Here is a 115343-nt window from a genome sequence, read left to right on the forward strand (position 1 = left end):
TACTTAGCGGCAACGTATGAAGGTGGTACAGTTTCTCGTAATTCTAACGATGAATCAGATTTCAACGCTGCAGATGCTTATGCTGGCTACACCTTCGGTGATAACAACGTAAATATGACGTATAACTACTTCAATGCGGATGAGAATTCATTCAACAACTTGAACGTTAATATGCTTGCAGTTGAATACTCTCGTTACTTTGGTAATGCCACTGTTTATGCCGCTTATAGCTTTAATTTACTTTCCGATAGTGATGCTACAACCGTCTCTAACGGTTCAGCGAACACTGAAGATGAGCTAATGGTTGGCCTAAAATACGCATTCTAATCTAACTCCTCTATACAGAGGTTAATGATAAATGACTCTTAATACCCGCTAATTTCAGTGGGTATTTTTTTACCTATTACTTCTATATTTGTCACTTTCAATTACTTCTCGAACAATAAACGTTATGATAAAAACAATTAACAATATCAGCCTGAAATGGATATTCATGAATCATAAATTAAGTTCTTCATACCTGCTGCTTGGTTTTATCTCAACACTCCCTTTACCAACATTAGCGGCTGATATTTATAAAACGGATATGGCAAGCTTATCGCTTACCGGACGCGTCGAAGCCCGAGCACAAATTATCGATGGTAAAGCCGATGATCAAACACGAGCCCGTATCAATTTCTTGGGTAAAACCATGATAAATAATACCATGTATGCCGTCGGTGATTGGGAAGGTGAATTTCAAACCAATCAAAAGGGTGATACTGACCTCACCAACGGGGAAGGTGGCGGCTCACTCAATACTCGCTACGCGTATGCAGGCTTAGGTGGTAATTTTGGTGAGGTAACTTATGGTGAAAATGATGGCGCTCTAGGCATTCTGACCGATTTTACCGATATCATGGCCTATCACGGAAATAACGCAGCTTATAAAATCTCAGTAGCGGATCGAACCGATAACATGCTGACTTACAAAGGCCAGTACGATCATTATATTTTAAAAGCCTCTTACCGCTTTGCCGATAGTAAGGTACCAGAAAATAAGCTCAACCCTGAAGATAATAAGATGATCGACAATAACCAAGATGGTTATTCGGTATCGGTCACCTATTCTCTTTTTGATACCGGAATCCAATTTGGTGGCGGTTATGCAGAGCAAGCTGACGAAAATGAAGCTATGTTCGCCGCGTCCTATTCTTTAGGTGATTGGTACATTGCGACTAACGTGGTCAAAGGTGAAAAATATTTATCTACTCTTTTAATATCACCAGCCTCGCCCGAAGTTTACGACAGCTTAGGCTATGAATTTGCTACTTCATACACGATAGGGAAAACCGTATTCACCGCCACCTACAATAATTTAGATATGGATACGACCAATACCAGCCACGGTTCTCATGCTGGCGATGTGAATGACCTCGCCTTTGATGTAAGTTATTATTTTGTATCAAACTTTCGAGCTTATGTTTCCTACAATTTCAACTTGTTAAACACGGGACATGGTGTGAGCTATGTCGAAGCTGAAGATGATATCGCCCTTGGCATGCGCTACGATTTTTAAAACTAATCCCAGTTAAAAATCACCATAACATGTCACACGCCAGCTTATTTAAGATGGCGTTTTTGTTTATACTGAATCCACTTAATTATAGGGATATCATCTTATGTTTCTCGCAACACTGACCTTAACTATCTCATTTTTTTCACTCTCAAGCGTGGCTCAAACACTTCCTGAACACTCAGTTCTGCCCGATCAAAACATGCTACCCAATGCAACACAAGTTGGCATCATTGTCGAAACAAGCAATGTCAAAACCAGTACTAAAAGCGATCAATTATTTCCACCCGCCAGTACCTTAAAACTATTCACCGCATTAGCGGCAAAGTTAGAACTAGGCAACAATTTTACTTATCAAACAACGTTAGAGCGCCATAATGAGGATGTAGTCTTACGTTTTAGCGGCGATCCAAGCTTTACTAGCCAAGATTTAGTGAACCTTTTAAAAGATAGCAAGCTTACCAACATTTCCGGCGATATCATTATTGATCAAAGTGCTTTCACTGGTTACGAGAAAGGTGTGGGCTGGCCTTGGGATATACTTGGGGTTTGCTACAGTGCAGTATCAAGCGCCATCACGCTAAATGGCAACTGTGTTATGGCTTCTATTTATACTAATGCCGATGGTTCCACTCGTGTATTCACGCCTAAACATCAACCTGTATCCGTTACCACCACTGCCAAAGCTGTCACCAAAGAGCAGCAAAAGGAACAATATTGCGATCTTGATTTATCGACAACATTGGATAACCAATATCAACTTTCAGGGTGCTTGGTTAAACAAAATGAACCACTGCCATTGAACTTCGCCGTACAAAATCCATTTAACTACAGCGCTTCAGTGCTGAAACAATTATTGATAGCAAATAACATTACGTTTAAAGGCAAAATTCAACAAGCCATTGAACCTCAGCCCAGTGACGAAATCTTAGCCCAACATCAATCTCAGCCACTTTCTGAATTACTGGAACATATGCTGAAAGACTCTGACAATTTATACGCGAACAACTTGTCTAAAACCATTGGAGGGCAATATTTTAATCAAGCGGGTTCATTTAGAAATGGAACCGAAGCGATTAAGCGGATTTTATTAGAAAAAGCTAATATCGACTTAAAAAGTGCGGTGATCGAAGATGGGTCAGGATTATCTCGAAATAATCGAATTACCCCAAACCAGTTACTTGCCGTATTGGATTATATAAAAACGCATAATGATCAATTAGACATCATGTCATTAATGCCAACATCAGGAATTGATGGCACATTAAAATACCGTTCAAGCATGCGTAAAGATCCGATTAAAGGCAATATCATAGCGAAAAGTGGATCATTATTTGCCACTCATAATATGGCCGGTTTTGTACTCAATAAATCAGGTAAACCAACCACCACCTTCGTACAACTCATTACCGATTATTACCCTGATCCAGAACAAAAAGGCTTACCACCACTAACGATTTTTGAGCACGATTTTTATCAAAATATGATTCAGCAAGCACAAAAGTAATACCAATAAAAAAGCCTATAGAATGTCTCCACTCTATAGGCTTTGGTATTTTAGGTAAAACTACACTAAAGAAACTCTCACTTGCTCATGCAGTTCTTGGATCGATGTTACCGTACTACGATTATCTTCACTGTGCGCCATACAAGTGGCAAATGCCGCATTAAGTGTCGTGGTATAGTTCACTTTTTCTTGTAGTGCACCACGGCGTAATAACTTGGAATCTTCAATTGCTTGACGACCTGCAGCAGTATTCACAATGTAGGTGTATTCATTATTCTTAATACGGTCAAGAATATGAGGACGACCTTCGTGTACTTTATTTACTAAGCGAGGGTTAATGCCCGCTTCGCCTAACACAACTGCTGTACCGTGCGTTGCATCTAACTGGTAACCAAGTTTGATTAACTGCTTGGCAACTTCAACCACACGTTTTTTATCTTCTTCTCGAACCGAGAGAAGCGCGCGCCCACCTTCAGGGTAAACATTACCAATACCAAGTTCTGCTTTAGCAAACGCTTGAGCAAAAGTTTTACCAACCCCCATCACTTCACCTGTAGAGCGCATTTCTGGCCCTAATAACGGATCCACGCCTAGGAATTTATTAAAGGGTAAAACTACCTCTTTGACTGAGTAATACGGTGGAATGATTTCTTTAGTAAAACCTTGTGATTCAAGAGATTGACCCGCCATAACACGCGCTGCAATCTTAGCAATCGGTGCACCCGTTGCTTTCGACACAAATGGAACCGTACGCGCGGCGCGAGGGTTAACCTCAATTAAGTACACTTTGCCATCTTTTACAGCAAACTGTGTATTCATTAGGCCACGCACGCCCAGCTCAAATGCCAATTTCTCAACTTGCTCACGCATCACATCCTGAATTTCTTTGCTTAGCGTATAAGCCGGCAAAGAACAGGCAGAGTCACCAGAGTGAACACCGGCTTGTTCGATATGCTCCATGATGCCTGCAATAACGACTCGCTCGCCATCACAAATTGCATCAACATCCACTTCTACCGCGTCATCAAGGAATAAATCAAGAAGGACAGGAGATTCATTCGATACGCTCACCGCGTCATTGAAATAGCGACGTAAATCTTGCTCATCGTAAACAATTTCCATTGCACGACCACCCAACACATACGATGGGCGAACCACTAATGGATAACCAATTTCACGCGATTTCTCTAGAGCTTGTTCCATTGTCGTCACGGTTGCATTCTTTGGCTGTAATAAACCTAAGCGATCAACGGCAGTTTGGAAACGTTCACGATCTTCTGCGCGGTCAATGGCATCAGGGCTCGTTCCGATAACCGGTACGCCAGCCGCTTCTAATGCACGTGCAAGTTTAAGCGGTGTTTGACCACCGTATTGAACAATTACACCTTTCGGTTTTTCAATACGTACGATTTCAAGTACATCTTCCAAAGTAACAGGTTCGAAATATAAACGGTCTGAAGTATCGTAATCAGTTGATACTGTTTCAGGGTTACAGTTCACCATAATGGTTTCGTAACCATCTTCGCGTAATGCTATAGAAGCATGAACACAGCAATAATCAAACTCAATACCTTGACCGATACGGTTTGGACCACCACCTAGCACCATGATTTTATCGCGGTCAGATGGGTTAGCCTCACACTCTTCATCATAAGTTGAATACATATATGCCGTATCAGACGAAAATTCTGCTGCGCAAGTATCGACACGCTTATAAACAGGGTGGATATTAAATTGCTCACGAGCGCGGCGAATTTCAGTTTCTGCAACACCTAAGATAGTGGCTAAGCGTGCATCACCAAAGCCTTTACGCTTCATCTTACGCAGAACATCTTCATTCAAACCAGCCAATCCACCTGCTCTAACTTCATCTTCAAGTTGAACTAGCTCTTCGATTTGAACCAAGAACCAACGATCGACGTTGGTTAAGTTGAAAACACCATCGACTGACATGCCAGCACGGAATGCATCGGCAATGTACCAAATACGATCACAACCTGCTTCTTTCAATTCTTGACGAATTTTAGTCAATGCATCAGGTGAATCTAAATCGACCATTTCATCAAAACCATCACGGCCAACTTCTAAACCACGCAATGCTTTTTGCAAAGACTCTTGTTGGTTACGACCAATCGCCATCACTTCGCCAACCGACTTCATTTGTGTAGTCAGACGGTCATTCGCACCAGCAAATTTTTCGAAGTTAAAACGAGGAATTTTAGTCACAACGTAATCGATTGTCGGTTCAAACGAGGCTGGTGTTGCACCGCCAGTGATATCATTCATCAATTCATCAAGCGTATAACCAATCGCCAGTTTCGCAGCAATTTTAGCAATCGGGAAACCCGTCGCTTTTGATGCCAATGCAGAAGAGCGAGATACACGAGGGTTCATCTCAATGATAACCATGCGGCCATCTTTTGGATTAATACCAAACTGAACGTTAGAACCGCCTGTTTCTACACCAATCTCACGTAAAACCGCTAAAGAAGCATTACGCATTAATTGGTATTCTTTATCAGTTAAGGTTTGAGCTGGAGCAACCGTGATTGAATCACCAGTATGGATCCCCATAGCGTCGAAATTTTCAATCGTGCATACGATGATACAGTTATCCGCTTTATCACGGACCACTTCCATTTCGTATTCTTTCCAACCAATCAAAGATTCGTCGATGAGCAACTCGTGCGTTGGCGAAAGGTCAAAGCCTCGATGACAAATCTCCTCGAATTCTTCCTTGTTATATGCGATTCCACCACCAGAACCACCCATCGTAAAAGATGGACGGATGATACAAGGGAAACCAACCATCTCTTGAACTTTGTAAGCTTCTTCCATCGTCTTTGCAGTGTCAGCACGTGGACACTCAAGACCAATAGATTTCATTGCTTTATCAAAGCGAGAGCGATCTTCTGCTTTATCAATAGCATCAGCCGTTGCGCCAATCATTTCAACATTAAATTCAGCTAATACACCATGCTTTTCCAGCTCAAGTGCACAGTTCAATGCCGTTTGACCACCCATAGTAGGCAGAACTGCATCCGGACGCTCTTTAGCGATAATGTTACGAACCACTTCCCAATGAATCGGCTCGATATACGTTGCATCAGCCATCTCAGGATCAGTCATAATGGTGGCTGGATTCGAGTTAACGAGAATAACTCGGTACCCTTCTTCGCGCAGTGCTTTACAAGCTTGTGCGCCAGAGTAGTCAAATTCACAGGCTTGGCCGATAACGATCGGGCCAGCACCTAAAATCAGAACACTTTTAATGTCAGTACGTTTTGGCATGCTACTACTCCGAATTAGGCTTGCTTATGTGATTTAATAAGATCGATGAAGTGATTAAACAGTGGCGCAGCATCATGTGGGCCTGGGCTTGCTTCTGGGTGGCCTTGAAAGCTAAACGCTGGTTTATCGGTACGATGAATACCCTGCAAAGAACCATCAAATAATGACTTATGTGTCGCTCGTAGTGTTTCAGGTAATGTCGCTTCATCAGCAGCAAAACCGTGATTTTGAGAAGTGATCATGACAACATCACGATCAAGGTCTTTTACTGGATGATTCGCCCCGTGATGACCAAATTTCATTTTGATGGTTTTGGCACCTGATGCTAAGGCTAGGATTTGGTGTCCTAAACAGATACCAAAGATAGGCAAACCTTTTTCTAAGAAAATCTTAGTCGCCTCAATAGCATATGTACAAGGCTCAGGATCGCCAGGGCCATTTGATAAGAAAATACCATCCGGATTTAAGGCCAGAACCTCTTCTGCGCTGGTTTGTGCAGGAACCACGGTTAAGCGACAGCCACGGTCAACTAACATACGTAAAATATTACGTTTAGCACCAAAGTCATAAGCGACGACATGGAAAGGCAACTCTGAATCGGATTTAGCTTCAGGCAAACCACCCGTTAATGTCCAAGAGCCTTGCTTCCATGAGTACGTTTCTTTGGTCGAAACAACTTTTGCTAAATCCATTCCTTTAAGACCAGGAAACTCTTTCGCTTTTGCTAATGCAAGCGCTTCATCAAGGTTATTACCAGCAACGATGCAACCATTCTGTGTGCCCTTTTCACGCAATAATCGCGTCAATTTACGCGTATCAATATCAGCAATGCCGACAATATTTTGTGATTTTAAGTATTCAGAAAGGGTTTGTTCACTGCGGAAGTTTGAAGCAATAAGAGGAAGGTCACGGATAACTAAGCCTTGCGCATGAATAGCTGAAGATTCTTCATCTTCTGAGTTAGTTCCGGTATTGCCAATATGAGGATAAGTAAGAGTAACAATTTGCTGCGAATAAGAAGGATCGGTAAGAATTTCTTGATACCCCGTCATCGAGGTATTGAAGACAACTTCTCCCACGGCGGAACCAAAAGCTCCAATGGATTGGCCGCGGAACACTGTCCCATCTTCTAGGACTAACAGTGCTGAATTATTCAAGACAACCTCCAGAATAAAAATTCAAAATACATACATAAGCTTGCGCTTTCGTCTTACCAAATCGCCATTTTATGGAATTTAGATAAATTGGCGCTATTCTAGAGATGTGAACTTAAGCTGTCAACATTAAGCAAAAAAGAAAGGCGCTATTTAAGCGGCCTTGTTTGTTTTTTTTTATAAAGTCGATGAAATGACATCTTAAGTAGTCAGTTTAAGTCAGTAAGCTCTGACTTTATGTTTCCATGATCGAATAAATGCTCTTTATATCTAAAAATATAATAACTCGCACTTTAATGGTTAAAACCTTCATTATAACCTTCACTTTTAACCACTTAAGATGAGAAATCCAATTAAGAGCCTAAAAAACCAATACAACATATCAATAAATCTGACTATTAAAATTTAAAAATAAAAAAAGATCTCACTAAGTGAGATCTTTTTTAACTATTCTCTATTTATCAATGCAATAAAAAGTGAATATTTGCTCAAAAGCTAAGTTTTCATGCAATCGTTTACCAAATCGTTTGCGTCATTCATACAATCACAGTTAATTTTCAGTTATGAATCACTTAATCCTAGTACATCCTGCATAGTATAAAAACCACACTGCTTTTCATTCAACCAAACAGCAGCTTTAATCGCGCCATTAGCAAACGTCATACGATCACTGGCTTTATGAGTAATCTCCAGTCTTTCACCAATATCGGCAAACATCGCTGTGTGCTCACCAACAATATCGCCAGCACGAAGAGTAGCAAAACCAATCTCATCTTTTGTGCGCTCACCGGTAATACCTTCACGCGTATAAACTGCAACATCACTAAGATTATTTCCCATTGCGCCTGCAATTGCTTCACCCATACCAATAGCAGTACCTGAAGGTGCATCAACTTTATGTCGGTGGTGAGCTTCTACAATTTCAATATCACAATAATCACCCATCACTTTTGCGGCTTGCTCAAGTAATTTAAACATGACGTTTACACCCACACTGTAGTTTGGTGCCATGACAATCGCGATATCTTTTGCAGCTTCGCTGATAACTTGCTTTTCTTGCTCGGAAAAACCCGTTGTACCAATCACTAACTTCTTGCCATGTTGTTTACATAATTCAATATTAGCTAGAGTGCTGACAGGAGCGGTAAAGTCAACGATGACGTCAAATTGCTCAATCGCATTGGTAAGATCATCAACTAAAGCTATATCAAACTTGCCTTCTCCACACAATTCACCCACATCAACACCAATTAATGAGGACCCAGCTCTTTCCGAACCTGCGCCAACTTGGGCTGTTGGATTTATATAGGTTGCTTTAACTAAGTTTCGACCCATTCGACCAGCGGCACCTGCGATTGCAATCCGAACCATTGCCTCTCTCTCCTTTAATTTAGAGCTTAGAAAAAAGTTTTCTAAAATATGTTGGCAATGTAGCGTGTTTGATAATAGATGAAAAGCAAAAAAAAACGGGCCCCAGATGGGACCCGTTTTATTTATTAGAACGCAAAGCGCGTTACTTTTTAGTCAACTTTTCTTTGATACGAGCTGACTTACCAGAACGCTCACGTAGGTAGTACAACTTGGCACGACGTACTGCACCACGACGTTTAACTTCAATGCTACTAACAATTGGAGAGTGAGTTTGGAAAGCACGTTCAACACCTTCACCGTTCGAGATTTTACGAACTGTAAATGCTGAGTGAAGGCCACGGTTACGCTTAGCGATAACTACGCCTTCAAATGCTTGTAGACGCTCACGGTCGCCTTCTTTAACTTTAACCTGAACTACAACTGTATCACCAGGTGCGAATGCAGGAATGTCTTGTTTTAGTTGCTCTTCTTCAAGAGCCTTAATGATATTGCTCATTTATTTATATCCTAGGTTAAACTGATGCTAAATATAATAGGTTATTGCTTTGCTTCTTATTAATTCATTCGCGCTTTTTAACAAGCAACTGTTCCTTAATAAAATGCCCCAGCAAGTGTTCCTGTTCGTCAGTCAGAGCTAGATTTTCCAGAAGCTCTGGTCTTCTAAGCCAAGTACGGCCCAGCGATTGTTTTAATCGCCAGCGACGAATATCCTCATGGTTTCCAGACTTCAATACTTTTGGTACTTCTTGTCCATCTAACACATCAGGACGAGTATAATGCGGACAATCCAGTAAACCATTCGCAAAAGAATCCTCTTCTGCCGACGCAAAATCCCCAAGTACACCCGGAACAAACCGAGAAACCGAATCAATGAGTGTCATGGCTGGAATTTCCCCACCCGTCATTACAAAATCCCCTATCGACCATTCTTCATCGACATAAGATTGAATAATACGTTCATCTATCCCTTCATAACGACCACAAATAAGAATCAAGTTCTCATTCGTCGCTAATTCTTCAACCCCTTGTTGGTCGAGCTTTCGACCTTGAGGTGAAAGATAGATAACTTTCGCCGTTTTCGGTGAAGCTTGTTTGGCTGCTTCAATGGCATCGCGCAAAGGCTTAACCATCATCAACATTCCAGGGCCGCCACCATAAGGTCTGTCATCCACAGTGTGATGTTTATCATGAGTGAAATCACGAGGATTCCAAGTTTCTAATGATAAAAGACCTTTCTTTACCGCTTGACCAGTAACACCAAAATCAGAAACGGCTCGAAACATATCAGGAAACAGGCTAATTATGCCAATCCACATCGCGTTACTCGCTTATTCTGTTAAGTGTCCATCTTCTTATTAGAAGATTAGAATCCAGGATCCCAGTCAACTTCGATCCGTTGAGCGTTGCGATCAACATGTTTGATCACTTGCTCTTCAAGGTACGGGATTAATCGTTCCTTTTGGCCAAAAGCATCTTTAAGATTTGCTTTCACTACCAAAACATCATTTGAGCCAGTTTCCATTAGGTCGGTGACCTCACCAAGGTGGTAACCTTTAGTGGTAAAAACTTGCATACCAAATAACTCACGCCAGTAGAATTCTTCTTCTGACAATTCAGGTAATGACACAGGGTCAATTAGGATTTCAACGTTGGCATACGGCTGTGCATCTTCACGCACATCAACACCTTCCAGCTTACACACATAACCATTGTTATGACGCTTCCAGCTTTCTACTTTGAACTCAACCAATTTACCCTTTTGGTTAATAAACCAAGGGGCGTAATCAAAAATACTTTCGCCATTGTCGGTATAGGAAAAAACTTTAAGCCAACCACGAATGCCATAAGAAGAACCAAGCTTACCTACAACAATTTTTTCGTTTTTTTGTTCACTCATTGCTTTTACCTTTCACCCAACAACTCAATTTTGTATTCACTAATTCGTATTAAGCCGCTTTTTGAGCGTCTTTAACTAATTTAGCAACACGGTCAGATAGAGATGCGCCTTGACCAACCCAATGGTTAACACGATCTAGGTCTAAACGAAGACCTTCTTCTTGACCTTGAGCAGTAGGGTTAAAGAAACCTACGTTTTCAATGTAACGGCCAGTTGATACAAAACGGCTGTCTGCTACAACAACTTGATAAAATGGACGCTTTTTAGCGCCGTGACGTGCCAAACGAATGGTAACCATATCGTCCTCTTTTTGCTTTCTCAAAAAATAAATTAGCCCCAAACAGTGTTTTTTAATTAACTTTAAGCCATTAGCTTTAGATTAAATTAAAAAATGACTTGGGGCCTCGTGCCAAAATAAAGCCCCCGAATTTTACTCTTATTCAGAGTCAATGCAAGGGCTTTAGATGTTTTTCTAATTTTAACGGTCCAATACAAAAGTGTGAAACATTTCACACTATTCAAGTAGGCAATGAATACTTATCGACCAAACCCACCCATACCACCGCCGCCCATCATGCCTTGCATGTTGCGCATCATTCCTTTCATTCCACCTTTTTGCATTTTTTTCATCATTTTCTGCATCTGGGTGAATTGTTTTAGCATCCGATTTACATCTTGGACTTGTGTCCCTGATCCTGCTGCAATACGTTTTTTACGAGAACCTTTAATTAATTCAGGATGTTCACGCTCTTTCATTGTCATGGAGCTGATCATCGCTTCCATTTGACTGAACATTTTATCATCGACTTGATCTTTAACATTAGCTGGTAAATTACTCATACCAGGCAGTTTATTCATCATACCAGCCATACCGCCCATGTTTTTCATCTGTCCAAGCTGTTCGCGAAAGTCCTCTAAATCAAAGCCTTTTTTCTGCTTGAATTTTTTCGCCATTTTTTCGGCTTTGGCTTTATCTACATTGCGCTCAAGATCTTCAATTAGAGATAAAACATCGCCCATTCCTAAGATGCGCGAAGCGACACGCTCAGGATGGAAGGCTTCTAAAGCATCTGTTTTTTCACCGACACCCAAGAATTTGATTGGCTTACCGGTAACATGACGCACAGATAATGCAGCCCCCCCGCGAGCATCACCATCAACTTTGGTTAAGATAACACCAGTGAGCGGTAAAGTCTCACCAAATGCTTTCGCTGTATTTGCGGCATCTTGACCCGTCATGGCATCAACAACAAACAAAGTTTCAACCGGGTTAATTGCGGAATGAAGAGATTTGATTTCGTCCATCATTTCTTCATCAATCGCTAAACGGCCTGCGGTATCAAGAATCACGACATCGTAGAATTTTTTCTTAGCATGAGAAATTGCAGCATTGGCAATATCAATCGGCTTTTGATCTGCGCTCGATGGGAAAAAGTCAGTTCCAACTTCATTGGCGAGTGTTTCTAATTGTTTAATCGCAGCGGGGCGATAAACATCGACAGAAACCACTAAGACTTTTTTCTTATCGCGCTCTGTCAATAATTTAGCAAGCTTACCAACACTGGTCGTTTTACCTGCACCTTGCAGGCCAGCCATTAAAATCACAGCAGGAGGTTGAGCGGCAAGGTTTAATGCTTCGTTAGATGCCCCCATCATAGATTCAAGTTCTGCTTGAACGATCTTAATGAATTCTTGGCCTGGAGTTAACGATTTAGAAACTTCAATGCCCACTGCACGCTCTTTGACTTGCTTCACAAAGTCTCGCACAACAGGTAATGCTACGTCGGCTTCAAGTAAAGCCATACGAACTTCACGCAGCGTATCTTTAATATTGTCTTCTGTTAATCGACCTTTACCGCTGATATTTTTCAGCGTACTGGATAGTCGTTCCGTTAAATTATCAAACATGTTTTAACCTAAAATGCTTTACCTTAAATCGACAAGGTATTGTTGCCGTGGATGGCTGATATCACTATATTGCCACAGTATAACCAGTGAATGTTTATCTTTCACTGAAATTTCCGATTTGAGTAGCGGATTTATTCCAACTCCTTTCTCATATTCGTGACTAACTCAGTAGAAAATGAAGATATTTCAAATTTTATGCAGGATATCAAACCATTCGTAGCCCTAGTGCTAAGAGCGAGTTATAATCCTTGCCTATTCAATAAAAAAATGAGAACTATGGAACACCTGCTTTCGATCATTGCAGCACTCTTATATTGCTCTGCAATTAGTATGATTGTACCGGGACTGGTACAAAACACGGGTATCAAGCTCAAACTAGTCTTCGTACTAGCGGCTTTAGCGATTGCGAGTCATGGTTGGTTGCTTAGTGATCTCATATTAAATCCTCACGGACAAAACTTTAGCATTCTCAATGTAGCCTCTTTAATCGGGTTTATCATTTGTCTTGTAATGAGCCTAGCAATGCTAAAAACACGACTATGGTTCTTGCTGCCCGTGATCTACAGCTTTGCTGCTATCAATTTATTAGCTGCCACATTTCTGCCCAGTACCTTTTTAACGCACTTTGCAGGTAAAGTAGAATTATTAGTACATATCACTATTGCTTTATTTGCCTACTCGACCTTATCTATCGGTGCCTTATATGCGCTTCAATTAGCTTGGCTCGATCATAAGCTTAAAACCAAAAAATCATTAACGATGAATCCTAACCTCCCACCACTCATGATGGTAGAGAGGCACCTATTTAAAATCGTACTCATTGGTACTGTTTTACTTACTGCAACTTTACTGACAGGCGCTGTCTATATTAAAGAAATGTTCTTACCAGAAAATGCTCACAAAGCCGTGTTATCTTTTATAGCTTGGATCCTGTACTGCATTTTATTATGGGGCCACTACCGACAAGGCTGGCGTGGAAAGAAAGTACTCTGGCTATCGATTAGCGGAACAACGTTATTAACGCTCGCATATTTTGGTAGCCGCTTTGTCCGTGAAATAATTTTAAACTAATTAATTGAACTGAGTTGCTTAACGGCAGTTGACATCAATTTTAGATTTCGTCATAAATACCTATTGTCTATATTTAATCAGTTATTAGCTGATTACTACGTTTAACGACCAAAGGAAAACCTAAGTTTGGGTGATATATCTACAGGGCTGCTATTTGCTCTACTGGCAATACTTATTCTAATTTCAGCTTATTTTTCAAGTTCAGAAACTGGCATGATGTCACTCAACCGCTACCGTTTACGCCACCTTGCTAGTCAAGGACATAAAGGTGCTAAACGTGTCGAAGCATTATTAGAACGCCCGGATCGTTTAATTGGCTTGATTCTAATCGGTAATAATCTCGTTAACATTCTGGCTTCCGCCATTGCAACTATCATTGGTATGCGACTGTATGGTGATTATGGTGTGGCCATTGCAACTGGTGTCTTAACACTCGTCATTCTGGTTTTTGCTGAAATCACTCCAAAAACTCTGGCGGCACTTTTTCCTGAGAAAGTCTCCTACACAAGCAGTATTTTGCTCCGAATTTTAATGAAGCTAATGGCCCCTTTAGTTATTTTCATTAACTTCATTACTAATGGTTTACTTAGATTACTTGGTGTTAAGGCATCCGAATCAAGCAGTGACCCATTAAGCTCTGAAGAGTTACGAACAGTAGTGAATGAGGCAGGCAGTTTAATTCCACGCCGTCACCAGGATATGTTAATTTCAATCTTAGATTTAGAACACGTCACTGTGAACGATATTATGGTGCCGCGTAATGAAATAACAGGAATCGATATTAACGATGATTGGAAATCAATTGTCCGACAATTAACGCACTCAGCCCATGGTCGAGTTGTATTATACCGTGATCAAATTGACGAAGTTGTCGGTATGCTACGCTTACGTCAAGCTTATCGTTTGATGTTAGAAAAAAATGAATTCAATAAAGAAACGTTATTACGTGCAGCAGATGAAGTCTATTTCATACCAGAAGCAACGCCACTAAACGTTCAGTTATTAAAGTTCCAACGTAATAAAGAACGTATTGGTATGATCGTCGACGAGTATGGGGATATCATTGGACTTATTACCCTCGAAGATATTTTAGAAGAGATCGTTGGTGAATTTACGACATCAATGTCACCAAGCTTAGCCGAAGAAATCACACCGCAAAGTGATGGTAGCTATTTGATAGAAGGTAGCGCGAATATTCGAGATATCAATAAAGGCCTTAATTGGAAACTACCAACCGACGCCCGTACCTTGAATGGTTTAATTTTAGAGCATCTACAAGATATTCCAGAAAGCTATCTTAGCCTTGAAATTGCTAACCATAAGATGGAATTAATCGAAATGGCGGAGAATAAAATTAAACTCGTTAAAGTTTACCCATCGAAAAAGAAAGCTAAGAAAAACCGCTAACCATAAGTCGCACTCAATACATATTATTAACAGACAAATAAAAACGAGAAGTAGATTTAGTTCCACTTCTCGTTTCTGTTATTAGGCATATAAGCTTGACGCTACACTCTAATAAATCAGTCTACTTTCAACTCTTTAAGCATTGATTCAGGCAAAGCAAGTTCATCGTTTTTATTCACTTGGATACCCGCTGCAATAATATTTTTCGCAATCTGCTGTGCTTCCGTTAAAGAGTGCATTGCATAAGTACCACATTGATACTCATTAAGTTCAGGGATCTTATTTTGATCTTCAACGTTTAATACATCTTCCATCGCTGCCAACCAAGAGTCGGCTACTTGTTGCTCGGTCGGAGTTCCGATTAAGCTCATATAGAAGCCAGTACGGCAGCCCATTGGTGAAATATCAATAATTTCAACCTCAGAACCATTCAATTGAGATCGCATAAAACCTGCGTAAAGATGCTCTAAAGTATGGATCCCTTTTTCAGATAAAATATCTTGATTTGGGATACAAAAACGTAGATCAAAAACAGTAATGGTGTCGCCTTTTGGTGTCGTCATCGTCTTAGCGACACGCACTGCAGGTGCTTGCATACGAGTATGATCAACGGTAAAGCTATCAAGTAAAGGCATTGGCTGCTCTCTCCTATTTATTAAATACAGTTAATTAAAACCAACTGCGATTATCTTCCAGTTCAGCTCGGCATTTCTTTAATTGCCAGCCATAATTTTTTGATGTTGTTTCAACCTTTCGAGCAATACCCATTAACGTAGGGTTCTTCGCATAAGTCTTACGTTTAAAGCCACCACGGCCATCGTGATAAGCCAAATACTGACTATGAGCATCCCACTTTGAAATACCTAACGACTTATTACTACCATTGATATACCAACCAATAAAATCAATTGAATCGTCAAATTCATCACGGGAAGTCCAAGAGCTCACTTCATCTTGATATTCAGACCAAACGGGATCTTGAGCTTGTGCGTAACCATAAGCGCTACTGACTCTTCCCCAAGGAATAAACCCTAAAAAATAATACCTAGGTGGTTTCGCATCGCCGATATAAGAGCTTTCTTGTTTCATAAACGCCATCGATATCTGAATGGGAACTCCCCATTGATCTTCACTATCTAATGCGTCTTCATACCAATCTGGATATTGACGAAATATTTCACAGATATTATTTTGGTTATTCGGTGGTGGTGTCGCACACCCTGATAACAGCATGGTACTGAGCAGTACAAAACTCAGGATTACTTGCTTAACATTCATGCTTCGTTTAAGAGTAACCCAATTCACTATACTGATCAGCCTATTAATATTAGCAATAGAATTAGCGTAAATACGAAAAATAATCGGACAAGAAATCATCAAAACTCACTGTTTCTGATGCTTCAATCTCAGCTTGCGCTTGCTTAGAACGTTGAACTTCTTGCTCCATAATGCTTTGCTTATAAACTTGGTATGAATGATTAAGTAAATCAATTCGGTACTGCTCACCTAAACGAGCACCCACCTTTCCAATGCCGCCTGCCGCTTTTATTTCTGATAGTAGTTGCCCTGAGATGGTTTTTTCAGGATCATCAATCCATTCACTTAACTCATCACACACATTTTGATATTGAGTATCACCCTGTGCTTTATCCATCTCAATGGCAATCTTTCTTAACTGGCTGAACATGCTATGTCCCCAGTACTGCATCGATTTTTCTTCTTGATCACTGCACAGTTTAAATTCAAGTCCAGGTTTACGGCCTTCTAAAATGATCGTATTCCAGTTCTTTCTCCAGCAGCCAATATCGGCCTTCTTCATTGGCGCTGATTCTTTTAAAGCGCACCATGCGACAAATAAATCTAGGAATAAAACTTGTTGTTTAGATACACCAACTGCCGAATATGGATTGACATCCAGCGAGCGAACTTCGATATATTCGACGCCAGCACGTTTTAATGCTTCTGATGGTTTTTCACCATCTTCCGCTACACGCTTAGGCCGAATTGGAGCATAGAGCTCATTTTCAATCTGCAAAACATTGCTATTTAATTGTAAGTGCTCACCATCGACTTTAACGCCTAACTGAGCAAATTTATCCGAAGGCTTATGCATTGCATCATGTAAACCAAGCAAATATTCTTCTAAACTGTTAAAGGTAATATCCAAATCACTTTGCGCACTATTGGTATAGCCTAAATCACTTAAACGTAAAGCAGTCGCATAGGGAAGGTATAAGGTTTTACCTACTGTTTGGAAATCTAGTCCCGTCTCTCTACCTTTCACAAATGAAGGGCATAATGCAGGAGAGGCTCCAAATAGATAGGGAATGATCCAACCATAGCGATAATAATTGCGGATAAGATGAAAATACCCTTCGGACTTACTCGCTGAACGTTGCTCTTCATCTTGCTTACCGTACAAGCTATCCCAAAAACTTTCAGGAAAAGAAAAGTTAAAATGAACACCTGAAATGATTTGCATTAAACTGCCATAACGACGCTTTAAACCTTTACGATAAAGATTTTTCATCCGCCCGACATTTGAACTACCGTAGTTAGCTAGTGGAATAGAGTCTTCACTACTCACAAAACATGGCATCGACATTGGCCACAATTTCTCATTCCCCATTTTGGTCATAGAGAAATGATGTATATCAGTAAGTTGATTTAATAATGTATCGACGTTATGAGAAACGGGCGTAATAAATTCTAATAAAGACTCCGAAAAATCAGTCGTTATCCATTTATTGGTTAATGCCGAACCTAAACCTGCTGGGTGAGGTGTTAAGGCGAGCTGATCGCTCTCATTATAGCGTAAAGATTCACGCTCAATTCCGCGTCCAAATTGCTTAAAAGTGCTTGGGTTCTTAGCAACTTGATCAAGGCGTGCAGAAAAATCGGTCAAAATAGCGCTCACTTTGTGATTTGAGATCCGAATAGGATAGTCATTCTTAACAAGAATTACCATGGTAAAAAGCCATAGTAAACATAGAAACCATAAATCGAAAAGACATACACTTAAGTAGAGATAAGTGACTCAAATTATTGAGCCCTTATCATTATGGCTGTTACTTATGTGTGGGCGCTAGCGGTTAACTTCAAGTTTTTTAATTGGAATACCCAACTTTTTCAACTGGGGCTCAACTGATTTAGTGTCTCCAACCACAATAATTTGATAATCATTAGGTTTAAACCACTTACTCGCCTGTTGGTTTAAAGTATCTAGCGTCACATTACTCACAAGATCCGCTTGCTTGGCAATAAAGTCAGGTTTAAGTGAATAATCCACCATGGTAGATAATAACCCTGCTTTTTGCCCTGGAGTTTCATAATTAAGAGCATCTTGTTGCCCAACCGCTAAGCGCATAAAATCGAGTTCTTGCTCCGTCATCCCATCTTGACTGTAATGCTTAAGCTCTTTAAGAAACTCGCTGATTGAAGCCCCTGTCGAGTCGGCACGTACTTCCGCACTAAAAATAATCACACCAGTCTCTTTGCCACCATAAACACCACCACTCGCGCCATAAGTAAAACCTTTATCTTCTCTTAGATTTTGGTTAATACGACTATTAAAATTTCCTGCTAAATTATAGTTAGCTAATTGGGTTAGGAACATATTACCCGTCGCATCATAAGTCATACCGGTTCGAATTAGGCGTATCACACTTTGAGGCGCATTAGGCTGATCGACTAAATAAATGCTTTGCTTCGTTGGAGAGGTAAACTTACCAGCATCAGGCTTGATTGGCGCTTTTTCTTGGGCACTGATTAATGTCTGTTTATCACCAGGTAGAGATAAGAAGGCCAAATCTTTTTCAACTTGCTCTTTTTCCATATCACCAACAACGATCACATTGGCATTATTTAAGGAGTAATGCGTTTTATAAAACTGTTTTACTTCTTCAAGCGTTATAGCTTTTATAGAGGCAAGAGAGCCATCGCTATCACGGCTAAACAGTGAACCTTTATACAGAACATCTCTACTCGCTTGAGAGGCTGCCCATGAAGGCTTTTGGTGCGAATAAATTAAACCTTGTAAGGTTTGGTTTCTCACTCGCATAAAATCATTGTCATTGAACGCCGGTTTAAACAACATTTCATTAGCCAATACCAATGTTGCTTTCGCATTCTTTGTTAAAGAGCTAATAATTAAACTTGCGTGTTCAGAACCAGAACTAAAGCTAATACTACTTCCTAATTTATCAAGCTCTTGCTGCAGTGATTCACTGCTGCGTAATGTTGTCCCTTCTCCGAGCATATCAGCCGTTAATCCAGCTAAACCTTCTTTGCCTTTTGCGACGTAGCGGTTACCAGCAGGAAAATCAACTTTTATGACCACGGTCGGTGTTTCGCTTGAAACCGTGCCAACAACAGGAATACCGTTGCTAAGTTTAAATTGATAAAGCGCAGGCATAGTTGCACTTACCGCCGCGGTCGTAGCGGGCATAACTGAGCGATCAACGTTATCATTAGGTTCACGGATGTCTAACTGGTCATCACTAATTTTAGGATAAACAGGCAACTCACGTTTGGCTGGGGTAAAGTTGGCTTTTTCGGCAACAAGGTCAGTCCTATTATGAGGTACGACGCTCAACGTAACTTTCGGTTTCTCGCTAACAAATTGGTTGAATACTGCCATAACTGATTCTGGCGTAACTTGACGTAACTGTTCTAAATCTACCTGTAAACGATCAGGTTGATCGTAATAGGTTTGGTTAGCCGCCAGCTGCGAAACTTTACCACTCACACTTTGCAGCGCATACACAGTACTCGCTTCCGCCTGCCCCATAATGGCATCTAACTGAGCCTGTTTTACCCCATTCGTTTTAAAATCCGATAAGATCTTCATCACATCATCATAAATCGGTTTCAGGTTACCTTTATCGCCAGCATCTCCCATCGCGTAAATGTATAAGGTGCACGAAAGTTCACCACAATCTTGAAATGCACCGGCATCAATTGCCTTTTGTGGCTTCACTAACTTTTGATATAAAACACTATTTTTACCGTCCCCTAAAATAGAGGCTAATGCATCGACGGAAGCTTGTGTTTCATCACCGCGGTATTTGGTTGGGAAAGCCATCATTAACATTGGCTGGCGAATACGATCTTGCAAGGTAATAAAACGATCGTTAGGTAATGTTACCGGCAGCTTAGGTGCATCTTTAACTTCTGGTCCTTTAGGAATAGAGCCAAAATAACGATTAACCCACTGGAGAGTCTGTTCTTTATCAATGTCGCCACCAATAGTTAATACCGCGTTATTTGGGCCATACCAGCGTAAGAAGAATGCTTTTAAATCATTAACATTAACCCGATCTAGATCGCTGACATAACCAATAGTTTGCCATGAATAAGGATGATTCTGTGGGTAAAGCGCCTCACCAATTTTTTCATATACCAATCCATAAGGTCGATTGTCATAATTTTGACCTCGTTCATTTTTTACCGTATCACGTTGGATCTCAAATTTTCTCTGTGATACTGCATTAACGAGATAACCCATGCGGTCAGACTCTAGCCACAACATTTTTTCGAGTTGATTAGAAGGCACGGTTTCAAAGTAATTGGTTCGATCACGATTGGTTGTACCATTGAGCGTTCCGCCCGCCTCTGTCACAATTTTAAAATGCTGTTGGTCACCAACATGCTCAGAACCTTGAAACATCATATGCTCAAAAAAGTGAGCAAAGCCAGAACGGCCAATTTTTTCTCGAGCAGAACCGACATGGTAGGTCACATCCACATGAACTAACGGATCGGAATGATCTGGAGATAAGATAACGGTTAGACCATTACCTAATTTGTATTTAGAGTATGAGATCTCAGCTTTACCCGCTTCTGGCTGCTGAGCTTCAACAAATGAAACACCTTTAGGAAGTGCAACATCCGGTGTAGTAGAAATATTGTTTTTTTGTATTGAGCAAGCAGATAGCAACAATGCACCGATGATAAAGGCGTATTTTTTCATATAAATAAATCCCTAAACACTTAAAGTAACCCTTGAAATATCAAGGCTAACAAAGAATAGCGTAACCCTTTACCGATACCAATAGCCAGTAAGCACAACCATGCATTCATTCTAAGCCAACCAGCTACCACGCAAAGCGGATCGCCAACTATAGGCATCCAACTCATCAATAATGCCCAGTAACCATAATGATTAATCCAGAGAATTACTCGCTTATGCTGAGTTTGTTTGGCCGCTTGATTCGGTAACAATCGGCCTAATGCATAATTACTCAAGCCACCTAAAGTATTTCCTAGCGTGGCAATCAAAACGACGACTATCCAGCTAAAACGTTGTAGCTCTAACGCGGCGTAAACACTTAGTTCAGAGCTACCAGGTAATAATGTGGCACTAAAAAAACCTGAAAAAAACACAAACCATAAAGGTTCGGTAGTAAAGGTAACCTGTAGCCAATAGTAAAAGTCTGCCATGGCTTATCTCAGACCACAGTTAAGATTGCATGTTCAATAAAATCTTACCACGAGCGTGACCTTGCTCTACTTTACGGTGAGCCGCTACAACATCTTGGTATGGGAAGATTTGCTCTATTTTAATCTTTAGCATTCCAGCACTAATTAAATGCAATAACTCCTCAAGTTGAGTGATATTAGGCTCTACTAACATCCCCATCCCAATGAAGCCTAACTCGCTAGCTTTGGCACAGACAATCGACGCTGTGATCGTTGGAACCGTTACGACCCGGCAGCCTGGTCGAAGACAAGACAAGGCATTAAGCGCATGATCTCCGCCGACTAAATCAATTAATACATCGATATCATTAAGATTACCTTGCCAACCTTGCAGGTTATAATCGATAGCAGTCGCCCCTAAGCCACTTACATAATCAATATTATCGCTGCTACATGTCGCATAAACCTCTGTTTTTGCAGCTACAGCTATTTGAGTTGCAATATGCCCAACCCCACCAGCTCCCGCTAAAATAAGTACTTTTTCTTTAGGTTTAATTTTTGCTTTTTCTAAAGCTTGTGCTGCCGTTTGCCCGGCAAGAGGAATAGCAGCAGCACACTCAAGAGAGATGTCTTCTGGCATTAAGGCTAATTCAGTTTCAGGGACACAAATATATTGGCTATATCCACCCGCTCGAAGAGGAAAGCCAATAAAGCCAGATACCGTATCATTCAAATTAAATTTTTGACTGTCTTGACCCTGTTTAATCACTGAGCCCGAAACATCATAACCAGGAGTCCAAGGTAAATTATTTTTATTATGTTGTGCTGCCCAGCCTAATCCAGCTCGAGTTTTAACATCAATAGGATTAACAGCAGCAAAAGCAACTTTTATCAATACTTCTCCTGCCTGAGGCTGTGGAAGTTCTGATTCTTGAAATGCCAATAATTCAGCTGCACCTAATTGATTAATGATGATTTGAGTATTCGACGGCATTGGTTCGTTATCCTTAACTTGAAAAGTAATAATTAAGAAATACCATGATTCTAAAAGAGTTGGTAGATTCAGACTTGCATAAATCAATATTTATTAGCATATAGCATATAGCAAAAAGCCCTACACAAAAGTGCAGGGCTTCAAAATATGGTGCGCGCGGGAGGATTCGAACCTCCGACCGCCTGGTTCGTAGCCAGGTACTCTATCCAGCTGAGCTACGCGCGCACTAATTCTTCTAATTTTTTGCCCGTTATTTTATTGTGACTCTTAGAATCAGTACAATAAATTAACCAACATTCTTAATATGGTGCGCGCGGGAGGATTCGAACCTCCGACCGCCTGGTTCGTAGCCAGGTACTCTATCCAGCTGAGCTACGCGCGCACTGTGTTACTTTTTTTCAAATTTTCAATTTATACTTTTGATAAACAAATGGTGCGCGCGGGAGGATTCGAACCTCCGACCGCCTGGTTCGTAGCCAGGTACTCTATCCAGCTGAGCTACGCGCGCATCGTAATTTGTATAATCTAAATATACTGACTAGACGCTACCTAATCAGGCTTGAAATAATGGTGCGCGCGGGAGGATTCGAACCTCCGACCGCCTGGTTCGTAGCCAGGTACTCTATCCAGCTGAGCTACGCGCGCATCGTTGCTTGAACTACTAATAAAAAAGCAATACAAACTTTATTTCAAATTAAACAAGCCGAAACCAGTTTAATGGTGGTGAGGGAGGGATTCGAACCCTCGATACGGCTACAAACCATATACTCCCTTAGCAGGGGAGCGCCTTCGGCCTCTCGGCCACCTCACCACATATATTTTTGTTCAGAATGGTGCGCGCGGGAGGATTCGAACCTCCGACCGCCTGGTTCGTAGCCAGGTACTCTATCCAGCTGAGCTACGCGCGCATCGTTATCTAAATACTCTATTTCTAGAGACTTCTTAATCAATAGCTTTGGTGCAAATCAAAGCGTTTAAGAAAACAAGAATGGTGGTGAGGGAGGGATTCGAACCCTCGATACGGCTACAAACCATATACTCCCTTAGCAGGGGAGCGCCTTCGGCCTCTCGGCCACCTCACCATCGTCTTGCGGAGGCACATATTACGATTTACCCAAAATATGTCAAACATTTTCTTGGGAAAAACCAATGAAAACCGTCTAACAGACCAGTATTCAACCAACTTAGCTAATTTATGAACTTTATTATTACCATGACAGTAATTTATTCATAACATTTAAAGAATCAAATGACTAAAAATAAAGGCCAGCATACATGCCGACCGATTTTAAAACAGTGCTATTTATCAGGTAACCCGCAATAGCAATTTACGATTGATAATTATCCGATGGTGCAGAACCGCTATCTTTTTCAGCTTGGATACGCATATAAATTTCTTCACGGTGAACAGAGACTTCTTTCGGTGCATTAACACCGATGCGAACTTGGTTCCCTTTTACACCTAAAACGGTCACGGTGACTTCATCACCAATCATCAAAGTTTCACCAACTCGGCGAGTTAAAATTAGCATGTACGCTCCTTGAGTAATCTCTATTTATTATGTTAATAACGCTATTATCTATTAAAGGTTCACTGTGAGTAAATACGCTATAGCAAAAAGGCCAAAACAAAATGTAAGAGAACACTATCTCCTCATTAAATTAACCACTTTAGTTCAACGTTATTTAAAATTTAAAATACCAAAAGGCAGCAATACTCACCTGAGCTATCAATAAATCAAACTTATCAACCTTTATTATTTTTCAACTGCTTAGTATAGGCATAGTTATAGCGGTAAGCTAGGATTTCTAATCCATAAGTATCCATAACTGACGATTACTATGACTAGTTTTCACTATAAAAACTAGTCATTCGAATGTGATTTAAATATTATCTCGAGTAAACGCTTATTTATGTCTACCCGATCACATAAGGCCCATACAAAAAACGGCACTAAATTCAGTGCCGTTTAATTAAAGCTAGACTACCTTACACACTCACTATCTTTATGATAGCTTTTCATTGATCCAAGTTTCAGCTGCCGTTAATGCCTGTGGAAGTGCTTGTGTATCTGTTCCACCTGCTTGCGCCATATCTGGGCGACCACCGCCTTTACCACCGACCTGCTGAGCGACAAAATTCACGAGTTCGCCCGCTTTTACTTTGCCGATAAGATCTTTAGTCACACCGGCGATTAGGCCAACTTTATCATCAGAAATATTACCTAATAAAATAACGCAACTGCCCACTTGATTTTTCAGTTCATCAACCATTCCTCGTAATGCTTTATTATCGGCACCATCGAGTTGACTAATCAGAACGTTAACCCCAGAAATTTCTTTTATTTGGCTAATTAAGCTCGCGCCAGCCTGTGATGCTAGCTTATCTTTTAGTTGTTGAATTTCTTTTTCTAACAGCTTCGCTTTTGCAGCGCCATCAACTAATTTTTGTTCATATTGTGATTGCTGATTATCTATTGCATCAAGCGCCGCTTCACCAGTCACCGCTTCAATACGACGAATACCCGCTGCAATACCATTTTCAGATATCACTTTAAACAAACCGATATCACCGGTATTAGAAGCATGGATTCCACCACATAACTCAGTCGAAAAATCACCCATTGAAAGCACACGAACTTGATCGTCGTACTTTTCACCAAATAATGCCATTGCACCTTTTTGTTTAGCGGAGTCGATATCCATTACATTGGTTTCAACTGAATGATTTCGGCGAACTTGTTGGTTAACTAAACGTTCTACTTCACGTAATTCATCAGGAGTTACCGCTTCTAAATGTGAAAAGTCAAAACGAAGACTTTCAGCACGAACTAAAGACCCCTTCTGCGTCACATGTTCACCAAGCACCTGACGAAGGGCTGCGTGTAATAAATGCGTTGCTGAGTGATTTAATGTGATCGCATTACGGCGAAGTGCGTTAACTTGCGCTTGAACCTCATCACCTTTCGCCATCACACCCTCGGTTAATTTGCCGTAGTGTGCAATCGCATTACCCAGTTTATGAGTATCATTCACTTCAAACACACCTGAACCAGTTGTGATCACGCCAGCATCACCACATTGACCACCTGATTCTGCGTAAAATGGTGTTTGAGCTAAAATAACAATAGCATCAATCCCAGCGCTAATATTCTCAGCTGCTTCACCTTCAACAAAAATCTCGGTGATAACCGACGATCCAGTGACATCGCTATAACCACAAAACTCACTATTCGATTCTGCTTTTATTGCTTTATTATAATCGGTACCAAACTGACCGGCTTCGCGAGCACGTTGACGCTGGGCTTCCATCGCGATTTCAAAACCAGCCTCATCGATAGTCACATTACGTTCACGCGCAACATCATTGGTCAGATCCGCAGGGAAGCCGTAAGTGTCATAGAGTTTAAATACGGTTTCTCCATCAAGCTCTGTCGTTCCATTTAATGCATCAATCGCTTCATTTAAAATCGCCATGCCACGATCCAGTGTTCGGGCAAAGTTTTCTTCTTCAATTCGCAACACTTTTTCAACAACAGGTTGCTGCTTTTTAAGTTCTTCCCCAGCTGTTCCCATCACAGCAGCTAATGCCGTGACTAGTTTATAAAAGAATGCCCCTTGTGCACCCAATTTATTACCATGGCGAACGGCACGACGGATAATACGACGTAAAACATAGCCTCGTCCTTCATTAGATGGCATGACACCATCAACAATAAGAAATGCACATGAACGGATATGGTCTGCCACAACTCGTAGAGATTGATTATCGAGATCATCAGTACCAATGATCTCAGCAGCAGCTTTGATTAAGGTTTGGAATACATCGATTTCATAGTTTGAATGGACGCCTTGCATAATGGCGGCAATACGTTCAATTCCCATCCCAGTATCGACTGATGGTTTAGGTAATGGCTCCATGGTTCCGTCCGCATGACGGTTAAACTGCATGAATACGTTATTCCAAATCTCGATAAAACGATCACCATCTTCTTCAGGTGTTCCCGGACGGCCACCCCAAATATGCTCACCGTGATCATAAAAAATTTCAGAACAAGGGCCACAAGGACCCGTATCGCCCATTTGCCAGAAGTTATCCGACTCATAAGCTTTACCGCCTTTTTTGTCACCAATACGGACGATGCGATCAGCAGGAATACCAATGTCTTTATTCCAGATATCGAATGCTTCATCATCGGTTTCATAAACTGTCACTAATAACTTTTCTTTCGGAAGTTGCAATACTTCAGTCAAGAATTCCCAAGCAAATGCAATTGCATCATTTTTGAAATAATCACCAAAGCTGAAATTACCTAGCATTTCAAAGAACGTATGATGACGAGCAGTAAAACCAACATTTTCTAAATCGTTGTGTTTACCACCAGCGCGGACACAACGTTGAGCGGTCGTTGCTCGGACATAGCTGCGTTTTTCAGCGCCAAGAAAACAATCTTTAAACTGATTCATCCCCGCATTAGTAAATAATAATGTTGGGTCATTAGTAGGAACTAATGATGAACTTTCAACGATTTGGTGTCCTTTCTTTTCAAAGAACGATAGGAACGCGTGGCGAACCTCATCAGTGCTCATTTTCTTATTATTAGGCATGCAATTCTTCCGGAAATATTCGAGATAAAAATTTGTCGATATTGTAAAGGATGGAGGGAGTTTAGTAAAACAAGATGAGTAATATTGAATAGCTGCTATTAGGGGGGAATTGGTAATTTATTTACATTCAGATAATGCGTAGCTAATTTGTTCAAAGGTATAACCACGGTACTGTAAAAACCGTATTTGCTTAGCGTAAGCCTTTTGATCGATCGCTTTTATTCCTTTGAATTTTTTATCCGCCGTTTCTTTAGCCAATTCAAACCAATCTTGAGCTTCATCTTCTAATGCTTGATCAATAATATCGTCTGGCACTTGTTTAAGATTGAGGGCTTGGCGAATTCGCCTTTCCCCATGACCTTTATACACATGTTGGCGCACTTGGCTTTTGGCATAGCGTAAATCATCCATCCAGCCATTTGACTGACAATAAACAATAGCTTCTTCAATATCTTTCGAGTCAAACTCCTTCATTTTGAGTTTTTGCTTCAATTCAAACTCACCATGATCACGGCGGCTTAATAACTGAACGGCAATTTCTTTGGCCGATAATTTCGGCTTAGAGCGAAACATATAAATTTTTCCTATTTATTAGAATCCTTTATACACAAAAGCCCTGAATTAACAGGGCTTAACGCAGTAGTTCTAAATTTTAATTAAGCTTCTTCGTTAGCTTCAATTTTTTCTGCTGGAGCCTCTTCTGCCACAACCGGAGACAATAGCATTTCACGTAATTTAGTATCAATTTCAAGTGCGATTTCCGGATGCTCGCGCAAGTAATTACATGAGTTGGCTTTACCCTGACCAATTTTATCACCTTTGTAGCTGTACCAAGCACCCGCTTTTTCAACAAGCTTATTCTTAACGCCTAGATCGACTAATTCACCCTCACGGTTAAAGCCTTTACCATATAAAATCTGTGTTTCAGCTTGCTTAAATGGCGCTGCGATTTTGTTTTTAACCACTTTAATACGGGTTTCATTACCAACGACTTCATCGCCATCTTTAATCGCACCAGTACGACGAATATCCAAACGGACAGAGGCGTAGAATTTAAGTGCATTACCACCTGTAGTCGTTTCAGGTGAACCAAACATGACACCAATTTTCATACGGATTTGGTTAATGAAGACTGCCATACAGTTAGATTGTTTTAGGTTACCCGTCAGCTTACGCATCGCTTGAGAAAGCATACGCGCTTGCAGACCCATGTGGCTATCGCCCATTTCGCCTTCAATCTCAGCTTTTGGTGTTAATGCTGCAACTGAGTCAATAACTAAAACATCAACTGCGCCAGAACGAGCTAATGCATCACAAATTTCAAGTGCTTGCTCACCCGTATCAGGCTGAGAAACAAGAAGATCATTAATGTTAACACCAAGCTTTTGAGCATAGATTGGATCAAGCGCATGCTCAGCATCGATAAAAGCACACGTTTTACCAACACGTTGAGCGGCAGCAATTAATTCAAGAGTCAGCGTTGTTTTACCTGAACTTTCAGGTCCGTAAACTTCAACAATACGTCCCATTGGTAAACCACCAGCGCCCAGAGCAATATCTAAAGCTAAAGAGCCAGTAGAAATAGTTTCGACATCCATGGTGCGGTTATCACCCAATTTCATAATTGAGCCTTTACCAAATTGTTTTTCTATTTGGCCAAGCGCCGCTGCGAGTGCTTTTTGTTTATTCTCGTCCATTTCTTTCTCCACCGATTAGGGCATTAACATATTTTTTGATGCGCCCATTATACTGTTGATTCATACAGTGTCTATAGCTGTATGGCTTTTTTTTCTTATCCGCTCACGAATCTAAAATATCTTCCAGTTTTTCTAACGCATAAGAGCAAGCTTGGATACGAATCTCCTCTCTATCGCCATTAAAGAGTATCGTTTCAAACTTGATTTCTTTCGATTCATTCGCCCATGCAAAACAAACCGTTCCAACCGGTTTATCGTCCGTCCCACCATTTGGTCCGGCAATACCGCTGACGGCAATTGAAGACGTTCCGTTTGAATGCAGTAAAGCGCCTGTGGCCATTTCTTGCACGGTTTGTTCGCTAACTGCGCCATATTGCTCAAGTGTTTCAAGCTTAACGCCTAGCATATTCATTTTCGCATCATTGCTATACGTGACAAAGCCTCTATCAAACCACTCGGAACTACCTGACACTTCTGTTATAGCATACGATATTCCACCTCCAGTACACGATTCTGCCGTTACCAACACTTGAGACTGCTGTTTTAATTTAATACCTATTCTCTTGCTCAATACATGCAACTCAGCCAATGTCATCTCTTTTTCCTTTTAATTGCCAATCAGCATTTTATCCATATTGATAGATAACCACAAAGTGACCCAACATTGATTTACTCAACATTAGCGACTCTAGATTGATTTTGTGAACCACCTTAGCTTTTATTTTTTATTTTTTATTTTTTATTTTTTATTTTTTATTTAAGGTTAACAATCACAGTACTGAGACATTAACACCCCAATAACAATTCAACTATCTATACTCTTTTCTGTTAAACCTTACTCGTAAATAAAAATAAGGACATGATTGTATGAAACGAATAGCTCAAAAAGTCTTAATCGCTTTATCTCTCGCAGTATCATTACCTGTGCTCGCTGAAAGTTACACTATTGGAACCGGTAGCCAAAGTGGTACTTATTATCCTCTTGGTGGCATTTTAGCTAAAATCTGGAGTGAAAACATTGATGACTTCGATATGCGCGCAGAAGTGACCGCCGCATCCGTCGAAAATACGATTAAGGTAGCAACAGGCAAGCAACTAGTTGGTATTGCGCAAGGCAACGTCGTTCTACAAGCTAATCAGGGAATCAAGCCTTTCCCGAGAAAAATGGATGTGTCAGTTTTATTTGCCCTTTATCCAAATGCGGTTCAATTTATGGTTCCTGCTGATTCTAATGTTCATTCAATTGCAGATTTAAAAGGAAAGCGTATTTCATTAGGCGCGCCGGGTTCTGGTACTCGCGTCAGCGCCGTTAATATTCTCAATACTCTTGGCGTAACGGAAAAAGATATAAAACCTCAATCCTTAAACTACACAGCAACCACCGATGCTCTCGCTAATGGTCAAATTGATGCTGGTGTCATCGTTGGAAGCTTAGGCGTGGGCGCGATCACTGAATTAGCGTTAACTCGCAAGATCCGTATTTTATCATTCAGCGCCGATGAAATGGCAAAAGTAATGAAAGCTAATCCATCTTATCAAGCGCTTGATGCCCCTGCTGAAACCTACAAAAATGTTCCTGCATTTACTACTCCAGCGGTATGGAATGTGTTAGTGGTAAATAAAAATATGAGCGAAGATATGGCTTACCAAATGACGAAAGTAGCCTTTGATAATATTGCTAAAATTCGTCAAGTGGTCGGGGTAACTAAACTCACAACGCTTGAGAATATGAATAAATTATCGGGTATTCCTTTGCATCCTGGTTCGCAAAAATACCTCGATGAGCACATGAAAAAATAGGCTATATCTGCATAACTACACCTATGTTCAACTTAGCGATAGGCTTTTAAACCTCGATAAGTTGAACGTATTCATTATTCCTATTCTGGTTTTTTCATATGGAGTTTGAAATGACAAAACCTCGCTCATTAAGTCAATCGTTGACCGATACTTTAGTGTTCATTGCTACTATTGCTGCCATCGCACTTTCAACCTTTCAAGTATGGCAAGGATTGCAACCTACATTATCAGCACCTGTATTTCGTCCTATCCACCTTGCTTGGATTCTCGCAATAGCCTTCTTGCTCAATCCATTAGTCAAATCAGATAGCCACTCAGCCAGACTGTATGTATTAGCGCGCTTGGTGGATATTTTACTCATAATCATGACTTGCTGGGCAACCTACCAAATCACGATATTTGACTATGATGACATCAGTTTCTTACTTGATGGTTTACAATCCGTTGATCAAATAGCTGGCGTGATTTTGATCTTAGCCTTACTTGAAGCCACCAGACGCACAGTTGGCTTTGTGATGGTATTAATCGCAGGGCTATTTCTACTTTATGCTTTCTTTGGCGATGTTTTACCTTCAGGCGTAGCCAGCAAAGGCTTTTCGCTTGAAGAAGTGATTCGTTTTCATATTTTCTCCACCAATGGTGTTTTTGGCGCACCATTAGCCATTGCGGCTGGCGTTGTTTTCATTTTCGTATTATTTGGTGCTTTTTTACAAGTGACGGGGGCGGGTCAGTTTTTTATTGATGCAGCCTTTGCGGTCGCGGGTAAATACCGTGGTGGTCCAGCCAAAGCGAGTGTATTAGCCTCAGCAGCGTTAGGATCTATTTCAGGTTCCGCCATTGCCAATACAGTAACCACTGGTGCACTCACCATTCCAATGATGAAGAAACTCGGCTATAAACCAGAGCAAGCGGCTGGTATCGAAGCTGCTGCCTCAACGGGTGGACAAATTATGCCTCCGGTCATGGGCGCGGGTGCATTTGTTATGGCCCAATTTACAGGTATTCCATACAGCGATATTTTATTGGTTTCGATTGCGCCTGCTATTTTATATTTTGCCAGCACTTTACTCTATGTTCACTTAATGGCTTGTAAGTTGGGTTTACAAGGCATGACGGTGACAGAAAAGATTGGCATTGTAATGAAACAGGGTTGGCACTTTTTAGTTCCACTTATTTTCATCACCAGTTTATTGCTCATGAGTTATTCACCGGTATTGGTTGGTATCGCGGGTTGTGCCGCAATTTTAGTCGCGGCTATGATGCGTAAACATAGTCGGATTACCTTTCCTATTTTATTGAAAGGTATGAAAGAAGGGGCAATTTCAGCAGTACCTATTTCCATTGCTTGTGCGACGGCGGGTATAGTGGTTGGCGTTGTGGGTCAAACAGGAATTGGGTTACAGTTCACCCAATTTTTAATTGCCTTGTCAGGTGGTTATCTGTGGTCAGCTCTGGGATTGATCGCGATTGCTGCCGTTATTTTAGGGATGGGGCTACCAGTCACCGCTGCCTATATTGTACTTTCAGTCATGGCAGTTCCAGCATTGAATGATTTTGGTATGGGCTTATTAACCGCCCATATGATCGTCTTTTGGCTATCACAAACGTCCAATGTTACCCCACCTATCGCATTAGCCGCCTTTGCGGGTGCCGGTATTGCAGGTGCATCGCCAATGAAATCAGCCGTTCAAGCGTTTAAACTCGCTCAGGGATTTTTCATTATTCCGGCGATGATGGCATTTTCTGGCTTAATTTGGATTGATGGCGATCTGGGGCATTTCTTCATCGGTATTATTGCGACTCTTGGCTTAATATTTGCCTTTGCCGGTGGTATCGAAGGGCGATTGCTGAATCCTCTGGGCTTTATTGAACGTATTTCCTTACTAGTGTTAGCCCTCGGTATTTTATTTACTGATGATATCTATCGTCTAGCCTGTTTATTGGTTGTGGTTATCATCGTGACCCTGAATGCACGTAAATCTGAACCAATAACAAGCTAGCTATTGAGCTTAAAAATAACACTCCACATAAATGACTCAAACCGATTGGCTTGAGTCATTTTTCATACCAGGCACATTTATGCTTCTATCAAATTAATCCCTTTAATCTTGCCTTTCCAATTGCTTTCTAAAGTCATGAAAAATATCATGGCAGAATACTTGATATTTTAATCGAAAGACTGGGTGATAGCGTGGCAAAAACAGAAACTCATACTCCAATGATGCAGCAATATTTACGTTTAAAAGCGGAAAATCCTGATATTTTGCTGTTCTATCGTATGGGTGATTTTTATGAATTATTCTATAGCGATGCCAAACGCGCTTCTCAGTTATTAGACATCTCATTGACCAAACGTGGCGCTTCTGCGGGCGAGCCAATCCCCATGGCTGGCGTACCTTATCATGCGGTTGAAGGCTACTTAGCCAAATTAGTACAGCTAGGTGAATCAGTCGCCATTTGTGAACAGGTTGGCGATCCGGCCACCAGCAAAGGGCCAGTTGATCGAAAAGTAGTCCGTATTGTCACGCCTGGCACCGTCACCGATGAAGCTTTATTGCCTGAACGGATCGATAATTTAGTTGCGGCTATTTATCAACAAAACGATAAATTTGGCTACGCCACTCTAGATATGACATCAGGCCGCTTCCAGTTATGTGAACCGCAAAGCTTTGAAGCCATGCAAGCCGAGTTACAAAGAACCTCACCGAAAGAATTACTCTACCCAGAAGATTTTTCCAGCATCGCATTACTTGAAAAAATCAAAGGACAACGCCGTCGCCCAGTTTGGGAGTTTGAACTCGATACCGCTAAGCAGCAACTCAACTTGCAATTTGGCACGCGTGATTTAGTTGGTTTTGGAGTAGAAAATGCCAAGTTCGGCTTATGTGCCGCGGGCTGTTTGATTCAATATGTCAAAGATACGCAACGCACCGCCTTACCGCACATTCGTTCATTAACGTTAGATCGCCAAGATGATTCCGTGATCTTAGATGCCGCTACACGCCGTAATTTAGAGATCACCCAAAATTTAGCTGGCGGAAGCGATAATACCTTGGCCGAAGTGCTTGATCACACCGCGACGCCAATGGGCAGCCGTATGTTTAAGCGCTGGTTGCATCAACCTGTGCGTAATAGCCAAACACTGAATCAACGTCTTGATGCCATTAACGAATTAAAACAAAACACCTATTTTTCTGATTTGCATCCAGTATTAAAAGGCATTGGTGATATTGAACGAATTCTGGCTCGTCTCGCACTTCGATCCGCCAGACCAAGAGATCTCGCACGTCTACGTAATGCCATGCAACAACTCCCTGAACTCTCAACAATATCTGGCAGCTTTCAACATGAATACCTACAAGAACTAACCACGTTAACTCAGCCTATGGATTCCATTTGTGAATTACTTGAGCGAGCAATGAAAGAAAACCCACCCGTTGTGATCCGTGATGGGGGCGTTTTAGAAGCAGGTTATAGCGCCGAACTTGATGAACTAAGACACCTTGCAGATGGTGCAAAAGATTATTTAGATAAAATGGAAGCGGATGAAAAAGAACGACATGGCATTGAAAGCTTAAAAGTTGGCTACAACAATGTGCACGGATTCTTTATTCAAATTAGCCGAGGCCAAAGTCATTTAGCCCCACCGCACTACGTTCGTCGCCAAACATTAAAAAATGCTGAACGTTACATTATTCCTGAATTAAAAGAGCACGAAGATAAAGTACTTAATTCTAAATCTAAGGCGTTAGCTCTAGAGAAACGATTATGGGAAGAGTTATTTGATTTATTGATGCCCGATCTTGAAGCAATGCAAAATCTAGCGTCGGCGTTATCTCAATTAGATGTATTGCAAAACTTAGCGGAACGGGCCGACACACTCAATTATTGTCGCCCAACCATAACTAAAACAGCAGGCCTAAGCATCACGGCAGGTCGTCACCCAGTCGTTGAACAGGTATTAAGTGAACCTTTTATTGCCAACCCAATTGAGCTAAACCCAATGCGCCAAATGTTGATTATTACCGGGCCAAATATGGGGGGTAAATCCACTTATATGCGCCAAACGGCTTTGATTGCATTGCTCGCTCATATAGGGAGTTATGTTCCAGCAGAATCAGCTACGATAGGATCGATTGATCGAATATTCACGCGCATTGGGGCACAGGATGACCTTGCATCTGGGCGGTCTACCTTTATGGTCGAGATGACAGAAACGGCGAATATTTTACACAATGCGACTAAAAACAGTTTAGTGCTAATGGATGAAATTGGCCGTGGCACTAGTACTTATGATGGCTTGTCATTAGCATGGGCAAGTGCACATTGGTTGGCGACCAAAATCGGCGCTTTAACCTTATTTGCCACGCACTATTTTGAGCTTACCGAACTACCCAACCAAATAGATAACCTTGCCAATGTACATCTTGATGCCATTGAGCATGGCGACACTATCGCTTTCATGCATGCAGTACAAGAAGGCGCCGCGAGTAAATCATATGGTTTAGCGGTAGCCAGTTTAGCGGGTGTCCCAAAGCAGGTGATCACTCAAGCTAAAAATAAACTCAAGCAGCTAGAGTCACTCGGTCAACAAAAAGCCGTTCTACACAGTCATGGAATAAAACCGATGGTAGTGGAACAACAACTCAGTTTGCTCCCTGATCCGAGTGAGTTGGATCAAGCACTAGCCCAACTAAACCCTGATGACATGAGCCCACGTGAAGCCTTAGAAGCATTATATCGACTCAAAGCATTGTCATAACTGTGACTAGAAATAAAAAAGGAAGCCATAATAAGGCTTCCTTTTTTTGTTTCTAATTTTTAATTATTTGGAATTTTCAGCTTAAAATTAATTATTTTCAACGTCGAACAATGACTCCATATTCAAACCTTGTTTGACGAGTATCTCTCTTAAGCGACGTAAGCCTTCAACTTGAATTTGACGCACACGTTCACGAGTTAAGCTAATTTCACGCCCCACTTCCTCTAAAGTGGATGGTTCATAACCTAGGAGCCCAAAACGGCGAGCTAATACTTCTTTTTGTTTTGGATTCAACTCATCTAACCAATTCATAAGTGAATTACGAATATCATCATCTTGAGTCGACACTTCTGGATCAGAGTTATGAATATCAGGAATAATATCTAATAAAGCTTTCTCGCCATCACCACCAATAGGAGTATCAACCGAGCTAATACGCTCATTCAGACGCAGCATTTTACTGACATCTTCCACGGGTTTATCCAGTTTTTTCGCGATTTCCTCAGCCGTTGGTTCATGATCCAATTTTTGTGCTAATTCACGAGCGGTACGTAAATAAATATTTAATTCTTTCACCACATGAATCGGTAATCGAATAGTGCGAGTTTGATTCATTAATGCGCGTTCAATGGTTTGTCTGATCCACCAAGTCGCATAAGTTGAAAAGCGAAAACCTCTTTCTGGATCAAATTTTTCGACAGCACGAATAAGACCAAGGTTGCCTTCTTCAATCAAATCAAGCAATGCTAGCCCTCGACTATTATAACGACGAGAAATCTTAACCACTAATCGCAGGTTACTTTCGATCATACGTTTACGAGCAGCAGCGTCACCTCGAAGCGCTCGGCGTGAATATAACACTTCTTCTTCTGCGGTAAGGAGTGGAGAGAAACCAATTTCACTTAGATAAATCTGAGTAGCATCAAGACTTTTCGTCGAGACTTCATACTCTTCTTTTTTATTATCTTTTCGTGTTTGAGCTTCTACTGCTTCAACATCAAATTCATTGTCATCGATGTCATTCATTTTAGCGACTGCATTGCTGATACTCATAAGCGCCTCCCCTGGCGAATAAAGTTAGCAAGACATAACAACCTAATATGTCATTTATGGTAAGTAGTTATTTGGATTAACTGGCTTACCCTTGTATCTAATTTCAAAATGTAACCGAACACTATTGGTACCCGTACTTCCCATTGAAGCAATTTTCTGGCCAACTTTTACACTTTGACCTTCCGTTATTAGCAAGCGATCATTATGTGCATAGGCACTTAGATATTCTTCATTATGTTTTATAATAATAAGGTTTCCGTAACCTCGAAGAGCATTACCTGCATATACCACCACTCCAGCAGCCGTTGCTGATACATCTTGTCCTCGCTGACCAGCAATATCGAGTCCTTTATTCCCTTGATCGCCTAAAGCAAACTTAGCAATTACTCGTCCTCTGGTTGGCCAAACCCATCTATCTACTTTTTCATTATTCTGTGTTGATGGAGTAACAGATTGATTAACATTTGGTTTACTTGAGCTATCAACATACTCTCCTGATTTTGATTCCACAACAGGCTTGGAGGTATCTTTACGCACGACTTTAGTCGTAGGTGAGGCACTAATTTGACTATCACCAGCACCTGTTCCATCAAATCGGGGGGCAACATAGACAGATCGCCATAGATTGAGTTTTTGTCCTGGCTGGATGGTATAAGGGGGCTTCAAGTGGTTATAACGAATAATGTCATTAACATCTTTATCTGATAAGTAAGAGATAAAATAAACACTGTCACCCTTTTGAACTTCATAGTAGCTACCTTTAAAGCTACCTCGGCTATCTTTATTTCCTGGTAGTGCACAACCTGCTAAAAATGCAAGTAAGACGATAGTCGTGACACTATATTTAACCCAATGCAACACCAAAATCCTATTCAATTTATGCCAATTCCCCAGAGATTAAAGGGACGAATCTAACGGCTTCTACCAAAGTAGAAATACACTCACCTTGCCGTTTTTCTATTTTTATTAAATCTTGATGTTCATCACCTATTGGAATGATTAAACGACCACCGTCTGCGAGTTGGTCTATTAGCGCGGCCGGAAGATGGCTAGCCGCCGCGGTCACGATAATGGCGTCATACGGTCCTTTTGCTGCCCAACCTTGCCAACCATCGGCATGTTTCGTGGATATATTATAGATATCAAGTTGTTTCAGTAACCTCTTGGCATTCCACTGTAAAGACTTGATCCGTTCGACGGAGTAAACATGATCCACCAGCTTGGACAATACCGCCGTCTGATAGCCTGATCCAGTCCCGATTTCAAGTACACGACTATGTGGCTTAAGCTCAAGTAACTGAGTCATTTTAGCAACAATATAAGGCTGAGAGATGGTTTGGCCAGCACCGATAGGAAGTGCATTATTATCATAAGCTTGATGGCGCATCGCCTCGGGTAAGAAATTCTCCCTTGGCACAATACGCATCACTTCTAAAATATTAGGATCAGTAATTCCATTATCAATTAAAAACGTTACTAATTGATTGGCTTTAATATTATTCATTATTGCCTGTATATACTCTCTATTAGGTTATAAAATACTCATTTCAATCAAGCAGGCTACTTCAACCAGTCCTTCATATTATTGATGGCCTTGTGTGCGGTAAGATCGACTCTCAATGGTGTGATAGACACTTCACCTTTCTCTATCGCATAGAAATCGGTTCCTTCTCCGCAATCTGCCTCTTTACCGGGAGGCCCAAGCCAATAGACTTCTTGACCACGGGGATCCAACTGTTTAATCATATCTTCAGCGTGATGGCGAGCACCAAGACGAGTAATTCGAGTACCTGATAGCTCTTCTAATGCAAGATTAGGCACATTAACGTTAATCAACTGCTGATCAGGAATAGGTTGCTGGATATGCTGTAGTACTAAATCTTTAGCTATTTGGGCTGCGGTGTCAAAATGTGTATTGCCCACCAAAGAAATTGCAATGGCTTGCACACCTAGAAAATGCCCTTCCATTGCTGCCGCTACCGTCCCAGAATACAACACATCATCGCCAAGGTTGGCCCCATGATTAATACCCGATACCAATAAGTCTGGCAGATCATCTTTCATTAATTCATTTAAAGCAAAATGCACACAATCCGTTGGCGTTCCTTGCACTGAATATACATTAGGGCGAATTTGATTAACGCGTAATGGGTTTTCTAAGGTTAATGAATTAGAAGCTCCTGAACGATTTCTATCCGGTGCAACAATAATCACCTCACCAATATCAGATAACTGTTTTGCCAGCGCATTGATACCTTGAGCATGAACGCCATCATCGTTACTAAGCAATATTTTCATTTTAAATCCTTTACCTTGTAGCCAATTTAATCGTAAGTTCGCTCAAATGCGATTTCGTTGATAAGCTCGCGTAAGATAGACGTAGCAAAGCAACCAGCGGGCAAACCGAATGACAGCGTGACGGTCTGAGCTTCTGTTGACCAAACTAGGTTTTGTGCATACAAAGCGACGGGACGGCGATCATGACGCATGCGATTGCCACAGATCAATTTCATAAGATCTGGCTCTGCATCTAAAAATGGTTGTTCTAATTGCTGGGCATCATTGCGAGTTGGTAGTGCATTGTCGCCCGCTAATGGTGCGGACAATTGCAGCGTTTCATTTTCAAGCTGCACTTGTAATTCAGCAAGATTAGTTTCATCAACCACGCGATGATCGCCTTGAGAATTGATCACAATATCGCCATTAAGCAATTGTGAGAATAGTTGAGTTTCAATCCGGTGAGAAACCACTTGATTAAAAATCCAAGAGCGTGCTGTTGAAAGATAAAGGCTACGTTTATTTTGATTTCGGGTGCGTACATTCTCACGTCCCCATCGACGTGCTTCATCTAAATTATTCCCGTCTTGACCAAAGCGTTGAGCGCCATAGTAATTAGGCACGCCTGATAATTTTATTTTTTCAAGTCGCTGACAGACATCATCAATATTCGATACCTCAGTTAAGCAGATCACAAATTGATTACCAATCAAATCACCTGGGCGCAATTTTTTATGATGATAAGCCGTCTCTAAAATTTGTATGGTGGGATGTTCCGCTTCAAATTGGGCAATATTAAAATCGTCTTTTTTACCACCTTGTACACTTAACCATTGTTCCGTTATCGCATGGCGATCTTTTAATCCGGCCCAACCAACATGGCTAGACGGAACTCCACAAGCTTTGGCTAACTCATTGGCGACATAACTGGTATTTTCACCTTGCTTGCGAATTTTCACCATTAAGTGTTCGCCGTTGCCAGAAAAATCAAACCCTAAATCTTCCATAACTTGAAAATCACATGCTTGAGCTTTGACTTTAGCATCGGCTATGGGTTTACTTAATTGATAAGCCAATGAGGCTAAAATGTCTGTCATAATATTCTTAGTCGTATTATATGGATGGATGTGTATTACTTAGATTCAGAGCGATGAATCAAAACCACGGCTTCACAAGCAATGCCTTCTTTTCGCCCTGTAAAGCCAAGTTTTTCAGTTGTCGTCGCTTTAACATTAATATTATCGATATTCGTTTCTAAATCCGCCGCAATAGCGGCTCGCATCGATTCAATATAGGGCAACATTTTAGGCGCTTGGGCGATAATCGTGACATCGGCATTGCCAATTACGTAACCTTTTTGCTTCACAAAACAATAAACCTCTCGTAATAAATCTCGGCTATTGGCCCCTTTCCACTTATCATCGGTATCAGGGAAATGCTTACCAATATCACCCGCTGCAATGGCACCTAATAAGGCATCCGTAAGTGCATGCAATGCAACATCACCATCAGAATGTGCAATTAAACCTTGTTCATAAGGCACCGCTACACCACCAATAATCACAGGGCCATCACCGCCAAATTTATGCACATCAAAACCATGTCCAATACGTATCATAAAAAGCCCTTATTATTGCCACTTGGATCTATTGATTTTTCTAAATCCAAATCATTCATTTGCTTATATAAGAAAAATTCAGCTAAAGCCAAATCCTCAGGTTGTGTTACTTTTATGTTATCAGCACGGCCTGTTACTAATAATGGAGATTGACCAATAGCCTCCATTGCGGATGCTTCATCTGTTAGTGTAATACCATTTAGCAAACCGTAAGACAGAGCCTGTTTAAGCTCATGAAGAGGAAACATCTGCGGTGTTAATGCATGCCATAACTGATTTCGGTCTACGGTCGTATTAATACGAACTTCGTGACTAAAGTCATCAATATTAGCTTGTGCTTTCTTCATGGTATCGCGAACAGGCGATGCTAAAATCCCACCGCATACGCTCGAAACTTTCGATAATGCAGGGCAACATGCTGCAACTAATTGACTGATGTCGTGATGAGTAACACAAGGACGAGCTGCGTCATGTACAAGCACCCAAGGGTATTTTGTTGCGTAGTGCAAGCTTAGATACTCCAAGCCAGACAGCACCGAGTCAACTCTCTCTTTACCGCCACTCACTCGTATAACATCTTGTCGACTAGCTAGAGATAAAGCTGGGAAATATTCGTCATCATCACTGATGGCGACAATGACTAAATCAATAAGAGGATGAGATAATAAACGTTCAATCGTATGCTCTAATATTGTTTTTCCGTGCAACATTAAATACTGCTTAGGATGATTAGCTAGCATACGTTTACCCACACCTGCGGCGGGAACAACAGCAGCAAAACAACGATCTTGCATATGATGAGATAATGAAGAGGTCATAAATAAACTCGATTAACCATCATCAGAATTGAAGGTGGAATTATCATCAGTATCATCCCCCATAATTCGATAAAAAGTTTCGCCATTTTTAATCAAACCAAGCTCATGCCTCGCTCTTTCTTCAATTGCATCAAGTCCTTGACGCAAATCATCAATTTCAGCAAACATCAAATCATTACGCTTTTTTAAACTAACGTTAACTTGTTCTTGAACAACAATATCCGAGTGAACAGCGTTATAATCTGCCACCCCATTTTTTCCAAAAAACAGGTCATATTGAAGTAAGCCTAATAAGGCTATTAAAACTAAAGTAAATATTCGCATTACTTACTCACAAAAAATGTCTTCGATCTGAGCGCAATCATACCTTATTCGTCTTATTAAGGCATTAACCACGGTAAGACTAAATGTACCGTCCCCAAAAAAGCAAAAAGCCTTCCCAGTGGAAGGCTTTACATTCTATTTGTTAAACTGAAGTTAACCAGTTAAATCATCAAAGAATTTTTTCACACCATTAAAAAAACCTTCCGATTTTGGCTTATGCTTTTGACCCGCATCGCCACCAAAGGATTCTTCTAAATCACGTAGTAAGTCTTTTTGATGAGAACTTAGTTTTACTGGCGTTTCGACTACAAGCTTACAGATCAAATCACCGACTGCACCACCGCGTACCGACTTAACACCTTTTCCACGCATACGGAACATACGTCCAGTTTGCATTTCAGCAGGTACTTTCAGTTTAAAGCGACCATTTAATGTTGGTACTTCGACTTCACCACCTAACGCTGCAAGTGTAAAACTTACTGGTACTTCGCAATGTAAATTACTGCCATCACGATCAAAAATATGATGCTGACGTAGATGCACTTCAACATATAAATCACCAGCAGGAGCACCACGTTCTCCCGCTTCACCTTCGCCAGTTAAGCGAATGCGGTCACCGGTATCAACACCAGCGGGAATTTTAACATTAAGCGTTTTATTTTTTTGTTTACGGCCTTCACCATGACAAGAACCACAAGGATCTTTAATGATCTTACCTTTACCATGACAAGTAGGACAAGCTTGTTGTACGGCAAAGAAACCTTGGCGCATCTGTACTTGGCCATGACCATGACAAGTTCCACAAGTTTGAGACGTCGAACCGGCCTTTGCTCCACTACCATCGCACACTTCGCATTCTGCTAATGTTGGAATACGTATTTCTTTTTCACAACCACGCACTGCATCTTCTAAAGATAATTCCATATTGTAACGAAGATCAGAGCCGCGTTGCGCACGTTGACCACCGCCACGACGGCCTCCGCCACCGAAAATATCGCCGAAAACATCGCCGAACATATCTTCAAAACCACCGCCGCCGCCGCCACTAAAGCCGCCAGCTCCACCGCCCATGCCACCTTGTTCAAAGGCTGCATGACCATATTGGTCGTAGGCTTGTCTTTTCTGTGCGTCAGTTAAAATTTCATGCGCTTCTTTTACTTCTTTAAATTTTTCAACAGCATCCGCTTCCTGATTTCTATCAGGATGGAACTTCATTGCTAGACGTTTATACGCCTTTTTAATATCACGTTCAGCCGCATCACGACTAACGCCTAGTACTTCATAAAGATCACGTTTTGACATGCTTGATTCACCAATTTTTCTTAAAGCTAATGACACAGGTAAGCATTAGCGATGTATTTATCTGTCTAGATAAAAACCGACTGTAGCTGATCGCTTTTTTTACTCAAAGCATCGAGCTAGGTTTGACTTTTATCAAGAGAGACAAATTAACATTATCCATACTATAAAAAACTCAATATATAGAAGCTCTAAGCTTCCTATTTATTGTTTAGTATTTTATCGAAAAACGCGGGCGAGAGAGAAACCTCTAACGCCCGCAGTTTATTCTGATATCAGTAAGCGATTAATTGCTCACTTTACAGACTCGACTTAATCCTACGGATTATTTTTTGTCTTCGTCTTTTACTTCTTCAAATTCAGCATCCACTACGTCGTCTTCAGGTTTTGAACTACCTTCGCCGCCTTGTGAAGCTTGAGCTTGCTGTTGAGCCATTTCCATTAGTTTTTGCGCAGCAGCCGCTAACGCTTGAACTTTTTCATCGATAGCCGCTTTATCGTCACCAGATTTAACGCGCTCTAGCTCGCCAATCGCTTTTTCGATATTCGCTTTATCTTCATCAGGAAGTGCATCACCCGCTTCTGTCATTTGTTTACGAGTACCATGGATCATTTGATCCGCCTGGTTACGCGTAGTGACTAACTCTTCGAATTTTTTGTCTTCTTCTTTATTAGCTTCAGCTTCTTGAACCATTTTTTCGATTTCTTCGTCACTCAAACCACCATTCGCTTGAATCGTGATTTTTTGCTCTTTACCTGTCGCTTTATCTTTTGCAGATACGTTCAAGATACCATCTGCATCCAAATCGAATGTTACTTCGATTTGAGGCATACCGCGTGGCGCAGCATTAATGCCTTCTAGGTTAAATTGACCTAGAGATTTATTGTAAGAAGCTTGTTTACGCTCACCTTGTAATACGTGAATGGTCACTGCGCTCTGATTGTCTTCTGCTGTTGAGAACACTTGATTTGCCTTAGTAGGAATCGTCGTGTTTTTCTCAATCAGCTTAGTCATTACACCACCCATCGTTTCGATACCGAAAGATAGAGGAGTAACATCAAGTAAAAGCACATCTTTTACATCACCAGAAAGAACACCAGCTTGAACCGCTGCGCCTACCGCGACTGCTTCATCAGGGTTTACATCTTTACGTGGTTCTTTACCAAAGAATTCCGTTACCTTCTTCTGAACTAGTGGCATACGTGTTTGACCACCCACTAGAATAACGTCAGTGATATCACTTACGCTTAAATCAGCATCAGCAAGCGCCACTTTAAGTGGTTCAAGAGAACGTTGTACCAAGTCTTCAACTAAAGATTCTAATTTAGAACGTGTTACTTTAACGTTCATATGCTTAGGACCTGTTGCATCTGCTGTTACATATGGAAGGTTTACGTCGGTTTGTTGAGCTGAAGATAATTCAATCTTCGCTTTTTCTGCCGCTTCTTTCACACGTTGCATTGCTAGAGGATCTTTTTTCAGATCAATGCCTTGCTCGTTTTTGAATTCAGATACTAAGTAGTTGATTAGACGTGTATCAAAATCTTCACCACCTAAGTGTGTATCACCATTGGTAGAAAGAACTTCGAATGTTTTCTCACCTTCAACTTCATCAATTTCGATGATAGAGATATCAAACGTACCACCACCAAGGTCATAAACAGCGATAGTGCGATCGCCACCTTTTTTATCAAGACCGTAAGCAAGTGCAGCAGCAGTTGGTTCGTTGATAATACGCTTAACTTCAAGGCCTGCGATACGACCAGCATCTTTTGTAGCTTGACGTTGCGCATCGTTAAAGTAAGCAGGAACCGTAATAACAGCAGCTGTTACTTCTTCACCAAGAAAATCTTCAGCGGTTTTTTTCATTTTTTTCAAGATTTCAGCTGATACTTGAGGAGCAGCCATTTTTTGGCCTTTCGCTTCAACCCATGCATCGCCATTGTCTGCCTTGATAATTTTATAAGGCATAATTTCGATATCACGCTGAACTTCTTCGTCTTCAAAGCGACGACCGATCAAACGCTTGATAGCAAATAATGTATTTTCAGGGTTAGTGACCGCTTGACGTTTTGCAGGCTGACCTACTAATGTTTCGCCATCTGTATAAGCCACTACCGATGCAGTTGTGCGTTCGCCTTCTGCATTTTCAATTACGCGTGGTTTGTCGCCGTCTAATACTGCAACACATGAGTTAGTTGTACCTAAATCAATACCAATGATTCTACCCATTAGAACATTCTCCAAAAAATTCAGTTAATCAGTTTTGCTGTACCCAGCTTTTTTATATCAAATAAGATGGGGGCTCAGATTTGGATTTCAACCCTATCTGTCAATTTGTTCTAGCGGCTATCTATCGATAAACACGCTTTTATACACCATAAATAAGGGCTACAAATTTCATTTCAAGGGACAAAATGAAATATTATTTTGCAACCATCACCATCGCAGGACGGATCACTCGACCATTCAATTGATAACCTTTTTGCATCACGATCATCACGGTATTCGATTCATGCTCAGCACTTTCTTGCATCCCAATAGCTTGGTGCAATTCAGGATTGAAAGCTTCACCTTCAGGATTGATAACTTCTAGGCCAAATTTAGAGACCGTATCAACGAATGATTTGTGTGTCATTTCGACACCTTCAATAATCGATTTAACCACTTCATCTTCAGAATCAGAAGCTTGAAGTGCACGTTCTAAATTATCGATGACCGGTAGCAGCTCTTCAGCAAATTTATTCAGTGCGTATTTACGAGCTTTATCAATTTCTTGTTCACTACGACGACGCATATTTTCTACTTCAGCTTTTGCTCGTAGAACAGAATCTTGTTGCTCTTTAACTTGAGCTTGGCTCGCAATTAGCGCAGCTTCTAATTCTGCAACCAATGAACCTTCAGTTTCTCCACTTTCATTCCACTCAATATCACCATCATCACCAATCGTTTCGATGGTTTCATTTTCAAGTGCTTCTTCTGCTTGTACTTCTTCCGCTTTTAGCTCTTCTTCATGCGGGTTATTGTGTTTATCTGTCATGATATCTCCAAGAAATTAATCAAGACCATACGCTTGCTCCACTTAAATAGGCACAAAATACTCGCATAGTCGTTACACTTGCCTTTATTATGGGGACGAAGATTTTTGATTCAAGCGTAAAATACGAATCCTTAATGAAAGAGCAGAGATATTATGCAAAAGCCGTTTAACGTAATCGCTATTATTGGTAAACCTCGTAACCATAAAGCTGTGCAAACTCATAAAGAATTATTTTTTTGGTTAATTGACCAAGGTTACCAAGTTCTGGTTGATGATCGTTTGATCGATATATTGGAAGAGCTACCAAAATCTATATTTACAAGCTTATTACAAATTGGTGAGCAGGCAGATCTCGCCATCGTGGTTGGCGGTGATGGTAATATGCTGGGTGCGGCTCGCATACTTTCTCGTTTTGATATCTCAGTCATCGGCGTAAACCGGGGGAATTTAGGTTTTCTAACGGACCTGAATCCTGAAGATTTTCACGATTCGTTATTAAGCGTATTGAAAGGACATTATTTAGGTGAAGATCGTTTCTTATTAGAAGCAGAGGTTCATCGACACGGTCAAATAAAAAGCCACAATTCTGCCTTAAATGAAGTGGTGCTTCATCCGGGTAAAGTGGCTCACATGATTGAGTTTGAGGTGTATATCGATGATCGCTTTGCTTTTTCTCAGCGTTCAGATGGGTTAATTGTTGCAACCCCAACCGGATCAACTGCTTATTCACTTTCCGGTGGAGGCCCTATCTTATCACCAAGTTTAAATGCAATCTCTTTGGTACCGATGTTTCCACATACCCTATCAAGCCGACCTTTGGTGGTTGATGGTAATCGCAAAATAAAATTAGTGGTTTCTCCCGACAATAGAGGAACGCAAGAGGTCAGTTGTGATGGGCAAATATCTTTACCAGTATCGCCTGGTGATGAGATTCATATTTTTCAAAGCCCAAGTATTTTGAATCTGATTCACCCTGAAGACTACAGTTACTACCATGTACTGCGTAAAAAATTAGGCTGGTCGAGTAAACTATTTTAAAGGCAAGAGTCAGAGGTGTAAAAGGCCACCCTTCTTTCTAGAACAGAGAAATTGGGATCTTATATATTTTTAACTAGAAAGAGTTAATACCAAGATCCCAACTTTAATATCTGTATTTTTAATTGTTAGCTACGCTGCGACTAACAGCTCTTTAGCATTAGCTCGAGTTGAATCTGTAATTTGACTACCACCAAGTAAACGGGCCAGTTCATCCACACGCTGGTTATTATCGAGAAGGTTCATTCTAGTTTCCGTTTTACCAGCCTTCGCCTGTTTGGACACAAATAGTTGTTGATGACCACACCCTGCTACTTGCGGTAAATGGGTTACACACAAAACTTGAGTCGATTCCCCTAACTTACGCAGCATTTTGCCAACCACACTCGCGGTTGGGCCACTGATCCCCACATCAACTTCATCAAAAATAAGACTTGGTGTTTGTACTTTTTGCGCCGTGATGACTTGAATTGCCAGTGATATACGAGAAAGCTCGCCACCAGATGCTACTTTTGCCAAAGCTTGTAATGGTTGACCTGGGTTTGCTGAAACTAAGAAGCTGATACTATCAATACCAAGTGGCGTTGCATGTTTGACTTCGCTACTTATATCAATGCAGAACTGTGCTTGCGCCATGCTGAGTTCATGCATACTTTGAGTGATAAGCTTGTTCAATTCCTTAGCATAACGCCGACGGCTCTTGCTGAGTTTTTCTGCTGACTGAATAAATGCTTGATACTTTTCTTCTACATCACGCTCAAGCTGTTCGAATCTCTCATCTGAACAATCTAATGCGTCAATCTGTTCTTTAATTTTTTGATGATGCTGATACAACTCATCTGCCGATACGCTGTGCTTCTTGGCAGTACTCATCACCTTACTAAAACGATCTTCCACTTCAGCAATTCGGGTCGGATCCACATCAATATCATCCGCATAAGAACGCAGCTCTAAATTGATTTCATCTAATTGAATGATAGCTTCTGATAGCATGCTTGGCAGATGCGATAACTTAGGATCTAGATCCACTAATTCGTTCAAAGCATGACTAACAGAATTAAGTAGACCTAACGCATTTGCATCATCACCATCATAAAGATCGTTAATCGCTTGCTGACACGTCAGGGCGATTTGACCACTGCTGGATAACAATTTATGTTCTTGTTCAAGCTCTACAAATTCATCCTCGCCTAAGGCAAGTTCATCCAATTCTTTAACTTGATATTCGAGTAATTGCTTTTGAGCCAAATTATCTTGGCTACTCACCCGTAACGTTTTTAATTGATTTTGTTTCTGCCGCCAATCGGAGTACGTTTTTTTAGTCGCCTCAATTAATCCTTGATGACCAGCATATTGATCGAGCAAAGTCAGCTGGTATTCAGGTTTCATTAACTGATGATGAGCATGTTGACCATGAATATTAACCAACGTTTGCCCTAACGATTTAAGCAATGAAAGAGGGACAGGGTTACCATTGATAAACGCACGTGAGCGCCCCTCTTTAGTGATAATCCGGCGTATAATACACTCACCACTATCAAGTAACTCATTATCTTCTAGCCAACGTGTTGCGCGAACATTATTATCTAGAATAAACGATGCGCTAATATCAGTTTTTTCTTCTCCAGGTCTGACCACATTACTATCAGAACGCCCACCGAGGCACAGCCCTAGTGCATCGATAGCAATAGATTTACCCGCACCCGTTTCACCGGTAATCGTTGTCATTCCTTTGAAAAGCTCTAGCTGCAAAGACTTAACAATCGCAAAATTATTAACACTTAAATGAGAGAGCATAAATCCACCTTTAAAAACCAAATTATTCACTGTATGTAAAAACAGTATATACTGGCTTTTTATACAGTAAAGTTTTTTATTGGTTATTTAATGACTCTGCCTTTTCACATTTACTCAAAGTGTTCACATCAGGCAATAGAAGGCACTATACCTATACTATCTTTTTCTATTTTTATTAATTTTCTGCAACCAAACTCAAAAATTATGGTCTTATTTCCATCTTTCGAACAGAGAGCTTTTACTTCTGGGCTGCGCTTGTTTATCATCAGGGCAGTTTTTATCCCTCAACTCAAAGAAAGCCACTATGCATTTTAAAAAGTGGATAATGATTATCCCTTTATTTCTGACTCTTTTACTGTCTGGTTGCAGCGTTTTAGAACGCTTTGTTTACCGAATAGATATAGCCCAAGGTAACTACGTTGAACAACCCGACGTTGATAAAATTCGTATTGGCATGACCAAAGAACAAGTTCGTTTCGTTTTAGGTTCACCTATGCTGGTTCAAAATGGTTACCCTGATACTTGGTACTACATTTATAACTTTACTCATGGTCATGACGATACAGTACAAAAGAACCTTGAAATAACGTTTGATGAAATGTCACAAAAGCTAACCGAAGCTTCGGGTGACTTTGATCTCAGCCCTGATTTCAATACTCCATTGCAATAATAGATCTCACTATCTATTGATGTAAAAAAGTCCCCATATCAGATATGAACTGATATAGGGACTTTTTCATATTATTCATAAACTTTTCAATTGCTTATCATTTCATTTTTTCTGTTCTGCACGCTTACGTCGAATCTCTTTCGGATCAGCAAGTAATGGTCGATAAATTTCAATCCTATCTTTATCCCGCACATTCGCATCCAATTTAATATTGCGGCTAAATACACCGACTTTATTATTCTTAAGGTCGATCTCAGGATATAACTCTAATACACCAGATTGTTCAATAATCTCCTGTACAGACATATCACTAGATACCGCTAACTCGAAGACTTTTTGCTCATGAGGTAAAGCATATACAACTTCCACACGAATTAATGATTGATTCAAATTTTTCTCAGTCACTGACATCACTCTTTGTTTATTGATTACTCATGAATACTTAAGGGTTAACATAAATTTGTTTTGCCCTTTGAGTGAACGATTTCACCATATTACTTGTTAATTCGTTAAATATTTTACCAAAAGCCATTTCAATTAATTTATTAGAAAACTCAAACTCTAATTGAAACTCAATCTTACAGGCAAAATCATCTAAAGGAATAAAACGCCAACTTCCTGATAAACTTTTAAAAGGACCATCCACTAACTGTAATTTAATTAAGCGGTCAGGGATCATGAGGTTAGAGGTAGTAAACGTCTTTTTGATACCGGCTTTAGAAACATCAACTGATGCCACCATCGCAGTTTGACTTGATTCAATTAATTTAGAACCTGAGCACCCTGGTAAAAACTCTGGATACCTCTCTACATCATTAACCAAAGTAAACATTTGTTCAGCACTAAACGAAACTAAAGCTGAACGATTAATTAAAGGCATAAAACTTCCTAATATGACTCAGCGAACATATTCTTAAAAATAAACATAAATATTAACAAGAAAGCGTAGAAAAGGATTCGCGAAAATTAACGCAATCCGTATAATGACGCCATTATGGCAAAGAAAAAATCAAAATCCAAAGCCGGTAGTAATACTATCGCACTCAACAAGCAAGCTCGGCACGAATATTTCGTTGATGATGAAATTGAAGTTGGCTTAGAGCTGCAAGGTTGGGAAGTTAAATCTTTACGTCAAGGTAAAGCCAATATCGCAGAAAGCTACGTTTTTCTTCGCGATGGCGAGGCATTCCTAAGTGGCGCATCAATCATACCACTGAATCAAGCCTCTACGCATATTGTCGCCAACCCAACTCGGGTTCGTAAGCTTTTACTCAATCGTCGTGAATTAGATAATCTATTTGGACGAGTAAATCGCGAAGGCATGACTCTAATTGCCCTATCGCTTTATTGGTCTCAGTCTTGGGTGAAAATGAAAATTGGCGTTGCGAAGGGTAAGAAATTACACGACAAGCGTGATGATCAAAAAAATCAAGATTGGCAGCGCGATAAAGCTCGCATCATGAAAAGCAGCTTACGATAGATTATCTAACAATAAAGACTAAAAGTGTCTTATTGTTAACCACTTAATCGCTAGTCACTAGACTCTGAAAGGTTTTATGTTACTATGCGCGTTAAGTTGATATATACAGCGTTAATAACGTTGGTTTGATATTTTGATGAGTAGTTCAAAATAATTCAAACAGAAAACTTGGGGCTGATTTAGGATTCGACGGGAATTTTGAAGTCTTAGGTGCATGTCGTGGGGCGGTTTGCCACGTAAAAAGCCGCAAAAAAATAGTCGCAAACGACGAAAACTACGCACTAGCAGCTTAATACCCTGCTGAGAGCCTTTCTGCCCTAGCTTCCGTTTGTAAGACGGGGAACAACAGAGAGTCAAACCCAAACGAACTCGTGTGGCGTCTCCAGCCTGAGAGACAAAGCATTAAAAATAATTCAGGATAGCCATCAGCTAGCGTGTCGGTTCGCAGGTCGGTGGTGAAATTAAAGATCGACTAAACATGTAGTACCAACGGTGAATGATTTTCGGACGCGGGTTCAAATCCCGCCAGCTCCACCAATCTAACAAAAATGCCACTAGCTCAATAAGTTAGTGGCATTTTTGTTTTTACGGGTATATTAACTATCGGTTGATATACATGAATATCTTGCATTCATTATCAACACTACCTTTATCATTTATCACATATAGCTTGAATGCGCTGGCGTCAGCTGAACCCGCGTCCTAGTTAAATTTCCATACCTTTCTAAACTCATTTTTCCCTATAGCTCATTTCAATTACATACTCACTACAGAAAAACACTTCGACTGATACCCTCCATAGATTTAACCTATCAATACAATAAGAACAATCAATTTTATAAAAAACTCCAATCATGTGAATATACTTCCCGTAAGCAAGAAACGAGGCAGAGCTGAGAATATAAAACAGGCTGTGCCAGCAGAATTTAGTAATTAGTTAAAACTTCAATCCAACATAGGAAAGTAAATATTATGATTAACACTCAAATCAAACCATTCAACGCGACAGCATTCAAAAACGGCGAGTTTATTGAGGTTTCAGAAAAAGATGTATTAGGTAAGTGGGCTGTATTTTTCTTCTACCCAGCCGATTTCACATTTGTATGTCCTACAGAGCTTGGTGATATTGCTGACCATTACGAAGAATTACAAAAGCGTGGCGTAGAAGTCTATTCAGTATCAACTGATACTCATTTCACCCACAAAGCTTGGCATGACAGCTCTGAGACTATTGGTAAAATTCAGTACTACATGCTGGGTGACCAAACTGGCAACATCACCAATAACTTCGGTGTTATGCGTGAGGGCCAAGGCCTTGCAGACCGTGCAACTTTCCTTATCGATCCAGAAGGTACTATCCAAGCAATGGAAATTACTGCTGAAGGTATTGGTCGTGATGCAGAAGATTTACTTCGTAAAGTAAAAGCGGCGCAATATGTTGCCACTCACCCAGGTGAAGTTTGTCCTGCAAAATGGAAAGAAGGCGAAGCAACACTAGCTCCATCATTAGATCTTGTTGGTAAGATTTAATCCTTAGCATTCGTTAATAACATACCAACTTAATGGAAAATGCTTATTAACTAAAATTGAGAGCTGGTCAGTTGTATTACCTCTGACGATCTATATGGCGGACTAGCTCTCCCTCTACTTCATATTCTTATTTTAAATTTCATCCAGAGTAACCACTCAAATTCAAAAGACTGAGGTGTCATCCCATGCTTGAACAAGCGATTAAACAACAATTAGAACAATATTTAACGAATGTAAAACATGATATCCAGTTAGTGGTTAGCCTAGATGAAAGTAAAGCTGCTCAGGATATTCTTTCTTTAGCCAATGAAATTGCTGATCTTAGTAAATTCATTACAGTAATTCGCGATGATGCCGCTAGCGACCGCAAACCGGTTATGACGGTAATTAACCCAGAAAAAGAAACTCAACTTCGCTTTGCGGGATTGCCTATGGGGCACGAGTTTACTTCGCTTGTGCTTGCACTGCTGCATTCTGGTGGTCATCCGCTCAAACTGGACGCTGACACTATAGAGCAAATCGCTCAATTGAATAAAAAACTTGATGTTGAAGTCTTCATTTCTCTGTCTTGCCAAAACTGTCCAGACGTTGTGCAAGCCTTTAATATGATGTCAGCTATTAATCCTAATATTCGCACCACCATGATTGATGGGGCTTTATTCCAAGATGAACTAAAACATCGCGATATCATGGCTGTACCGAGTGTTTTTGTAAATGGCGAGCTTTTTGGCCAAGGTCGTATGACGCTTAACGAAATCTTAGCCAAAGTAGATGATGGTGCATCAGAAAAAGCCGCCGCGAGCTTGAATGAAAAGGATCCATACGATGTTTTAGTCGTCGGTGGTGGACCTGGTGGTAGCGCAGCAGCATTATATGCAGCGCGTAAAGGTATTCGTACTGGTATTGTTGCTAAACGTTTCGGCGGGCAAGTGATGGATACGATGGCGATAGAAAACTTTATCTCAGTAAAGCGTACCGAAGGTCCTAAATTAGCAACCGATCTAGCTGAACACCTGAAAGAATACGATGTTGATGTAATAACCGAACAGCAAGCCGATAAGATAATGGGCAAGCCTTACACTGAAGATGGTTACATCCATATTGATCTTGAAAGTGGCGCAAATCTAAAAAGTAAAAGCATTATTTTAAGCCCTGGTGCACGCTGGCGTGAAATGAACGTTCCTGGTGAACAAGAGTATCGTAATAAAGGCGTTGCTTACTGCCCACACTGTGATGGACCATTATTTAAAGGAAAAAGAACTGCCGTTATCGGTGGTGGTAATTCCGGCATTGAAGCTGCTATTGATTTAGCTGGTCTTGTTGAGCATGTTACCGTCCTTGAATTTGCAGAGGTATTACGTGCCGATCAAGTATTGATCAATAAAGCGAACTCTCTGCCAAATATTGACATTATAACCATGGCTCAAACAACAGAAGTGATGGGTGATGGGAAGCGAGTAACCAGCCTAAAATACAAAGATCGTCATACTGATCAGATCAAAGAAATCGAACTAGCTGGTATTTTTGTTCAAATTGGACTTGTACCGAATACTGAATGGCTAAAAGATTCTGAAGTTGAGTTATCGCCTCGTGGTGAAATCATCGTCAATGATCGTGGTGAAACCAGCATGCCGGGTGTATTTGCTGCAGGAGATGCCACTACCGTTCCATACAAGCAGATCATCATTGCAATGGGTGACGGAGCAAAAGCAAGCTTGAGTGCATTTGATTATTTAATTCGACAAGATGGTTGATTTAGTCATGCTACAAGTTGAAATATAATATTTGTGTCTTATACATCAATAAAAACGAGCTCAATTTTGAGCTCGTTTTTTTAGAATACTAAGCCCGCTATTTTGAATTTATCTTGGTGGATCGACTTTATCACCAGCCGAACTATTCACTCGAAACCAACCTGAAATCGAGTATCTATCGCGGGTTGCAGGTAGAACTTCATGTGGAAAATCCTCACTCAAAAAAGCGACAACCGTTCCAAAGTTAGGTACAACTCTAAGAATCTCTACTTGAGTTTGATCTTGATACAAGACTAACTCGCCACCATCAGTATGTTTCCAATCTGGATTTAGATAAACAACAATACTCAAGATACGGTTCGCTTCTCCTTTAAAAGCATCCTTATGAGTTTTATAAAAATCCCCTGTCGAGTAATGAGCAAAATGACTCTCAAAGGAAAACAACCCTAAAAAAAGATTCCGGTTGAGGTAGCGTTGTAAAGACGCTGTCCAATTAAGCCATGCCTTCCCCGCTTCACTTTCGCCATTAATCCAACACACTTGGTCGGTACGGACAGACTCATTTAGTATTAAATTATCTTCTCGACCTATTCCAGCTCGTTTGAACTTATCTGCAGGCATAGTCTGGATATACTCATACAATGAATCTAATAAATTTGGATTTAATCCATTAAGGTGAATGCTATAACCTTGAGAAGCTAAGTTCTTGGCCATCAATTCAAATGATGGCTCAATTTCAGAGCAAGAAAAAACCATTTCTTCAGCTAAAACAACGCTCATTTTTATCCTTTCAAAAAATATACGCGGCCTCTCTACCCCCTATAAAGTAGAGAAAACCAAAGAGGTCAGAACAAGAATCGAAGTGTAAGTCAAAACGGAATATAAGCGAGAGAAATTAATATAAGTTGATACATAAAAAAACACCAAGCTGGGGAGGCTTGGTGTTTTTTATTTTTCCTAGCAAACTTGGAGGTAACACTAGATTTACACAGGAAGAACATCACTATTCCAATTGAGTACAGTCTAAAACTTGAACTCAGCGATGTGGTTTTGTGTTCTGCTGCAAACTTAGGTATCTATCTTAGATAAACCTAAAATCACAAATAAGCATAATTCATTACAGTCTTTTTATTATGCTTACATTCAAAAAAAACAACACCACTATTATTGAAATGTAAAATTACAGTAACGATAACGTTCTTAAAATGTAACGCCTAAGGGTAATAATTCGATTCCCAAAACTGCACTAAATGCCGTAACCACCAGCAATGAAACTTTAAACACTGACTTAGACCATTGAATATAATTGGATTCATCCATGCGTCTAAACGTTACTTTAGACCAGCCATAACAAGAAACCGCCGCTACAGCCAAATATTCATACCCAGTATGGCCAAAAGCATAAAGCCCAAATGCAACTACAGAAAAGGCAACAACATAAGCCATCATATGTTGACGTGCTTTGTGGATACCTTTAACAACTGGTAACACTGGAATTTCAGCTTGTTCATAGTCTTTCATTCTAAACATAGCAATCGCATATGAATGCGGCATTTGCCATAAACAGAACAAGCTAAATAATAATACCGCTTCCAAGCTGATGTAGTTGGTTACCGCTAAGTAACCAACTAAAGGTGGGATCGCCCCTGATACACTGCCGACAAGCGTGCCGTATATCGAGGTGCGTTTGTACCACATAGTATAAAAGAACACGTAAAAGACATAACCAAGCAACACCACTACTGCCGATAATGGATTCGCCATTTTATAGAGTAATCCAGTACCTACAAGTAACATGATAATCGCAAACAAAAAGGCTCGATCAATATTAACTGAGCCTCGTACGATGGCACGATTTTGAGTGCGAGACATTTTAGCATCAATATCTCGATCAAAAATATTGTTCACAACACAACCCGACGCAATCACTAAAGCTACACCCAACAGAGTGTAAGCAAGTAATGACAACGTTACCGACTCTGATTTAGCGGCTAGAAAGTAGCCCGCTAGTACCGAGATCAAATTGCCCATGATAATTCCAGGCTTGGTAAGCGATACGTATTCTTTAAACATATTTATGCCTTACATCATCATATTGTGGTTAAGGTTCCACATGATCCAAATAGACCCTGCGATTACGATAAACACAATGATTGATGTAAACACAAATGACATTATATTAAATTGACCCTTTTCTGAACTATCTAAATGTAAGAAATAGAACAGATGAACCACTAACTGAACCACCGCTGAAATAATTAAAACAGCAATAGTAGCTTCACGTGATAATGCACCAGTGTAAGCAAAGTAAAAAGGAATGATGGTTAAAATCAATGAGGCAATAAAGCCCGTAATATAACCTTTAGCACCTGAATCTTCATGACCATTAGTTGGAGATGTTGATTGATTTGACATTAGATCACTCCCAATAAATAAACGATAGTGAAAACACAAATCCATACGATATCTAAGAAGTGCCAAAATAAGCTAAGGCAATAAAAACGCCCTTTCATCAAATCATTCAGGCCCTTTGAATTTAATTGGATATAACAAACCGTCAACCAAATTAAACCAAACGTTACGTGTAAACCGTGAGTAGCAACTAAAATAAAGAAAGCCGATAAAAACGCACTGCGTTGAGGGCCAAAACCTTCTTCAATTAAATGATGAAACTCATAAACTTCCATCGCAATAAAGCCTAAGCCTAATAATGCGGTAATCAGTAACCAGCGTTTTAGCCCTGCAACATCTTCTCGCTTCATCGCAATAATGCCAAAACCAAATGTGATACTACTTAACAGTAGCAACATGGTTTCGACAAAAACAAACGGTACATCAAAAATGTCTTTCCCTGATGGCCCACCAGCAGTGGCATTCATAAGGACTGCATAAGTGGCAAATAAGGTGCCAAATAAGATGCAGTCGCTCATCAAGTAAACCCAGAAGCCATATTGCTTCATCTCATTAGCATCGTGATGATCGTGGTCATCATGCCCATGCTCAACAGCAGGATTAGCGTGCATAATCAACCTCCACATCGGTATCAAGGTTTGCTTGTTGTTTTGATTTACGCAAATTTTCTTTATGCGCATCTTCTACTGCTTTAATTTCTTCAACCGTAACGTAGTAATCACGATCTTCATTAAAGCTATGAATAATAGCGGTAGCAATAATGCCAACGAAACCAACAGCGGCAAGCCACCAGATGTACCAAATCATAGAGAAACCAAAAATCAAAGCGAATCCTGAGATATATATCCCTGTCGCTGTATTTTTCGGCATATGAATTGGAGCATAGCCTTCATCTGCTGCCAACGTTGCGTCAACACCCGCTTCTCCGCGTTGCTTTTGATACCAAAATGCATCAATTTCATCGCCTTTCGGTGTTTTTGCAAAATTATAAAACGGCGGGGGTGATGATGTTGACCACTCAAGAGTACGTCCATTCCACGGGTCGCCTGTTAAATCCAAGTTTTGTTCGCGGTCACGAATACTCACGATGAACTGAATTGCTTGACATGCCACGCCACAGAAAATGATGAAAGTACCAAATGCTGCAACCGAAAGCAGTGGGAAATATTCAGGATCAATACCTTGGCTTAAACGACGAGTCATCCCCATAAAACCAAGTGCGTATAAAGGAATAAAGGCAAACAAGAAGCCGATAATCCAACACCAGAATGCACGTTTACCCCATGTTTCATTAAGCATAAAACCTGTCGCTTTAGGGAACCAGTAAGTCACACCAGCAAAGCAACCAAATACCACGCCGCCAATAATAACGTTATGGAAGTGGGCAATTAAGAACACACTATTATGCAATACAAAGTCAGCCCCAGGCACAGCCAGAAGCACACCCGTCATACCGCCAACAGTAAAGGTGATTAAAAAACCAATCATCCATAACATTGGTGACGTAAATTCAACACGCCCACGGTACATGGTAAAGAGCCAGTTAAAGATCTTAACCCCGGTAGGTATAGAGATAATCATGGTCGCAATACCAAAGAAGGCATTAACGTTAGCCCCTGATCCCATGGTAAAGAAGTGATGTAGCCATACAACGAACGCAAGAATAGTAATAACAACGGTTGCCCATACTAATGATGTGTAACCAAATAGTTTTTTACGAGAGAAGGTTGCTACCACTTCTGAATAAACACCGAAGACCGGAAGAATCAAGATGTAAACTTCAGGGTGTCCCCATGCCCAAATCAGATTGACGTACATCATCATATTGCCGCCCATATCATTAGTAAAGAAATGGGTGCCGAGGTAACGATCAAGTGTTAATAAAGCAATAGTCACGGTCAGAATAGGGAACGAAATAATGATCAATACGTTTGCGCATAATGAAGCCCAAGTAAAAACAGGCATTTTCATCATCGTCATCGATGGCGTGCGCATACGCATAATAGTAACGAAGAAGTTCACACCAGAAAGCGTGGTTCCGATACCAGAGAGCTGCAGCGCCCAAATCCAATAATCAACCCCCGTTCCTGGGCTAGCCTTAATTCCAGACAATGGAGGGTAAGCAAGCCAACCAGTACGAGCAAATTCGCCCACACCCAAAGAAACATTCGTTAAAATGACCCCAACAACAAACAACCAAAAGCTAAGGTTGTTTAGGTAAGGGAATGCCACATCACGTGCGCCGATTTGCAATGGTACTGCAATATTCATTAAACCAATGATAAGAGGCATTGCGACGAAGAAAATCATGATCACGCCGTGAGCACTAAAAATCTGGTCGTAATGCTCTGGCGGCAAATAACCAGCATCACCAGCCGACGACAGTAGCTGTTGACTACGCATCATGACTGCATCAGAGAAACCACGAACTAACATGATCATTGCAACTGCAATATACATGAAACCAATTTTCTTATGGTCAACCGAAGTGAACCACTCCGACCATAAATATTGCCATTTACCGTAATAGGTAATAGCGGAAACAACAGCAAGCCCAACAATGGCAATAACAGCCATAGTTACCACGAGAATTGGTTCGTGGTACGGGATACTATCGAGTGAAAGTCTTCCAAACATACTCTTTCCTGCCCTTAATCTTTTGCCATATCCGTGTGGTGCATCTCATCCATTCCATTTTCATGGGAATTCAAAGCGCCCTTATATTGTTTCACCACATCGGCAAACAAATGTTCTGGAACCTGTGAATAGTAAGTTACCGGCACATTTTCACTAGGCTTAGCTAATGCTTGGTAATCACTAAAATCATGCATAGTTAGTGCACCATCTTTTGTTTTAACACTTTGAACCCATTGATTAAACGCATCACGAGTCTCGGTAACATGAGCGGTAAACTTCATACCAGAGAAACCACCACCACTATAGTTAGCAGAGATGCCTTTATAATCATTCGCTTCGTTGGCCATCAAATGAACTTGAGTCATCATGCCTGGCATTGCATAAATTTGGCTGCCTAAACGAGGAATAAAAAAGGAGTTCATGATGTTGTCAGAAGTGATTTTAAACTGTACAGGGACATCTTTTGGAAAAGCAACATAGTTGATCGTAGCAATATGCTGTTCTGGGTAGATAAATAACCATTTCCAATCAAGTGATACCACTTCGATTGTCATTGGTTCAACGTCACTAACAAGAGGTTTAGATTGCTCGAGTTCGTGCGTACTACGCCATGTAATCGTGCCCAAAATTACAATGATGATAATAGGAACAGCCCACACCACGATTTCAATTTTGGTAGAATGAGCCCATTCAGGTTCGTACTTTTCCTCTGTATTCGATGTTCTATACTTGTATGAAAAGTATACCGTCATCAATATTACAGGTATAACAACTATCAACATTAAAAGTAATGCTGTAATAATAAGTTCTTTTTCCTGAATGCCTATAATTCCTTTAGGATCAAGCAAAGCAGAACTGCATCCAGACATAAGTAAAATTGCACTGAGCAACCCTCCTCGTGACAGGATACTTTTGTATCTTGAGGCTTCCATTCTAAATCTCGATATTAAAGGCGAATGAGAGAGCAATCATGGTCAATGACCAGTGCGCCCCAAACGCAAAAAAACATGAAATCGATAAAAGCGGTATTTTCACTACAAATAGCAATATTTAAACACCACTCACGACCAAACTAACTCACTAACGAGACGATAAAAGAGCATATAAGCCACTCAAAAATCATCGAAGTTAAGAAGAGAGAACAACAAAACCACGCCTAGAAACGCAGAATATATATTGTTACATTTGAAGCATTATGCTTACAGATAATAACAAACTCACGCAATATAAATGAAAACTAACATTTCGTAAATGATGTTTTATAAAATCCGACGAGTATTTTGTATACAATTAAGAAGTAAAATTGTAGATAAAGGCGGAATATAATAATTAGTTACATCTATAGAATGGCAGAATTAAGTGAAATTAAAACCTTTTCGCGTGACATGTAACTAAAGTAAGCTAATTTAGTGTAATACACGCTGAAATCAAACAATTCATTACAGTTTAAATTTGCATCGTTCAAACATCAAAAAAACACCAAAATTATAAAGATAATATTTTGTAAAATATGTCACAAATAAAACCACTTTGTTACATATCGAACTGAGCATCAAATTACAGACCGCAAAAATCAAGAAAAACAGCGATAGGAGAGAAGAACTATGTCGATATTGAATAAACTGATTAGAGACTGAAAGTTTCATGCCTCATTAGGTAGTCTTTGGCTCCTTTCTAACCAAGAAAATATTTGCGACAAAGCAAAGCATAGAATGAAATAACCTAATGCCACCATGATCCATACCTCAAAGATCATACCACTAGAGTTGGCGATTTCTGTCCCGACAAAGGTCATTTCTTGAATTGAGATCAGCGATACGATTGAGGAGTCTTTTACCAGTGATATTAATTGTCCAGCCAATGGTGGAACTATCGACTTTAAGACTTGTGGGGCAATAATATAGCGATAACGATGCCAAGCAGACAAACCCAATGTTTTTGCCGCTTCATGTTGGCCTTTATCTACATTATCTAGCCCCGATCTTACTACTTCTCCAATATATGCGGCGGATATCATCCCAATACATAGTACCCCAGAGGCAAGGTTCTCCCATAAATTAGCCTCACCAAATAACCAACGCTGTAATAGATTAATGAGTTCAGAATGCTCACGTAATATCTCTCCAAGCCCAAGCAATGGTACTAATTGATTAGCAATAAAAAAATAGAAGATAAAAATGAAAACCAAAGGTGGGATATTGCGAATTAATTGCACATAGCTATTGGCGATGAGTCGAATTACAACATAAGAAGAACGCCGCCCCACGCCAAGTAACACGCCTAAAATGAGTGCTAATAAAGCTCCCCAAAACGTCAAACGCAGTGTCGATAATATCCCTTGGATAAAATACGAGACGCTGCCATCCACTTTAGGGGTAAAAAGTAACGTTAATGCCTTATGCCATTGCCAGTGATACGACAAGGCGCCACTGTCTTTAAGACAGAGCCATGCAATAAAACTTCCCGCTAGTATCAACAACAAGATATCTAATCGGTTTAACTTCCACATTTTACTGAGCACTCACTTGCCTATTACTGATGATTTTTTCAAGCAATCTTTTATTGATTGGTATTGGAAACCTGTTTTTGCCAATCAACACTCTTAAACCAATAATCGTAACGTTGTTGTAACCAGCCATCTTGAGATCGAGCATCTATCCATTTATCGAAAAAGGCCTTCTTATCCTGCTCACCTAAACGCACCGCAAAACCCTCATTGCCTGTATATAGACGTTCTTGCAGTGGAATATACAATTTATTAGGGTATTTTAATGCTTCAAACTCAGGCTTGGGCGTAGAAGCGATTACCGCATCTGCATTGCCGTTTAAGACTTCTTGGAACGCTTGCGCTTCATCATCAAACTGTAGAATTTTTGCTTTTGGGAAGTTTTCTCGCAAAATAGTGATCCCAAGCGCTCCGCGTCGTGCTGCAAACTTTATTTTACGAGAATTAAAGTCTTCTTTGCTAAAGCCTTTGGTCGTATCAAGGTTAGCCGCAATTTGAATACCTGAATGAGAATAAGGAATAGTAAATAACACACTTTTGGCACGCTCATCCGTAATGGTTAAACCGCCAATCACTATATCAAATTTACCCGCCATTAATGACGGTATAATACCCTCCCAAGCTGTTGGAATAAATTCAACTTTCCAACCAGAGTCTTGAGCTAAGCGGGTTGCAACATCAACTTCAAAACCGACTAAATCACCTTGATCATCACGCATCGCCCACGGAACAAATGTGCTTAGTCCCACTTTTAAGGTGCCACGTTGGTTAATTTTATCTAAATTTGGTGTATCACTTGCCCATGCACTTTGCGCTAATCCCAGCCCAAAACCTAATAGCGTTAAACCTGTTATCCATAAACGTTTCATTTTAGCTCCTAATGCCCTTTGCGGCTTTGTTTTTCTAACCATGCTGATAATGCAGACAAACTTAATGTTATCAATAAATAAATAACCGCCACAGTGAACCAAATTTCAAATGGCATGGCGGTATCAGAAACAATATTGCGGCCTTCCGTAGTGAGATCAAAAATAGCCATCACACTCACAATAGAGGTATTTTTAACTAACGAAATAGCCTCGTTCGTTAATGAGGGTAGCGTTTTTTTAATCACTTGCGGCAAAATAATATAGCGGTAACTATTAAAGCGCGATAAGCCCAAGGTTCGGCACGCTTCAAATTGGCCTTTATCGACAGCTAATAAACCAGAGCGGATCACTTCCGCTGTGTATGCGCCTTGAAATAACGCCAGTGCTAATACTGCCGTACTGAATCTCTCGAGCCCTAAATACGGTCCAAATACAAAGTACAGCAGATATATTTGTACTAATAATGGCGTGTTTCGGATCACCTCTATATATATAAAAGCAAACAGTCGCCCGACTTTAGAGTCCGATAAACGCAATAGTGCCGTCCATAAAGCTAAAATAAAGGTTGCGATCCCGCTCATCACCGTAAGTTTTAAAGTCACTAATAAACCATCAATAAGCTCACCGCTATACCAATGTCCATCTTCAAAAAAGAACACATAATCAGGTACTCGCAGCCATTGCCATTGATAATGCATAGCTTGCGCGCCAGACTGTAAAATCCAGATGAGCCCTATCAATAAAGCTGAAATCTGCATCATGGCCGACAACAGCGGTTTGACGATTCTTATCGTAACCGACATTCTAATAGCTCAAAATTTGGTTAAGAAAATTTTGAGTACGTTGATGCTTTGGTTGACCAAAGAACGTCATTGGTGGTGCTATTTCCACAATTTTGCCTTGATCCATAAATACCACACGATCAGCCACTTTTTTAGCAAAGCCCATTTCATGAGTAACACACACCATGGTCATACCATCTTGGGCAAGTTGTGACATTACATCGAGTACTTCGCTAATCATTTCAGGGTCAAGCGCAGAGGTAGGTTCATCAAATAGTAGAATTTCAGGCTGCATACACAGAGAACGAGCAATCGCGACTCTTTGCTGCTGTCCACCAGAAAGTTGCGAAGGGTATTTATTGGCTTGCTCGGCAATATTGACTCGTTCTAAATAATGCATCGCACGCTCTAGAGCATCAGATTTCGACAGTTTTAACGTTTTAATAGGTGATAGAATCAGGTTTTCAGTAATAGTAAGATGGGGAAATAAATGAAAATGCTGAAATACCATGCCTATTTGACCTTGCCACTGTTGCTTTGGTGTCACCTGCTGACCAAATACTCGAAGATCACCCGATTGAATACTCTCTAGATTATTAATACAGCGAATCAACGTTGATTTCCCCGAACCAGAAGGGCCACAAATGACCAACTTTTCACCTTTCGTTACCTGTAAGTTAATATCGGTTAAGGCCTGAAAGTCACCATAGAACTTATTCACTTGGTTAAATTGGATCACCGTTTGTTGTCCTATCACATTTTATCCTTTATCCGACTTCCATTCCTTGATTGCATTTTATAGTAACACTGAATCATTATTTATAAATAATTCGCAAAATAAACTAATAGACAAAAAAAAATGGACTATCCGAATAGATAATCCATTGATGACTCTGTTTTACTACTTTTTCTATGCCATTAAATGTTGTGCATGAAACTTCAAATGCTCATCAATAAAACTCGCGATAAAAAAGTAGCTATGATCGTAACCAGAGTGCACATTGATCTCCAATGGATAATGCACTTGGCTCGCCGAATTTTCTAATAAGTGCGGTTTTAATTGCGCTTCAAGAAAGTTATCCGCCAGACCTTGATCGACTTTAATCGGAGGTAAATTTGACGTATCACCTTTGATTTTTTTCATCAGTTCAACCGCATCGTATTTTACCCATAATGCTTGATCATCGCCTAAATAAGCGGTTAATGCTTTGTGTCCCCACAGGCACTGCAATGGGCTTACTATCGGACTAAAAGCTGAGATCGACTGAAATCTTGGCGCATTACGCAAACCTATCACTAATGCGCCATGTCCTCCCATTGAATGACCAGAGATAGAACGCTTATCCGTCACTGGAAAGTTCGCTTCAATCAAAGCTGGCAATTCATAAGCAACATAATCATACATCTGATAATGCTTATCCCAAGGTGCTTGGGTCGCATTTACATAAAACCCAGCGCCTTGGCCTAAATCATACGCTTCATCATCAGCAATAATGTCACCATTAGTATCAACACCACGCGGGCTGGTATCAGGCATCACAATGGCCATCCCCAACTGCGCCGCCATACGTTGCGCTCCTGCTTTTTGCACAAAGTTTTCATCATTGCACGTTAGGCCAGAAAGCCAATACAAAACTGGAACTTTATTCTCTTGCGTTGCTTGCGGCGGTAAATACACAGAAAAGCGCATCGCACAATGCAGCACCATTGAATCATGTTCAAATTGCTGTTGCTGTCCACCAAAGGATTTATTGGAACTCAATTGCTTCATAAACTCTCCAGCTTTAAAAATGGATCACAGTACGAATACTTTTGCCTTCATACATAAGATCAAACGCAGTATTAATCTCTTCTAAAGACATTGTGTGAGTAATGAAATCATTCAATTTAAACTCGCCTTTCATATAACGTTCTACATAATCAGGCAGCTGAGAACGCCCTTTCACACCACCAAACGCCGATCCTTTCCATACTCTTCCCGTCACTAACTGAAATGGACGAGTGGAGATCTCTTGCCCTGCGCCAGCCACACCGATGATAATCGATTCACCCCAGCCTTTATGGCAACACTCAAGGGCGCTGCGCATCAAATGAACATTGCCAACACATTCGAATGAATATTCCACTCCGCCATCGGTCATTTCAACAATCACTTCTTGGATCGGTTTATCAAAATCATTCGGATTAATGCAATCAGTCGCACCCAATTGTTTGGCTAATTCAAATTTTGATTCATTAATATCAATGGCAATGATGCGCCCTGCTTTTGCCATCGCTGAACCAATAACGGCCGATAAACCAATACCACCTAAACCAAAGATCGCTACGGTATCGCCAGGTTGAACGTTAGCTGTATTAGTCACCGCCCCCATTCCGGTCGTGACACCACAACCTAATAGGCACACCTCTTTCAAATCAGCTTCAGGATTGATTTTAGCCAGCGAGACTTCAGGCAACACGGTATATTCAGAAAATGTTGATGTCCCCATGTAATGGAAGATCGGCTGACCATTAATCGAAAAACGCGTGGTGCCATCAGGCATTAACCCTTTACCTTGCGTTTCACGTACTGAAGAACAAAGATTGGTTTTACCTGAAGTACAGAATTTACAGACTCCACACTCTGCGGTGTAAAGTGGAATAACATGATCGCCAACTTTGACAGAAGTGACGCCCTCTCCAATCGATTCAACAATACCGCCACCTTCATGACCAAGTATGGCTGGAAATACGCCTTCAGGATCATCACCAGATAAGGTGAAAGCATCAGTATGACAAACACCGGTGGCGATGATTTTGACACGAACTTCACCAGCTTGTGGTGGCATTACATCCACAGTTTCCATTTTTAGTGGCTCGCCCGCTTTCCACGCCACAGCGGCGCGTGATTTAATTACTTGTGCTGTCATGAAATATCCTTACAAATTCAAAAGAGTTTTCGATTATTGAGGCTTTTAGTATAGGCGAAATTACATCATTGATAATCCATCTTTTAAGTAAAACACTTTTACACATGAGTAATAATGACTAAAATAAACATTCGATTAATACCAATGAGTGAAGAATATGCAATGGCAAGGTATCAGTGAATTTGTGGCGGTAGCCGAGACTAAAAGCTTTACCTTAGCGGCCAAACAATTGTCTATCTCCACCGCGCAAGTCAGCCGTCAAATAAACCAATTGGAAAGCCGATTATCCGTAAAGTTATTCTATCGAACGACCAGAAAGGTAAGTTTAACGGATATTGGAAAATCATATTATCAACAATGTCGCGCCATACTGGATGCTTTAAATACCGCAGAACAAACCGTCACTAATTTGCATCATACCCCGCAAGGCCAATTGAAACTTTCAGCGCCAATTGCTTATGGTGAAAGCCACTTAGCACCACTAATCAATGATTTCTGTCTGCTCTACCCTGAGTTAACTGTAGAATTATGGCTTACCAACCGAACCGTTGATCTCACTGACGAAAAAGTCGATCTATCCATACGGTTAGGATCGCTCATTGATTCAACCATGATGGCGAAAAAATTACGCGATAGAAACCTGTTCTTATGTGCCTCACCTGATTATTTAGCTAAGTACAGCACACCACAGACATTAGCCGAATTAAAGCGACACAACTGCTTACTGGGATCTCTCGATCATTGGCGCTTCCAGAACCGAAAGTTAACGGTACATGGGAGTTTAAAATGCAATAACGGCTACGCGCTATTAGACGCTGCGTTAAAAGGAATTGGCATTGTTCAGCTGCCTGATTATTACGTGCAGCCATATTTACAATCAGGGGAGCTAATCGCTTTACTGCCCTCTCATCAACCAAAAGATGAAGGTATTTGGGCTATTTACCCGCATAACCGTCATCTTCCATCTAAGGTGAGATTGTTACTTGATTACCTAGATCAGTATTTAATGCAACGCTAATCAGGTTTTTTCTGCATTTCTATTAGTGTTTGTTGTAGTTGATCAAGCTTGATATTCAAAGCCATAACCTCACTAGAAGTTGCAAGCGTATCTGCATCCGGATTTTGCTCCTCACGCAATAATTTATGCTCTTGTGACATCACCTCTAGAATGGTGCCCACCATCATATTTAAGAAGATGAAGGCGGTTAAGAATATGAAGGTTAGGTAGTAAATCCAACTCAGTGAATAAACCTCCATCGTTTCGTACATCACATCAGTCCAGTCTTCAAACGTTGCCACTCGAAATAGCGTTAACATCGAAATCGAAACATCACTCCACAGTGTTGGATTGATACCACCAAATAACATACTGCCGACTGCCGCATAAATATAGAAAATAACAAACATGAGTAAGCCAATATACCCCATCTGTGGAATGGCTTTGAGCAGTGCATTTACCAACACCCGTAACTCAGGCACCATCGACACTAAACGCAACACGCGGAAGATCCGCAATAGACGCGCCACAAACATGGTTGAACCCGCCGCTGGGTATAAGCTCCCGAGCACAATAACCAAATCAAAAATATTCCAACCTTTTTTAAAGAAGGCTCGAATACCATCACTGGCTAAATAACGGATAATCAACTCTATCAAGAAAAATACGGTGATGGCTGAATCCATAATATTTAATGCGTATTCCATCGAGGAATGCAATTCATACGTATGCGCGCCAACCGTTAACGCCGAAATCAGGATCACGGCAATCACAAATATCTGAAAAGTATTACTTTGATCAATACGTTTGAACGCATTTTGTAAGTATCTAAATGTTGTAACCTGATCCAATGATGACATCCTTTAAAGGTAATCTAATTTGATGAAATATTATTCCGTATGATATTCGATTTACTAGAACCACAAAATATTTTGAAGTAACAGAGTATTACATCGCATCTTTTATATAGTTAGACAAAAAAAAGAGCCACTGATCTACATCAGCGGCTCTTTTATCACTATTTTTAAATACTTATGTGAGGGTAAAATAAAAGTAACGTATTACCACTAAAAAATAGTTTACTCCCACTCGAATATCAATGAGAGGAAAATACACGTGCATAACAGCTAGTTAGAAAGATGACTATTAACGATACCATCATCTATACCATTCGCAGATTTTTTTGATTTTTTGCTGCTCGTCGACGTTTTAGTTCGGCTTTGGCCTAAACGAAAGTTTCTTCCATGCTTTGCAATAATTCCATACAACTGACAGGAGTTTCGTCATTGTAGAACCGCACATTCGCTTTCTTTATTCTGATAAGCTATAAATCTGTTCGAACTCGTAATTTTATGAAAAGAGAGGCAAACAACATTATACTAGCACCGGCAATAAAAACCCCTACAATGCCACTCAGTCCAAAAATAAGCCCTCCTACGGCAGCACCCAATGCAATCGATGACTGCACGGCGGCAACCACCATGCCTCCCGCGGTTTCTGCGTGATCAGGAAGCACCTGAGCAACCCAGCTTGACCATGCAACGGGCACACCACCAAATGCCAATCCCCAAAGCGCAACTAACACCATCAATCCAATATTTCCAAGAGGAAACAGGATAATTCCGAATGCCGCTATACCGACCAATGCAGGCTTAATGACTAAAGTAGCACGTAAACTACGCTGCATTAACTCGCCAGCTAACAATGTTCCAAAGAAATTAGCAACACCGAACCCTAGAAGCATCAAAGACAAGCCATCTACACCAATATTAGAAACACTCTCTAAAGCAGGCCGAATGTAGGTAAATAAGGCGTATTGCCCCGTGTGAGCTAATACACACCCCAGCATACCAATCAAAATTCCGGGACGTCGTAACAACCCCAGCACTGATTCACTCTGAACGGCTTTACGCGGCGCCATACTCGGCAATGTGAAAAGCTGAAAGATCAACGTCAAAACGCCCACGGCTGCTGCGGCATAGAAAGCACTGCGCCAACCATAAAGTCCCCCTAGGTAACTACCAAGAGGGATAGAAACCACGGTCCCCACCGCAATACCACTGAAGATGATAGAAAGAGCCCGGGGAACAAGTTTTTTTGGCACTAAACGCATTGCAACCGCCGCCGCCATAGACCAAAATCCTCCAAGCGCAAAGCCTAATAAGATACGCATTACCAGTAGAAACACTAGATTGGTAGACAAGGTGACTAATAAATTAGAAGCAATCATCAATACGGTAAAACTTAACAACACCACTCGTCTATCTAAATTGCGAGTTAGTCGTGGTACTGACAGACCAGCAAACAAAGCAACTACAGCGGTCACTGTCACCGCTTGACCTGCTAACGCTTCAGAAACCCCCAGATCGGAGGCCATTGGCGTAAGTAGACTGGCAGGAAGATACTCAGCGGTTAACAGCCCAAACACTCCCATCGCTAAGGAAAAAACTGCCATCCATGCAGGCGTTGACGGCACTTCGTCAGCCCTGTCAGTTGATACTGGATCCATTACTTCATCATTCATTTCAAAATTCCTAGACATAAAAAACATGTATAAAGTCTAGAGTCTAAGGGTCGGATGATCTATGATTAATACACCCTAACTTTTGACCAAAACCCCTAAATGAAAGAAAGTAAGCAATTTGCTATATCCTCGGAACTCATAAGTGAACTATTAACAGGCATGCGCTTGCGCGGCGTTCAATACCGCCGCATTCAGACTGGACCTACTTTTGGCTTAGCATTTAATTCAAGACCGGGACACGCTTACTTTCATTATGTAGCTGTGGGGACAGCGTTACTCAGAACAAAAGAAGGCACTCACGAATTGTCTGCAGGTAGTGCAGTATTCATACCTCAAGGGCTCGACCATCAACTAATATCAAGCACACAGATCTCAGGTCAAGAAATCAGCGAGTTTACCTCTGATCCACTAGGAGATAGTGTTAGTGGGGTAGATACATGTCCAAGCACTCATTCAATACCAAGCGCTATCATTTTCTACGGTTGTATGGAATTCGATCTCGGTGGCATGTATGAGCTTAGAAAACTCATGCCTGACGTGATGGTGGCAGATACACATGGGCAGAAATATCCGGATTTAGTGGGGATATTAGACGCCATGAAACGAGAAATTTGCTCGGGTCGTATAGGCTTTGCAGGAATACTGGCTAGATTAGCCGAAGTGGGCGCATCAATGATCGTACGCGGATGGGTGGAAAATGGCTGTGAGAATGCTTCGGGCCTTATCTCGGCACTACGCGACCCACGACTCGCCCCGGCAATACTCGCACTACATCGCCAACCAGGTAAACAATGGACGGTTTCATCGTTAGCAGCTGAGTCTCATATTTCACGCTCGATCTTTGCCCAACGATTTCAAGATACCATTGGCATGCCACCATTACGTTACACAACCACACTACGAATGCGCCTTGCTCAACAATGGTTAACTCACGAAAAAGTATCCATCGACGTTGTCGCTCAACGTTTAGGCTACACTTCCCAAGCGGCATTTAGCCGAGCCTTCAAACGCATTACTGGACACCCCCCAGGTGCGAGTCGACATTTATCCATATAATTAAATACTAACTCTCAATATTCCAACTATAACGCAACCACAGATTAAAAATCTTTATTCATGCCGTCTACGAAAAATAAACGTCCTTAGTTATTACCTCAATTAACTTAGTAAGTTTGTGTTAAAGAAGAAGAAACTGACTAGGTCGTTGCCCTCCCAATCATTCACCCTATCCATCATTAATGGCTTGCTTTAGATGTGCTAAAAGCCAACTCAGCGCCGGATCCTGAGTTTGTCTTCTATGCCACAACAAACAAAGTTTAATATCCTCGTAATCAATCGGTACGTCACTTACAGTCAAATTGTAATTCTGTTGCCAAATGCTAGCGAGCCCCTTAGGTACCGTCGCTAAAAATGGTTGCTGATTCAAAAGCAGCGGATAGGAAGAAAAATTAGGTGAAACATAACGAATCCGGCGTGATTTACCCTGTCGTGCCAGATGCCGGTCAAGCTGACTGCTTGATGCATTTCGGTAAGAAACCAAAAGATGTTCTTTGCTTAGAAACTCGTCCAAAGTTATGGGGTTAGAGAGTGATATTTGTGCTTTTGACCAAACGGTTTGATAACCCATATTGGCGACCTGCAGGCTCTCTATTTCCTGTGTCGATATGGTATCCAATGAGATAGCCACATCAACACGCCCGTCTTCTACTGCATCAGGCGCCGTATATGGATCGACATTCACTACCTTGAGGACAATGCCCGGTGCATCTTGATACGTCCGCTTTAAAAACGTAGCCATGATCCACTGCTCAACCCATTCACTCATCCCAATACGAAAGGTTTTTACACTGGTTTTAGGAGAGAAAACTGGCACATCAAACAGATGGCTATGGAGGGATTCCATCAACGGTGTCAGCTCGTGAACCAATGCTTCAGCACGGGGAGTGGCAATCATTCCACTGCCTTGCCTCACAAATAAGGGATCCCCGATGAGCTCTCTAAGTCGCTTGAGTGCGCCGCTCACGGCAGGCTGCCCTAAATACAGGCGTTCCGACGCCTTGGTCACGCTTTGCTCATGATACAAAGCCAATAACACCACCAGCAAATTTAAGTCTACTCGTCTAATATCATCAATAACAATATGGTTCATCACAACAATCAATTTAATTAATAAATAGAGTATGAATATACTCCAGAAACTCAATCGATCAATCTAATCAGAGGACACCATGAAAAAATTTTGGATCATATCATTTATGTTGGTAGCGAGTTTCGCCAATGCATCCACCTATCTCGATGCACAGCAAGCGCCGGGCTACTATCGAATTAAACTCGGTAAACTACTTGTGACGGCAGTTTCAGACGGGACGGTCAATGTACCGTTCGATAAGCTCCTAACTCACATAAGCAACAAATCGATTCATCAGGCTTTGCAATCCGCTTATCTGACATCACCGGTAGAAACATCAATCAATACCTTTGTTATTGATGATGGTAAGCAACAAATTTTAGTTGATGCCGGTGCAGGCGATCTATTTGGCGACTTAGGTGGGCACCTCCTCAATAACCTTGCCACCGCTGGGTATCCTGCTGAGAGCATCGATGCGGTATTACTGACCCACATCCATGCCGATCATTCCGGTGGCGTCAGCAGAAACGGACACTTGGTATTTCCTAATGCCAAAGTGTACGTGGATCAACATGATGCTGATTTTTGGCTCAACAAAAAAAACATCAATAACGTCAAAGAAGACCAGCGCCATACGTTTGCAGATACAGAGAAAACAGTCGGCCCCGTCAAGGACGCAGGCAAATTAACCACGTTCCAGGCTCCGGTAGAATTATTTCCAGGCGTAAAAGCGATTCCGGCACCAGGACATACACCAGGCAGCGTTATTTATAAAGTATCTAGTGAAGGGAAAAATCTGGTGTTGTGGGGAGATATTATCCATATAAAAAACATCCAACTCCCATCTCCTTCGGTCGCAATTCATTTTGATGTGAATCAACAAAAAGCAGTCGAAACACGGAAGAAAGTATTGAAGCAGGTGGTAAAAGAAGGGGATCTCGTTGCGGCTGCACATATATCGTTTCCAGGTTTCGGGCATGTGATTGAAGAGCAAAACGGATATCGCTGGTTACCCGTAGAGTATACCAACGAGCTGAAAAGCGAATAAAGTGCATCTATTCTCCAATACAAAATGATTAACAGACATCTATCGTAATAAGCGAGGAAAAAGCCAGTGAAAGCTCTATTTTGGTGTATCCACAGTTAACCTACACCGACGCGATGCTGACATTGCCTTACGTATGGTAAAAACCGGAACGGGGTAATGTCAGCATCCGCCGACTAGATACACTAGGGTTTGGGCTTTACGCCTCACAAGACTACGTAAACAATAGAAAGAGCTCAGACAACACTAGTCTATCTTGCGAACATGATAATTTCATCGAGTGGTCTGAAATGCCGCAAAATTTGCCAACAGCACAATGACGAACAAAAATGTTAAGAGGAAAGCCTTGCCGCTTGACTACAACCACCCTTTAGGCACAAATGAAAGCTGTAGAAGCAAGGGTTGGTATGGCGCTACTCCCTCATTTTACCTCTAAGAAAAGAGACTTGGTTTGTGTGCAAGGAGATGTGGGTTGTGATCAGCCGATTTGGTTGGCTATTCACTCAGATTTAGCACACTCAGGCAGAGTTAGTGCTGTTGTCGATTTTCTGGATACACAGATTTCTGAAAACCAACAGTCATTATCCCCATAAAAAATGCCAGTCAGAAAACTCACTGGCATTTCATTGATTGGTTTAAAGCGTTATGCACTATTGCTAGCGAGCCTTACTCCCACTCAATCGTCGCGGGTGGTTTACCTGAAATATCATAAACGACACGTGAAATACCATCGACTTCATTAATGATGCGGTTGGATACTTTGCCAAGGAAATCATAAGGTAAATGTGCCCAATGCGCTGTCATAAAATCAATCGTTTCGACCGCTCGTAGCGATACAACCCAATCGTATTTACGACCATCACCCATCACGCCAACAGAACGTACTGGTAGGAATACTGTAAAGGCTTGTGAAACTTTGTTGTATAAATCTGCCGCGTGTAGCTCTTCAATGAAGATAGCATCGGCGCGACGTAACAAGTCACAATATTCTTTCTTCACTTCGCCCAAGACACGAACACCCAAACCTGGCCCAGGGAAAGGGTGACGGTAAAGCATGTTGTATGGCAGGCCAAGTTCTAGACCAATCTTACGTACTTCATCTTTAAAGAGTTCACGTAATGGCTCAACCAAACCCATCGCCATATCATCAGGCAAACCGCCCACGTTATGGTGAGATTTAATCACATGCGCTTTACCCGTTTTCGATGCAGCAGATTCAATCACATCAGGGTAAATAGTGCCTTGTGCTAGCCATTTAGCATTGTTAAGCTTCTTCGATTCTTCATCAAAGATCTCAACAAAAACGCGACCAATAATTTTACGCTTCGCTTCTGGTTCTGCTTCGCCACCGAGTGCATCTAAGAAACGGTTTTCAGCATCAACGTGGATGATATTTAATCCGAAGTGATCGCCAAACATATCCATGACTTGCTCAGCTTCATTTAAACGCAATAGGCCGTTATCCACGAATACACAGGTAAGTTTGTCGCCAATTGCACGATGAAGCAGCATCGCGACAACAGAAGAATCAACCCCACCAGAAAGACCAAGAATAACTTCATCATCACCAATTTGATCTTTAAGGCGTACAATTGAATCTTCAATGATAGAAGATGGCGTCCACAACTTGCTACAACCACAGATATTAAGCACAAAGTTCTCAAGCATGCGTAAGCCTTGACGAGTGTGCGTTACTTCCGGATGAAATTGAACGCCATAAAAACGTTTTTCATCATTCGCCATCGCAGCGTATGGGCAAGTATCAGTTTGAGCAACTTTAGTGAATCCGCTTGGGATCTCAACCACTTTATCACCGTGACTCATCCATACATCTAACAGCGGTTTACCATCTTCTGAAATCGCATCTTCAATATTGGCAAACAAGGCACAGTCTTCAATCATTTTGACTTGTGCATAGCCAAACTCACGTTCATTCGAACCAGCTACTTTCCCGCCAAGTTGCTCAGACATGGTTTGCATGCCGTAACAAATACCAAATACAGGAACACCAGCATTAAATACATATTCAGGCGCACGAGGAGAATTGGCTTCGGTGACACTTTCAGGGCCACCAGAAAGAATAATGCCGTCTGGATTGAATTCACGGATATCCGATTCTTCAACATCCCAACTCCACAGTTCACAATACACACCGATCTCACGAATACGGCGAGCAATCAATTGGGTATATTGAGATCCAAAGTCTAAAATTAAAATGCGTTCAGCATGAATATTGGTCGTCATTCTTTTTCTCTAAAATCTAATTAAAGTGAAATTGACATGTGCTTATCGTCAAATAACTAAAAACACACATCATTAAAAATTTTTGTTTTCATTACCGTCAATTTTCAATCTCTCGCTCAGGAATAAGTTCAAGAGCAAGAAAAAGGCGCGCAGTTGACGGTAGTCAATGAGCACCTTCGACACAGTTATTGGACTCAATAACTAGTGATAGATGAAAATTTTATCCAAGACGGTAATTAGGGGCTTCTTTTGTAATTTGCACATCATGCACATGCGACTCTTGCATGCCCGCACCAGAGATACGTACAAACTCTGCTTTAGTGCGCATATCATCAATCGTAGCACTGCCGGTTAGGCCCATGCTTGAGCGTAAACCACCCATTTGTTGATGGATAATTTCTTTTAAACGTCCTTTATAAGCCGTACGGCCTTCAATTCCTTCAGGAACAAGCTTATCGGCTGCATTATCTGATTGGAAGTAACGATCTGATGATCCTTGAGACATCGCGCCCAGTGAACCCATTCCACGGTAAGATTTATAAGAACGACCTTGGTAAAGGATGATTTCACCCGGTGCTTCTTCCGTTCCTGCAAACATAGAGCCAACCATCACGCAAGATGCGCCAGCGGCAATAGCTTTACAAATATCACCAGAGAAGCGGATACCGCCATCAGCAATCACCGGAATACCAAACTCAGCTGCCGCTTCTGCTGCATCTGAAATAGCAGTGATTTGTGGAACGCCAACACCAGTAACAATACGAGTAGTACAAATTGAACCCGGGCCGATGCCTACTTTAACCGCATCAACACCTGCATCAATCAGTGCACGAGCACCCGCAGCCGTTGCTACATTACCGCCAATGATTTGTAAATCAGGGAAAAGCGCGCGCGTTTCTTTAATGCGATCCAAGACACCTTGAGAGTGACCGTGAGATGAATCGATAAGCAGAACATCAACGCCAGCTTCGACAAGTGCTTTCACTCGCTCTTCGTTACCAGAGCCAGCGCCAACGGCCGCACCAACACGTAAGCGACCTTGGTCATCTTTACAAGCGTTCGGTTTACTTTCTGCTTTTTGGAAATCTTTTGCGGTGATCATACCCGACAGTTGGAAAGCATCATTAACGACTAATACTTTCTCAATGCGGCGCTCTTGCATTAATTTTTGTACATCAGAAAGTGAAGCACCTTCTTTCACGGTGGCAAGGCGATCTTTTGGGGTCATCACTTGTTCAACACTTTTGGTCAAATCAGTGACGAAACGAACATCACGGCCAGTAATAATACCGACTAATTCATTACTTTGCGTTACGACAGGAAAGCCAGCGAAACCATGTTTCTCGGTTAATGCTTTCACATCCAAGATTGTCCCAGTTGGGCGGATAGTAACAGGATTGCTAACCACACCCGCTTCATAAATCTTCACTAAACGCACTTCTTCAGCTTGCTGTTCAATCGACATATTCTTATGAATAAAGCCAATTCCGCCTTCTTGAGCCAGAGCAATAGCCAAACGAGCTTCTGTAACCGTATCCATAGCGGCAGAAATCATTGGGACGTTAAGGGTGATTTTTTTAGTCAACTGAGTGCGAAGATCAGCTGTATTAGGAAGAACGGTGGAGTGTGCAGGGACAAGTAAAACGTCATCAAACGTTAAAGCTTCTTTCGCGATTCGTAACATTGCAATATCTCACATAAGAGTGTTAGAAGGATAAATCCCACTGTTAGTATTTAGCTAAAAAACGACTAAAACCATAAGCGATAAACTCATTTCATCGTTTCGCATAATAAAATGAATTTGGGATTTGATATTGCAGCGGGATTATACGCCTCGCGCAATCGTTTGACTAGATGTTTCACCCTTTTTATTTATGAAAATTTAATGAATAAGTCTGAAGGTAGTTCAAATATTAATTAATGACATCAATGTTGTCGCACACTTAAGTTTTTGGCTGTTCTTGACTCACAGCATTCGCAATTTAAAGCCTAATTCCGCTATAATTATCTTATCCTTTTTGATTAGATTTGTGAGATTTCCTGTGCCTATACCCCCAACCACTAATCCAAATATATTTACGGTTTCTCGCTTAAATGCAGAAGTACGAATGTTGCTTGAAAATGAAATGGGAATTGTATGGTTGGTGGGCGAATTATCAAATTTTTCCGCTCCCGTTTCTGGTCATTGGTATTTCTCATTAAAAGATTCACGTGCACAAGTTAAATGCGCCATGTTCAAAGGGAATAATCGCCACGTTGGTTTTAAGCCAATGAGCGGGAATCAGGTGTTAGTCAAAGCACGATTATCTCTATATGAACCTCGTGGTGATTATCAATTGATCATCGAGAGTATGCAGCCTGAAGGTGACGGGCGCCTACAACAAGAATTTGAACAGCTTAAAATGCGTTTAGCTGGCGAAGGTTTGTTTGCTCAAAGCCTAAAACAACCCCTACCTGAAAATCCAAAACGAATTGGCGTTATTACCTCAAAAACGGGCGCTGCACTCTATGATATTTTGGATGTATTAAAGCGCCGAGATCCAAGCTTACCGATCATTGTGTACCCAACGGTTGTGCAAGGAGAAGAAGCTCCTTTCAAAATTGCTCAAGCGATAGGACGAGCCAATAGCCGTAATGAATGTGATATTTTGATCGTTGGCCGGGGCGGTGGTTCGCTGGAGGATTTATGGTGTTTTAACCATGAGATTGTTGCTCGAACTATTGCTGCTAGCCAAATTCCTATTGTTAGTGCCGTTGGGCATGAAATTGATGTCACTATTGCTGATTTTGTTGCCGATGTCCGCGCACCAACACCATCTGCGGCGGCTGAGCTTGTAAGCCGTGACAATAACCATAAGCAGCAAACGCTGCATCATCATTATCAACGTTTACTCAACGCAAGCCGCTATTATTTCTCGCAACAAAAATCTCGTCTCACCCAGTTAACGCATCTATTGGATAAATTACATCCTCGTTATCAGCTCAATAATCAAGCTCAACAACTGGATGATTTAAGTCAGCGTTTACAACGTTCAATGTCGTACTACTTGCGCCGTCAGAACAGCCAAGTCGAATACTTAACTGATAAATTCAATCGCTATTCACTAGCCAAAAAAATTGAAAGGCAAAAAGATCAAGTACAGCAAAAGCAACGTCATTTAATCAACGCGATTGAAAAGCAACTCACGACTCAGAGATACCATTTGGCGATAAAAGTTGAAAAGCTAGAAACCATGAGCCCACTTTCAACACTTAAAAGAGGCTATAGCATTGTGAAAGATGAAAATAGTCGGGTGGTATCTCAGGCTGCGAGCCTAAAAAGCGGGCAAAAGATTGCAATTTCATTTATTGATGGAGAGATCCATTCAATCGTAAGTTAACGATCTTTAATAGACTGTAATTTAGTTACCACTGTTGATTTAGATTTTAGCTCATTACATTGTGGGCAAAAAAAACTGCTAGAACCACATGCTTGCAAGTAATTGAGTTCATTATCACAAGCTGGACAAAAGGCCTGTTGAGTGAAATAAACTTGGCAGTGATTACAGCCATAAACCGGTTGATTCTTATCATTTTTCCTTTGCCATACTAACTTAGTATCGCAATTTGGACAGTCATAATCGGGCATAAATAAGTCCTTAATCATGCGTTTTTAAAAACACCGTCTTTTCTTTAAAAAAGGAGAGTTGATACCTTGCTACTTTACTCCCCTTACTCCTTGATAACAAAATGACATGCCACTTATTAAAATGTCGGCTATCGTCATTTTATGTTGCCATCTTTAATTTAATGTACCATTTTAAGTATGGCATGATCTTTTATGATCTCAGCCTTTATACTCTTTGAGCAGCGATCTACCCCATTAAGAATATTTATATCACCACAACCCGAAAGCATAAGTTACATATGCTGCATTTGGATTTAAAGCAGAATAATAAACCATATAGTTACATTTAAGTCATAGGATCCAATATTTTAAAATATCCAAATACGCGATCTATAGATAAAAAAATACCACTTCACGAGTGGTATTTTTGTTTAATTATTAAGAATCAAATTCTGCTTATTGCTTTTTACGGCCACGTTTAATCAAGCTCACCAAACGTTTACGCTTATGCGCTTCTGTTACGCTAGATTTATTTACCTGGCCTTCAAATGGGTTCTCACTATTTTGGAACTGGATCCTAATAGGTGTACCCATGATCTCAAGAGAACGACGGAAATAGTTCATCAAATAACGTTTATAAGAATCTGGTAGCTCTTTTACTTGGTTACCATGCACAACAATAATCGGTGGGTTATAGCCACCCGCATGAGCATATTTCATCTTAACTCGACGTCCACGCACCAACGGTGGCTGGTGATCATCTTGCGCCATTTTCATAATACGGGTCAGTACTGAAGTACCAACTCGAGTTGTGGCTGATTTATATGCCTCTTGTACCGATTCAAATAGATGACCAACACCTGTACCGTGAAGCGCTGAAATAAAATGAATACGAGCAAAATCAACAAAACCTAAGCGACGATCGAGCTCTTTCTTCACATGCTCTTTTACATCCGTATCTAAGCCATCCCACTTATTGACAGCAATCACGATAGAACGCCCTGCATTAAGTGCAAACCCAAGTAAGCTTAAATCTTGATCTGAAATACTTTCACGTGCGTCAATGATGAGTAGTACAACGTTGGCATCTTCAATCGCTTTTAGTGTTTTGATCACTGAGAATTTCTCAACCACTTCATTAACACGTTTACGACGACGAACACCGGCAGTATCAATTAAGACATATTCACGTTCATCACGCTTCATTGGAATATAGATAGAGTCGCGAGTCGTTCCTGGCATATCATAAACAACTACACGCTCTTCACCTAAAATGCGATTAGTCAGCGTTGATTTACCGACATTAGGTCGACCAATGATCGCCAATTTAATCGGTTGATCTTGCAAACGTTTAAATTCGGCTTCCGCTTGTTCTTCGGTGTATTCTAACTGCTCATCTTCGCCGTCAACTTCACCTGTTAAATCTTCAATTTCTGCTTTTAACTTAGCTTCTTCTTCTGCCAATTGATCAGAAAAAGGTTTCAATGCTTTATCAATTAAGCTCATCACACCACGGCCATGAGCTGCGGCGATTTGATACACTTTATCCATGCCCAGCTGCCAGAACTCAGCACTCGCCGCATCAGCATCAACGCCATCAACCTTATTGACCACTAACATGGTTGGTTTTTCACGCATGCGTAAATGACGGGCAATCGCTTCATCAGAAACTGTTAATCCTGCACGGCCATCAACCATAAATAGAACAACATCAGCTTCTTCAATCGCCGCTAATGACTGTTCAGCCATTTTGGTTTCAACACCATCTTCAGTACCATCAATACCGCCAGTATCGATCACGATAAATTCATGTTCACCGGATTTTGCTTGGCCGTATTTACGATCCCGAGTTAAGCCCGGAAAGTCAGCAACCAATGCGTCACGCGTACGAGTTAGACGGTTAAATAACGTTGATTTACCAACGTTTGGTCGTCCAACTAAAGCCACTACAGGAATCATATATACCTCAAAAATCTTTAAAATAACCAGAGTAGTTATAGGTAATAAGCCTATATTTCGCCATTACCTATAACTACTAACTCAAAACAATATACTCTCCATTAAGAAGAATAACGGCCCCATCAATAGGAGCCGATTTTAGATCTGATAAATCAGGGTGCCGGATTATATCACGATCCTTCAGGGATCTGCATTTTCTTTATCTCCCCTTCTCTTGTGATAACAATAAAGCCATCATCAAGCTGAATTGGAGCCACAGCAATTCCATCGTCATCATCACCAATCAACTGCTGGGCAACAAAAGCACCAGTATTACGGTCTATCCAATGTAAGTAACCTTCATTATCACCGACAACCAAGTAATTGTGGATCACTGCAGGTTCAGATAGTTGGCGATATTGAAGTTCGTCATTTTCCCATAACTTAGTTCCACTACGGACATCCACACCAGTCAGATGATCTTGATCCGTAACAACGAAAAGTTTACTACCATCGGTAGCCAAATCAGTCGCCGACGAATAAGCGCGTTTCCACATCGGTGCGCCAGAACGTAAATCAATCGCCACTAATTGACCATTAATACCAACAGTATAGAGGCTTGAACCAATAATCAGCGGCGAAGCATCAACATCTACCAAGCGATCAATCTCTGTCGATCCTTTTGGAGTACCAATAGGCTGCTGCCATAATAGTTGCCCTTTTTGGATCAACGCGGCGGCTAAGCGACCGTTCGACATTCCCCAGAAAACACCACCAGAAATAGAGGTAGGTGAACTGTCTCCTCTCAGGGTTAAATTCGGAACTTCATTATTGATCACCCATGCTTGCTCACCGGATTCTTGCTTCAATGCGACCAAAGATCCTTTGGCCGTATTAAACATGACTAAATTTTCATCCGCTAGCGGCTTGGCAAGGACTTCACCTTCAATATCTTGTTGCCATACAAGCGATCCATCCTCCGCAGATAAAGCGTAAACCTGACCATTTTCAGATCCAACATACACTTTATCGTATAGTGCGCTCAATCCACCGGATAATCGTGCAGGTTCATCTTCACCTAAATCAGCTTCCCATAAGGTTTTACCTGTTTCAGGATCAAGAGCCTTCACTTCTCCATCACGGCTAGCAACAAAAACTTTATTGTAAGCATAGACCGGAGTCAGTTTTGAAAAATAGTGCCCAACACCATCACCCACGGATGCGGTCCACAATGTTTTTGGCGTAAATTGACTTTTTACTATAGGAAGTGGCGACATGACAATGGTATCTTCTTCGCTAGAACACCCTAAAAGTCCTAAAGCAATAAAAGTCAGAGCCAGACCACGTTTAAGCACTTTTTTCATTAAAACCGTCCCTACTTAGCAAGATCATCAAGTTTCATCTGCAAAGCTTGGTTTGCGGTTCCATCTTGCTGTGCTTGAATATAAGCTTTTTGAGCAGCGTCTTTATCCCCTTTCAGTAAATAAATATCGCCCATTAATTCTTGGTTACGTGCTTTCCAAGCTTCCGATTTCACTGCTGACACTTCCGAAATTGCATCATCATATTTAGTTTGAGCGGTAAGTACGCGAGCCATACGATAAGAGATAATTGGCAATAGAGTCTCGTCTTTAGTATGCAGTTTTGCCCACTTTAATTGCGTCAATGCATCATCAAGCTTATTCGCATCAACCTGCGCCTTTGCTAATTGTAAAGCAGCTAAAACAGCATAAGACGTTTTATCATTCGCGGTAATAAAATCTTGAGTTGGTTTTTGTGCTTCAAGTCCTTTTTCTTCTAGGTTTGAAATCACCGCACTGTAACCATGAGAGGCGCTTTCTTGCTCGGCAGTAATGCTATCTTGGTAATAACGCCATCCCAAAATGCCACCGATACCCACAACAACACCAATGATCACGGACTTGCCGTTTGCTTTCCACCAGTCTTTAATTGCTTCTACTTGTTGTTCTTCATCCGCGTCGTAGATACTCACGTTCCATCCTCTTTAAAATTCGATAATTGCACTTAATGCTTAAATTCAAGCGTTATTTAATTAAATGGCATTAGTTAAATAAGCGGCAAGCTCAGACTGAGTAAGCGTTTTCTGCTCACCTCCAATAAGATCTTTGACTACCACCGTTTTCTCTGCGACTTCATTTTCGCCCAGAACCAGTGCGATAGACGCACCCACTTTATCTGCACGTTTAAATTGTTTTTTAAAGTTACCGCCACCAAAGTGAGTCATTAGGCGCAAGCCCTTTACATTTTCACGTAATGATTCAGCCAGTTTCATGCCATTGATGAGTGTGCCTTCACCTGCTGTGACTAAATAAACATCAACCGGTTTACGAACTTCATTAAGCTCTAGCGTTTCCATCATCAACACCAAGCGCTCAAGCCCCATAGCAAAACCAACTGCTGGAGATGGTTTACCACCTAACTGTTCAACCAAACCATCATAACGACCACCAGCACAAACGGTACCTTGAGCACCAAGGCTTTCAGTGATCCATTCAAAAACAGTTTTGTTGTAATAATCTAAACCGCGAACTAAACGTTGATTAACTTGGTATTGGATACCGGCTGCATCAAGTAGTTCACATAAACCAGTAAAATGTTCACGTGAGTCATCATCAAGGTAATCGGCTAACTGAGGTGCATCCACCAAGATCGCTTGAATAGCTGGGTTTTTAGTATCCAGTACTCGTAGCGGATTGGTATACATTCGACGCTTACAATCTTCATCTAAAATGTCGATATGTTGCTCAAGGAATTCAATTAAAACGGTACGATAGTTAGCTCGAGATTCAATAGAACCGATCGAATTTAATTCTAAACGAACATGTTGATCAATACCTAATTCACGCCATAAACGAGCTGTCATCATGATTAATTCAGCATCAACATCAGGACCTTGTAGACCAAATGTTTCAACGCCAACTTGATGAAATTGACGATAACGACCTTTTTGAGGACGCTCATGGCGGAACATAGGTCCCATGTACCATAAACGTTGCTCTTGATTATAAATTAATCCATTTTCAATCCCAGCACGGACACAACCAGCCGTCCCCTCAGGGCGTAACGTCAAGCTATCGCCATTACGGTCTTCGAAGGTATACATTTCTTTTTCAACGACATCGGTCACTTCACCGATCGCACGCTTGAATAAATTAGTCACTTCAACGATTGGCATGCGGATTTCACTGTAGCCATAAGAACTCACTACATTTTTTACCGCATCTTCTACTTTATGCCAAAGAGGAGATTGGCTTGGCAGGCAATCATTCATGCCTCGAATTGCTTGAATTGTTTTACTCACAGTCACTACCACTCAATATTCTTTAAAAGATAACGACTTAACGTTATCCATCAATATTATCGACATCAATCCGATTCGCGCTATCTAGCATCGCGGCTTTTGCTCGAATTTTAGCTTCTAGCTGATCGATCACATTATTATTATCAAAACGTTCTTTCTGGCGTTTACCATCTTCATAAAATGCGCTTTTTTTATGTCCGCCAGCAATGCCCATATGTGAAGCTTCTGCCTCACCAGGTCCATTGACCACACAGCCAATAATAGAAACATCCATTGGGGTAATAATGTCTTCTAAGCGCTCTTCTAATGCGTTCACGGTTGAAATCACATCAAACTCTTGGCGAGAACATGTAGGACACGCAATAAAGTTGATACCACGAGAGCGAATACGCAGCGATTTTAAAATATCAAAACCAACTTTAACTTCTTCAACTGGGTCCGCTGCAAGAGAAATACGCAATGTATCACCGATCCCTTCCGACAATAGCATTCCTAGACCAACGGCTGATTTAACCGACCCCGCACGCGCACCACCAGCTTCAGTAATCCCTAAATGCAAAGGTTGATTTATTTGTTTAGCCAGCAAGCGATAAGAATCAACAGCCAAAAACACATCCGATGCTTTTACACTTACTTTAAATTGATCAAAGTTTAAGCGGTCTAAAATATCCACATGGCGCATGGCTGATTCCACTAACGCTGCCGCGGTTGGTTCACCATATTTCAATTGGATCTCTTTTTCTAAAGAGCCACCATTAACCCCAATTCGTATTGGAATATTTTTATCGCGAGCACAATCCACTACTGAGCGAATCCGAGCTTCGTTGCCAATATTACCAGGGTTAATTCTCAAGCAATCAACACCGTACTCCGCCACTTTTAAGGCAATACGATAATCAAAATGAATATCTGCGATTAATGGCACATTCACTTGTTGCTTAATCAATTTAAAGGCTTCTGCAGCATCCATAGTGGGAACGGAAACTCGAACTAAATCCGCACCTACTTTTTCAAGTGACCGTATTTGAGCAACAGTCGCCTCAACATCCGTTGTGAGAGTATTCGTCATGGATTGAACAGCAATAGGAGCACCGTCACCAATAGGGACGTTGCCAACATAAATTCGAGTCGAAGGACGACGTTTGATAGGAGATTCGTGATGCATAATTTATCTACGGTAATGTCAATCTAGCGGCTTTGCCTGCAGTATACCGAGAAAGGTCTACAGGTTCATCGGCTAAGGTGATAGAAACCCCTTCAGGAGCACCTAATATTATAGAGTACGGAGTGTTTCCAGTTAAAGTAACTGACTCGCCAGCTTTTTTCATACCAGTAGCAAGGATCTTATTTTGACTGTCTTTTACTTGAATCCAACAGTCATTTTTAAAATTCATCACCAATGGTTTATTTGAAGTTTCTGATTGAGATAATGCTTCAATCTTCGCCTCTTCTTGTGATTGCGGCGTTTGAGCATCTAAAGCTACGGCCACCTCTGAAGATGAAGTATTCGATTCTTGCGCGTCTTGAGCTACTACATCTGAATCTTGAGATTCATCAGAAGAGATATCATCAGAGCTCATCGATAGATCCAAATCATCAGAATTATTTTCTTGTTGGTTTTGATCTAATACGCTATTAGCCGCAACGGCTTGATCTTGTTTTATTGAGGACGCTGAAAGTGTGTCTTGTTGATGATTTTGCCACCACCAAATCGATGATATGCCAATGATCACCACCAACACCCCCCATGTGATACGCATAATATGGCTATCATGTTTTTGCTTTTTCGTCTGATGAGAAAAGCTTTGCATCATGTGTTCTTTATGTTGATGCTGGCCTTCCCCAGAAAGCTCCAACACCTTTAATATTTCTTTTTCGCTGATACCAACCACTTTTGCGTAAGATCGAAAATAGCCACGGATAAAAGTGGCTACTTGGTGGGATCCAAATTCATGGCTTTCTACACTTTCAATTACCGACACTTTCAGTCGTAATTTTTGTGCGATATCTTTTTGACTCAGCCCAAGTTTTTCACGACGTTGCCGTAATATTTCACCGGCAGTCAAACCATCACTTGAGTGAAGCTCTGTTTGGGAATGTTGTGGTGTTTCTGTTGGTTCAATTTTATGTTCAGTACTCATTCTTCTTGTACTTCTGATATTGAATCGAGTTTGGATATTTGGTCTTTAATATGTTGCCATATTTAGACACCAGTTCAGGATTTGCTGCTTGTTTTTCTAATTGTATGAGCAACTCTAAACTAACAGGGAGATATCCATACCTCTTATTAAATTTAAACAAACGAAGCCTTGCATCGGAAAGTTTACCCTCTTTTATTTCCAACTCAGCTAAATGTATCGCTGATTTTGCTCTGTCTGGATCATGAGCAAGCGCACGAGAAAAATAATGGCTGGCTTGTTCTTTATCCCCACTTTTTAATGCACAGAGGCCCGCATTTTCATAACTGGCTGCGACCAGGTAGTAATAAGGCTGCTCTATTGCGAGGTTAAAGTACTCATCGGCTTTCTTATACTCACCTTGTCGGCATAAGAACGCACCATAATTATTTAATACGTCACCATTTTTCGGTGAACTTTTTAAAGCTTTCTCGTAAGCTTGTTTTGCTAATTCATCTTCCCCAACTCTCTGATAATAATACGCAACAGAGTTAAGTGCTCGATAATATGTTGGGGCATATTTTACAGCCATTTCAAGATTTTCTCTTGCTTTGACCATATGATTATCTTTTAAATACCCTAAACCCAAAGAAATTCGGCCTTCTGACGCTTTGATATTATCAAACTCAGCCATATTGGGATTATCAGTTACTGTAACACAACCGGCTAAGAAACTAACTACCGAAATAAAGCCTAACTTCTTAATTAATAACATTGACACTCATCCTTTATAAAAACAAGAGCCAATCTGTTATCAGTACCTATCAGATAGCTTTAACTGGAATTGGTTCCCCTTGCTGTTTCTGTTTTGTGCGCTTTGTACGGTCGATTACATCACCAACTAATTGACCACACGCCGCGTCAATATCGTCACCACGAGTTTTTCGAACCGTCACGGTATAATCGTATTCCATTAATGTTTTTTGGAAGCGATCGATACGTGAGTTACTTGGTTTTTTATATGGTGACCCAGGGTAAGGGTTAAATGGAATTAAATTAATTTTTGAAGGGGTATCTTTTAATAACTCTGCGAGCTGTCTTGCATGTTGCATGTCATCGTTCACGTGATCAAGTAAGACATACTCTATCGTCACTCGGCCACGGTTTGCATTTGAAGACGCAATATAACGCTGAACAGACTCTAAAAATGCTTCAATATTCCAGCGATCATTAATCGGCATGATCTGACTACGTAATTCATCGGTTGGCGCATGTAGTGAGATAGCCAATGCAACATCGATATTGCCCGTCATTTGATCAAGGCCAGAAACGACACCTGAAGTCGATACCGTCACGCGACGTTTTGATAAGCCAAAACCTAAATCATCCAACATAATTTCCAATGCTGGGATCAAGTTTTTCATATTTAAAAGTGGTTCGCCCATCCCCATCATGACCACATTGGTGATAGGACGACGACCCGTTTCTTTTTCTAAGCCAATTTCACGCGCAGCTCGCCATACCTGACCGATGATTTCAGAAACTTTTAAATTACGGTTAAATCCTTGTTGGCCCGTTGAACAAAATTTACACTCCAATGCACAACCCACTTGAGAGGATACACATAAGGTTGCTCGATCATTGTCTGGAATATAAACCGTTTCAACATCTTGATCGCCAACACGCATTGCCCATTTGATCGTCCCATCTTTTGAATGCAAGGCTTCTGAAACATAAGGAGCGCGAATTTCACAGCGTTCTTGAAGTTTAGTGCGTAAGGTTTTGTTAATGTTATTCATTTGTACAAAGTCATCACAACCAAAATGATATATCCACTTCATGATTTGATCGGCTCTAAACGCTTTTTCATTCAGCTCTTCAGAAAAATACTTACGCAGACCTTTGCGATCAAAATCGAGTAGATTTACTTTTGTGATGGTCATGTTTATCTCGCTAATGGAACAATAAATAAGGGCGCGAATTGTACAGGCTTTAGTCATTTACAACAAGGCTTGTATACATCGCGACTTTATATAATTAAGAGCAATGAAATAAAAAAGAGGCTGATTTAATCAGCCTCTTCAGTATAGCTCAATCTTAAATAACGCTTAGTTAGCCGCGAGGGCAGATTTCTGATTGCGGAAAAAAGAACTCTATTTCACGAGCGGCAGATTCAGAGCTATCAGATCCATGTACAGAGTTATAACGCATACTTATTGCGTAATCAGCACGGATCGTTCCACATGCAGCTTCTTCAGGGTTAGTTTTACCCATTAATTCACGATAACGAGAAATTGCATTCTCACCTTCAAGCACTTGAACCATAACTGGCCCGGAAGTCATAAATTCTTTTAATGGTTCAAAAAATGGTTTGCCTTCATGTTCTGCATAAAAACCACTAACTTGATCATTAGTTAGATGCAGCATCTTGGCAGCCACGATTGACAACCCTGCCTTTTCAAATCGATGATATAGCTCACCAATTAAATTTCGTTCAACCGCATCCGGTTTAATGATTGAAAATGTTCTTTCCAGAGCCATAATAAATATCCTATTAACTTATGTAGTTTTATTAATAGAGGAGTATTAACCCCTCTTAATTGTTTAAAATCTTATTTAGCTTGCTCGATCAAAAGGCCGGCTAAGGTTCTTACGCCCATGCCAGTCGCACCTGCCGACCATTTGTCACTGCTCGTTTTACGGTATGTGCCAGCGCAATCAAAATGCAACCAACCTTTTTTATAGTCTTCAACAAAGTAAGATAAAAATGCCGCCGCAGTACTTGCACCGGGTGCATAGCCTGCGCTAGAAATGTTAGACATATCGGCAAAGTTAGATGGCAGCATATTACGGTGGAAGTCTTCCAGTGGCAGTTGCCATAACCCTTCGGCTTCTGCTTTCGCTGTTTTCAATGCTTTTTGTGCCAACTTATCATCAAAACTGAGCAAGGCATGGTAATCATTACCTAATGCATTTTTTGCCGCGCCCGTAAGCGTTGCACAATCAATAATCAGTTGCGGCTTTTGCTCACTTGCATACATTAAACCATCAGCTAAAACTAAACGCCCTTCCGCATCAGTATTCATCACTTCAACTGTTTTACCATTTTTGTAAGTGATTATGTCACCCAGTTTTAGTGCTCGCCCAGAAATCATATTTTCAGCGCAGCATAAAATCAATTTAACACGCTTATTAAGCCCACGAGTGATGGCAAGCGCTAAACCGCCTGTAATTGTGCCAGAACCGCCCATATCCGCCTTCATTGAGTCCATGAAGCCTGACGCTTTAATACTATAGCCACCGGAATCAAACGTGATACCTTTACCAACCAAACATGCAAAAACAGGGGCATTGTCATCACCCGTTGGATTGAAATCGAGTTGTAACATGGCAGAAGTGCGGTCAGAACCTCGGCCCACAGCAAAAATCCCTTCCCAACCTTCCGTCAGGAGATCTTTGTCTTTCACAATGCGGTAACTGACAGAGCCTTCAGGTGCAACCGATTTAATAAACTCACCAGCCATAGTCGCTAATTGACGAGGGGCTACTTCTTCGGCGCTCTTATTGATAATATCTCGTACCCAATCCGTCGTTTTAATACGAGCTTCAAGCTCTGATTGTGGCGCTTGTTCTAATACAGGCCAAGAGACTTGATTGCCCTTTTTCGATGAACGGTAACCTTGTACAAAAGCCCAGACCTTCTCTAAATCCCAGCCTTCGCCACTTAATTCAATTTTTTTAAGACCTTGAGAGTCTAACTTACGAGCCGCTCGTTGTACTGAATCGATATCTGTCGTCGATGTAATATGAATAGTCGCGCCATTTTCATCAAAAGATAATAGAGCCTTATCGCCCCATTGTGGCTGCGCCGCTTGTTGTGTAATTGAAACCAACATAGATGTAGACATTTTCACTCCTTTATCGCCTTTTATTTTTCAGCGATCCATGCATATAGTGAAGGCAAGGATATCCACCTTCATGACTGTAAACTTTGACACTCTGATTAAGATTGAAACCGAACATAAACATAAGTGATGTGACAAAATTGAAGTCTATCATAATGGATTTTTGTTAATTTGACATGGAAACGGCAAGAGACTTGTGCACTAAATAGCATAAAAGCCTCCGGAGAGGCTTTTAGAGAAGTTCAGTTTTATTTACTCATCAATCATATGATTAAATAGCGTTCAAAAACGAGCTAAATTTCATCTAACCAGCATAATAAAATAGCTTCTAGAATTTTTTCATTTGAACGATTAGGGTCATCATCAAACTCTTCAAGCTCAGTGATCCATTGATGCATATCGGTAAAACGCACTATTTTAGGATCTAAATCAGGAAATTTTTCGTATAATTCAATCGCAATATCTTGCGAGTCTGTCCACTTTAATCCCATAATCCTTTCCTTTTAATTAGTATCTCGTATTTTCCAAAATCTGGATTAATGTTTTTCTGAAGCTAGATTGATAGTGTAGCGAGGAATTTCCACTATAAGATCCTCATCGGCAACTAAAGCTTGGCAACCTAAACGAGATTCAGGTTCTAAACCCCACGCTTTATCTAGCATGTCATCTTCTAGTTCTTCACTTTCGACCAGTGAATCAAAGCCTTCACGGATGATAATATGGCACGTTGTGCAAGCGCACGATTTCTCACACGCATGCTCAATACCGATTCCGTTTTTTAAAGCCACATTAAGTACTGACTCCCCTTTTTGGGCCTCTAATACTGCGCCTTCTGGGCATAACTCTTCATGGGGTAATACGATAATTTTAGGCATAATCCATCCTACTCTAATTATAAATGTGATGGCTAATCGTTCAGAGAATTAAAGGCCACCACAGAAAATTCAATATTATTGTTTGTAATCTAAAACAATGAACCTAAATGTCATCCACCGATTGGCCTGACAAAGCCGCTCGAATAGATACATCCATACGACGTGAAGCAAAGTCCTGACTCACTCTATCGGTGTCTTTAATTCCTTGCTCAATCGCATCAGAATCTTGGCCATTGCGTAACTCAATCAACGTTTTCAATGATGCTTCAATTGCATGATACTCGTCGACACTCAGTAGCTGCTCACCATTTTCTTGCAATGCAATTAGCAGCCCTTCAATCACTCGATCGGCTTCTACCTTTTGCTCAGCTAAAGCACGGGCTTGCATGTCTTCTTTAGCATGCATCATCGAGGCTCTTAGCATATCGGCAATCTCATTATCGCTTAATCCATAAGAAGGCTTAACTTGAATATCAGCTTGGACACCAGTGCTTTTTTCCATCGCAGTAACCGAAAGTAAGCCATCAGCATCCACTTGATAAGTCACTCTAATATGCGCTGCACCGGCTTTCATTGGTGGAATACCTCGTAAGGTAAATTGAGCCAATGATCGACAATCTGCAATCATTTCACGTTCACCTTGTGTAACATGAACTAGCATCGCGGTTTGGCCGTCTTTGAACGTGGTAAATTCTTGTGCTTTTGCGACAGGAATTGTGGTGTTACGCGGAATGATTTTTTCAACTAACCCGCCCATTGTTTCAATCCCAAGAGATAATGGGATCACATCCAACAACAGCATTTCCGAATCAGGCTTATTACCGACTAAAATATCCGCTTGAATACCTGCGCCAATAGCGACAACTTCATCCGGATTAATATTAGTGAGCGGTGTTTTACCAAAGAAATCACCCACCATCGAACGAACAAGCAGAGTACGGGTTGAACCGCCAACCATAACCACTTCAACTACTTCGTCACTCGTGACTTCAGCATCTTTTAAGGCTCGGCGACATGACAACAATGTTTTCTTCACCAGCGGCTGAATCAATGATTCAAACTGCTGACGGGTAAAGGTTATTAAAGTGCCGAATACATCAATTTGAACTTCATTGTGCTCCGATAAATCAATTTTGGCTTGCGTTGATAAATCCAGTAACACACGATGTTGTTCTGCGCTTAATGGCGTTTCAATACCAGCTTGCTGCTTAAAAAACGTTACAATAAGATCATCAAAATCATCGCCACCTAATGCAGAGTCGCCACCGGTCGCAAGTACTTCGAACACGCCTTTAGATAAACGAAGCAAGGAGATATCAAATGTTCCCCCTCCAAGATCATAAACAGCAATCACGCCTTCTTGCCCTGAATCTAAACCATAAGCAATCGCCGCAGCGGTAGGCTCATTAAGTAAACGTAATACTTTAAGCCCAGCTAACCCGGCTGCATCTTTAGTCCCAGCACGTTGAGCATCATCAAAGTAGGCAGGAACAGTGATCACAACACCTTCGAGTTCATGATCTAATGTTTTTTCAGCGCGCTTAGCGAGAGCTTTAAGGATCTCACTGGAGACTTGAATAGGATTTACTGTGCCATTAGGAACACCAATCAGCGGCAAACCATTTTCGCTGGCTTTAAATTGATAAGGTAATGTGGTGTAACGAGTTTGGATATCGGCAAGCGAACGACCAATTAAACGTTTAGCCGAGCTAATGGTATGAATAGGATCAGTTTGAGCTAAGGCTTTAGCCGCATGGCCAACCAGAATTTGTTGCTCACCGTAATGTACGACTGATGGCAGGATCACCTGCTGATTCTCATCTGTAAGTGGAGTGCAACGGCCACTTCGTACTGCCGCAACAAGTGAATTGGTTGTCCCTAAATCGATACCGACAGCAAATTTATGTTGGTGAGGTGCGGTGCTTTGTCCGGGTTCGGCAATTTGAAGTAGCATGGTATTACTTTGTCCTTTTTCTAGACGAATTATCCCAACAGTTTATCTTCTAACTGCTCGATTTCGCGTCGTAATTTATTTACAAACTTGAGTTTTCTTACACTATCAGCGGCAATATTCCATTCTTCATCAGCAAGTTGTTGCTGTAATAACTCAATATGATGTTGATACATAGATTGAACCTGATTATCAAACTCAAGCAAAGCGTCATTTGGATCATTGGAATGAGAAATATCTTCGAGGGTTTCGCGTAGCTCCATTTGCTCCATAAGAAACATTGGATCGCTCATAGTCTGGTGTTCACCACGGATGTGAACGTCGTGTAGGGAAAGCAAATATTCAGCGCGTTCAATCGGTGTTTTTAACGTTTGATAAGCATCGTTAATTTCGGCCGCTTTTTGTACAGACATGAGGCGGTCACGCTCAGAGGCAGACGCAAATTTATCCGGATGGAATTGTCTTTGTAGATCTCTAAATTTTTCAGATAGGTGATTTTTATCGAGGTCAAACTGATTAGGAAGGCCAAATAATTCAAAATGATTCATAGCATGACTTCTTTTAGGCTGATAAATAAACCAAACCGATACTATCGTTGATGATCAGCTATCGGTTGTCGTAATAAAGAGATGAAAATGACTAAACGTTGAAGCTTTCACCACAACCACACTCACCTTTTACATTCGGATTATTAAACTTAAAGCCTTCATTTAGCCCTTCTTTGGCAAAATCCAATTCGGTGCCATCAAGGTACGCCAAACTTTTAGGATCAATGATAATTTTCACACCATCATGCTCAAAGGTTTGATCTTCTTCGTTCAATGAATCTACAAATTCGAGGACATATGCCATACCTGAACATCCCGTGGTTCTAACACCTAAGCGTAAACCTAAGCCTTTCCCGCGATTTTCTAAAAATGATCTTACGCGACCAGCTGCCGCATCTGTCATGGTAATGGCCATACTTCAACCTTGTTCTATTTCAATAAATATAAGTAAAGAGGAAACACTCGAATAAAAGTAAATAAGAATGAGGGAAGGGTTACTTCCCTCATTAACATTTTACTGTAGGTGTTTCTTTTTATAATCAGCTACTGCAGCTTTGATTGCATCTTCAGCCAAAATTGAGCAGTGAACTTTTACTGGTGGTAACGCCAGCTCTTCTGCAATTTCAGAGTTTTTGATTGATGCAGCTTCATCTAAGCTTTTGCCTTTAACCCATTCAGTCACCAATGAGCTTGATGCGATCGCAGAACCACAACCATAAGTTTTAAACTTAGCATCTTCGATAATGCCTTCTGGCGATACTTTAATTTGCAGCTTCATAACATCGCCACAAGCAGGAGCACCAACCATACCGCTACCGATAGATGGATCTTCTTTATCAAAAGAACCAACGTTACGTGGGTTCTCATAATGTTCTATTACTTTTTCGCTATACGCCATAATATTATCCTCAAATCCTTGAAACCTTAGCTGAAGTGATAAATTCAAACTTCCAGTTTCTTAGGTATGTTAATTGATCTTAGTGATGTGCCCACTCAACCGTGTTCAAATCAACCCCTTCCTTGTACATATCCCAAAGTGGTGACATATCACGGAGTTTACTGACGGCTACTAGAATCTGTTCAACCGCGTAGTCCACTTCTTCAACTGTTGTAAAGCGGCCAAATGAGAATCGAATTGAGCTATGAGCTAATTCATCTTCAAGACCAAGCGCTCGTAGTACATAAGAAGGCTCAAGGCTGGCAGAAGTACAAGCCGAGCCAGAAGATACTGCGAGATCTTTCAATGCCATCAGTAAAGATTCACCTTCAACAAAAGCAAAGCTGATATTGAGATTATTAGGTAAACGTTGCTCTAAATCACCATTAATGGTCAACGCTTCCATATCTTTTAAACCATCCAACATACGAGTACGCAGCATTAGTGCGTGATCATAGTCTTGTTGCATTTCTTGTTTGGCAATAGCAAAAGCTTCACCCATACCTACGATTTGATGAGTAGCTAATGTACCAGAACGGAAACCACGCTCATGACCGCCACCATGCATTTGTGCTTCAAGGCGAACGCGAGGCTTACGGCTCACATACAATGCGCCAATGCCTTTAGGTCCATAAATTTTATGAGCAGAGAATGAAATTAAATCAACTTTCAATTCTTGTACATCAATTGGAAGCTTGCCTGCAGATTGTGCAGCATCCATATGGAAAATGATTTTGCGTTCACGGCACATCTCACCAATAGCATTGATATCTTGAACCACACCAATTTCATTGTTTACATGCATGATAGACACTAAAACTGTATCTTCACGCAGCGCCGCTTCAAGCTTTCTCATGTCAATTAAGCCATTAGTTTCAGGCTCAATATATGTGACTTCAAAACCTTCACGCTCTAATTGGCGACATGGATCAAGTACCGCTTTATGCTCAGTTTTACAGGTAATAATATGTTTACCTTTCTTACCATAAAAACGTGCAGCACCTTTAATTGCTAAGTTATCTGATTCAGTTGCACCAGAAGTAAATACGATTTCACGAGGATCAGCATTAATCAGTTCAGCGATTTGTTCACGAGCATGGTCAACCGCTTCTTCTGCTTGCCACCCAAAACGGTGTGAGCGAGAGGCTGGATTACCAAAAGTGCCATCCATCGTCATAAATTGAACCATTTTCTCTGCCACACGAGGATCGACAGGGCACGTTGCTGAATAGTCAAAATAAATAGGCAGTTTCATTCGTTACTCCAATGTAAAAGCTTGTACCCGCTTATGAGCGAGAGTTAATACCGATAGCGTTTGTTTTTGTATTATCTTTGGCATTAAAATTTTTATTACCAAAGCCATTATTAACTACCAGCTCTATATTTTGTCGTTCTGAGATATCTTTGATTTCATTGTTGTTCATCAGCTCACCAAGAGTGATGCCATCAAGAAATTCACTAATACGAGCGCTTAAATCGTGCCATAAAGTATGAGTAAGACAGCGTGAACCGCCTTGGCAATCACCTTTTCCTTGGCACTTAGTGGCATCAACGGACTCATCAACAGCCGCGATCACAGCACCAACAGCGATTTTATTGGCATCAATACCTAGTCGGTAACCACCACCAGGGCCGCGAACACTTGCCACTAATCCCGCTTTACGTAAACGTGAAAAAAGTTGCTCTAAATAAGACAGTGAAATGCCTTGTCGCTCTGAAATATCTGCAAGCGGAACCGGACCTTCGTTTGAATGTAGTGCTACATCCAACATCGCCGTTACCGCATATCTTCCTTTAGATGTAAGTCTCATATTGCACGTATCCACAGTAAGCATGTGGGTACAATGTTCACATACCTGACTAAATCAGTCAACTATTAATTTGACTATTTTAGTCAGGTATTATTTCTCAACTTTTGTCGATTTATCAATAGCCGTCAATACACCACGCAGCATATTAAGTTCTTGCTGCTCTGGTCGAGCACGGCTAAATAAGCGGCGGAATTTGTTCATTACTAAATTAGGCTTATCTTTTGTTATAAACTGGGTTCTGAATAGAATCTTTTCAAGGTGATCATAGAACATTTCTAGTTCTTTATTACGAGGATATTCTTCTTGTTCTGCTACAGGGTAAGCAGACGCTTGCCAATCTAGCCATGCTACGCGAATTTCATAACTTATCGTTTGTACAGCCATAGCAAGGTTTAATGAACTGTATTCAGGGTTAGCCGGAATGCAGACATGAAAATGGCACTGTTGTAGTTCATCATTGGTTAAACCAGTACGCTCACGACCAAATACAATAGCCACTTTTCCTTTCTGGCCTTCTTCGACAAATTTTTTGCCACATTCACGTGGTTCAAGCATTGGCCACTCTAATGTACGAGATCGAGCACTCGATCCGACTACTAAAATACAATCTTCAATCGCTTCTTCAAGTGTGTCTACAATAACTGCATTTTGTGCAACATCCGCAGCACCAGAAGCTAATGAACGAGCTTGATCATCGACTTCACATTGAGGTGCAACTAAAACCATTTCGGTCAACCCCATCACCTTCATTGCACGAGCGGCAGAGCCAATATTACCTGGATGGGAGGTGCCGACTAAAATAACTTTAACGCTCTCTAACATGACTCTATCTACCCTTCTAAATTTTGCGCCCGATGATACCACATTCAATGAAAAATGAATCGGTTCGTCATGGATTCATCCTGATAACAAAATAAAATCCAATGAATGAATAAAAATCCGACACTTTCTATTTAGTAAAACTCTGATATACTGCACGCCGCTTTTTCGTTCTTTAACATCCGTTGGGAAAATCCTATGCATCCTATGCTAAACATTGCGATTCGTGCTGCACGAATGGCTGGCAATCATATTGCTAAATCTGCAGAAAATACTGACAAAATTGAGATATCTCAAAAAGGTCAAAACGACTATGTAACTAATGTCGATCAAGAAGCAGAGCAATTAATTATTAATACCATCAAAAAATCCTACCCTGATCATTGTATTGTGGGTGAAGAAATGGGTTCAATTGAAGGTAGAGATACCGATGTTCAATGGATTATTGACCCACTGGATGGCACGAATAACTTTGTAAAAGGCTTCCCACACTTTTCTGTTTCTATCGCTGTCCGTATGCGTGGAAAAACAGAAGTCGCTTGTGTTTACGATCCAATCCGTAATGAACTCTTCACCGCACAACGTGGTTCTGGCGCTCAGCTTAACAATGCTCGTTTACGTATTAATCCAATTAAAGATTTAAATGGTGCCGTTCTTGCTACCGGTTTTCCATTTAAGCAAAAACAACATGCCGAAAGCTATGTAAAGATCGTTGGAGCGCTATTTAACGAGTGTTCTGATTTCCGTCGTACTGGTTCTGCTGCTTTAGATTTATGCTATCTTGCTGCTGGTCGTGTAGATGGTTATTTTGAACTTGGCCTAAAACCTTGGGATATGGCGGCAGGTGAGCTGATTGCTCGCGAAGCTGGCGCTATCTTAACCGATTTTTCCGGTGGTACTAACTACCTTGCATCAGGTAACTTAGTGGGTTCAAGTCCACGCGGTGTTAAGAATATTCTTAAGCACATCCGCGAGCATGCTAACGAAGGCATGATGAAGTAAGGCACCGCTAACTCAATAATTCTAACGCCGATACTGTAAAGTATCGGCGTTTTTTTATCCTTCATTTTTCCCACTTTTCATTTATCACTTCTCAAATACAAAAAAGGTTTTGAGGAGCCCCCAAAACCTTTTTATCATTTAGTATCAAACTGGATTAATAATGCCTAAGGCAACATTGCATCTTGGTCTGCACCTTCTTTATCTACTTGTGTTGGCATTAAATGTTCACGCGTTAAGCCAAGTTTCAAGGCTAGTGATGAAGCAACATAGATAGATGAGTATGTACCCACCGTAATACCTAATAGCAGCGCAAGTGCAAAACCATGAATATTCGCACCACCTTTAGTGAACAAAGCAATGACCACAAATAAGGTAGTACCTGAAGTAATTAATGTACGACTCAATGTTTGAGTAATTGAGTGATTCATAATCTCACCTGGAATGCCATTTCGCATTTTGCGGAAATTCTCTCTGATCCTATCAAATACAACGATAGTATCATTGAGGGAATAACCAACAACCGTGAGCAATGCAGCAATAATAGTGAGATCAATTTCAATCTGTAATGCTGAAAATACCCCTAACGTAATGATAACATCATGCGCTAACGAAAATACCGCTCCGGCTGATAAGCGCCATTCAAAACGCATTGATACATACATAAGAATACATAACAACGAGATTAGAATCGCTAGGCCACCCGCCTCAGCTAGCTCACCGCCGACATTAGGGCCAACAAATTCAATACGTTTTAGTTCAACTTGATCGCCACTTCCTTGTTTCACAGAAGCAAGAACTTGATTACCAATGACTTCACCTTTGGTACCTTCACGTGGACGTAAACGAACGATCACATCACGAGCAGAACCAAAATTTTGAACCGTTGCATCCTCAAAACCATCATTGGTTAATGATTCACGAATTTGAGGTAAATTTGCTGGGTGCTCAAAGGTTACTTCGATTAATGTACCGCCAGTAAAATCTAATCCCCAATTGAACCAGTTGGTTGCAATTGAATAAAAAGATGCTGCGATCATGAGCCCAGAGAATGCAAAGGCAAACTTTGACCAACGCATGAAGTCGATCACTTTGTTTGCTTTCAATATTTGAAACATAACTATTCCTTAGATCGACAATTTCTTAAGATTACGTTTGCGGCCATACATTAAGTTAACGACGCAGCGCGTACCAATAATGGCGGTAAACATAGAGGTTAAGATACCGATTGATAATGTCACGGCGAAACCTTTAATAGCACCCGTTCCTACTGCAAATAAGATAATAGCAGTGATCAACGTGGTAATATTGGCATCGGCAATCGTGCTAAATGCATTAGCGTAACCTTGATGAATGGCTTGTTGAGGACTCCGCCCTTCTTTAAGCTCTTCTCGTATCCGCTCAAAGATAAGAACGTTAGCATCGACTGCCATCCCCACCGTCAAAACGATACCAGCAATACCAGGTAAGGTCATCGTTGCCCCTGGGATTAGTGACATGATGCCGATAATTAGGATCAAGTTTGCTATCAATGCCATATTCGCAATCAAACCGAATGCGCGGTAATAAAGCAGTGTAAACAGCATTACGGCAACCATACCCCAGACACAAGCTTGGATACCCATATCAATATTTTGCTGTCCCATTGATGGGCCGATGGTGCGCTCTTCAACAATAGAGATTGGCGCAATCAAAGCACCCGCACGCAATAGCAAGGCTAAATTGTGCGCTTCAGCAGTAGAGTCAATACCAGTAATACGGAAGCTTCGACCTAATGCAGACTGAATTGTCGCCTGGTTAATGACTTCTTCATGCTTGGTTAAGATAACATTACCTTTTGCATTACGGCGTCCACTGTCTTTATATTCAGTAAATACCGTTGCCATCAACTTACCAATATTCTTTTTAGAGAAATCCGACATTTTACTGCCGCCTTCGCTATCTAAAGAAATATTAACTTGTGGGCGACCATACTCATCGGCGCTAGAACTCGCATCAGTAATGCTTGAACCGCCAAGAATAACGCGCTTTTTCAGGACAGCAGGACGACCATTTTTATCAAACTTAACTTCACTACCCGGTGGTACTCGACCATCTGCAGCGGCAGCCAAATCAGCTTTATCGTCGACTTCTCTAAATTCAAGTGTTGCGGTTGCGCCTAATATCTCTTTAGCGCGAGCGGTATCTTGTACACCAGGCAATTCAACTACGATACGGCTTGCACCTTGACGCTGAACTAATGGCTCTGCAACGCCTAACTCATTCACACGATTACGCAAAATAGTGATATTTTGTTCAACGGCATAATTACGAATTTCAAGTAAGCGAGCTTCTGTGAAGGTTGCGATTAACGCATTGTTATCACCTTCAGAAAATTGCATATCACGATGCTTTTGAGTTAATAGTGCTTTAGCTTGATCGCGTTGTTTTTCATTACGCAATACAATTTCAACACCCTCTTGACCTGTGGGACGAATAGCACGGTAACGAATACGATCTTCACGTAATTCGCCACGGAAAGATTCTTCTTGCTGACCAACCAGTTTTTCCATCGCAGCATCCATGTCCACTTCCATTAAGAAATGCACACCACCACGTAAATCGAGGCCAAGCTTCATTGGTGTCGCACCAATTGAAGATAACCAGCCAGGCGTTGCTGGGGCAAGGTTTAGAGCAACAATGAAATCTTTGCCCATTGCTTGAGAAATCAAGTCACGAGCACTGATTTGTGTATCGGTATTTTTAAAACGAATTAATATCGATCCATTTTCTAATCCGATCGTTTTTGCGTCTAATTTATTTTCTTTGAGTACGGTATTTAAAGTATCGAGCGTTGACATGTCAACTGAGGCGCCTCGCGCCCCAGTGACTTGTACTGCCGGATCTTCACCGTAAATATTTGGAAGCGCATACAGTGCGCAAACGAGGATGGCTGCAACCACCATCATATACTTCCATAACGGGTAACGGTTTAGCACAGCAGATATCCTTTAGCTGTTTATAACTTAAGTGTTATAAAGGGAAAACGATTAAAGAGATTTAAGCGAACCCTTAGGTAACACAGCAGTAACAAAATCTTTCTTGATCGTTACTTCATTGTTTTCGTTTAAAGCTAATAGAATGTAATCATTATCATCTGAAATTTTTACAATTTTACCGACTAAGCCACCACTTGATAACACTTCATCACCTTTAGACATTGATGACATAAGTGTTTTATGCGCTTTAACACGTTTTGCTTGTGGACGATAAATCATGAAATAAAAGATCACGGCAAACATGCCAAGCATGATAAACATTTCCATACCACCACCCGCAGATGATCCACCAGCAGCATGTGCTTCAGAGATAAATAGACTCATTAAAGTTTTCCTTCTTATATATTAATATTGAAATTATTGAATTATTAATTGGGTTACTCTGTACCTTTTTCAATGGCACAGAGTAAACTAAACTGACTAAAACGCTAAGAATTACTCTTGTTCTTGGCTTTTTCTAATGTCTTTTTGCATTGGTGGAACTTCACGATCTCGTCGAGCATAAAATTCTTCAACAAACGCTTCAAAACGATCTTCATCAATAGCTTTACGAATACTGGCCATTAGGCGCTGATAATAGCGTAAATTATGAATAGTGTTTAAGCGAGCGCCTAAAATTTCATTACAACGATCCAAATGATGCAAATATGACTTTGAATAATTTTTACAAGTGTAACAGTCACATTCAGGATCAAGTGATGATGTATCTACTTTATGTGATGCATTTCGGATCTTAACTACGCCACCAGTGACAAACAGATGCCCGTTACGCGCGTTACGAGTTGGCATCACACAATCAAACATATCAATACCGCGGCGTACACCTTCAACTAAATCTTCCGGTTTGCCAACGCCCATTAAGTAACGAGGTTTGTCTTCAGGAAGTTGCGGGCAAGTATGTTCGAGCATATGGTGCATATCATCTTTCGGTTCACCAACAGCCAAACCGCCAACTGCATAACCATCAAAACCGATGTCCGTCAGTCCTTTAACCGATTCATCACGTAAGTCACCATAAACGCTACCTTGCACGATACCAAAGAGTGCATTCGGGTTTTCTTGCTTGTCAAAATGATCACGGCTACGTTGCGCCCAACGCAATGACATCTGCATCGACTTCTTGGCTTCATCATGAGTGGCTGGATAAGGCGTACATTCATCAAAGATCATAACGATATCAGAACCTAAGTCCTTTTGAATTTCCATTGACTTCTCTGCGTCCATAAAAATTCGATCGCCATTCACAGGGTTACGAAAATGCACACCTTCTTCGGTGATCTTACGCATTTTTCCCAAACTGAAAACTTGAAAACCACCGGAATCAGTTAAAATAGGGCCGTTCCAATTCATAAAATCATGCAAGTCACCATGCAGCTTCATGATCTCTTGACCAGGACGTAACCAAAGATGGAAAGTATTACCGAGCAATATTTCAGCACCCGTTTCTTTCACCTCTTCTGGTGTCATGCCTTTTACTGTGCCATAAGTACCGACAGGCATAAAAGCAGGTGTTTCAACAGAGCCACGTTCAAACGTTAAACGTCCACGGCGGGCAACACCATCTTTTTTAATTAGTTCGTATTTCACGAAACCTCCAAAATGTCGGAAAAACAGTCCAACGATTTAAACAGCGATAAATTCTAGCCACTCGACATCTTTTAACTCTTAGGAATCTTTGGCTATTAGAAACCTTTCAGTTACTAGCAACTAAGAAGTCGCTAGCATCTTTTTCGTTACAAACATCGCATCGCCATAACTAAAGAAGCGATATTTTTGTTGTACAGCATGTTGATACGCAGCCATGACATTATCATAATCAGCAAAAGCACTGACGAGCATGATCAACGTTGATTCAGGTAAGTGAAAATTAGTAATAAGAACATCCACTAATTGGTATTCATAACCTGGGTAAATAAAAATTTCAGTGTCACCAAAAAAGGGAACTAATGATGTGCCTTTTTGTTTAGCATCTTGCGCCGCACTTTCTAATGAGCGGACCGATGTTGTACCTACAGCGACAATTCGACCACCACGGGCGCGAGTTCTGGCAATAGCATCGACCACTTCTTGTGGTACTTCAACATATTCAGAATGCATGTGATGATCATTAATATCATCAACGCGAACAGGCTGAAAAGTTCCTGCACCTACATGTAAAGTGACATAGGCAAACTCGACACCTTTGGCTTTAATTTTATCCAAAAGTTCATTATCAAAATGAAGCCCAGCGGTAGGCGCGGCCACCGCCCCCGGTTTTTTATTATAAACGGTTTGGTAACGCTCTTTATCAGAGTCTTCATCTGGGCGATCAATATAAGGAGGAAGTGGCATATGCCCCACATCATTCAATACATCCAGAATCCCTTTATCTGAATCAAAACGAATTTCAAATAAAGCGTCATGACGAGCGATCATTTCAGCTTGATACTCATCATTTTCACCTAAGAATAATCGATTACCAGGTTTTGGTGATTTCGATGCACGAACGTGAGCTAAGATGGTTTTATCATCCACAACACGTTCAACCAAGACTTCAATTTTACCACCGGACTCTTTACGTCCAAATACTCGTGCTGGGATAACACGTGTATTATTAAATACGATCAAATCACCTTCATTAACCAGATCAAACACGTCGGTAAATTGACCATCTTTCAATTGCCCACTGTCGCCATTGAGTTGTAATAAACGACTCGAAGTTCGTTGTGGTTGAGGGTAACGAGCGATGAGCTCATCAGGAAGGTCAAAATCAAAATCAGATACTTGCATGGTGATCACTTATTAAGGCTAAACGGCAATTTATAAAACGACGTTATTAAACAAATTGAAGGGTTAAAAAAACTGGCGCCAGTATAGACTTACCACCAGTAATTTCAAGATTTGTTACTTTTTTATAGCCACCAATCCAACGGCTATAATCGATAGTAACCTTGGAGTTTATTCGAGTTTATCCCAAAGAAAATCGGTATAAGAACCTCAAGCTCCAGTTTATCCACCATTCATGATGATAGATTTTATAATAACCCCTCAACCACATTCGCTAACGTTTTAAATGTTTCAATCCTATTGCTGCTTGGCCTCCATATCAGGCCAATTTCACGATAAGCATTTCGGCCAGGTGGCTCGATGACAGCTAAGTTTAGGTTATCTATTAAACCGTGATTTATTGCCATTTGTGGGATAAAAGTTGTTCCTAAGCCATTAGCGACCATTTGCACTAAAGTATGTAAACTCGTGGCTGAAAAAGGATTGATTTTTTCTTTTTTAGTAAGCTTACACGCTGACACGGCATGCTCAGTTAAGCAATGTTCATTTTCGAGTAAAAATACTGATTCATCGGGTAAGTCATCGTAACGAATTGGCACTCGGATACCACCGGCTTGTTGTCGACTCATAATCATGCGAAATGGATCTTGCCCTACAATATGGCATTCCATTTCTGCTATATCGACTGGCATGGCTAAAATCAACACATCAAGCTCACCCTTACGCAGCGCTTTTAATAAATTAGCAGTCGTATCTTCTCGTAATAATAAAGTAAGCAAACCAAAGCGCTGGTTCAATTCTTGAACTAAATTGCCCAATAAAAAAGGTGCTATCGTCGGGATACAGCCAACTCTTAATTGCCCTTGCATATTACCACTTTGGCAAAGCGCACCAATTTCGAGTAAGTCTTGGCTTTTAGCTAATAACTCCCGCCCCTGCTTGACCACTTTCTCTCCCGCCAAAGTGAAAATCAAAGGGCTTTTCTTGTCTTTTTTTTCAAATAAGGGGCAACCAATAAGCTCTTCAATATTTTGTATGCCTTTACTTAGCGTCGATTGACTAACAAAACAACGCTCCGCAGCCTCACTAAAGTGATGGGTTTCATAAAGTGTAATTAGATAATGTAATTGTTTTAAACTTGGCCATTTAGTCATATTAAGTTTCGATTATAGTGAGTGGAAACAGAACGGTGATCACAAATTTCTAATCATCGCTTTTTTCGATTGAGTTAATCGGTTTAATTCGCTTTTTTTCATACTACAACTTGTACTATAGTTTGTCCTGTTGAAATATTCAGACACTGATGTTTGGATACTGATTTTTAAATCAACGTAATATTTAGGAGCAACATAATGGTACTAGTAGGTCGTCAAGCCCCAGATTTCACAGCAGCAGCTGTTTTAGGTAACGGTGAGATTGTTGATACATTCAACTTTAAAGATTTCACTAAAGGCAAAAAAGCGGTTGTTTTCTTCTACCCTCTAGACTTCACATTCGTTTGCCCATCAGAGCTAATTGCTTTTGACAAACGTTTTGAAGATTTTAAAGCCAAAGGCGTTGAAGTAATCGGTGTTTCTATCGATTCACAATTCTCTCATAACGCATGGCGTAAGACTGCTATCGCTGATGGTGGCATCGGTGAAGTTAAATACCCACTTGTGGCTGATGTGAAGCACGAAATCGTAAAAGCTTACGATGTTGAGCATCCAGAAGCTGGTGTTGCTTTCCGTGGTTCTTTCCTAATTGATGAAGAAGGCACAGTACGCCACCAAGTCATTAACGATCTTCCATTAGGTCGTAATATCGATGACATGCTACGTATGGTTGATGCACTAAACTTCCACCAGAAAAATGGTGAAGTTTGCCCAGCACAATGGGAAGAAGGTAAAGCAGGTATGAAAGATTCAACTGCAGGTGTTGCTGCATACCTTTCTGAGCACGAAGCTGACCTCGGCAAAAAATAATTTAACTTAAAATTATTTTGATTCTAAAACCTCGCCTCGTGCGAGGTTTTTTTGTTCTCATCCTCTAAAATAATACTTTTTAAAATCAGATTATCGTCTTCTCCCAACCAATTGATCTACAATGATGCTCTGTTTTTTTATTTAGTGATCATCATGACCATTCAACTTGAAGTTTGTATCGACAATATAGAATCCCTTCATAACGCTATCTCCGGTGGCGCAACTCGTATTGAACTATGCTCATCTTTAGCTTTAGGTGGATTAACACCAAGTTATGGGTTTATGAAAATAGCAGCAGAGCAATCCAATGTTCCGGTTTATGCCATGATCCGCCCTCGCCAAGGGGATTTTCTATATAACCAAGAAGATCTCAATATCATGCTAGAAGATATTGCCTGCGCCAAGCAAGCAGGCCTCGAGGGCGTAGTATTTGGAGTGTTAACGGCGCAAGGTGATGTAGACATCGCAATGGCGCAGCAGCTAATGAACGCAGCGAAGGGCATGGGCAGCACCTTTCATCGAGCGATTGACCAATGTCGAGATTATAAAAGTGCTATTGAAGCCATTGCTACATTAGGCTGCGAACGAATTTTAACATCGGGGCTTGCCTCAACTGCTCCTCAAGGCATCGATGTGATTTCGGAAATGGTTGATCTCGCCAATGGTCGTTTTTCGATTATGGCAGGCGCGGGTGTTACCGCAGAGAATGCCACGAAAATTATTCATGCGACTGGTATCCATGAGATTCACTTATCTGGAAAAACGACTCGCCCGAGTGAAATGAAGTTAATGGCGGAATCTGCCAAAATGGGCGCTGATCATATCGATGATTTCTCGATTCCTATTACCAGCACTCAAGCTATCCAAGCCGTCAAAAACATTGTCGAATCGGTCTAACTCACTCTAACTAAAATAATGGTTAGTCTAATTAGAAGCCAACACTAAAGTAGGGATGTAAGGTATTGCGAATCATGCCTTACATCTTTTCCTTCCACAAAATAGATAATGTACTCACAGATATTTTGACATCGATCCCCCACTCTCTCGATCGTATGAACGCCTGTCATGATCAGCATAACTTTGGCAATCGAATCGATATCTTGCTTCATGAAAGCCACTAATTGATCAATTAACTTTTTATGCTCTTGATCGATAAGCTTATCCATTTGATAAATTTGTGCAGCAGCTTTCACATCCATACGCGCAAAAGCATCTAATACTTGGTGTAGCATATCTACGGCAATACGGCCTAACATCTCAACCGAGACTAATAAACCGGCCTGGGCATGAGAGAATGAATCCTGTGCCACTCTTGCCAACTTTTTAGCGCCATCACCAATTCTTTCTAGATCAGAAATGGTTTTAATAATCGCAATAACTAAACGTAAATCTCTGGCGGTTGGCTGACGCTTGGCAATGATTCGAGTGCAAGCCTCACCAATGGCCATTTCCCTCTGATTCACTTTTTGATCATCACGGTGAACCTTGCTTGCCAGCTGAGAGTCTTGTTGTGACAACGCTTGCAGTGAGAGAGAAAGTTGCTCCTCCACCAATCCTCCCATTGCAAGCACGTGAGTTCGAAGAGATTCAAGCTCAATATTAAATTGCTCTGAAATATGCCGACCTAAATGCATTTTCATTTTTTATTCCTCAACCGTATCGGCCAGTAATATAGTCTTCTGTTTGTTTTTTCTTTGGAGAGGTAAACATAGAATCGGTATCGCCATATTCAATCAATTGTCCCATATGTACAAAAGCAGTGTAATCACTCACTCTCGCCGCTTGCTGCATATTATGAGTCACCATCACTACCGTATATTGCATCTTTAACTCACTAATTAACTCTTCAATGGTCAAGGTTGAAATAGGATCCAAGGCTGACGTTGGTTCATCTAATAACAAAACCTCCGGCTCGATAGCAATGGCCCTTGCGATCACTAAACGTTGCTGCTGACCACCCGACAAACCAAACGCATTATCATGTAGTCTATCTTTGACCTCAGTCCATAAAGCAGCCGCTCTCAATGAACGCTCAACCGAATCATCTAAGGTTCTTGAATCTTTAATCCCTTGTAAACGCAAACCATACACAACATTTTCATAAATCGATTTAGGAAATGGATTTGGCCTTTGAAATACCATCCCAACTTGTCGACGTAAACTCGCCACATCCACTCTTGGGTCGTAAATATTTTGTCCATGCAGCAAAACCTCACCTTCGACCCGACATCCATCGACTAAATCATTCATTCGATTGATACAGCGTAATAATGTTGATTTACCACATCCAGAGGGTCCAATGAAGGCTGTCACATGCCCTTTCGGTAGCTTCATATTAATCGATTTTAATGCTTGGGTTTGTTGGTAATATAAATCCAAATTTTCAATACTAATCGCGGTTTGGCTATCGCTTAATTGGCCGACATCCAAAGGTTCTGCATATCCAAGAGCCGAATGCATAGAGAGCATACTAATCATTCCCTAAAATTTTGAATTTTTCACGTAAGTTATTACGGATCATAATGGCAGTAATATTGAGCCCAACGACGACCGTAATTAATAAAAATGAAGTGGCAAAAACTAATGGTCTCGCCGCTTCAATATTAGGTGTTTGAAAACCAAGATCGTAAATATGAAAACCTAAATGCATAAACTTACGATCTAAGTGTAAATATGGAAAACTAGAATCAAGCGGTAAACTAGGCGCCAATTTGACAACACCCACCAGCATTAATGGTGCGACTTCACCTGCCGCTCTTGCAACCGCCAAAATTAATCCGGTCATAATTGCAGGGCTCACCATAGGTAAAATGATTCGCCATAAAGTTTCAAACTTGGTCGCGCCCAATGCATAAGAGCCATTACGTAAAGAACTCGGCACTCGAGACAACCCTTCTTCAGTCGCAACGATTACCACTGGTAATGTAAGAATCGCTAACGTTAATGCTGACCAAAGTAACCCTGGGGTACCAAAAGTTGGTGTGGGTAAGCTTGCTGAATAAAATAATGAATCCAGTGTGCCGCCTATGGTGTAGACAAAAAAACCTAATCCAAATACGCCATAAACAATCGACGGTACTCCCGCTAAATTGACCACCGAAATGCGGATAAGTTTGGTCACAAAAGTGTTGGGAGCATATTCATGTAAATACACCGCCGCAATAACACCAAGTGGCATGACGATAATAGACATGATGATCACTAATAATACAGTACCGAAAATAGCTGGAAATACACCACCTTCAGAGTTTGCATCACGCGGACTATCCGATAAAAATTTACCCACTTGGTTAAACCAATGCATGATTTTTTCAGAATATGTCATCGCGTTGGGATACCAAATATCCAAAATCGATTCCAAAGAAAGAGGATAAGATTTACCTTGCATATCTTGTACGAAGATCTTTTGATTTTGCAGTAGCGTTTGCTTATCCCTGATCGCTTGCTCTTGTTGGGTAAACTTTATTTCTAATGCATTTTTCTTTTCAAGTAATGGTTGTATGTCGGCTTTATTACTTAAACCAGCAGCGAGCTGCATGGATTTAATCGAACGATCGAGCTTTCCTAATTCTTGGCTTAAATCGCTTAAATCACCTTTTCGGATAACTTCAATCTCTTCCCTAATGCTTCGGGCTCTCACTACCGCTTGATCAATACTCTGTTTGAGGTTGTCTTTTTCAATAGCAGAACCTCCAATTTGGTAACCAATCGGAACACCAAAAAAAGCCCCATTTCGAGTTCGTTCAAATACGGCGATATCTCGTGGTTGAGTCTTATTTTTTAACTCTACATTTAAAACAGAAATAAAATCTTTAGGGTACACTTCCCGATTGGCAACTTTGATAGATAGGCGTTCCGCTTCGCCCTTTTGAAGTGTTTCAGGTGACCATCGGTGTCCGGATGATGAAAGCTGATCCAAAGATACCCAATCTTTTTGATAAATTTGACCAATAAGACGATTACCTGATTCATCTTGCCATTGATAAACAGGCATCGGCCAAAAGTACACCAAGCCTTTCCAACCGATCAAAAGCAACAATCCAAGCACTGAAATCAGACAAATACTTACCGAGCCGGCCGTTAACCACAACCAAGGGTTCCCTGCTTTAATCCACCCTTTCGTCTGGTTTAACATGTTAAACCTCGGCCATAGCCAATCATGATGCTACATCGCACGATATTTCTCTCTTAACCGTTGGCGAACCACTTCAGCGATGGAGTTCACGATGAAAGTAAATACAAACAATAAAAAAGCTGATAAAAACAATAACCTGAAATGAGAACCGCCTACTTGCGACTCTGGCATCTCAATCGCGATATTAGCCGATAACGTCCTCATACCTTCTAAAACATTCCAATCCATTACCGGTGTATTTCCAGTGGCCATTAAAACTATCATAGTTTCCCCTACCGCTCGGCCTAATCCCATCATCACAGCAGAAAAAATCCCTGGACTGGCGGTCGCTAGCACAACAGTAGTCAAACATTGCCAAGGTGTCGCACCCAACGCACTCGCTCCATCAGATAAATGCTTTGGTACCGAAAAGATAGCATCCTCAGCAATGGTGAAAATAGTTGGAATAACCGCAAAACCCATAGCAAAACCGACAATGAGCGCATTGCGCTGATCAAAATCCACGCCATAACTTGCAAGAAATAAACGAATATCGCCTTTAAACATCATGTGCTCAAAATGATGGCCGTACTGTATGACTATATAAGTGGTGGTTAATAATATCGGGATCAAAAGCAATGCTAACCACTCATTTCGTAGCGATTTTTTTTGTATTACCGCCACTATATTCCATAAAACAGCAGTACTAATGATCGCAACTGGCAACATGATAAACAACAAAAGCAAACTAAATAGGTTCATTTCTACCCAAGGTGCAAACCACAGGCCGGCTAAAAACCCAATAATAACCGTTGGCAACGCTTCCATTAGCTCGATAGTAGGTTTGACATATTTACGCATTTTCGGGGTCATAAAATAAGCGGTATAAATAGCGCCACATAGTGCTATTGGCACAGCAAATAACATGGCAAATAAAGCCGCTTTTAACGTGCCAAATGCAATGGGTGCTAAACTAAACTTTTCTTCAAAATCATTACTAGCCGAAGTCGATTGCCATACATACTCTGGTTTTTCATAACCTTCATACCAGATCTTACTCCACAGTGATGAGATCGCTATTTCAGGATGATAATTACTGACTTCAAAAGTACGGATGTGAGACTGCGATACCGTCACAAGATAACGCTCGTTTCGTGAAGTCGCAGCGGCTTGTGGCGAAGCTGACAATAACGATTTAGATAACACCTCTTTATTGGTCGTTGTATAAAAGTTTTTAATCATGCCATTGGGTTGAAAGCTATAGAAACCTTTACGAAAATAATCCGGCAGTAATAAGCTGGGTGTGCTGCCTAATTGAAAATCTCGAATGTGAGTTAAATGGCGTTGTTCATTTTTCAAAACATCAAACCATTGTGAAACTTGGCCACCTTGGTAGCGGATCAGCAAGGATTTTGCACCTGATAAAAAAGACAAACCGATAGCAGCTGAACGAGAAGATCTAGTGAGATCTATCGATTCTCCTAATGTAAATTGATTATGCTCGCGCTTGAGTACGAATAACCTAGTCGGTGACAAAACATATAAGGTTTGTCCATTTGGAGTAAGGCGGTAATCGTTAATTTCAACACCAAGTAATGGTATCGAGATACGATAAGATTCCCATAAGCTATCGTTGTTATTCCCCTCCATTAATGCTGATTTTTTATCAAAGCCAATGCCTTGCCAATGATCCTGATCGTCCCGCCCAATAAAAATCGCCTGTTGATTCGCAATAGCAAAATCAAAAGAATCAATAGGTTGTTGATCATCAGATAAAAGAATTGGCATCTCACGAAAACGAGTTAACTTGACGACAACTTGATTGCCATTTGGAGTATATGTCGTCGAAAAGCTAGGTTTAACGGCCATAACTTCGCCTTTATCATTGGCGTATCCATACCAACCACTTTCCGCATTCGTCTCTCTAAAAGCTGTCGCGTCATTCATAATTTGTTGTTGCGATATTGATTGTTGTGATATCGATTGTTGTAGTACCGATTGCTGAGATGAGTGCTTTTCACCTGAGCCGTTCAACGGGTAAAATTGAAACTCACCATTCTTACGAAAAATAAAAGCATTCTGGCCATCATCACTAATCCCGATGGCTTTGGCGATATTATGCTCATCGATTTCTGTTTCCACTGTTGACACTGACTTGAGATCAGCAGAAGAAAATATAGGGATGGTCACCCAAATAAGGTAAACAATAAGTAGGACTAATGTGATTAAAACGCTGACTCCGCCGACTTTTATCAACGAACGAATCAAACGGTCTATTGCCCAGCGCCGTTTGTCTCGTTGTTTAAAAAAAGTCTCTATTGGAGCCATGTGATATTCATTCCTAAGCGATAACGATTGTTGCGATTAACCAACATAATGCAGTAATTATGCTTCATTTAAGATGACGGTTCGAATGATTATAATGATAAAGGTTATTGGTTATTGGTTATTGGTTATTGGGGATAAAAAGCGCTACACCCAAATCAACATCAAAATGCTAACCCTACTTTTTTAAGTTGAGACTCGGCTAACTCGGTTGATAGAGAAACGTAACCATCTTTTTCCACACCTTTCTGGCCTTGTTTCGAGAAAATAAATTTTAGAAATTCAGCATCATTTGTCGCTAATGGTTTTAATGGGTTTTTATTCACATATAAATACAAATAACGAGAAAGTGGATACTGACCAGATAAGATGTTATCTCTCGTCGCAGCAATATAGTGGCTGCCTTCAATAGAAACCGGTACTAAACGAGCCTTAGAAACTTGATAACCGATGCCAGAATAACCAATACTGTTAATTGAAGATGCAACCGACTGAACTACCGACGCTGAGCCTGGTTGCTCATTCACTTCTCGTTTAAAATCCCCTTCGCATAAAGCATGTTGTTTAAAATACCCATAAGTGCCTGATGCGGAATTGCGGCCAAACAATTGAAAACCAAGTTTAGCCCAATCAGATGAAATACCTAACTGTTGCCAACGATTCAACCTCTGCGTTGCTCCGCATTGTAATGTAGATGAAAAGATTGCATCAATTTGCTCGAAATTCAAACCTTGTATGGGATTATCTTTATGAACAAAAATACCAATAGCATCAATCGCTATTTTAAGTTGTACAGGTGGGTAACCATATTGCAGCTCAAATGATTCGATTTCTTTCGCTTTCATTGGACGGCTCATTGGGCCAAGTTGAGAGGTTGCTTCAGTTAATGCTATAGGCGCTGTAGATGAACCTGATGCTTGTATTTGCATGTTAACATTTGGGTATATTCGTTGAAAATCCTCAGCCCATAAGCTTATTAAAGTGGCTAGAGTATCTGAACCAACCGACGATAAATTACCCGAAATACCTGCTACTTTTTTATAATCCGGTAAACGATCCACATCACTTGATGCTCGACCCAATGGTGAGAGAATCAAAGCAAGTAATAATGAATACAGCGACAACTTTATATTTTTAACCATCATGCTCAATCACCAACATGGAAAATGAGTTTTTTCGGGAGCACAAAAGAGAAACAGCTACCAATGCCAACTTCACTTTCAATATCAAGATGGGATTCATGATGGCTCAAAGCATGTTTAGTAATCGCTAACCCCAAACCACTTCCGCCGGTTTCACGAGATCGAGCTTTATCGACTCGATAAAATCGTTCAGTTAGACGGTGAATATGCTGAGCTTCAATCCCATCACCACTATCTTTAACCGATAAGCTAGCACCACTCAAAATCTCTTTCCATGTAACCAATACATCCGCGCCAGCTGGAGTGTATTTCACTGCGTTATACACTAAGTTTGAAATCGCACTACGCAACTGATCATGATCCCCATAAACATGCAGCATTTTATCCACATCAAACACAATATTATGATGATTATCACCACTTAAGGCTTGGGCTTCTTTCTCTAGGGCATCAAGCATGAAAGGAATATTCACCACTTCCTCTAACTGGTGATTGATCGATGCTTCTATTTTCGATAGCGTCAATAATTGCTCAACTAATGCGTTCATACGCGAGAGTTGCTCTGTCATCACTCCATGCGCTTTGGACCACATAGGACCGACGAGCACATCAGGATCTTCGGTCATTTCTAAGTAACCTTGCAATACTGTCATTGGCGTTCTTAACTCATGCGAGACATTAGCAAAGAAATTTCGGCGCATACCTTCAAGTTTTTTCAACTGAGTCACATCACGAACGACCATCAAATGCTCACCATCGGTATAAGGCACAATACGCAGTTCTAAAATACGATCAGGCGTTAGCGGCGATAACATCTCTAACGGTTCTGAGAAGTCATTTTTGATCAGATATTTAATAAAATCGGGAGTTCGTAGCAAGTTCGCGATCGGCTGACCTGAATCATCGGGCCAACGGAAACCCAATAACGATTGGGCTAGCTTATTACACCAAACAATGTTTCCTTCACTGCGAAAGACGACGACTGCATCGGGCAACGCTTCTGCTCCATGACGAAAACGACGGATTAGGTTACCAAGTTCTTTTCGGCGACGGCGCTGTTTTTTTTGTAGTTGGTAGATGCCATTAAATAACGGTTCCCAACTGTTAGTACCAGAAGGAGGGCTTAACCGTTTCTCATCCCATAACCATTCAGATAAACGAATTTGATTATAATATTGCCAAATAAGTTGCATCGCCGTCGCAGCAAGTAGCAGCCAGCCCATATAGCCAAAAAGCCAGCCAATTAAAATCCAAGGAATGTAAAAAAAAGCCAGCGACCAAGCTAGCTTTTTCCATGTTAACTTTTCAACCATTCAAACAAGCACTCCGCTCATCAATCATTAAACTCGTGTAGAAAAACGGTAACCCGCCCCACGTACCGTTTGGACTAGTTTATCGTGTCCTGCGTTTTCCAATGCTTTTCTTAAGCGACGAATATGCACATCAACAGTGCGATCTTCAACATACACATTAGTCCCCCAAACATTATTCAATAACTGTTCACGGCTATAAACTCGCTCTTGGTGGGTCATAAAAAAATGCAACATTTTAAATTCTGTTGGCCCCATATCCAATGGCTCATCATTCGCCATTACTCGATGAGAAACAGGATCAAGTTGCAAACCTTGAACGTCAATAACATCTTCTAATGCGGTCGGCGTAACACGGCGAATAACGGCTTTTAAACGCGCCACTAACTCTTTAGGTGAAAATGGTTTAGTTATGTAATCATCCGCGCCTACTTCAAGCCCACGAACTTTATCTTCTTCTTCACCACGAGCCGTCAACATCACCACTGGAATATGGCGAGTCAACTCCTCACGTTTTAAGTGTTTAATATAATTAATACCAGAACCACCAGGCAGCATCCAATCAAGTAAGATCAAATCAGGATAAGGTTCACACAGTTTATTTATGGCTGAATCATAATCTTCAGCTTCAACCGTTTGGTAGCCTTTTTGTTCCAAAACAAAA

General features: G+C 40.9%; 102 protein-coding genes, 7 tRNA genes, 1 other RNA gene and 3 pseudogenes (1 of these 113 running past the window's edge). 22 read left to right on the forward strand and 91 right to left on the reverse strand.

Annotated features, from left to right (window positions below; translation table 11 throughout):
• The 3 genes and pseudogenes from FH976_RS04735 to dacB form a co-directional block, all read left to right on the forward strand.
• A pseudogene (locus FH976_RS04735) lies at positions 1-327 on the forward strand (porin); the annotation flags it as partial.
• Positions 328-493: 166 nt separating this feature from the next.
• On the forward strand, positions 494-1558 hold the full coding sequence (locus FH976_RS04740; RefSeq protein WP_194089771.1) for a porin: 1065 nt from the start codon (positions 494-496) through the stop codon (positions 1556-1558).
• A 103-nt stretch (positions 1559-1661) separates the two neighbouring features.
• Positions 1662-3062 (forward strand): serine-type D-Ala-D-Ala carboxypeptidase, encoded by a 1401-nt coding sequence (dacB, locus tag FH976_RS04745; RefSeq protein ID WP_194089772.1) that lies wholly within the window; start codon positions 1662-1664, stop codon positions 3060-3062.
• Positions 3063-3122: 60 nt separating this feature from the next.
• Here dacB and carB read toward each other — a convergent pair whose 3' ends face one another.
• From carB to ffh, 8 genes are all read right to left on the reverse strand, one after another.
• Positions 3123-6353, reverse strand: coding sequence for a carbamoyl-phosphate synthase large subunit (carB, locus tag FH976_RS04750; RefSeq protein WP_194089773.1), 3231 nt, complete (start codon positions 6351-6353; stop codon positions 3123-3125).
• A gap of 14 nt (positions 6354-6367) precedes the next feature.
• Positions 6368-7510 carry a glutamine-hydrolyzing carbamoyl-phosphate synthase small subunit gene (gene carA, locus FH976_RS04755; RefSeq protein ID WP_194089774.1) on the reverse strand — a complete coding sequence of 381 codons (1143 nt, stop codon included), beginning with the start codon at positions 7508-7510 and terminating at the stop codon, positions 6368-6370.
• 558 nt (positions 7511-8068) lie between these two features.
• Positions 8069-8878, reverse strand: a complete 810-nt coding sequence (dapB, locus tag FH976_RS04760; RefSeq protein ID WP_194089775.1) for a 4-hydroxy-tetrahydrodipicolinate reductase — start codon at positions 8876-8878, stop codon at positions 8069-8071.
• A 142-nt stretch (positions 8879-9020) separates the two neighbouring features.
• On the reverse strand, positions 9021-9374 hold the full coding sequence (rplS, locus tag FH976_RS04765; RefSeq protein WP_194089776.1) for a 50S ribosomal protein L19: 354 nt from the start codon (positions 9372-9374) through the stop codon (positions 9021-9023).
• 64 nt (positions 9375-9438) lie between these two features.
• Positions 9439-10194, reverse strand: coding sequence for a tRNA (guanosine(37)-N1)-methyltransferase TrmD (gene trmD / locus FH976_RS04770; RefSeq protein WP_194089777.1), 756 nt, complete (start codon positions 10192-10194; stop codon positions 9439-9441).
• Between the two features lie 47 nt (positions 10195-10241).
• The gene (gene rimM / locus FH976_RS04775; protein WP_190331742.1) at positions 10242-10775 is read right to left on the reverse strand and encodes a ribosome maturation factor RimM; all 534 of its coding nucleotides are present in this window, start codon (positions 10773-10775) and stop codon (positions 10242-10244) included.
• A gap of 49 nt (positions 10776-10824) precedes the next feature.
• The gene (gene rpsP / locus FH976_RS04780) at positions 10825-11073 is read right to left on the reverse strand and encodes a 30S ribosomal protein S16 (RefSeq protein WP_153447573.1); all 249 of its coding nucleotides are present in this window, start codon (positions 11071-11073) and stop codon (positions 10825-10827) included.
• Between the two features lie 239 nt (positions 11074-11312).
• Positions 11313-12683, reverse strand: a complete 1371-nt coding sequence (ffh, locus tag FH976_RS04785) for a signal recognition particle protein (protein WP_194089778.1) — start codon at positions 12681-12683, stop codon at positions 11313-11315.
• Positions 12684-12959: 276 nt separating this feature from the next.
• Between ffh and FH976_RS04790 the strand changes: the two genes are divergently transcribed.
• Both FH976_RS04790 and FH976_RS04795 read left to right on the forward strand, forming a co-directional pair.
• Complete coding sequence (locus tag FH976_RS04790) at positions 12960-13754, forward strand: cytochrome C assembly family protein (RefSeq protein WP_194089779.1); 795 nt, start codon at positions 12960-12962, stop codon at positions 13752-13754.
• 126 nt (positions 13755-13880) lie between these two features.
• Positions 13881-15161, forward strand: a complete 1281-nt coding sequence (locus FH976_RS04795; protein WP_194089780.1) for an HlyC/CorC family transporter — start codon at positions 13881-13883, stop codon at positions 15159-15161.
• A 116-nt stretch (positions 15162-15277) separates the two neighbouring features.
• Here FH976_RS04795 and luxS read toward each other — a convergent pair whose 3' ends face one another.
• From luxS to FH976_RS04885, 18 genes are all read right to left on the reverse strand, one after another.
• Positions 15278-15796 carry an S-ribosylhomocysteine lyase gene (gene luxS, locus FH976_RS04800; protein ID WP_194089781.1) on the reverse strand — a complete coding sequence of 173 codons (519 nt, stop codon included), beginning with the start codon at positions 15794-15796 and terminating at the stop codon, positions 15278-15280.
• A gap of 34 nt (positions 15797-15830) precedes the next feature.
• A complete protein-coding gene (locus FH976_RS04805) occupies positions 15831-16439 on the reverse strand; it encodes a transglycosylase SLT domain-containing protein (protein ID WP_194089782.1) in 609 nt (202 codons plus the stop codon).
• Between the two features lie 61 nt (positions 16440-16500).
• Complete coding sequence (gene gshA / locus FH976_RS04810) at positions 16501-18129, reverse strand: glutamate--cysteine ligase (protein ID WP_194089783.1); 1629 nt, start codon at positions 18127-18129, stop codon at positions 16501-16503.
• A gap of 117 nt (positions 18130-18246) precedes the next feature.
• A complete protein-coding gene (locus FH976_RS04815) occupies positions 18247-21132 on the reverse strand; it encodes a M16 family metallopeptidase (RefSeq protein ID WP_194089784.1) in 2886 nt (961 codons plus the stop codon).
• A 20-nt stretch (positions 21133-21152) separates the two neighbouring features.
• The gene (locus FH976_RS04820; RefSeq protein WP_194089785.1) at positions 21153-21602 is read right to left on the reverse strand and encodes a YqaA family protein; all 450 of its coding nucleotides are present in this window, start codon (positions 21600-21602) and stop codon (positions 21153-21155) included.
• A gap of 19 nt (positions 21603-21621) precedes the next feature.
• Complete coding sequence (locus FH976_RS04825) at positions 21622-22575, reverse strand: NADP-dependent oxidoreductase (protein WP_194089786.1); 954 nt, start codon at positions 22573-22575, stop codon at positions 21622-21624.
• Between the two features lie 148 nt (positions 22576-22723).
• A tRNA-Arg gene (locus FH976_RS04830) sits at positions 22724-22800 on the reverse strand.
• An 80-nt stretch (positions 22801-22880) separates the two neighbouring features.
• Positions 22881-22957 (reverse strand) — tRNA-Arg (locus FH976_RS04835).
• Positions 22958-23006: 49 nt separating this feature from the next.
• A tRNA-Arg gene (locus FH976_RS04840) sits at positions 23007-23083 on the reverse strand.
• Between the two features lie 60 nt (positions 23084-23143).
• A tRNA-Arg gene (locus FH976_RS04845) sits at positions 23144-23220 on the reverse strand.
• Positions 23221-23293: 73 nt separating this feature from the next.
• Positions 23294-23386 (reverse strand) — tRNA-Ser (locus tag FH976_RS04850).
• Positions 23387-23406: 20 nt separating this feature from the next.
• Positions 23407-23483: transfer RNA gene (locus tag FH976_RS04855), tRNA-Arg, on the reverse strand.
• A gap of 81 nt (positions 23484-23564) precedes the next feature.
• Positions 23565-23657: transfer RNA gene (locus tag FH976_RS04860), tRNA-Ser, on the reverse strand.
• A gap of 246 nt (positions 23658-23903) precedes the next feature.
• The gene (csrA, locus tag FH976_RS04865; protein ID WP_194089787.1) at positions 23904-24107 is read right to left on the reverse strand and encodes a carbon storage regulator CsrA; all 204 of its coding nucleotides are present in this window, start codon (positions 24105-24107) and stop codon (positions 23904-23906) included.
• A gap of 475 nt (positions 24108-24582) precedes the next feature.
• Positions 24583-27165, reverse strand: a complete 2583-nt coding sequence (gene alaS / locus FH976_RS04870) for an alanine--tRNA ligase (RefSeq protein WP_194089865.1) — start codon at positions 27163-27165, stop codon at positions 24583-24585.
• A gap of 135 nt (positions 27166-27300) precedes the next feature.
• Entirely contained in the window at positions 27301-27762 is a 462-nt protein-coding gene (recX, locus tag FH976_RS04875) for a recombination regulator RecX (RefSeq protein WP_407701627.1), read from the reverse strand.
• A 77-nt stretch (positions 27763-27839) separates the two neighbouring features.
• Positions 27840-28880 carry a recombinase RecA gene (gene recA / locus FH976_RS04880; RefSeq protein ID WP_194089789.1) on the reverse strand — a complete coding sequence of 347 codons (1041 nt, stop codon included), beginning with the start codon at positions 28878-28880 and terminating at the stop codon, positions 27840-27842.
• Positions 28881-28983: 103 nt separating this feature from the next.
• Positions 28984-29469, reverse strand: a complete 486-nt coding sequence (locus tag FH976_RS04885; protein WP_194089866.1) for a CinA family protein — start codon at positions 29467-29469, stop codon at positions 28984-28986.
• Positions 29470-29747: 278 nt separating this feature from the next.
• On the opposite strand from FH976_RS04885, the gene FH976_RS04890 reads away from it, so the two are divergent.
• From FH976_RS04890 to mutS, 3 genes are all read left to right on the forward strand, one after another.
• On the forward strand, positions 29748-30680 hold the full coding sequence (locus FH976_RS04890) for a TAXI family TRAP transporter solute-binding subunit (protein ID WP_194089790.1): 933 nt from the start codon (positions 29748-29750) through the stop codon (positions 30678-30680).
• 110 nt (positions 30681-30790) lie between these two features.
• Positions 30791-32680, forward strand: a complete 1890-nt coding sequence (locus tag FH976_RS04895; RefSeq protein WP_194089791.1) for a TRAP transporter permease — start codon at positions 30791-30793, stop codon at positions 32678-32680.
• A 218-nt stretch (positions 32681-32898) separates the two neighbouring features.
• On the forward strand, positions 32899-35442 hold the full coding sequence (gene mutS, locus FH976_RS04900) for a DNA mismatch repair protein MutS (protein WP_194089867.1): 2544 nt from the start codon (positions 32899-32901) through the stop codon (positions 35440-35442).
• A gap of 87 nt (positions 35443-35529) precedes the next feature.
• Here mutS and rpoS read toward each other — a convergent pair whose 3' ends face one another.
• The 11 genes from rpoS to grpE form a co-directional block, all read right to left on the reverse strand.
• Entirely contained in the window at positions 35530-36468 is a 939-nt protein-coding gene (gene rpoS / locus FH976_RS04905; RefSeq protein ID WP_407701628.1) for an RNA polymerase sigma factor RpoS, read from the reverse strand.
• An 81-nt stretch (positions 36469-36549) separates the two neighbouring features.
• On the reverse strand, positions 36550-37359 hold the full coding sequence (locus FH976_RS04910) for a peptidoglycan DD-metalloendopeptidase family protein (RefSeq protein ID WP_194950313.1): 810 nt from the start codon (positions 37357-37359) through the stop codon (positions 36550-36552).
• Between the two features lie 13 nt (positions 37360-37372).
• A complete protein-coding gene (locus FH976_RS04915) occupies positions 37373-37999 on the reverse strand; it encodes a protein-L-isoaspartate(D-aspartate) O-methyltransferase (protein ID WP_194089794.1) in 627 nt (208 codons plus the stop codon).
• A gap of 56 nt (positions 38000-38055) precedes the next feature.
• Positions 38056-38793: a 5'/3'-nucleotidase SurE gene (gene surE, locus FH976_RS04920; protein WP_194089795.1), complete on the reverse strand. Its 738-nt coding sequence runs from the start codon at positions 38791-38793 to the stop codon at positions 38056-38058.
• 26 nt (positions 38794-38819) lie between these two features.
• Positions 38820-39869, reverse strand: coding sequence for a tRNA pseudouridine(13) synthase TruD (gene truD / locus FH976_RS04925; protein WP_194089796.1), 1050 nt, complete (start codon positions 39867-39869; stop codon positions 38820-38822).
• A gap of 35 nt (positions 39870-39904) precedes the next feature.
• Positions 39905-40390 carry a 2-C-methyl-D-erythritol 2,4-cyclodiphosphate synthase gene (ispF, locus tag FH976_RS04930; RefSeq protein WP_194089797.1) on the reverse strand — a complete coding sequence of 162 codons (486 nt, stop codon included), beginning with the start codon at positions 40388-40390 and terminating at the stop codon, positions 39905-39907.
• Entirely contained in the window at positions 40387-41208 is an 822-nt protein-coding gene (gene ispD, locus FH976_RS04935; RefSeq protein WP_194089798.1) for a 2-C-methyl-D-erythritol 4-phosphate cytidylyltransferase, read from the reverse strand. The genes ispF and ispD overlap by 4 nt, the downstream gene beginning before the upstream one ends.
• A gap of 12 nt (positions 41209-41220) precedes the next feature.
• The gene (gene ftsB / locus FH976_RS04940; RefSeq protein WP_194089799.1) at positions 41221-41532 is read right to left on the reverse strand and encodes a cell division protein FtsB; all 312 of its coding nucleotides are present in this window, start codon (positions 41530-41532) and stop codon (positions 41221-41223) included.
• Positions 41533-41685: 153 nt separating this feature from the next.
• Positions 41686-42834: a molecular chaperone DnaJ gene (dnaJ, locus tag FH976_RS04945; protein ID WP_194089800.1), complete on the reverse strand. Its 1149-nt coding sequence runs from the start codon at positions 42832-42834 to the stop codon at positions 41686-41688.
• A 322-nt stretch (positions 42835-43156) separates the two neighbouring features.
• Positions 43157-45064 carry a molecular chaperone DnaK gene (gene dnaK / locus FH976_RS04950; protein ID WP_194089801.1) on the reverse strand — a complete coding sequence of 636 codons (1908 nt, stop codon included), beginning with the start codon at positions 45062-45064 and terminating at the stop codon, positions 43157-43159.
• Positions 45065-45257: 193 nt separating this feature from the next.
• A complete protein-coding gene (gene grpE, locus FH976_RS04955) occupies positions 45258-45872 on the reverse strand; it encodes a nucleotide exchange factor GrpE (RefSeq protein WP_194089802.1) in 615 nt (204 codons plus the stop codon).
• 153 nt (positions 45873-46025) lie between these two features.
• On the opposite strand from grpE, the gene nadK reads away from it, so the two are divergent.
• On the forward strand, positions 46026-46910 hold the full coding sequence (nadK, locus tag FH976_RS04960) for an NAD(+) kinase (protein ID WP_194089803.1): 885 nt from the start codon (positions 46026-46028) through the stop codon (positions 46908-46910).
• Positions 46911-47039: 129 nt separating this feature from the next.
• Here nadK and recN read toward each other — a convergent pair whose 3' ends face one another.
• The gene (recN, locus tag FH976_RS04965) at positions 47040-48704 is read right to left on the reverse strand and encodes a DNA repair protein RecN (protein WP_194089804.1); all 1665 of its coding nucleotides are present in this window, start codon (positions 48702-48704) and stop codon (positions 47040-47042) included.
• A gap of 304 nt (positions 48705-49008) precedes the next feature.
• On the opposite strand from recN, the gene bamE reads away from it, so the two are divergent.
• Positions 49009-49374 carry an outer membrane protein assembly factor BamE gene (gene bamE / locus FH976_RS04970; RefSeq protein WP_194089805.1) on the forward strand — a complete coding sequence of 122 codons (366 nt, stop codon included), beginning with the start codon at positions 49009-49011 and terminating at the stop codon, positions 49372-49374.
• 102 nt (positions 49375-49476) lie between these two features.
• On the opposite strand, the gene FH976_RS04975 is transcribed toward bamE, so the two are convergent.
• Both FH976_RS04975 and FH976_RS04980 read right to left on the reverse strand, forming a co-directional pair.
• On the reverse strand, positions 49477-49785 hold the full coding sequence (locus tag FH976_RS04975) for an RnfH family protein (protein ID WP_194089806.1): 309 nt from the start codon (positions 49783-49785) through the stop codon (positions 49477-49479).
• A 31-nt stretch (positions 49786-49816) separates the two neighbouring features.
• Positions 49817-50254 (reverse strand): SRPBCC family protein, encoded by a 438-nt coding sequence (locus FH976_RS04980; protein WP_194089807.1) that lies wholly within the window; start codon positions 50252-50254, stop codon positions 49817-49819.
• Between the two features lie 114 nt (positions 50255-50368).
• Here FH976_RS04980 and smpB point away from each other — a divergent pair, with 114 nt between their 5' ends.
• From smpB to ahpF, 4 genes are all read left to right on the forward strand, one after another.
• Positions 50369-50854, forward strand: a complete 486-nt coding sequence (gene smpB / locus FH976_RS04985; RefSeq protein WP_194089808.1) for an SsrA-binding protein SmpB — start codon at positions 50369-50371, stop codon at positions 50852-50854.
• A 170-nt stretch (positions 50855-51024) separates the two neighbouring features.
• Positions 51025-51391: a transfer-messenger RNA gene (gene ssrA, locus FH976_RS04990) on the forward strand.
• A gap of 435 nt (positions 51392-51826) precedes the next feature.
• Positions 51827-52384 carry an alkyl hydroperoxide reductase subunit C gene (gene ahpC / locus FH976_RS04995; protein WP_194089809.1) on the forward strand — a complete coding sequence of 186 codons (558 nt, stop codon included), beginning with the start codon at positions 51827-51829 and terminating at the stop codon, positions 52382-52384.
• A 185-nt stretch (positions 52385-52569) separates the two neighbouring features.
• A complete protein-coding gene (ahpF, locus tag FH976_RS05000; protein WP_194089810.1) occupies positions 52570-54138 on the forward strand; it encodes an alkyl hydroperoxide reductase subunit F in 1569 nt (522 codons plus the stop codon).
• Positions 54139-54246: 108 nt separating this feature from the next.
• Here the strand turns inward: ahpF and FH976_RS05005 are convergent, their stop codons facing one another.
• The 12 genes from FH976_RS05005 to FH976_RS05060 form a co-directional block, all read right to left on the reverse strand.
• Positions 54247-54918, reverse strand: a complete 672-nt coding sequence (locus FH976_RS05005; protein WP_194089811.1) for a 2OG-Fe(II) oxygenase — start codon at positions 54916-54918, stop codon at positions 54247-54249.
• Positions 54919-55338: 420 nt separating this feature from the next.
• Entirely contained in the window at positions 55339-56211 is an 873-nt protein-coding gene (gene cyoE / locus FH976_RS05010; protein ID WP_194089812.1) for a heme o synthase, read from the reverse strand.
• 9 nt (positions 56212-56220) lie between these two features.
• The gene (cyoD, locus tag FH976_RS05015; protein ID WP_194089813.1) at positions 56221-56553 is read right to left on the reverse strand and encodes a cytochrome o ubiquinol oxidase subunit IV; all 333 of its coding nucleotides are present in this window, start codon (positions 56551-56553) and stop codon (positions 56221-56223) included.
• On the reverse strand, positions 56553-57161 hold the full coding sequence (gene cyoC, locus FH976_RS05020; RefSeq protein WP_194089814.1) for a cytochrome o ubiquinol oxidase subunit III: 609 nt from the start codon (positions 57159-57161) through the stop codon (positions 56553-56555). The genes cyoD and cyoC overlap by 1 nt, the downstream gene beginning before the upstream one ends.
• Positions 57151-59187, reverse strand: a complete 2037-nt coding sequence (gene cyoB, locus FH976_RS05025; RefSeq protein ID WP_194089815.1) for a cytochrome o ubiquinol oxidase subunit I — start codon at positions 59185-59187, stop codon at positions 57151-57153. Before cyoB ends, cyoC begins: the two co-directional genes overlap by 11 nt.
• A 14-nt stretch (positions 59188-59201) precedes the next feature.
• Entirely contained in the window at positions 59202-60119 is a 918-nt protein-coding gene (cyoA, locus tag FH976_RS05030) for a ubiquinol oxidase subunit II (RefSeq protein ID WP_194089816.1), read from the reverse strand.
• 710 nt (positions 60120-60829) lie between these two features.
• Complete coding sequence (locus FH976_RS05035) at positions 60830-61696, reverse strand: amino acid ABC transporter permease (protein WP_194089868.1); 867 nt, start codon at positions 61694-61696, stop codon at positions 60830-60832.
• A gap of 50 nt (positions 61697-61746) precedes the next feature.
• Positions 61747-62562: a transporter substrate-binding domain-containing protein gene (locus tag FH976_RS05040; protein WP_194089817.1), complete on the reverse strand. Its 816-nt coding sequence runs from the start codon at positions 62560-62562 to the stop codon at positions 61747-61749.
• A gap of 8 nt (positions 62563-62570) precedes the next feature.
• Positions 62571-63365 carry an amino acid ABC transporter permease gene (locus FH976_RS05045; RefSeq protein ID WP_194089818.1) on the reverse strand — a complete coding sequence of 265 codons (795 nt, stop codon included), beginning with the start codon at positions 63363-63365 and terminating at the stop codon, positions 62571-62573.
• A 1-nt stretch (position 63366) separates the two neighbouring features.
• The gene (locus FH976_RS05050; protein WP_194089869.1) at positions 63367-64083 is read right to left on the reverse strand and encodes an amino acid ABC transporter ATP-binding protein; all 717 of its coding nucleotides are present in this window, start codon (positions 64081-64083) and stop codon (positions 63367-63369) included.
• A gap of 171 nt (positions 64084-64254) precedes the next feature.
• Positions 64255-65115 carry an S-formylglutathione hydrolase gene (gene fghA, locus FH976_RS05055; RefSeq protein ID WP_194089819.1) on the reverse strand — a complete coding sequence of 287 codons (861 nt, stop codon included), beginning with the start codon at positions 65113-65115 and terminating at the stop codon, positions 64255-64257.
• Between the two features lie 13 nt (positions 65116-65128).
• Positions 65129-66253, reverse strand: a complete 1125-nt coding sequence (locus FH976_RS05060) for an S-(hydroxymethyl)glutathione dehydrogenase/class III alcohol dehydrogenase (RefSeq protein WP_194950312.1) — start codon at positions 66251-66253, stop codon at positions 65129-65131.
• 157 nt (positions 66254-66410) lie between these two features.
• Here FH976_RS05060 and FH976_RS05065 point away from each other — a divergent pair, with 157 nt between their 5' ends.
• Positions 66411-67271, forward strand: coding sequence for a LysR substrate-binding domain-containing protein (locus FH976_RS05065; protein ID WP_194089820.1), 861 nt, complete (start codon positions 66411-66413; stop codon positions 67269-67271).
• Here the strand turns inward: FH976_RS05065 and FH976_RS05070 are convergent.
• The gene (locus tag FH976_RS05070; RefSeq protein ID WP_228767345.1) at positions 67268-68101 is read right to left on the reverse strand and encodes an ion transporter; all 834 of its coding nucleotides are present in this window, start codon (positions 68099-68101) and stop codon (positions 67268-67270) included. The genes FH976_RS05065 and FH976_RS05070 overlap by 4 nt on opposite strands.
• Positions 68102-68574: 473 nt before the next feature.
• Complete coding sequence (locus tag FH976_RS05075) at positions 68575-69774, reverse strand: MFS transporter (protein ID WP_194089822.1); 1200 nt, start codon at positions 69772-69774, stop codon at positions 68575-68577.
• Positions 69775-69873: 99 nt separating this feature from the next.
• Between FH976_RS05075 and FH976_RS05080 the strand changes: the two genes are divergently transcribed.
• Complete coding sequence (locus FH976_RS05080; RefSeq protein WP_027696801.1) at positions 69874-70830, forward strand: AraC family transcriptional regulator; 957 nt, start codon at positions 69874-69876, stop codon at positions 70828-70830.
• A gap of 169 nt (positions 70831-70999) precedes the next feature.
• Here FH976_RS05080 and FH976_RS05085 read toward each other — a convergent pair whose 3' ends face one another.
• Positions 71000-71923, reverse strand: coding sequence for a LysR family transcriptional regulator (locus FH976_RS05085; RefSeq protein ID WP_194089823.1), 924 nt, complete (start codon positions 71921-71923; stop codon positions 71000-71002).
• 79 nt (positions 71924-72002) lie between these two features.
• Between FH976_RS05085 and FH976_RS05090 the strand changes: the two genes are divergently transcribed.
• Both FH976_RS05090 and FH976_RS05095 read left to right on the forward strand, forming a co-directional pair.
• Positions 72003-72950, forward strand: coding sequence for an MBL fold metallo-hydrolase (locus tag FH976_RS05090; RefSeq protein ID WP_194089824.1), 948 nt, complete (start codon positions 72003-72005; stop codon positions 72948-72950).
• Between the two features lie 377 nt (positions 72951-73327).
• Positions 73328-73540 carry a hypothetical protein gene (locus FH976_RS05095; RefSeq protein ID WP_194089825.1) on the forward strand — a complete coding sequence of 71 codons (213 nt, stop codon included), beginning with the start codon at positions 73328-73330 and terminating at the stop codon, positions 73538-73540.
• A gap of 73 nt (positions 73541-73613) precedes the next feature.
• On the opposite strand, the gene guaA is transcribed toward FH976_RS05095, so the two are convergent.
• Both guaA and guaB read right to left on the reverse strand, forming a co-directional pair.
• On the reverse strand, positions 73614-75191 hold the full coding sequence (guaA, locus tag FH976_RS05100; protein WP_194089826.1) for a glutamine-hydrolyzing GMP synthase: 1578 nt from the start codon (positions 75189-75191) through the stop codon (positions 73614-73616).
• Between the two features lie 220 nt (positions 75192-75411).
• On the reverse strand, positions 75412-76875 hold the full coding sequence (guaB, locus tag FH976_RS05105; protein WP_194089827.1) for an IMP dehydrogenase: 1464 nt from the start codon (positions 76873-76875) through the stop codon (positions 75412-75414).
• A gap of 442 nt (positions 76876-77317) precedes the next feature.
• Between guaB and xseA the strand changes: the two genes are divergently transcribed.
• Complete coding sequence (gene xseA / locus FH976_RS05110) at positions 77318-78571, forward strand: exodeoxyribonuclease VII large subunit (RefSeq protein WP_407701629.1); 1254 nt, start codon at positions 77318-77320, stop codon at positions 78569-78571.
• Here the strand turns inward: xseA and FH976_RS05115 are convergent.
• From FH976_RS05115 to trmJ, 20 genes are all read right to left on the reverse strand, one after another.
• On the reverse strand, positions 78568-78819 hold the full coding sequence (locus tag FH976_RS05115) for a zinc ribbon domain-containing protein (protein ID WP_194089828.1): 252 nt from the start codon (positions 78817-78819) through the stop codon (positions 78568-78570). The genes xseA and FH976_RS05115 overlap by 4 nt on opposite strands.
• Positions 78820-79254: 435 nt before the next feature.
• Positions 79255-80757 (reverse strand): ribosome biogenesis GTPase Der, encoded by a 1503-nt coding sequence (der, locus tag FH976_RS05120; protein ID WP_194089829.1) that lies wholly within the window; start codon positions 80755-80757, stop codon positions 79255-79257.
• 170 nt (positions 80758-80927) lie between these two features.
• On the reverse strand, positions 80928-82100 hold the full coding sequence (bamB, locus tag FH976_RS05125; RefSeq protein ID WP_194089830.1) for an outer membrane protein assembly factor BamB: 1173 nt from the start codon (positions 82098-82100) through the stop codon (positions 80928-80930).
• A gap of 11 nt (positions 82101-82111) precedes the next feature.
• Entirely contained in the window at positions 82112-82729 is a 618-nt protein-coding gene (locus tag FH976_RS05130) for a YfgM family protein (protein WP_194089831.1), read from the reverse strand.
• A gap of 60 nt (positions 82730-82789) precedes the next feature.
• The gene (hisS, locus tag FH976_RS05135) at positions 82790-84058 is read right to left on the reverse strand and encodes a histidine--tRNA ligase (protein WP_194089832.1); all 1269 of its coding nucleotides are present in this window, start codon (positions 84056-84058) and stop codon (positions 82790-82792) included.
• Positions 84059-84101: 43 nt separating this feature from the next.
• The gene (gene ispG, locus FH976_RS05140; RefSeq protein WP_190331693.1) at positions 84102-85223 is read right to left on the reverse strand and encodes a flavodoxin-dependent (E)-4-hydroxy-3-methylbut-2-enyl-diphosphate synthase; all 1122 of its coding nucleotides are present in this window, start codon (positions 85221-85223) and stop codon (positions 84102-84104) included.
• A 7-nt stretch (positions 85224-85230) separates the two neighbouring features.
• Positions 85231-86199, reverse strand: a complete 969-nt coding sequence (rodZ, locus tag FH976_RS05145) for a cytoskeleton protein RodZ (protein ID WP_194089833.1) — start codon at positions 86197-86199, stop codon at positions 85231-85233.
• Complete coding sequence (pilW, locus tag FH976_RS05150) at positions 86189-86950, reverse strand: type IV pilus biogenesis/stability protein PilW (RefSeq protein ID WP_194089834.1); 762 nt, start codon at positions 86948-86950, stop codon at positions 86189-86191. The genes rodZ and pilW overlap by 11 nt, the downstream gene beginning before the upstream one ends.
• A 49-nt stretch (positions 86951-86999) precedes the next feature.
• Positions 87000-88118 carry a bifunctional tRNA (adenosine(37)-C2)-methyltransferase TrmG/ribosomal RNA large subunit methyltransferase RlmN gene (locus FH976_RS05155; protein WP_194089835.1) on the reverse strand — a complete coding sequence of 373 codons (1119 nt, stop codon included), beginning with the start codon at positions 88116-88118 and terminating at the stop codon, positions 87000-87002.
• 169 nt (positions 88119-88287) lie between these two features.
• Positions 88288-88716 (reverse strand): nucleoside-diphosphate kinase, encoded by a 429-nt coding sequence (gene ndk, locus FH976_RS05160; protein ID WP_194089836.1) that lies wholly within the window; start codon positions 88714-88716, stop codon positions 88288-88290.
• A 71-nt stretch (positions 88717-88787) separates the two neighbouring features.
• Positions 88788-90083 carry an aminopeptidase PepB gene (pepB, locus tag FH976_RS05165; RefSeq protein ID WP_194089837.1) on the reverse strand — a complete coding sequence of 432 codons (1296 nt, stop codon included), beginning with the start codon at positions 90081-90083 and terminating at the stop codon, positions 88788-88790.
• Positions 90084-90373: 290 nt separating this feature from the next.
• Positions 90374-90571, reverse strand: a complete 198-nt coding sequence (iscX, locus tag FH976_RS05170) for a Fe-S cluster assembly protein IscX (RefSeq protein WP_194089838.1) — start codon at positions 90569-90571, stop codon at positions 90374-90376.
• Positions 90572-90616: 45 nt separating this feature from the next.
• A complete protein-coding gene (gene fdx, locus FH976_RS05175; protein WP_194089839.1) occupies positions 90617-90955 on the reverse strand; it encodes an ISC system 2Fe-2S type ferredoxin in 339 nt (112 codons plus the stop codon).
• Between the two features lie 103 nt (positions 90956-91058).
• Entirely contained in the window at positions 91059-92909 is a 1851-nt protein-coding gene (gene hscA, locus FH976_RS05180) for a Fe-S protein assembly chaperone HscA (protein WP_194089840.1), read from the reverse strand.
• 29 nt (positions 92910-92938) lie between these two features.
• On the reverse strand, positions 92939-93454 hold the full coding sequence (gene hscB, locus FH976_RS05185) for a co-chaperone HscB (protein ID WP_194089841.1): 516 nt from the start codon (positions 93452-93454) through the stop codon (positions 92939-92941).
• A gap of 91 nt (positions 93455-93545) precedes the next feature.
• Positions 93546-93869 (reverse strand): iron-sulfur cluster assembly protein IscA, encoded by a 324-nt coding sequence (iscA, locus tag FH976_RS05190; RefSeq protein WP_194089842.1) that lies wholly within the window; start codon positions 93867-93869, stop codon positions 93546-93548.
• Between the two features lie 99 nt (positions 93870-93968).
• Positions 93969-94352 carry a Fe-S cluster assembly scaffold IscU gene (gene iscU, locus FH976_RS05195; RefSeq protein WP_190331682.1) on the reverse strand — a complete coding sequence of 128 codons (384 nt, stop codon included), beginning with the start codon at positions 94350-94352 and terminating at the stop codon, positions 93969-93971.
• A gap of 79 nt (positions 94353-94431) precedes the next feature.
• Positions 94432-95646: an IscS subfamily cysteine desulfurase gene (locus FH976_RS05200; RefSeq protein ID WP_194089843.1), complete on the reverse strand. Its 1215-nt coding sequence runs from the start codon at positions 95644-95646 to the stop codon at positions 94432-94434.
• A 31-nt stretch (positions 95647-95677) separates the two neighbouring features.
• The gene (gene iscR / locus FH976_RS05205) at positions 95678-96202 is read right to left on the reverse strand and encodes a Fe-S cluster assembly transcriptional regulator IscR (protein ID WP_194089844.1); all 525 of its coding nucleotides are present in this window, start codon (positions 96200-96202) and stop codon (positions 95678-95680) included.
• Positions 96203-96292: 90 nt separating this feature from the next.
• On the reverse strand, positions 96293-97024 hold the full coding sequence (gene trmJ, locus FH976_RS05210) for a tRNA (cytosine(32)/uridine(32)-2'-O)-methyltransferase TrmJ (protein ID WP_194089845.1): 732 nt from the start codon (positions 97022-97024) through the stop codon (positions 96293-96295).
• Between the two features lie 195 nt (positions 97025-97219).
• Here trmJ and suhB point away from each other — a divergent pair, with 195 nt between their 5' ends.
• Positions 97220-98023, forward strand: a complete 804-nt coding sequence (gene suhB, locus FH976_RS05215) for an inositol-1-monophosphatase (RefSeq protein ID WP_194089846.1) — start codon at positions 97220-97222, stop codon at positions 98021-98023.
• A 164-nt stretch (positions 98024-98187) separates the two neighbouring features.
• Here suhB and secF read toward each other — a convergent pair whose 3' ends face one another.
• The 6 genes from secF to FH976_RS05245 form a co-directional block, all read right to left on the reverse strand.
• Positions 98188-99138: a protein translocase subunit SecF gene (gene secF, locus FH976_RS05220; protein WP_194089847.1), complete on the reverse strand. Its 951-nt coding sequence runs from the start codon at positions 99136-99138 to the stop codon at positions 98188-98190.
• A 9-nt stretch (positions 99139-99147) separates the two neighbouring features.
• A complete protein-coding gene (gene secD, locus FH976_RS05225) occupies positions 99148-100998 on the reverse strand; it encodes a protein translocase subunit SecD (protein ID WP_194089848.1) in 1851 nt (616 codons plus the stop codon).
• 51 nt (positions 100999-101049) lie between these two features.
• Entirely contained in the window at positions 101050-101382 is a 333-nt protein-coding gene (gene yajC / locus FH976_RS05230) for a preprotein translocase subunit YajC (protein WP_194089849.1), read from the reverse strand.
• Between the two features lie 111 nt (positions 101383-101493).
• A complete protein-coding gene (gene tgt / locus FH976_RS05235; RefSeq protein ID WP_194089850.1) occupies positions 101494-102645 on the reverse strand; it encodes a tRNA guanosine(34) transglycosylase Tgt in 1152 nt (383 codons plus the stop codon).
• Positions 102646-102765: 120 nt separating this feature from the next.
• Positions 102766-103827, reverse strand: a complete 1062-nt coding sequence (queA, locus tag FH976_RS05240; protein WP_194089851.1) for a tRNA preQ1(34) S-adenosylmethionine ribosyltransferase-isomerase QueA — start codon at positions 103825-103827, stop codon at positions 102766-102768.
• Between the two features lie 245 nt (positions 103828-104072).
• Positions 104073-104978, reverse strand: coding sequence for a hydrogen peroxide-inducible genes activator (locus FH976_RS05245; RefSeq protein ID WP_194089852.1), 906 nt, complete (start codon positions 104976-104978; stop codon positions 104073-104075).
• A gap of 198 nt (positions 104979-105176) precedes the next feature.
• On the opposite strand from FH976_RS05245, the gene FH976_RS05250 reads away from it, so the two are divergent.
• Both FH976_RS05250 and FH976_RS05255 read left to right on the forward strand, forming a co-directional pair.
• Positions 105177-105788 carry a peroxiredoxin gene (locus FH976_RS05250; RefSeq protein ID WP_194089853.1) on the forward strand — a complete coding sequence of 204 codons (612 nt, stop codon included), beginning with the start codon at positions 105177-105179 and terminating at the stop codon, positions 105786-105788.
• 153 nt (positions 105789-105941) lie between these two features.
• Entirely contained in the window at positions 105942-106685 is a 744-nt protein-coding gene (locus FH976_RS05255; RefSeq protein ID WP_194089854.1) for a copper homeostasis protein CutC, read from the forward strand.
• 44 nt (positions 106686-106729) lie between these two features.
• Here FH976_RS05255 and phoU read toward each other — a convergent pair whose 3' ends face one another.
• The 8 genes and pseudogenes from phoU to phoB all read right to left on the reverse strand — a co-directional run.
• Positions 106730-107422 carry a phosphate signaling complex protein PhoU gene (phoU, locus tag FH976_RS05260; protein ID WP_194089872.1) on the reverse strand — a complete coding sequence of 231 codons (693 nt, stop codon included), beginning with the start codon at positions 107420-107422 and terminating at the stop codon, positions 106730-106732.
• Positions 107423-107438: 16 nt separating this feature from the next.
• Positions 107439-108257 (reverse strand): phosphate ABC transporter ATP-binding protein PstB, encoded by an 819-nt coding sequence (gene pstB / locus FH976_RS05265; protein ID WP_194089855.1) that lies wholly within the window; start codon positions 108255-108257, stop codon positions 107439-107441.
• Position 108258: 1 nt separating this feature from the next.
• A pseudogene (gene pstA, locus FH976_RS05270) lies at positions 108259-109647 on the reverse strand (phosphate ABC transporter permease PstA); the annotation flags it as partial.
• A gap of 77 nt (positions 109648-109724) precedes the next feature.
• Positions 109725-109923 (reverse strand): annotated as a pseudogene (locus FH976_RS16140) (phosphate ABC transporter permease PstA); the annotation flags it as partial.
• Between the two features lie 30 nt (positions 109924-109953).
• On the reverse strand, positions 109954-112230 hold the full coding sequence (locus FH976_RS05275; protein ID WP_194089857.1) for an ABC transporter permease subunit: 2277 nt from the start codon (positions 112228-112230) through the stop codon (positions 109954-109956).
• A gap of 161 nt (positions 112231-112391) precedes the next feature.
• Positions 112392-113357 carry a PstS family phosphate ABC transporter substrate-binding protein gene (locus tag FH976_RS05280; protein WP_324187410.1) on the reverse strand — a complete coding sequence of 322 codons (966 nt, stop codon included), beginning with the start codon at positions 113355-113357 and terminating at the stop codon, positions 112392-112394.
• Between the two features lie 17 nt (positions 113358-113374).
• Positions 113375-114682 (reverse strand): phosphate regulon sensor histidine kinase PhoR, encoded by a 1308-nt coding sequence (phoR, locus tag FH976_RS05285; protein ID WP_194089859.1) that lies wholly within the window; start codon positions 114680-114682, stop codon positions 113375-113377.
• 27 nt (positions 114683-114709) lie between these two features.
• Positions 114710-115343: the 3' portion of a phosphate regulon transcriptional regulator PhoB gene (gene phoB, locus FH976_RS05290; protein WP_194089860.1), read on the reverse strand. It continues 56 nt past the right edge of the window; 634 of the gene's 690 nt are visible here — the last part of the coding sequence; the start codon falls outside the window, past its right edge — the gene reads right to left on this strand; its stop codon occupies positions 114710-114712.

The sequence above is a fragment of the Vibrio hibernica genome, from assembly GCF_015223435.1.
In the GTDB taxonomy this organism is placed as follows: Bacteria; Pseudomonadota; Gammaproteobacteria; order Enterobacterales; family Vibrionaceae; genus Vibrio; species Vibrio hibernica.

Coding starts and splice junctions, on each gene's coding strand:
- FH976_RS04740 (WP_194089771.1), top strand. CDS start 494: ATGAATCATAAATTAAGTTCTTCATACCTGCTGCTTGGTTTTATCTCA.
- dacB (WP_194089772.1), top strand. CDS start 1,662: ATGTTTCTCGCAACACTGACCTTAACTATCTCATTTTTTTCACTCTCA.
- carB (WP_194089773.1), bottom strand. CDS start 6,353: ATGCCAAAACGTACTGACATTAAAAGTGTTCTGATTTTAGGTGCTGGC.
- dapB (WP_194089775.1), bottom strand. CDS start 8,878: ATGGTTCGGATTGCAATCGCAGGTGCCGCTGGTCGAATGGGTCGAAAC.
- rplS (WP_194089776.1), bottom strand. CDS start 9,374: ATGAGCAATATCATTAAGGCTCTTGAAGAAGAGCAACTAAAACAAGAC.
- trmD (WP_194089777.1), bottom strand. CDS start 10,194: ATGTGGATTGGCATAATTAGCCTGTTTCCTGATATGTTTCGAGCCGTT.
- rimM (WP_190331742.1), bottom strand. CDS start 10,775: ATGAGTGAACAAAAAAACGAAAAAATTGTTGTAGGTAAGCTTGGTTCT.
- rpsP (WP_153447573.1), bottom strand. CDS start 11,073: ATGGTTACCATTCGTTTGGCACGTCACGGCGCTAAAAAGCGTCCATTT.
- ffh (WP_194089778.1), bottom strand. CDS start 12,683: ATGTTTGATAATTTAACGGAACGACTATCCAGTACGCTGAAAAATATC.
- FH976_RS04790 (WP_194089779.1), top strand. CDS start 12,960: ATGGAACACCTGCTTTCGATCATTGCAGCACTCTTATATTGCTCTGCA.
- luxS (WP_194089781.1), bottom strand. CDS start 15,796: ATGCCTTTACTTGATAGCTTTACCGTTGATCATACTCGTATGCAAGCA.
- FH976_RS04805 (WP_194089782.1), bottom strand. CDS start 16,439: ATGAATGTTAAGCAAGTAATCCTGAGTTTTGTACTGCTCAGTACCATG.
- gshA (WP_194089783.1), bottom strand. CDS start 18,129: ATGGTAATTCTTGTTAAGAATGACTATCCTATTCGGATCTCAAATCAC.
- FH976_RS04815 (WP_194089784.1), bottom strand. CDS start 21,132: ATGAAAAAATACGCCTTTATCATCGGTGCATTGTTGCTATCTGCTTGC.
- FH976_RS04820 (WP_194089785.1), bottom strand. CDS start 21,602: ATGGCAGACTTTTACTATTGGCTACAGGTTACCTTTACTACCGAACCT.
- FH976_RS04825 (WP_194089786.1), bottom strand. CDS start 22,575: ATGCCGTCGAATACTCAAATCATCATTAATCAATTAGGTGCAGCTGAA.
- csrA (WP_194089787.1), bottom strand. CDS start 24,107: ATGCTAATTTTAACTCGCCGAGTTGGTGAAACTTTGATGATTGGTGAT.
- alaS (WP_194089865.1), bottom strand. CDS start 27,165: ATGAGCACTGATGAGGTTCGCCACGCGTTCCTATCGTTCTTTGAAAAG.
- recA (WP_194089789.1), bottom strand. CDS start 28,880: ATGGACGAGAATAAACAAAAAGCACTCGCAGCGGCGCTTGGCCAAATA.
- FH976_RS04890 (WP_194089790.1), top strand. CDS start 29,748: ATGAAACGAATAGCTCAAAAAGTCTTAATCGCTTTATCTCTCGCAGTA.
- FH976_RS04895 (WP_194089791.1), top strand. CDS start 30,791: ATGACAAAACCTCGCTCATTAAGTCAATCGTTGACCGATACTTTAGTG.
- mutS (WP_194089867.1), top strand. CDS start 32,899: ATGATGCAGCAATATTTACGTTTAAAAGCGGAAAATCCTGATATTTTG.
- rpoS (WP_407701628.1), bottom strand. CDS start 36,468: ATGAATGACATCGATGACAATGAATTTGATGTTGAAGCAGTAGAAGCT.
- FH976_RS04915 (WP_194089794.1), bottom strand. CDS start 37,999: ATGAATAATATTAAAGCCAATCAATTAGTAACGTTTTTAATTGATAAT.
- surE (WP_194089795.1), bottom strand. CDS start 38,793: ATGAAAATATTGCTTAGTAACGATGATGGCGTTCATGCTCAAGGTATC.
- truD (WP_194089796.1), bottom strand. CDS start 39,869: ATGACAGACATTTTAGCCTCATTGGCTTATCAATTAAGTAAACCCATA.
- ispF (WP_194089797.1), bottom strand. CDS start 40,390: ATGATACGTATTGGACATGGTTTTGATGTGCATAAATTTGGCGGTGAT.
- ispD (WP_194089798.1), bottom strand. CDS start 41,208: ATGACCTCTTCATTATCTCATCATATGCAAGATCGTTGTTTTGCTGCT.
- ftsB (WP_194089799.1), bottom strand. CDS start 41,532: ATGCGAATATTTACTTTAGTTTTAATAGCCTTATTAGGCTTACTTCAA.
- dnaJ (WP_194089800.1), bottom strand. CDS start 42,834: ATGTCAAAACGTGATCTTTATGAAGTACTAGGCGTTAGTCGTGATGCG.
- dnaK (WP_194089801.1), bottom strand. CDS start 45,064: ATGGGTAGAATCATTGGTATTGATTTAGGTACAACTAACTCATGTGTT.
- grpE (WP_194089802.1), bottom strand. CDS start 45,872: ATGACAGATAAACACAATAACCCGCATGAAGAAGAGCTAAAAGCGGAA.
- nadK (WP_194089803.1), top strand. CDS start 46,026: ATGCAAAAGCCGTTTAACGTAATCGCTATTATTGGTAAACCTCGTAAC.
- recN (WP_194089804.1), bottom strand. CDS start 48,704: ATGCTCTCTCATTTAAGTGTTAATAATTTTGCGATTGTTAAGTCTTTG.
- bamE (WP_194089805.1), top strand. CDS start 49,009: ATGCATTTTAAAAAGTGGATAATGATTATCCCTTTATTTCTGACTCTT.
- FH976_RS04975 (WP_194089806.1), bottom strand. CDS start 49,785: ATGTCAGTGACTGAGAAAAATTTGAATCAATCATTAATTCGTGTGGAA.
- FH976_RS04980 (WP_194089807.1), bottom strand. CDS start 50,254: ATGCCTTTAATTAATCGTTCAGCTTTAGTTTCGTTTAGTGCTGAACAA.
- smpB (WP_194089808.1), top strand. CDS start 50,369: ATGGCAAAGAAAAAATCAAAATCCAAAGCCGGTAGTAATACTATCGCA.
- ahpC (WP_194089809.1), top strand. CDS start 51,827: ATGATTAACACTCAAATCAAACCATTCAACGCGACAGCATTCAAAAAC.
- ahpF (WP_194089810.1), top strand. CDS start 52,570: ATGCTTGAACAAGCGATTAAACAACAATTAGAACAATATTTAACGAAT.
- FH976_RS05005 (WP_194089811.1), bottom strand. CDS start 54,918: ATGAGCGTTGTTTTAGCTGAAGAAATGGTTTTTTCTTGCTCTGAAATT.
- cyoE (WP_194089812.1), bottom strand. CDS start 56,211: ATGTTTAAAGAATACGTATCGCTTACCAAGCCTGGAATTATCATGGGC.
- cyoD (WP_194089813.1), bottom strand. CDS start 56,553: ATGTCAAATCAATCAACATCTCCAACTAATGGTCATGAAGATTCAGGT.
- cyoC (WP_194089814.1), bottom strand. CDS start 57,161: ATGCACGCTAATCCTGCTGTTGAGCATGGGCATGATGACCACGATCAT.
- cyoB (WP_194089815.1), bottom strand. CDS start 59,187: ATGTTTGGAAGACTTTCACTCGATAGTATCCCGTACCACGAACCAATT.
- cyoA (WP_194089816.1), bottom strand. CDS start 60,119: ATGGAAGCCTCAAGATACAAAAGTATCCTGTCACGAGGAGGGTTGCTC.
- FH976_RS05035 (WP_194089868.1), bottom strand. CDS start 61,696: ATGTGGAAGTTAAACCGATTAGATATCTTGTTGTTGATACTAGCGGGA.
- FH976_RS05040 (WP_194089817.1), bottom strand. CDS start 62,562: ATGAAACGTTTATGGATAACAGGTTTAACGCTATTAGGTTTTGGGCTG.
- FH976_RS05045 (WP_194089818.1), bottom strand. CDS start 63,365: ATGTCGGTTACGATAAGAATCGTCAAACCGCTGTTGTCGGCCATGATG.
- fghA (WP_194089819.1), bottom strand. CDS start 65,115: ATGAAGCAATTGAGTTCCAATAAATCCTTTGGTGGACAGCAACAGCAA.
- FH976_RS05060 (WP_194950312.1), bottom strand. CDS start 66,253: ATGACAGCACAAGTAATTAAATCACGCGCCGCTGTGGCGTGGAAAGCG.
- FH976_RS05065 (WP_194089820.1), top strand. CDS start 66,411: ATGCAATGGCAAGGTATCAGTGAATTTGTGGCGGTAGCCGAGACTAAA.
- FH976_RS05075 (WP_194089822.1), bottom strand. CDS start 69,774: ATGAATGATGAAGTAATGGATCCAGTATCAACTGACAGGGCTGACGAA.
- FH976_RS05080 (WP_027696801.1), top strand. CDS start 69,874: ATGAAAGAAAGTAAGCAATTTGCTATATCCTCGGAACTCATAAGTGAA.
- FH976_RS05085 (WP_194089823.1), bottom strand. CDS start 71,923: ATGAACCATATTGTTATTGATGATATTAGACGAGTAGACTTAAATTTG.
- FH976_RS05090 (WP_194089824.1), top strand. CDS start 72,003: ATGAAAAAATTTTGGATCATATCATTTATGTTGGTAGCGAGTTTCGCC.
- FH976_RS05095 (WP_194089825.1), top strand. CDS start 73,328: ATGAAAGCTGTAGAAGCAAGGGTTGGTATGGCGCTACTCCCTCATTTT.
- guaA (WP_194089826.1), bottom strand. CDS start 75,191: ATGACGACCAATATTCATGCTGAACGCATTTTAATTTTAGACTTTGGA.
- guaB (WP_194089827.1), bottom strand. CDS start 76,875: ATGTTACGAATCGCGAAAGAAGCTTTAACGTTTGATGACGTTTTACTT.
- xseA (WP_407701629.1), top strand. CDS start 77,318: ATGGGAATTGTATGGTTGGTGGGCGAATTATCAAATTTTTCCGCTCCC.
- FH976_RS05115 (WP_194089828.1), bottom strand. CDS start 78,819: ATGCCCGATTATGACTGTCCAAATTGCGATACTAAGTTAGTATGGCAA.
- der (WP_194089829.1), bottom strand. CDS start 80,757: ATGATTCCTGTAGTGGCTTTAGTTGGACGACCAAACGTTGGTAAATCA.
- bamB (WP_194089830.1), bottom strand. CDS start 82,100: ATGAAAAAAGTGCTTAAACGTGGTCTGGCTCTGACTTTTATTGCTTTA.
- ispG (WP_190331693.1), bottom strand. CDS start 85,223: ATGCATCACGAATCTCCTATCAAACGTCGTCCTTCGACTCGAATTTAT.
- rodZ (WP_194089833.1), bottom strand. CDS start 86,199: ATGAGTACTGAACATAAAATTGAACCAACAGAAACACCACAACATTCC.
- pilW (WP_194089834.1), bottom strand. CDS start 86,950: ATGTTATTAATTAAGAAGTTAGGCTTTATTTCGGTAGTTAGTTTCTTA.
- FH976_RS05155 (WP_194089835.1), bottom strand. CDS start 88,118: ATGACCATCACAAAAGTAAATCTACTCGATTTTGATCGCAAAGGTCTG.
- ndk (WP_194089836.1), bottom strand. CDS start 88,716: ATGGCTCTGGAAAGAACATTTTCAATCATTAAACCGGATGCGGTTGAA.
- pepB (WP_194089837.1), bottom strand. CDS start 90,083: ATGTCTACATCTATGTTGGTTTCAATTACACAACAAGCGGCGCAGCCA.
- iscX (WP_194089838.1), bottom strand. CDS start 90,571: ATGGGATTAAAGTGGACAGACTCGCAAGATATTGCGATTGAATTATAC.
- fdx (WP_194089839.1), bottom strand. CDS start 90,955: ATGCCTAAAATTATCGTATTACCCCATGAAGAGTTATGCCCAGAAGGC.
- hscA (WP_194089840.1), bottom strand. CDS start 92,909: ATGCTACTTCAAATTGCCGAACCCGGACAAAGCACCGCACCTCACCAA.
- hscB (WP_194089841.1), bottom strand. CDS start 93,454: ATGAATCATTTTGAATTATTTGGCCTTCCTAATCAGTTTGACCTCGAT.
- iscA (WP_194089842.1), bottom strand. CDS start 93,869: ATGGCCATTACCATGACAGATGCGGCAGCTGGTCGCGTAAGATCATTT.
- iscU (WP_190331682.1), bottom strand. CDS start 94,352: ATGGCGTATAGCGAAAAAGTAATAGAACATTATGAGAACCCACGTAAC.
- FH976_RS05200 (WP_194089843.1), bottom strand. CDS start 95,646: ATGAAACTGCCTATTTATTTTGACTATTCAGCAACGTGCCCTGTCGAT.
- iscR (WP_194089844.1), bottom strand. CDS start 96,202: ATGAGACTTACATCTAAAGGAAGATATGCGGTAACGGCGATGTTGGAT.
- trmJ (WP_194089845.1), bottom strand. CDS start 97,024: ATGTTAGAGAGCGTTAAAGTTATTTTAGTCGGCACCTCCCATCCAGGT.
- suhB (WP_194089846.1), top strand. CDS start 97,220: ATGCATCCTATGCTAAACATTGCGATTCGTGCTGCACGAATGGCTGGC.
- secF (WP_194089847.1), bottom strand. CDS start 99,138: ATGTTTCAAATATTGAAAGCAAACAAAGTGATCGACTTCATGCGTTGG.
- yajC (WP_194089849.1), bottom strand. CDS start 101,382: ATGAGTCTATTTATCTCTGAAGCACATGCTGCTGGTGGATCATCTGCG.
- queA (WP_194089851.1), bottom strand. CDS start 103,827: ATGCAAGTATCTGATTTTGATTTTGACCTTCCTGATGAGCTCATCGCT.
- FH976_RS05245 (WP_194089852.1), bottom strand. CDS start 104,978: ATGACTAAATGGCCAAGTTTAAAACAATTACATTATCTAATTACACTT.
- FH976_RS05250 (WP_194089853.1), top strand. CDS start 105,177: ATGGTACTAGTAGGTCGTCAAGCCCCAGATTTCACAGCAGCAGCTGTT.
- FH976_RS05255 (WP_194089854.1), top strand. CDS start 105,942: ATGACCATTCAACTTGAAGTTTGTATCGACAATATAGAATCCCTTCAT.
- phoU (WP_194089872.1), bottom strand. CDS start 107,422: ATGCATTTAGGTCGGCATATTTCAGAGCAATTTAATATTGAGCTTGAA.
- pstB (WP_194089855.1), bottom strand. CDS start 108,257: ATGCTCTCTATGCATTCGGCTCTTGGATATGCAGAACCTTTGGATGTC.
- FH976_RS05275 (WP_194089857.1), bottom strand. CDS start 112,230: ATGGCTCCAATAGAGACTTTTTTTAAACAACGAGACAAACGGCGCTGG.
- phoR (WP_194089859.1), bottom strand. CDS start 114,682: ATGGTTGAAAAGTTAACATGGAAAAAGCTAGCTTGGTCGCTGGCTTTT.